This is a genomic window from Stenotrophomonas sp. ZAC14D1_NAIMI4_1, from assembly GCF_003086775.1.
Classification (GTDB): Bacteria; Pseudomonadota; Gammaproteobacteria; order Xanthomonadales; family Xanthomonadaceae; genus Stenotrophomonas.
The window spans coordinates 3,438,125-3,552,383 of sequence record NZ_CP026001.1 but is presented as its reverse complement, the minus strand read 5'-3'; the positions used below and the strand labels follow the sequence as shown (position 1 = coordinate 3,552,383).

Genomic DNA, 114,259 nt, shown 5'->3' with positions numbered 1-114,259 from the left:
GTCGCGCCGGGCATTTCCGAAGCACTGTTCGCTACCGCCATCGGCCTGTTCGTGGCCATCCCGGCGGTGTGGGCCTACAACCGCTTCACCACCCGCGTGGAGCGCATGTCGGTGCGGTTCGAGACCTTCGCCGAAGAGTTCAGCTCGATCCTGCAGCGCCAGAGCGCTGGCGACGAGTAAGCGACTGACCCGGGAGTCCAAGCCATGTCCGCTGCCATCGGTCGCCGCAAGCGCCGCAAGCTGAAATCGGAAATCAACGTCGTTCCCTACATCGACGTCATGCTGGTGCTGTTGATCATCTTCATGGTCACCGCGCCGCTGCTTACCCTGAGCTTCGATGTCGACCTGCCGCAGTCCAACGCCAAGGCGCTGGAAAGCAAACAGGACCCGGTGATCGTCTCTGTGCGCGAGGACGGCCAGCTGAGCCTGAAGCTGCCCGACGCCAAGGAGCCGGTCGCGGTCAGCGCCGAGGAACTGGAAGGCCGCCTGGCCGGCATCGCCGCACAGGACAAGGGCGTGCGCGTGATCGTCGCCGCCGACCGTGCCGTGGCCTATGAAAAGGTCATCGCGGCGATGGATGTCATCAAGCGCGCCAAAGTCGACAAGGTAGGCCTGGCCACCGATGCACGCTGACACCCTGCCACCGCCGCACAAGCAGGAACCGGGCTGGGGCCTGCCCCTGGGCCTGGCCGTGCTGGTGCACCTGCTGGTCGCGCTGGTCTTCATCGTGGCCTGGCTGTGGTCGCCGGAACGCAACACCGAAGCCGCCGCCGGCGATCCGTCGGTCGAGGCCAGCCTGGCGCTGTCCTCCGCCGAGGCCGCCGCCGCGCGCCAGGCCCTGCGCCAGTCGGAAAAGCTCGAAGACCTGCCGCAGCCGGTGCCCGAGCCGGTGCCGGTCGCCGTGCCCGAAGACACCATCCCGCCGCCGCAGCCGATCGAGGCGCCGCGCCCGCAGGACGCGCCCACGCCACAGCAGCAACAGGCGCAGGAGCGCGTGGCCCAGCCGGACACCAAGGACCAGGACGCCGCCAACGCCCTGGCCATCTCGCAGGAGAAGGCCAAGCAGGAGCAGGAAGCCAAGCGCCGCCAGGAACAGATCGACCTGACCGAACGCAAGCGCCAGGAAGAAGCCGAGCAGAAGGCACGCCTGGCCAAGCAGCAGGAAGAAGACGCCAGGAAGAAGATCGCCGACCAGCAGAAGGTGGCGGCCGACAAGGCCGAGGCCGAGCGGCAGAAGAAGATCGCCGACATCCGCGCCAAGCGCGAGCAGGCTGAAAAGGAAGCCAAGCTGGCCGAGCAGAAGCTGCGCCAGGTGGCCGCCGCCCGCAACGCCGCAGGCGCAGCCCCGGCCGGCAGCACCAGTGCCGCGCAGCCGGCCGCCGGTGGTGGCGGCACCAGTGACGATCTTTCGGCCAAGTACGCTGCCGCCATCCAGGCCAAGGTGCTGGCATCGTGGAGCCGTCCGGACAGCGTGCCGCTGGGCCAGAAGTGCCAGATCACCATCAACCAGCTGCCCGGTGGCACGGTGCGCAGCGCGACGGTCAGCGGTAGCTGCCCCTACGACGAGGCTGGCAAGCGCTCGATCGAAGCGGCCGTGCTGAACGCCCAGCCGTTGCCGTACCGGGGGTTCGAGTCGGTCTTCGCCCGCACCATCAACTTCACCTTTACCGCCCAGGATCGCTGAGGCCGGTATCCGGGTGGCCCCGGTGGGCTGCCCGGCTGACGTTCGCCATGAAGTTAACGGGGCGTGAGAGGCGGGGCGCGTACTGACCCGGAATTCACGTACCCTTGGTTCATGATTGCGAAGCGGTTCACCCCCGTTTTGTTATCCATCTGTCCGGTTTCCCCTTTATTGAGCGCTCCATGAAGAAGATGCCTCGCTGGCTTGCCGTGTTTGCGGCCCTCTTGCTGCCTTTCGCTGCCTTCGCGCAGCAGAAGGGGCTGGATATCGACATCATCGGCGGCAATGCCTCCGCACTGCCGATCACCGTCGTGCCCATGCCCTACCAGGGTTCGGCCGGCGCCCCGCAGACCGATGTGGCCGGCGTCGTCCGCGCCGACCTGGAGCGTTCGGGCCAGTTCCGCACGCTGCCCGAAGCACAGATCGTGGAAAAGCCGACCCGTGGCGGCGAGATCCAGTTCCCGACCTGGCGCGCGCTGAAGCAGAACTACATCGTGGTCGGCCGTGTCATGGACGCCGGTGCCGGCGCCTACCGCGTCGAGTACGAACTGTTCGACGTGCCCAAGGGCGAGCGCCTGCTGGGCCTGGCCATGACCGCGCGCGGCAACGCCATGCGTGATGTGGCCCACCAGATGGCCGACGCCATCTACGAGAAGATCACCGGCGTGCGCGGTGCCTTCTGGACCCGCATCGCCTACGTCACCGCCAGCGGCAAGGGCGATGCCATGCGCTATGCGCTGATGGTCGCCGATTCGGATGGCTACAACCCGCAGACCATCGTCCGCTCGGCCGAGCCGCTGCTGTCGCCGTCGTGGAGCCCGGATGGCGGCAAGCTGGCCTACGTCAGCTTCGAGCGTGGCAACTCGGCCATCTACATCCAGAACATCTCCACCGGCGCCCGTGAGCTGGTCACCAGCTTCCGCGGCATCAACAGCGCCCCGGCCTTCTCGCCGGACGGCCGCAAGCTGGCCCTGACCCTCTCGCGTTCGGGCAACCCGGAAATCTACGTGATGGACCTGGGCAGCAAGCAGCTGACCCAGCTGACCAACCACTTCGCCATCGATACCGAGCCGACCTGGGCCCCGGACGGCAGCGCGGTGTACTTCACCTCCGACCGCGGCGGCCGTCCGCAGGTCTACAAGGTGGGCGCCGGCGGCGGCAGTGCCGAGCGCGTGACCTTCCAGGGCAACTACAACGCCAAGCCCTCGGTGTCCTACGACGGCAAGAAGATCGCCGTGGCACAGGGCTCGGGCAACAGCTACAAGATCGCGGTGATGGACAGCTCGCTGGGCTCCGCGCGCTGGAACACGCTGTCGGTGGGCTCGCTGGACGAGTCGCCGAGTTTCGCCCCGAACGCGAGCATGGTGCTGTACGCCGCGCGCGAAGGTGGCCGTGGCGTGCTGTATGCCGTCTCGGCGGATGGGCGTGTCCGCCAGCGCCTGGTGCTGGCCGATGGTGATGTGCGCGAACCGGCATGGTCGCCATACCGTACCCAGCGCTAAAAGAGTGTTAATATTTTCGCTGTATTGACCCCTCATCGGCCTAGGAGCCACAAAGGTATTGCCATGAACAAGTCCACCCGCGTTCTGCTTGTTTCCCTGCTGTCTGTGGCCGTCCTGGCCGGTTGCTCGAAGAAGGTGAAGGAAGAGCCGGCAGCCCCGGTTGACACCGGCACCTCGACCACCGCCCCGACCGGTCCGTCCACCTCCGGCCTGTACGGCCCGGGCGACCTGGACACCGACGCCTGCCTGCGTCAGCGCGTTGTCTACTTCGATCTGGACAAGGAAGACGTGAAGCCGGAATTCCAGGCGATCATGGCTTGCCATGCCAAGTACCTGCGTGACCGTCCGTCCTCGCGCATCACCCTGCAGGGCCACACCGACGAGCGCGGTTCGCGCGCGTACAACCAGGCCCTGGGCGAGCGTCGTGGCAACGGCGTCAACTCGGCCCTGCAGGCCAACGGTGGCTCGGCTTCGCAGCTGACCGTCGTGTCCTACGGTGAAGAGCGTCCGGTCTGCACCGAGTCGAACGAGTCCTGCTGGTCGCAGAACCGTCGCGTCGAAATCGTCTACACCGCGCAGTAATCCATGCGCATTGGCATCAAACTGATGCTGGTCGTTGCGGCAGCCCTCGTGGCTGCCGCACCGGCGCACGCACAGCGGCAGAGCCTGGCCGACCGTGTCGGTTCCCTCGAGCAGCAGATGTACAACAACAGTGCCAACCAGGACCTGTTGAACCAGATCAACCAGCTGCGCCAGCAGGTCACCAGCCTGCAGTCGACCCTCGAGCAGATCCAGCACGAAAACGCCCAGCTCAAGCAGTCCTCCCAGGACCAGTACCTGGATCTGGACGGCCGCCTGAACCGGTTGGAAGGGGGCAATGCAGCGCCCGCCCTGCCGCCCGTTCCGGCAACCCCGTCGAAGGCCCCCGCGGCCCCGGCGCAGCCCACTGCAGCGGCCACTTCCGAGCGGCCGCCTTCCGTGCATGGCGACCCGGGCAGCCTGGCGGCCACCGGTGACGAACGCACCTCGTACAACGTCGCCTTCGATGCGCTGAAGGCCGGCAAGTACGATGATTCGGCGCAGCTGTTCCTGAGCTTCCTGGAGCTGTACCCGAACGGCGTCTACACCCCCAACGCGCTGTACTGGCTGGGTGAGAGCTACTACGCCACCCGCAATTTCCCGATGGCCGAGACCCAGTTCCGCGAACTGCTCTCGCGTTATCCCACCCACGACAAGGCCCCCGGCGGCCTGCTCAAGGTTGGCCTCTCGCTGTATGGCGAAGGCAAGGTCGACCAGGCCCAGCAGACCCTGGAAACCGTCGTGGCGCAGTACCCGGGCTCGGACGCCGCGCGCACCGCGCAGGACCGCCTGCAGTCCATCCGCCTGGGTCGGCAGATCCGCTGATCCGCTGACCGGGCGTACAATGGGTGCCCTGTAGAGCCGAGCCCATGCTCGGCTGCTTTCGTTTCCGGCGACGACAAATCGGTCGCCCGTCCCCTGAAGAATTGTTTGCCATGACCGCCGTTACCCCGTCCAACGCCGTCGCTACCCCCAGCGAGATCGTGCAGTCGCCGCTGCCCCGGCTGAAGATCACCGAGATCTTCACCTCGCTGCAGGGCGAAGCCGATACCGCCGGCTGGCCGACCGTGTTCGTGCGCCTGACCGGCTGCCCGCTGCGCTGCAACTACTGCGACACGGCCTACGCCTTCCACGGCGGCACCTGGTGGGATATCGACGACATCGTGGCCGAGGTGCTGGCCCAGGGCGTGCGCCATGTCTGCGTGACCGGCGGCGAGCCGCTGGCGCAGAAGCGCTGCCTGGTGCTGCTGCAGACGCTGTGCGATGCCGGCATGGACGTCTCGCTGGAAACCTCCGGCGCGCTGGACGTCAGCGCGGTCGACCCGCGCGTGTCCCGCGTGGTCGACATCAAGACCCCGGGGTCGGCCGAAGCCGCGCGCAACCGCCTGGAAAACCTGCCGCTGCTGACCGCCCGCGACCAGATCAAGTTTGTCATCTGCAGCCGCGAGGATTACGACTGGGCCAAGGGCATGCTTGCTGAGCACGACCTGGTGAAGCGCTGCACCGTGTTCTTCTCGCCCAGCAAGGGCGAGATCACCGCGCGCCAGCTGGCTGACTGGATCGTCGAAGACCGGCTGCCGGTGCGGTTCCAGATGCAGCTGCACAAGATTCTGTGGAACGACGAGCCGGGCCGATGAGCCTGGGCGTGGTGCCCTGATGTAGTTCCGGCGCGGGACAGCGTGCTGGCTTTCCCCTCCCAACCGGATGTTTTACCCATGAAGAAGGCAGTCGTGCTTCTCTCCGGCGGCATGGATTCAGCCGCCGTCATCGCCATGGCCCAGGAACAGGGCTTTGCCGTGCATGCCCTGAGCGTGCGCTATGGCCAGCGCCACACCTCCGAGCTGGACGCCGCCGTGCGCGTGGCCAAGGCCCAGGGCGTCATCGCCCACAAGACCGTGGACGTGGACCTGCGCAGCATCGGCGGCTCGGCCCTGACCGATGACATCGACGTGCCCGAAGCGGGCGGCGAGGGCATCCCGGTCACCTACGTGCCGGCGCGCAACACCATCATGCTGTCGCTGGCCCTGGGCTGGGCCGAAGTGCTGGGTGCCAACGACATCTTCTGCGGCGTCAACGCCGTGGACTATTCGGGCTACCCGGATTGCCGCCCCGAGTTCATCGCCGCCTTCCAGGCGCTGGCCAACCTGGCCACCAAGTCGGGCGTGGAAGGGGCGGGCATCACCGTGCACGCACCGCTGCAGTTCCTCAGCAAGGCGCAGATCGTCACTGAAGGCGTGCGCCTGGGCGTGGATTTCGGCCTGACCGTGTCCTGCTACAACGCCGACGCCAATGGCGCCGCCTGCGGCCATTGCGATGCCTGCCGCCTGCGCGCGCAGGGCTTCACGGACGCCGGCGTAGCCGACCCGACGCTGTACGCGTAACCGCCCCCCGGTGGGTGCGAACCGGCTCTCGGTGGGTGCGAACCGTTGGTTCGCACGCCCTCCGCCGGGCATGGCCCGGCGCTACCGGTGTGCTGTGGTAGGTGCGAACCGTTGGTTCGCACGCCCTCCGCCGGGCATGGCCCGGCGCTACCGGTGTGCTGTGGTAGGTGCGAACCGTTGGTTCGCACGCTTTTGCCTTCCCACCCAGCCATCAAAGTAGGTTAAAATGCCGACCCCGCCGAAAGGCAGGGCATGCACGGGCCGTTAGCTCAGTCGGTAGAGCAGAAGACTTTTAATCTTTTGGTCGATGGTTCGAATCCATCACGGCCCACCAATGCATTCAAAGAAAAGACGCCCTTGGGCGTCTTTTTTTTGCTCCGCAAACGCCCTTCTGGGTCGCCCGGCTGCTCATGCCACACGCTCAGTGCTGGGCTTGGCCAAGGATGACCCAGCAGCCAGCAACAAGGTGCCGAGCAGGCAGGCGCGATTGAGCACGGAGAGAGCCTCGTGAGGGTGTCGGTTGGTCGCGCTCTGAATCACATCCGTCGAGCGGCGCAAAGAAGCGTAGCCCGGATGCCATGAGGCGCTGATCTGCTATTGCGCAGATTGATCAATCCGCGCCGCGAAGTCGAAAGGCAGGCTATTCAGGCGAGAGTGGAAATCGCGGCTCGGTCGAACGGCATACTTGCGCCCCCCATGTCGTAGCAAGGAGCAGTAATTACATGACGTTTGTTGAATTGAAGCGCGTTGGCGCCATGCTTGTTGCCACGGTGGCTCTGGGTATTACGTCGGTCCAGGCAGCCGAAAAATCGGGCGCAACGCAGGGGAATGTGGCGACGCCGGCATCAGCAAGAGCAGACGGAGTCAATCCACCAGAACGCTGGTACTACCTGGGCAGCAGTGCGTCATCCAAGACCTATATCGACAGGCAGCAGAAGCTGCGGCGTGAGGGTGACACCGTCACGCTGTCGATCCGCCAGGTGCTTGATACCGTACCCGACGATCTCAAGGTTCACCCCCGGACCCGATACATGGATGTCCGATCGCGCTATGACTGCAAGAAGCACACCGTGGCGCATCTCTCGAGTCTGGAACTCAGCGCAGACAACGAGTATCTCGGGGGCGAACCCAGGCCGCTCGATCCTGTGCCGGTGCATGCGGGCACACTGAATGCCGCGGTGATGGACGTCGCCTGCTCGGCGGGTTGAGCCCGCGCCAGGCTTCAGCGTTGCGCGGCAATCGGCTGCGCAACACCGCTTGATGATGTTGTCCGTGCGTCAGCGCGGACCCATCCGGCCTGATTGACCACCGATGCAACGTGGCCTACTTCGGGTCGGCACCCTTGGTTTGCGCCGCACTGCGATCTGCCGCCGCCTGCGCGGCAGCCGCCGCCGCATTGGCAGACCGCGCCGCCGCAGCATGATCCGCATCGAACTGTGCCTGTCGCTGGGAACTGTGTCGGCGCTCAAGCTCAATCGCGTCGGCGTAACTGGCTGGGTACTTCGCGGCACACGCATGCTGCACCAGCAGCACGGCACGGTCACTCAGGCCGGGCTGGATGTTGGCCAGCACGCAATCGGCGTACGGCGAGGATGAGGCCGGGCCCGCGGCCAGTGCGGCGATGATCAGTGCATTCAACATGCGAACCTCCTTGTAATTGACGACTTGACTGTACATCGGTCCGGCCCACGCAGGGGCCGGCGTGCGATGGCGATGCGGCTACTGCGGCCGGATATCCCGGCACACCAGTTCGGCCAGGCCGCGGCAGGCCAGCAACATGCCGTCCACCACGCCCTCATCCAGGTGCCGATCAGGCGTTGCCAGCACGCGGCAACGTTCGGCGGCGTGCAGCATTTCCGCCACGGTGAGCATGCCGACGGCGGCGCGCTCGACACGCGCGAGATCCTGCGCGCGGCCGGGCAGCAGCTTCGGTTCCGGCCAGCACAGGCCATCGGCGGCGTCTCCATCGCGGATGCGTTTGAGGCATCCCAAGAAGCTGCTCAGGTCGGGGGCAGGATTGCCGTCATTGGCGGCCTCGTTGACGACGGTGTGGATGGAGCGGGACGCTTGGGGCGGACGCGGGTTCATCTCGTTTTCCTCGGCACTAGGGCGGAAACGCCACCGCGCGGATGCGGGTGGCGGACGGTACGTGGCTGCAAGCCCGGAAGACAAATCGCAATTTACCGGCGGGTCCAAAGACCCCCACGCACCGCCCGCCATAAAGGCCGACGGATCACCCGCCGGCACGGTCCGGAGACAGTGCCGACGGGTGAGCGCAAACAACATGCGATTTGTCTCCCCGGGCTTGCAGGCCCGGTGCCACCCGTTGTCGGTGGCGCAGCATGTTGGTTACGCCCGCGCCTGGATTTCAATCGGAGTTTTCTGAAACTCCGCCGAGTGCAGGTGCTTACAATTATTGTCGCAGGCGCGTTTGGCGCAGCAAACGACAGGACGCGACGCATCTACTGGAACGCGTGGCGGATCGCGCTGAGAAATGGCGTAAATCGCAGTGTGCGGGCCATTCGGTGTGAAGCTGCTCGTGTATGGCTGGCTTCAATATTTCTTTCGAAGGCGGTCGGGCGAGCGCGTCTGGCGGCTGATTTTCAGTGCAGATGCGACAGAGGTGCGGCGATTGTTGCTGCGCCAACGGCAGCCGAGCGTGGGCTCGGCTCTACCGGGGGATGTCGCGTGGCAGGTCATCCACGCATGGCGTGGATCTACTTGCGTCGGTCACGTCATCCACGCATGGCGTGGATCTACTTGCGTCGGTTGAGAACAATCGCTGCGATCACGCCGGCGATGCCGAGCGGGATCAGGATGACCGCCAGAAGGATGAGCCAATGCCAGATGCTGAATCCACCCATGTTCCAACTCCTTGTAGGAAACGATGCAGGGTAGCATCGCACAGCGCCATCGCTGCCAAGAGCGCGTTATGCTCGGCATCTTTCCCAGGACGGGTTGCTCCATGCGCTTGATCGTGCTGTCGCTGTTGTTGTCCGCCGTCGCTGCTACGCCGCTGTGGGCTGCCGAGCCGGCACCGGCTGCACAGGCAGCGCCGGCCACGCCGCTGGTGATCGGTGAAACCTTCACCCTCGAATCGAAGGCGCTGGGCGAAACCCGCCGCATCAACGTGTACCGTCCGCAGCCCTGGGGCCTGGACCCGAAGACACCGTTGCCGGTGCTGTACATGCCTGACGGTGGCATTGGCGAGGACTTCCTGCACGTGGCCGGCCTGGTGCAGGTGCTGAGCGGCAACGACAGCATGCGCCCGTTCCTGCTGGTGGGCATCGAGAACACCGAGCGCCGCCGCGATATGACCGGCCCCAGCAGCGACCCGGAGGACAGGAAGATCGCACCACGCATCGGCGGCTCGGCGGCCTACCGCGCCTTCCTGCGCGATGAACTGATGCCGCAGGTGCGCCAGCGTTACCCGACCACCGACGAGCGCGCCCTGATCGGCGAATCGCTGGCCGGCCTGTTCGTGGTGGAAACGCTGCTGCAGGAACCGACCCTGTTCAACAGCTACATCGCACTGGACCCGAGCCTGTGGTGGAACAAGGGCGCGCTGCTGGCCTCGGCACCGAAGCTGCTGCCGGCGGTGGCCAAGGCCACGCCGCGCGTGTTCCTGGCCAGCAGCGGGCAGCCGGAGCTGGCGCAGACTGCGCGGCAACTAAGCACGCTGCTGCACGGCGCCTCGCCCTCGTTGCAGGTCGACTATCAGCCGTTCCCGCAGGAAACCCACGGCACGATCTACCACCCGGCGGCGCTGCAGGCGCTGCGCACGCTGTTCCCGGCGCACCCGCCGGCGCAGCCTTGATCGCGCCGATGGCCACAGGAGAAACGCGGATGAAGCACGGACGTGGATGGAGTGCGCTGATGTGCCTGGCACTAGCCGGGTGCGCGATGTCGGTGCCACCACCGGCGGCGCAGGACACACCGAAGCAGGATCCGGCAACAGCCACCGCCACGCCTGGCGTGGTGCTGTCCGATACCGAAGCGCTGCGCGTGCACGACCCGGTCGGTCGCGATTACCCGATCTGGGTTGCGCTGCCGGCCGACTACGCCGCACACCCTGAAAAGCGCTACCCGGTGCTGTATGTGACCGATGCGCTGTACAGCTTTCCGCTGGTGCGCAGCGTGCGCAACCTGGTGGGGCAGCAGGGCGTGAACATCGAGAACTTCATCCTGGTCGGGCTGCCGCCGCAGGAAGGCCTGACCTCCAAGCAGAGCCGCTCGCGTGATTACACGCCCAGCAATCCCGTGCGGAGGGCTGACGGTTACTACAGTGATGACGTCACCTACGGCGGTGCCGAGCATTACCGCGACTTCCTGGCCGCAGAGGTGCTGCCGATGATCGACGCGCGCTACCGCACCGATCCGGCGCGACGTGCGTTTGCCGGCCATTCCTATGGCGCGTTGTTTGGCGCTTATGTGCTCACCACCCAGCCGGATCTGTTCAGTACCTACATCCTGTCCAGTCCTTCTCTGTGGTTCGACGAACTGCTGCTGCCGCGCATGCAGGACAACGCCGTGGTTCCGGCACAGCCTACCCGCGTGCTGCTGTCGGTGGGCAGCTACGAAACGGTCAAGCCGGGGGCGCGCTATTCCACCGGCAACGACATGCTGCAGCAGGCCGCGGACTTCACTGCCCAGCTGCAGCGTGGTGGCCGCAAGCTGCAGGTGGACAACGTGGTGATCGATGGTGAGGACCACCTGACGGTCTACCCGCGGGTAATCACCCGCGCGCTGCTGGAGGTGATGCCGGGTGAGGGGCCGTACACCGGTGGCTGACGATCGTAGCGGCATGCCGATGCCCCCCGAACTGGTTGCCAGGGTAGAAGCCCTGCTGGCCGAACATCCCAGCCTGCGCGGGCAACCGGCAACGGACGCCGAGATCGAAGCGGCCCAGCAGATACTCGGGACCGTGTTTGCGCCGCAGTACGTGGCCTTCATCAAACACTTCGGCGGTTCGTTCGGCGGCGTGGATATTCACGCGTTCGCGAACGGTTCGTTGATCGGGCGTGAGACCGTGATCGAGCTGACCCTGGGGTTCCGTGAGCGTTACGGCGACGACGTGTCGGATCACCTGCGCACTGCACTGGCTGTTTCCGATGACGGTGCCGGTAATCCTGTTCTGATATCTGCCAGAGGTGAAATCATGCTTTACCTGCACGATGAGGGGGAGGTGGAGATGCTCTTCCCCTCGCTGTACGACATGATGAACGCGTGGCTGCCATGAGCCTGCATCTGACGGCCGACATGGAACTGCTGAAAGAGCGCTTCATCCGTCGCGTGCGCGAGCATGGCGAGGTGTGGGGCCTGCGCAGCGAGGCGCGCGGTTGGGCGTACTGCCCCTCCAATGACGGCGACGAGGACGTGCTGGTCTTCTGGTCCGACCGCGCGTATGCCGCACGGCATGCGGTGGACGAGTGGGCGGATTACGTGCCTACCGTCATTGCGCTGGAGGCCTTCATGCAGCGCTGGCTGCCGGGCATGCAGCGCGACGGTGCCTTGGCCGGTGTCAACTTCAATGCTGATCTGGCGGGCCTGGAACTCCGCCCCGAGGTCCTGCTGGAAGCGCTGCGGTAGATCCACGCCACGCGTGGATCAATGGGCCTTACGCCGCCTGCGCGTCCGGGCTGGTCGACGGTCATCCACGCATGGCGTGGATCTACTTCATTGTCCGGTAGATCCACGCCACGCGTGGATCAATGGGCCTTACGCCCTCTGCGCGTCCGGGCCGGTCGACGGTCATCCACGCATGGCGTGGATCTACTTCAGTGTCAGTAGATCCACGCCACGCGTGGATCAATGGGCCTTACGCCGCCTGCGCGTCCGGGCTGGTCGACGGTCATCCACGCATGGCGTGGATCTACTTCATTGTCCGGTGGATCCACGCCGCGCGTGGATCAATGGGCCTTAAGCGGCCTGCGCGTCCGGGCTGGTCGACGGTCATCCACGCATGGCGTGGATCTACTTCAGTGTCAGTAGATCCACGCCACGCGTGGATCCGGGCTTCAGGCGGCCTGCGCGTCCGGGCCGGTCAACACGCCGGCATCGGCGTGGCGGAAGCACAGCCGGATGGCGTCGAGCAGCTCGCTCATGTTGTACGGCTTGGGCAGGAAGTGGATGCCATCGCGCAGCTGCGGCAGCACCGCGTGCTGGTCCATGCCCGAGGTGACCAGGATCGGCAGCTGCGGGTACAGGCCGCGCACGTGGTTGGCGGCCTCGATGCCGCTGACCAGGCCGAGGTTGACGTCGGTGAACAGCAGGTCGAAGCGCTCGCCGGCGGCCAGCAGGCCCAGCGCCGCTTCGGCCGAGCTCACGCCCACCACGTGGCACGCCTGGCTCTCCAGCGCCATGCGGCTCAGCTCGCGGGTTTCCTCGGCGTCCTCGATCAGCAGGACGCGGGGCTCTACGTGGCGCTTGGACAGCAACATGACGCGACAACTCCGGACAGCGTTTGGTGAAAAGGCGCGCAAGTATGCTCGACCGTGGGGTGATCCCGGCGTGCAGGGTTGGCTAATACGGCGTTACAGCACGCTTTGGGCGCAGTTGCAGGCTTAATACGACAATGGCGGACCGGGCGGCGGCCCTGTGCCATCGGTCATGTTGCCGGACAGTCATCGGTGCACAGGTAGAGTCGAGGGCTGACCAACAGGAGCGACGCCCATGCAGTGCCCCGTGTGTACCACCCAGACCCTGCAGATGGCCGAGCGCCACGGCATCGAGATCGATTACTGCCCGGGCTGCCGTGGCGTGTGGCTGGATCGCGGCGAGCTGGACAAGATCATCGAGCGTGCCGGCGCTGCAGTGCCGGCCCCGGCCCCGGTGCAGGCCGCGCCGCAGGTCGCGCCGCCGCCGGTGATGCATCGCGATACCCGCCATCTTGGCCAGCGCCAGGATGAGCACCGTGGGCAGTACGGCCACGGTTACAAGAAAAAGAAGAAGGAGAGCTTCCTGTCGGAGCTGTTCGACTTCTGACGCTGTTTGTAGAGTCGAGCATGGCTCGACTCTACAGATCTACGGCCGGCGCAGGATGAACTCGCGGTCCAGCGTGCTGCCGACGATGAAGTCGTACTCGCCGGCCTTCTCGCAGCCATAGCGCGCGTAGAAGCGCTGCGCGGCGAAGTTTTCCTCCCACACGCCCACCCACAGGGTGCGGTGCCGGGGCTGGTCCAGCCAGGCGATGAACGCATCCATCAGGCGCGCGCCATGCCCGCCGTTCTGGTGGGCGGCGAGGATGTACAGCCGCTTCAGTTCGATGTCGCCCTCGCGTGCATCGGCATGCGGCAGGGTGTTGGCACCGGCGGCCAGGTAGCCGACCACGCGCTCGCCATCCAGCAGCAGCCAGACCGCGCTGCGCGGGTCGGACAGTTCCTCGCGCTGCGGCGCGATGCCGTAGTGGTCCTGCAGGAACACGTCCAGCTCCTGCGGCGGGTACGAATCACCCCAGGTTTCGGTGTAGGTGGCAATGGCGATGGCCGAAAGCGCTTCGGCATCGGCCAGGGTGGCGCGGCGGATCTGCAGGGACATGGCGGTGTGTGGAATGGAACGCGGCGCAGTGTAGCTGGCCCCGGCAGTTGCCGGGGCCGTGCAGTGCGTCAGAACCACATGCGCACACCGGCCACCCAGCGCGTGTCGCGCGCGTGGTCACCGGCATGGTCGGCAGCATCGCCGAAACTGCGCTCATGGCTGATGCCGATGTAGGGCGCGAAGCGGCGGCTGAACTCGTAGCGCAGGCGCAGGCCGGTCTCGACCTTGTTCAGGCCGCGGCCGATGCCGTGTTCCGGTTCGTCCTTGGCTGCCAGCGTCGCTCCCACCAGCGGCTGCAGGATCAGCCGGTTGGTCAGCAGCACCTCGTAATCCACTTCGGCCTTGGCCAGCACCTGCCCGCCGGAGCCCAGGTAGAGCGTGGCCGAGCTTTCGAACTTGTATGGCGCCAGGCCTTGGATGCCGATGGCGGCCCAGGTGCGCGAATCGGCCGGGCGGAAATCCTGGCGCACGCCCACCAGCACGTCCCACCACGGCGACACGCTGCGGCCGTACAGCGCTTCCAGCGATGATGACTCGGTACGGCTGCCACTGCGTTCGCCCTCGCTGCGCAGCCACAGGCGGTTGATGTTGCCGCCCATCCAGCCGGTGGCCTCCCAGGCCTGGCCGTCACCGTTCCTGCCGTCCCAGTGTTCCAGGCGATCGATCAGCAGCAGGCTGTTGATGTCCGGGGCGTGTTCCATGGCGCCATGGTCGATGGGCGGGAACGCGGCGGCGCGGTCGGCATCGGTGGGCACCGGAATGGGTTCGCGCGGTTCGCTGGGCGCGGGCATGGGCATGTCGTGGCCCATCGCCGAATGATCCATCTGCGAATGATCCATCGCGCCATGGTCCATGCTCGAATGATCCATCTTCGAGTGGTCCATCTTCGAATGGTCGACCGGCGCCTTTGCGGGCGTGGCCATGTCATGGCCGGCATGCGCGTCATGCGACTGCGCGAACGCGGGCAGGGCAGCGGCCAGGCCCAGGGCCAGCAGGCTGCGGGAGAGGTGACGGCTCATTCTTCGATCCTCACTTCGCGCATCATGCCTGCTTCCATGTGGTACAGCAGGTGGCAGTGGTAGGCCCAGCGGCCGAGCGCATCGGCGCGCACGCGGTAGCTGCGGCGGGTGCCCGGCGGCATGTCCACGGTGTGCTTGCGCACCTGGAACTCACCCTGTGCGTTTTCCACGTCGCTCCACACGCCGTGCAGATGAATCGGGTGCTGCATCATCGTGTCGTTGACCAGCACGATGCGCATGCGCTCGCCGTAGTTCAACCGCAGCGGTTCGGCGCTGGCGAAGGGAATGCCGTCGAACGACCAGGCGAATTTCTCCATGTGCCCGGTCAGGTGCAGCTCGATCTCGCGGCTCGGCTCGCGGCCATCGGGGTCTTCGAACAGGCTGTGCATGGCGCCGTAGGTGAGCACCTGGCGGCCGTTGTCGCGCAGGCCGATGCCGGGGTCATCCAGCTTGGGTTCGCTGGCCGAGCTCTGCATGTCCACCAGCGGATTGTTGCGTTCGCTGGCCGGGTGCTTGGGTGCCTTGCTGGCGGGGGCATCGCCATGCGCGCCGTGGCCCATGCTGGCGCCGCAGCCGCCTTCCATGCCCTTCATGGCGGCCATGTCGTGGCCACCGTGGCCACTCATGTCATGGCCCATGTCGCTCATCGTCAGCAGCGGGCGCGGGTCGCGCTGCGGCACCGGTGCCTGCAGACCATGGCGCACGGCCAGGGTGCCGGCGGCGAAGCCGGTGCGGCCCATGTCCTGGCAGAAAATGGTGAAGGCGTCCTGCCCGGTCGGTTCCACCAGCACGTCATAGGTCTCGGCCGGTGCGATGCGGAATTCATCGATGCTGACCGGGTGGATGTACTGGCCGTCGGCGGCGACCACGGTCATCTTCAGGCCGGGGATGCGCACGTCGAAGTAGGTCATCGAGGCGCCGTTGATGAAGCGCAGCAGCACCTTCTCGCCGCTGCGGAACAAGCCGGTCCAGTTGCCGGCCGGGGCCGTGCCGTTCATCAGGTAGGTATAGGTGTGCGCGTTGACGTCGGAGATGTCGGTGGGCGTCATCCGCATGCGGCCCCACATGCCACGGTCTGCCACGGCGGCCGACCAGCCATCGCGGCGCACGTCGCGCACGAAGTCGGGCAGGGTGCGCTTGTAGTAGTTGTCGTGCTCGGCCAGCTTCTTCATGCGCCGGAACAGCGCGCCCGGGTCCATGTCGGTCCAGTCCGAGAGCAGGATCACGTGCTCGCGGTCGTGGTGGTACGGCGCCGGTTCGGCCGGGTCGATGATGAGCGCGCCATACAGGCCGGCCTGCTCCTGGAACATCGAATGGCTGTGGTACCAGTAGGTGCCCGACTGCCTCAGCTGGAAGTGGTAGTGGTAGGTCTCGCCGGGGCCGATGCCGTTGAAGCTGAGGCCGGGCACGCCGTCCATGTTGGCCGGCAGCAGGATGCCGTGCCAGTGGATGGAGGTGGGGTGGCGGTCGAGCGTGTTGCGCACGAACAGGTCTACGGTCTGGCCTTCGCGCCAGCGCAGGATGGGCGCGGGCAGCGAGCCGTTGACGGTGATGGCCGGGCGGGTACGGCCGGTGAAGTTGGCCAGCGACTCGCCGATGGCCAGCTCGATGCGGGTATCGGTCAGCACGGCGGGCGCGCCGGCCAGGCGCGGGGTGGCGCTGGCCGCGGCAAGCGCGCGCTGCGGCACGCCGATGGCGGTGGCGCCGGCCACTACGCCGCCAGCGGCCAGGCCCTGTACGAACAGGCGGCGCGACGGCATGGGCAGGCCGCCCGGGCCGGGGGGAATGCGGGTATTCATGGGGTGACTCCAGACACGGGAAGGCGCCGGCAGGAAGCCGGCAGCGGTACGCGTGGAATCAGCCGATGGGAGGGCGTGAGATGGGCGGCAGCGGCGGTGCCGGGCGGCCAGCGCCGGGCATCGGCTGCGGGGCCAGCGACAAGGCCGGGCCGGCCAGGAACGGCTGCGGCTGCACGGCCAGCAACGGGTGCTGGGCGCAGCTGCGCACGCAGTCCTTGATCTGGCAGTGGGCATCGTGGGCCGGAGCTTCGGCCTGGGGCGCGGGCTCGGCCTTCATGCCGGCGTGGTGATGGCAATCGCCCTCGGCCGCGTCTGCGGCGGCCATGGCGTGCGCCATCTGGCCCCTCTGCTCGTGCCCGCTGGCCATGGCCGCGTTCAGCCCGTTGAGCAACAGGCTGAGCATGAGCACGACGCGGAGCAGGGTCGGGGCGAGGGACATGGGCGTCAATCTAGCGGCAAGCGGCGCGCGATGCACTTCTTGCTGAATGGCGTGTTCAAGGTTGGAGCAGGACGAGGGACGGTTTCGTAGAGTCGAGCTTGCTCGACTGGGTGAGCGGAGCAGTCGAGCAAGCTCGACTCTACGGTCCAGCGGCAGCCGAGCATGGGCTCGGCTCTACAAAGGCATGCACCACGATAGGCGACGCAGCGCAGCGCGGCACGGTAGAACGGTCACCCTTCCTCGCGCACGATCTCCACCAGGCGCGGGCCGTAGCGGCTCAGCTTGGTGCCGCCGATGCCGCCGACCCGGGCCAGTTCGTCCAGGCTGGTCGGCCGCTGTTCGGCGATGTTGCGCAGGGTGCTGTCGTGGAAGATCACGAAGGCCGGCACGTTCTGTTCGCGCGCCAGCTCGCCCCGCAGGCTGCGCAGGGCGTTGAACAGGACCAGGTCCTGCGGCAGCACCGACAGGCCGGTGCGCTGCGCGCTGCGCTCGCGGCCGCCGCTGGTGCTGGCGGCATCGCGACGCATGCTGACCTGGCGGCGGCCGGTCAGCACGTCACGGCTGGCGTCGGTCAGGCGCAGGCCGCCATGGCCCTCGCTGTCCACTTCCAGCATGCTGGCCGCCACCAGCTGGCGGAACACGCTGCGCCACGTGCGCGCATCCAGGTCGCGGCCGATGGCATAGGTGCTCAGCTTGTCGTGGCCCTGCTGCTTGACCTTCTCGTTCTCGCTGCCGCGCAGGATGTCGATCAGGTGGCCGACGCCGAAGCGCTGGCCGCTGCGGTAGACGCAGCTCAGTGCTTTCTGCGCGGGGACGGTGGCATCCCAGGCGGCCGGCGGGGTCAGGCAGTTGTCGCAGTTGCCGCAGGGCTGCGGGTAGGTTTCGCCGAAGCCGGCCAGCAGCACCTGGCGTCGGCACTGCATGGATTCGCAGTAGCCCAGCAGGTGGTCCAGCTTGGACCGCTCCAGCTGCTTGCGCTCCTCGCTGGCCTCGGATTGCTCGATCATCTGCTTGAGCAGCACCACGTCGCCCAGGCCGTAGCACAGCCAGGCCTCGGCGGCCTCGCCATCGCGGCCGGCGCGGCCGGTTTCCTGGTAATAGCCTTCCATCGACTTGGGCAGGTCGGTATGCGCCACGAAGCGCACGTCCGGCTTGTCGATGCCCATGCCGAAGGCGATGGTGGCGCACATGACGATGCCGTCCTCGCGCAGGAAGCGGCGCTGGTTGTTGGCCCGCACTTCCGGCGGCAGGCCGGCGTGGTAGGGCAGGGCATTGAAGCCCTGGCCGCAGAGGAATTCAGCAGTCTCCTCGACCTTGCGCCGCGACATGCAGTAGACGATGCCGGCCTCGCTGCGGTGGCCGCGCAGGAAATCGGTCAGCTGCTTGCGGGCGTTGTCCTTCTGCACCACGGTGTAGCGGATGTTGGGGCGGTCGAAGGAGCTGACGAAGTGCCGTGCCTCGGCCAGGTCCAGGCGCTCGGCGATCTCGCGCTGGGTGGGCGGGTCGGCGGTGGCGGTGAGGGCGATGCGCGGAATGTCCGGCCAGCGCTCGTGCAGGACGGTCAGCTGGCGGTACTCGGGGCGGAAATCGTGGCCCCACTGCGACACGCAGTGCGCCTCGTCGATGGCGAACAGGGCGATGTGGCTGCGCGAGAGCAGGGACAGGAAGCGGCCGGTCAGCAGGCGCTCGGGGGCGACATAGAGCATGTCCAGTTCGCCGGCCAGCAGCTCGCGCTCGACGCGGGCGGCGGTTTCGCCATCCAGGGTCGAGTTCAGGTATTCGGCGCGCACGCCGAGCTGGCGCAGGGCTTCGACCTGGTCCTGCATGAGCGCGATGAGCGGGGAGATGACGATGCCGACGCCATCGCGCAGCAGGGCCGGGACCTGGTAGCACAGCGACTTGCCGCCGCCGGTGGGCATGAGGACCAGGGCGTCATGACCGGCAGCCACGTGCTCCACGATGTCCTGCTGGGGACCACGGAAATCGTCGTAACCAAAGACGCGTTGGAGCAGTTCGTGCGCGGGACGGGAAGCCATCCGGCTAGTTTACCTCCCGGAGGCGGCGGCAGGGCTGCGCCCTGCACCTGCAGAAGCCACGGCAAGGTCAAAGGCAACAGCTGGCTCTGGGGTGTCTGCTGGTTGGGCGGGGCGGTGTGGGCTTGCAGGACACGCCGTAAACCCCCCTCCGGGGTCCGGCCCAGCCGCTGGCGGCTGTGCGTTCGGGCGCTTGCGAAGCAGTGCTTCGCAAGCAAAGCGCCCTCACCCATGGGGGCTCGTAGGCGCCATCCATGGCGCCTGCGGTCCTGCAAGCCCACACCGCCCCACCCCCGACAGTTTCACGCGGCTGTTGGTGGGTGCCGACCGTTGGTCGGCACATCTGTCAGATATCGATATCCAACCCCGTGCCGACCAACGGTCGGCACCCACCTTCAGCAGCAGGTTCCGGCAGATCGCGGAAAACTGTCGAAGGCGGGGTGGGGCCGGTGGCAGGGGTGTGAGCCGCATGGATGCGGCGACCAAGCCCCCATGGATGGGTTTACGGCGTCCCCTGCCACCGGACCCACCCCGCCAACCCTCAGGAAACCCAGCTTTTGACGTTGATGTTGACGTTGATTCGGCAGGTGCAGGGCTGCAAGCCCTGCCGAAACCCCCCTCAACCCTTACTGGAGCAGGGAACGCAGCATCCAGGCGTATTTCTCGTGGGTCTGCAGGCGCTGGGTCATCAGATCCTCGGTCGGGGCGTCGTCGGCGTCGTCCGCCACATCCAGCACTTCACGCGCCGTACGGCAGACCGCTTCGTTGGCGACCACCAACTGGCGTACCATTTCCCGCCAGTCCGCACTGTCGGTCAGGCCCGGCTCCTCGGCGATCGAGGTCAGCGCAGCAAATTCCCGGTAGGAGCCCGGGGCATTGAAACCCAGCGCACGGATACGCTCGGCCACATCGTCCAGCGCCGCCCACTGCTCGGTGTACTGCGTTTCGAACATCGTGTGCAGCGAGTTGAACATCGAACCGGTCACGTTCCAGTGGAAGTTGTGGGTCTTCAGGTAGAGCGTGAACGCGTCAGCCTGGAACCGCGACAGACCGTCGGCGATCTTCTTGCGGTCGCCCTGGGTGATCCCGATATCGATGTTGGGTGCCGACGGTGCCGCCGCTGCAAGCTTCTGCTTGCCGGTCTTGGGCTTGGTCGTGCTCTTGGTCTTCGCCATGGGGTTCCTCCTTGTGGAATCGTTGGCCTTCACAGTAAATCAGTCTCGATGACTGGTCGCTTTCAAAGTTTTGAACGAACCGATTGATGAACGCTATCGATAAAAATCCGCCGCCCCGCCTGCGCCAACAGCGCGCCGCCATTGACGGCGCCATGAGCCGCGACCGGGGCCGTTTGCTGGGAATGCTCTCGCGTTGCCAGGCCAAGCCGCAGGATGCGGCGCTGGCCGCTACCTTCGAGCAGGCCTTGCAGGCGTCGGTGCAGCGCCGGCAGGTACGGGCGCAACAGCAGCCGGCCATTACTCTGGACCCGCAGCTGCCGATTGCGCGTGAAGCCGAGGCGATCATCGGCCTGATCCGCGACCACCAGGTGGTGGTGATTGCCGGCGAAACCGGCTCGGGCAAGACCACCCAGCTGCCCAAGCTGTGCCTGGCCGCGGGCCGGGGCCAGGCCGGCATGATCGGCTGCACCCAGCCGCGACGGATTGCCGCACGTGCAGTGGCCAGCCGCGTGGCGCAGGAACTGCAGAGCGAGCTGGGCCAGCTGGTCGGCTACCAGGTGCGCTTCAACGACAAGGTCAGCGAAGACAGCCGCATCAAGTTCATGACCGACGGCATCCTGCTGGCGGAAATCGCCAGTGACCGCTGGCTTTCGAACTACGACACGATCATCGTCGACGAGGCGCACGAACGCAGCCTCAACATCGACTTCCTGCTGGGCTACCTGAAGCAGCTGTTGCGCAAGCGCCCGGACCTGAAGCTGATCGTCACCTCGGCCACCATCGACACCGAACGCTTCGCCCAGCATTTCGACAATGCACCGGTGATCAGCGTGGAAGGCCGCACCTTCCCGGTGGAAGTGCGCTACCGCGCGCTGGAAGGCGAGGGCGAAGACCAGGGCGAGCGCACCGTCAACGATGCCATCGTGTCGGCCATCGACGAGATCACCCGCCTGGATTCGCGCGGCGACGTGCTGATCTTCCTGCCCGGCGAACGCGAGATCCGCGACGCGCACCAGTCGCTGGAGCGGCGCAAGTACCGCAACACCGAGGTGCTGCCGCTGTACGCGCGGTTGTCCAACCAGGACCAGGACCGGGTGTTCAACCCCGGCCCGAACCGGCGCATCGTGCTGGCCACGAATGTGGCGGAAACCTCGCTGACGGTGCCGCGCATCCGCTACGTGGTCGACCCGGGCTTTGCCCGCGTCAAGCGCTACAGCCCGCGCAACAAGCTGGACCGCCTGCACATCGAGCCGATTTCGCAGGCCAGTGCCAACCAGCGCAAGGGCCGCTGCGGGCGTATCGCCGAGGGCATCTGCTACCGCCTGTACGCCGAGGCTGATTTCCAGGCGCGTCCGGAGTTCACCGATCCGGAAATCCGCCGCTCCAGCCTGGCCGGGGTGATCCTGCGCATGCTGCAGCTGGGCCTGGGCCGCATCGAGGATTTCCCGTTCCTGGAGGCGCCGGACGAACGTGCGGTGGCCGACGGTTGGCAGCAGCTGACCGAGCTGGGCGCGATCGATGCCGAGCGGCGCATGACCACCATCGGCAAGCAGATGGCACGCCTGCCGGTGGACGTGAAGCTGGCGCGCATGCTGGTGGCCGCGCAGGCCGCCGGCTGCCTGCGGCCGATGCTGGTGATCGCCTCGTTCCTGGGCATCCAGGACCCGCGCGAGCGCCCGCCCGAGGCCCGCGGTGCGGCCGACAGCGCGCATGCGCAGTTCGCCGATGGCCGCTCTGAATTCGTCGGTGTGCTGCGGCTGTGGGATGCCTACCGGCAGGCCCACGAAGACCTGACCCAGTCCAAGCTGCGCGATTGGTGCGGGCGCCACTTCCTCGGTTTCCTGCGCATGCGCGAATGGCGCGAGCTGCACCGCCAGCTGCGCCTGCTCTGCGAAGAACTGGGCTGGAAGGAAGAAACCAGCGATGCCTCGATGGCACCGTTGCTGGCCGGCAGCAGTGCGCCGGCGCCGGCGCGTGACGATGCGGCGGCGGTGAAGGCCACCCGTGGCCAGTTGCACCGCGCCGCGCGCCTGGCCCGCGAAGGCAAGGCCGAAGCCGCGCCGGCCCCGGTGGCCGTGCGCGCACAGAAGGAACAGGCCCCCGCCGGGGGCGGTTTCAGCGAACGCGTACGTGCGGCCGCCTACCAGACCCTGCACCGCGCACTGGTGGCAGGCCTGCCGACGCAGATCGGCCATCGCACCGAGAAAGGCGATTTCCAGGCCCCTCGGCAGCGCCGCTTCCTGCCGTTCCCGGGCTCGACGCTGTCCAAGCGCCCACCGCCGTGGCTGCTGGTGGCCAACCTACTGGATACGCAGAAGGTCTGGGGCATGACCCTGGCCGCAATCGAGCCGGACTGGGTGATCGCCGAGCTGCCGCACCTGCTGCTGCGCAAGCACTTCGACCCGCACTGGTCGCGCGCGCAGGGCCAGGTGCTGGCGTCCGAGCAGATCAGCCTGTTCGGCCTGGTGCTGGCACCGAAGAAGCCGGTGCACTACGGCCGCATCGAGCCCGGCGAAGCGCATGACATCTTCGTGCGGCAGGCGCTGGTGACCGGCGAGATCAACACCCGCGCCAGCTTCGTGGCCGACAACCAGAAGGTGCTGGAACTGGCCCGCGAGGAAGAGGCCAAGCTGCGCCGTGCCGGCATCGTCGCCGACGAGGACTGGCAGGCGCGCTGGTACCTGGACCGGGTGCCGCCGCAGATCCATTCGGCTGCTGGCCTGGATACCTGGTGGAAAGCACTGCCGCCGGAACAGCGCAGGACGCTGCACTGGTCGCTGGTCGATCTGCTGCCTGGCGAAGGCAGCGAGCAGGAGCGCTACCCGAAGTACCTGCCGCTGGGACAGGCGCGCCTGCCGCTGCATTACCGCTTCGAGCCGGGCGCCGACGACGACGGCGTGACCCTGGACGTGCCGCTGCACCTGCTCAATGCACTGGACCCGGTGCAGCTGGGCTGGCTGGCGCCGGGCTTCGTGGCCGACAAGGCCTCGGCGCTGATCCGCAGCCTGCCCAAGGCGATGCGCCGCAACTACGTGCCGGCACCGGATTTCGGCCGCGCCTTCTTCGAGGCGTTCCCGCAGCCCAGCGCCGATGCCATCAGCGGTGAACTGGCGCGCTTCCTGTCACGCGCGACCGGCGCGACGGTGACCGCGCTTGATTTCGAGCCCGGTTCGATCGAGCCGCACCTGCACATGAACCTGCGCCTGCGCGATGAGCACGGCAAGGTGCTGGCGACCTCGCGTGACCTCGATGCGCTGCGTGCGAAGTTCGGTGGCCGTGCTGGTGATGCCTTCGCTGCGCGGGCTGGCCGCGAGATGGCGGCCGATGGGCTGCGCACGTTCCCGGCCACGCCGATTCCGCTGCAGGTACCGGGTGAAGCCGGCGTGCCGGCCTATCCCGCGCTGCTGGACGAGGGTGACAGCGTGGCGCTGCGCATCTTCGCCGACCGCCAGCAGGCACAGGAGGCCCATCCGCTGGGCGTGCGCTGTCTGCTGGAGATCGCCCTGGCCGAGAAAGTGAAGCAGGCGCGCAAGCAGCTGCCGGTCGCGCCCAAGACCGGCCTGCTGTATGCGGCCATCGAATCGCAGGAACGCCTGCGTGGGGATCTGGTCGATGCGGCGATGAACGCCGTGCTGGCCGAAGGGCTGGAGGACATCCGCGATGCGGCGGCGTTCGAGCAGCGTCGCGACCACGCGGCCAAGGCGCTGTTCGGCGAGGCGATGTCGCGGCTGAAGCTGGCCGAGACCATCCTGGCGCTGGTGGCCGAACTGAAGCCGCTGCTGGAAGCGCCGCTGATGGGCTGGGCGCGTGGCAACCTGGACGACATGGAAGCGCAGCTGGTGGGCCTGATCCATCCCGGCTTCCTGCGCGATACGCCGGCCGACGCGTTGGCGCAGTACCCGCGCTACCTGAAGGCGATGATCCTGCGCACCGAACGCGCCAAGCGCGATCCGCCACGCGACCAGGCGCGCATGCTGGAACTGCATCCGTTCCTGGACGCGCTGCGTGCCGGTGATGAGCAGGGCCTGCGTGAGCGCCCGCAATGGCAGGCGCTGCGCTGGGACCTGGAAGAGCTGCGGGTATCGCTGTTCGCGCAGGAACTGGGTGCGCGCACCGGCATCTCGGCCAAGAAACTGGCACAGCGGGTGACCGCGCTGCGCCAGCTGTAAAGCGGTGGCGCCGGGCCATGCCCGGCGCCCGGCATGCAGCCGAGCATGGGCTCGGCTCTACAACAGCCACGGCGTTACTTGGTGCGGCGCACCTTGGCCTGGGTGTTCACGCCTTCCACCTTCATGTACCACACGCCCATCATGCCGGGCTTGATGCTGACCTTGGGCGACGTGCTGCGCACGCCTCCCAGGCTGGTGGCGTCGCTCTGTTCCCACACCTGGCCGTTGTCCAGGGTGAAGATGCGGCCCTTGCCGAAGCCGCGGAACTCGCCCTGCAGCACGCCGGTCACCGGTTCACTGCTGCCGAAATCGAAGAACCCGCGGTTCTTGACGATCACTTCCTGGCGGCCCTCTTCGCGCGCTTCTTCGCGCACAGCGGCCACGGCCTGGGTGGTGGCTGCTTCGACCTTGCCCTGCAGCCAGCGGTTGAGCGTGGCCAGTTCGGCGGCACTGAGCTTGTCCAGGCCGGCCGCCTTGAACTCGGCCTGGGTCATCTGTGCCTGCAGGTCGCCATCGACAACCCGTTGGGCCAGGGCCGGCATCGCGGCAGTACACAGAACAAGGGCGACGCAGAGCGGGCGCAGCAGGCGCAGGGACATGGCGTTTCTCCTGGAGGTGGCCCGAGTGTAGAGCAGGCCACGCCAGGCGGCACCTGCCCTACGGCCCGCGCGGTGTCCGCCAGGCTTTCACCGGTCGCGCCTGCTCGTCCATGCGCACGGTCACCACCCGGTGCCGGCGCAGGGTATGCATCACCTGGGCGGGGGCCTGCAGCCGTTCCCGCACTGCCGCGTCGGCCACGTCCGAGCGGCGCAGGCGGCGGTCGGCGTCGGCGAAACGGGCACGGTTGTATTCGGCCCAGCCGATCAGCAGCAGCCCGCACAGCAGCGCGATGATCGGCAGCGCGGCGAGGATGAAGGGGTCGACCGCGTTGCGCTGCAGGTACAGCCGGTCCCAGCCCGCCTGCAGGCCCAGGACCCAGGCGACCAGCGTGACCAGCGGCACCCACAGCCAGGCGTAGCCCGACCACGCCAGCAGGGTGGCGGCGCGCTGCAGGGCGCGTTGCTGGCGTGCCAGCCGTTCCGGCCGCACGATCACCGGAGGCGGCGTCATGACACCCCCCGGTCCGGACTGATCCAGCGCGCACGCTGCTGTTTCCGCCATGACAGCAGGGTGCGCGGCAGCGCCACCACGGCGGCGGCCATGCCGATGGTCCAGAAGGCCAGCGGATACCAGATGACCCAGTAGAACTGGCGCGCCAGGCCACGTTCGTAGCGGCGTTCGATCAGCAGGCTGGTGCCGAACTGCAGCAGGCACACCAGGGCCAGCACGACGCCATGCCAGCGCGGCAGCAGCGTATCCACGTAGAGCGCGCGGGGCAGGGGCACCACCTTGCCCAGCAGCCACAGCACCACAATGACCAGCATGGTGTAGGCCCACGCCAGGCTCAGCGCGTATTCCAGCAGTACGCCCCACATCCGCCGCCGCCGCCACGACAGCACCCTGCGCCCGTGCTGCAGCAGGACTTCCACGCCGCCACGTGCCCAGCGCAGCCGCTGCCGCCACAGGCCGCGCAGGGTTTCAGGCATCAGCACCCAGCACAGCGCGTTGGGTTCGTAGCGGATGTCCCAGCCATCCAGTTGCAGGCGCCAGGAGATGTCGATGTCTTCGGTGACCATGCGGTCGTTCCAGAAGCCCACCCGGTGCAGCGCGGTGCGGCGGAACGCGCAGATGGCACCGGACAGGGTGAACAGCCGGCCGTAGACGCGCTGGGCGCGCTTGATCAGGCCGATGATGGCCGAGAACTCGCCCACCTGCATGCGGGCCAGCAGGGTGGTGCGGTTGCGTACGCGCGGGTTGCCGGTGACCGCGCCAACCCGCGGCCCATCGATCAGGTGGCCCACCATCCAGCGCGTGGCATGCGGGTCCAGCAGCACATCGGCATCCACGCAGACCAGGTATTCCGAACGCGCGGCCAGTGCACCGATGCGCAGCGCGTTGGCCTTGCCCTGGTTCTGTTCCAGGTGCACCACGCGCAGGTTCGGGTACTGCGGCAGCAGGCTCTCCAGCACGGTGGCGCTGTCATCGCTGCTGCCATCGTTGATGGCGATGATTTCCAGCCGCGGGTAGACCTGTGCGGCGATCGCGTGGATCGTGTCTGCGATGTGCCGCGCCTCGTTGAAGCAGGGCACCAGCACGCTGACCGGCGGCTGGCTGCGCAGTGGCGGGGGCGCGTCAGGGCGTGGCGCACCGCGTTCGCGGCGCAGGTAATAGTAGATGCCGCCGACCATCCAGAAAAAGGCCATCACGACCGGGTAGAAGAAGGCGAAGTTGAACAGCAGCGTGACGAGTGAAACGTTTTCCATCCACGACATCGGCACTCCCCGCAGGCACGCTGCGGCACACCACCGCAACGGGCTCGACCATGCCCAGCGGTTTGTAAACCCGGCGTGGTTGTCTGAACCGTCCAGTCAGGAAGCAGGGCGCCGCGCCCGCCGCCACGGGCGTGCGCCGGCATGAACACATGAGCGTCGATGAAGGCGCTGGCGATTGTTCCTGAACGGGCGGAGCGTTACCGTAGAGCCCTCTGTCTTTGATGTCCGATGCTGTGAACCGCGCGTCTGCCCCCGGCCTGGAAGCCTTGTTGAACCGTCCCTCGGCAGCGGTGCTGCCCGCGCCGCTGCGCGAAGCCCTGCTGCAGTGGTGGGACGCTGCCGATACCTCGCATGAGATGCGTGGCAGCAGCCTGTCGATATTGGCCGATACGCTGGACGCGCTGGCCCTGCTGTCGGCCGACGAAGGCGCGGTGCTGGCCGCCCTGCTGTTCGACCTGCCGGGCCTGCGCGCGCACCTGGACGCGCTGCCGCTGGGCAACCACAAGGCCGCGGTGGCCGGCCTGCTGGACGGCCAGGACGCGGCCGATCCGGTCTGGGCACTGCATGCCGGCCGCGAAGCCGGACGCAACAGCGAAGGCCTGCGCCGGTTGCTGCTGGCCATCATCCACGACCTGCGGGTGGTGCCGATCCTGCTGGCCCGCCAGCTGGCACGCATGCGTGCGGCCGACAAGCTGGATGAGGAGCAGCGCCGCGCGCTGGCCCAGCTGACCCGTGACATCCATGCCCCGCTGGCCAACCGCCTGGGTATCTGGCAGTTGAAGTGGGAGCTGGAGGACCTGGCGTTCCGCCACCTGGAGCCGGACACCTACCGCCGCATCGCGCGCGAAGTGGACGAAACGCGCATCGCCCGCGAACGCTACGTCGAGCACGTCAAGAAGACGCTGTCGCGCGAACTGGCCGCGCAGGGCATCCACGCTGAAGTGAGCGGGCGGCCCAAGCACATCTACAGCATCTGGCGGAAGATGCAGAAGAAGCGGCTGGCCTTCGACCAGCTGTACGACATCCGTGCGGTGCGGGTGATGGTGGACGACGTGGCCGCCTGCTACGCCGCGCTGGGCGTGGTGCACGCACTGTGGGCGCCGGTGCCCAGCGAGTTCGATGACTACATCGCCCGCCCCAAGGCCAACGACTACCGTTCGCTGCATACCGCCGTGGTCGGCCCGGAAGGGCGCACCATTGAAGTGCAGATCCGCACCCATGACATGCACGCGCAGGCCGAGCTGGGCGTGGCCGCGCACTGGAAGTACAAGGAAGGCAGCAAGGGCGCGGAAAAAGCCTTTGATCGCAAGATCACCTGGATGCGGCAGCTGCTGGAGCAGGCGCAGGAAGGGCAGGGCAACGAACTGGCCGGCGCGCTGGATGCCGAGCTGACCGAAGACCGGGTCTACGCGCTGAGCCCCAAGGATGAGGTGCTGGACCTGCCGCAGGGCGCCACGCCGCTCGATTTCGCCTACCAGGTGCACACCATGGTGGGCCACCGCTGCCGGGGCGCCAAGGTCAATGGCCGCATCGTGCCGCTCACCTACCGCCTGCGCAGCGGCGACCGCGTGGAGATCCTGACCGGCAAGGAGGCCGATCCCCGCCGTGACTGGCTGATGCCGGCACTGGGCTTCCTGGCCAGCAACCGCTCGCGCGAAAAGGTGCGCAGCTGGTTCCACAAGCTTGACCGCGCACGCAACGTGCAGGCCGGCCGCGAGCTGCTGGAGCGCGAGCTGAAGCGGCTGGGCCTGCAGCATTCGGACCTGGCAGCGGCAGCGAAGAAGTTCCACGCCGACAGCATCGACGACCTGTACATCCAGGTGGCGCTGGGCGATACCGGCCCCAACCAGGTCAGCCGCGCGCTGCTGGAAGCCGAGCGAGCGGCCAGCCAGCCGGCGCCTGCGCCGACCCTGCCGCGGCCGACCGCGCGCCGCGAAAACCTGGGCAATTCCAAGTTCACCGTACAGGGCGTGGGCAACCTGCTGGTGCAGCTGGCGCGCTGCTGCCAGCCGGTGGCGGGCGAGCCCATCGTCGGCTACCTGACCCGTAGCCGGGGTGTCACCGTGCATCGTGCAGACTGCGCGGCGCTGGCACGGCTTGCCGCCGCCAGCCCGCAGCGCATCCTGCCGGTGGAATGGGGCCAGGCCGGCGGCGGCTACGAAGTGGACGTGGTGGTCAGCGCGGTCGACCGCCGCTGGCTGCTGAAGGACATCACCAACCTGATCGCACAGGAAGACGCGTACGTGCTCGACATTCACAGCGACAACGTGCGCAACAGCGGCCGCGCGCACCTGCGCCTGCGCCTGAAGGTGACCGATTACGGCCAGCTGTCGAACCTGCTGGGCAAGCTGGATGCACTGCCGGGCGTGAGCGAGGCGCGTCGTCTGGGCTGAGCTTCACGCTGCCCCGACTACCCTGCACGCATGGAACGCGAGCCCCTGCATCGCCGCCACGGCGCCGACCACCCCGCGCTGGACCGCGTTCGCCGCGAGGGGCGCTGGTGGTGGCTGCAGGCGCGCCATGCGCGCCGGGTCTGGCGCTGGGCACTGCTGGCGGCGGTGGTGGTGTTCGTGGCGCTGGTGCTGCTGCGCAGGCCGCTGGCGGACTGGTTCTGGGACGAACCGCAGATCGAACAGCTGCTGGCCGAGGGCGACCGCGCGCTCGCTGCGGGGCGCTTGAGCGCCGACGACGGCAGCGGCGCACGCGAACGCTACCAGGCCGCGCTGGCCCTCGATGGCGACCGCATGCAGGCGCGACAGGGCCTGGCACGTACCGGTGCGGCGGCATTGCGGCAGGCCGGCGAGCGGCTGCAGGCCGATGACCTGGACGGCAGTGCAAAGGCGCTCGCCCTGGCCCGCGAACTGCAGGTGCCGCAGGGCCAGACCGATGCCGTGGCGCAGCAGCTGCAGGCGCGGCGCAGTGCAGGTGCCGGTATCGGCGCATTGCTGGCGCAGGCGCGCAATGCCTTCGCGGCCGGCCGCCTGGATGACGGTGACAGCAGCGCACTGCCGTTGTTCCAGCGCATCCTGGCCCTGCAGCCGGACAACCTGCCGGCGCTGGAAGGGCGCGAGGATGCGCTGAGTGACCTGCTGCAGCGTGCACGGGCGCTGGCTGCACGCGGCGAGCTGGCGCAGGCCGCGGCGCTGCTGCAGCGGGCGCGACAGTTTGATGCCGGGCACAGCGATCTGCCGGCCAGCCAGGAAGCGCTGGCACGAGCGCTGGACCAGCGCCTGCGGCAGGGCCAGCGCGCGCTGAAACAGCAGAAGCTGGAGGCCGCGGCCGACGCCTTCGAGGCGGTGTTGGCGGTGGCGGCCGATGATCCCAATGCGCTGCGCGGCCGCGAGCAGAGTGCGCAGGCACTGCTGGCGCGCAGCCAGCGCCACGCTGCCGACTTCCAGTTCGAAGCGGCCGAGGCCGACCGTGCGCGAGCCGCTGCGCTGGGCGCATCGCAGGCGGCCGTGCAGCAGGCCGCGCAGCGCATCCAGCGCGCGCAGCAGGCCCGGCAGGCGCAGCAGCAACCCACCTTGAGCGCGGCCCAGCGCGAGCGGCAGCTGCGCGACCGCCTGCGCCAGATCGACCGCGCCGAACGCGAAGGGCGCTGGATCAGCCCGCCGGGGCACAGCGCGTTCGACGCACTGCGCGAGGCGCAGTCACTGGCCCCGCGCGATGCCCGCGTCAGGGCGGCCGCGGCGCGCCTGTTGCCGGCCAGCCGGCAGTGTTTCGATGACAACCTGCGGCAGAACCGGGTACAGGCCGCGGGCGCCTGCCTGCAGGCGTGGCAGACGCTGGCGCCGACCGCGCCGGGCCTGCCGTCGGCACGGGTGCGGCTGGCGCAGCGCTGGCTGGCCATCGGCAGCGAGCGCCTGGGCCGCGGCGATGTGGCCTTCGCCGAGGCCGCCGTTGCCCAGGTGCGCCAGCTTCAGCCGGACCTGCCGGAACTGGCCGCGTTCGAGCAGCGCCTGCGGCAGGTAGGGGCGGAATCCTGGCGGCGTTGACCCTGCGCCGTGGAGGGGAGTCGGGTATAGTCCAGCGGCTCCAACTTCCCCCGTCTGGCCATGTCCCGCGTAGCGTCTGAAGCAACTGTCGGCTGGAGCATGGCGCCGGCGATGCGGTGGGCCCGATGATCCAGCAATCACCCGCGAGCCTGTCCGCCACCGACGCGTCCCGCGTCTGTGCAGTGATCGTCACCTACGGACCGGACCCGGTGCTGTTGCAGCGCGTGGTCGACAGCGTGCTGCAGCAGGTCGGCCATCTGGTCGTGTTCGACAATGGCAGTGGCGATGTCGATGTCACCGCGATCCTGGGCGACAGGGCCGGCGTCACCCTGGTGGCTTCGCCCCGCAACGTGGGGCTCGGCTGCGCGCTGAACCGCGCGTACGAAACGGCCGACGCACTGGGCTTCGAGCACGTGCTGTTGATGGACCAGGACAGTGTGCTGGCGCCGGGCATGGTCGATGTGTTGTGGACGGCGCTGATCGAGCTGGCGCAGGCCGGGCCGGTGGCTGCGGTCGGGCCGCAGTTCCGCGATTCACGCAGTGGCGTGCTGGCACCGTTCGTGCGTTTCGGCTTTCCGCTCAACCACAAGCTGCGCGGTGGGCCGGGGCAGCGCGTGTCGTGCGACTTCCTCATCACCTCCGGCTCGCTGGTGCCGATGAAGGCGCTGCAGGCCATCGGTCCGATGGACGAGGGGCTGTTCATCGACAACCTCGACATGGACTGGTGTTTCCGCGCCAAGCGCGCCGGCTATGCGCTGTACGGCATCTGCGATGCGCAGATGAGCCACAGCATCGGCGAGGAGCTGCTGCCTTCGCGCGCGAAGGCGGACGGGGTGATCGTGCACAAGCCGTTCCGGCTGTACTTCATCATGCGCAACCGGGTGCTGCTGTACGCCCGCGCCTACACCCCGCGCGTATGGATCGCCCAGGACATTCCGCGGCTGCTGCTGAAGCTGGTGGGCAATGGCCTGTTCCTGGCCCCGCGCTGGGTTCGACTGCGGTTCATGTTGAAGGGCCTGTGGGACGGCGTGCGGGGCGTGACGGGCGGGCTGCCACCGGGCAGTCGCTGAACAGGCCCAATTGCAGACCTTTCCTGCGGGAAGGGCTGGGGTAGACTCGCCTGACCCTACATTCCCGCATTCCCGTGCCCCGACGCTACGATTCCGACGACATCGACGATTCCGACGACGACCTGCAGGACTCCGGACCGCTGTGGCGCCGCCGGCTGATCACCTGGACCATGGCGGCAGTCGCGCTGGGACTGGGTTTCCTGATCCCCTACACGCTGTACCTGAATCAACAGGTCACCCAGCGTTTCGGCGAGCTGCGCTGGCAGATTCCGACCCGTGTCTACGCGCGCCCGCTGGTGCTGGTGCCCGGCAAGGCCATGGACGCGGCCACGCTGAAGACCGAACTGGCCGCCTCGGCCTACCGTGATGATGGACAGGGCAAGGACCCGGCCACCTACGCGGTGCAGGGCGGGCGCTTCACCATCTCCAGCCGCGGCTACAACGATGTCGATGGCCACGTCGCCGCCAAGCGGGTGGAACTGTCGCTGTCCGGCGGCAGCATCGCCTCGCTGCGTGATGCCGATTCGCGCAAGGCGCTGAAAGCGGCCCGCCTCGATCCGGCCCGCATTGCCACGCTGTACGGGCAGAAGCAGGAAGAGCGCCGCCTGATCCGCATGAACGAAGCGCCGGACCTGCTGGTGACCGGCCTGCAGGCGGTGGAGGACAAGGACTTCAACCGCCATCACGGCATCGACCTGTCCGGCATCGCGCGCGCGGTGTGGGTGACCATCCGTTCCGGTGGCCAGAGCCGCCAGGGCGCATCCACGCTGACCCAGCAGCTTGCCCGCAGCGGCCTGCTCGGCATCGGCAAGGAGCAGACCCTTACCCGCAAGTTCAATGAAGTGCTGTATGCGCTGATCATGGAAGCGCGCTACGACAAGCGCACCATTTTCGAGGCATACCTGAACCAGGTGTACCTGGGCCAGCGCGGCAGCCAGGCGATCCACGGCATGTCTTCCGGCGCCGAGTTCTGGTTCGGCCGCGACCTGTCCTCGCTGGATACCGAGCACATCGCGCTGCTGATCGGCCTGGTCAAGGGCCCGTCCTACTACGACCCGCGACGCAACCCGGAACGGGCGACCGACCGCCGCAACTTCGTGCTGGGCAAGCTGCACGAAGCAACGCTGATCGACGACGCCGAGTACCAGCGTGCGCTGAAGGCGCCGCTGGGCGTACCCAAGAGCCCAGGCCTGGTGGCGGCCAACCGCTTCCCCGCCTACGTCGACCTGGTGCGGCGCCAGCTCGGCCATGACTACCCCGAATCGGCCCTGCAGGGCGCCGGCCTGAGCGTGATGTCCGGCATGTCGCCGTCCGCGCAGGCCTACGCCGAAGGTGCGGTGACCCGCACCATCAAATCGCTGGAAAGCAAGCGTCGCCCCGAGCTGCAGGCCGGCCTGGTGATGACCGACGTGCACAATGGCGACGTGGTGGCGGTGATCGGCAGCCGCGAGGTATCCGAAGTCGGCTTCAACCGCGCGATCGAGGCACAGCGCCCGGTGGGCTCGCTGCTGAAGCCGTTTGTGTACCTGCTGGCCCTGGCCCAGCCCAACCGCTATTCGCTGGCCAGCTGGGTGGACGATTCGCCGGTGACGGTGCAGCTCGGCCGTGGCCGCAACTGGAGCCCGGGCAACGCGGACAACCGCAGCCACGGCACGGTGCGCCTGATCGATGCGCTGGCCCATTCCTACAACCAGGCCACGGTGCGCGTGGGCATGGACGTGGGCCCGGAGCGGGTGACCCAGCTGATCCACGTGCTGGCCGGCATCAAGGCCGATCCCAATCCGGCGGTGATCCTCGGCTCGACCGACCAGAGCCCGTATGCGATGGCCCAGCTGTACCAGTTCCTGGCCTCCGGCGGCGAGATCCAGCCGCTGCATGCCGTGCGTGGCGTGCTTGATCCGCAGGGCAAGCTGCTCAAGCGCTATGACAAGACCCCGGCACCGGCCCAGGAAGGCGATTCGATTGCCGCCAACCTGATCAGCATCGGCCTGCAGCAGGTGGTGGCCAGCGGCACTGCGCAGCGCCTGAACGCCGATGGCCTGGGCCGCCTGCAGCCGGCCGGCAAGACCGGTACCACCAACGATGGCCGCGACAGCTGGTATGCCGGTTACACCGGTGACCATCTGGCGGTGATCTGGATGGGCAACGACCAGAACGAGCAGGCTGGCCTGTACGGCGCCACCGGCTCGATGCGGGTCTGGTCGGGCATCTTCCAGCGCCTGCCGAGTGCGCCGCTGAAGGTCAGCAACAAGGGCCTGGACTGGCAGTCGGTGGCTGGCACCGGTACCAACAGCACCGATGAAGGTTGCCCCGACGCCCGTCGTTTCCCGTTCGTGGTCGGCTACGCGCCGGCCTACGCGCCCTGCGCCCCGGCCGCATTGCCGGAGGAGCAGGGAGGCGAGAGCGAAGGCGGCGGCTGGCGCAGCTGGTTCGGCCTGGACCGCAAGCAGGAACCGCCGGCCGAGCCGGCGGCAGCGCCTGCCACCGCCACTCCTCCTCCCAGCCGGTGATGCCGATGACCCTTCGTTCCCTGTATCCGCTGCTGGCCGTGACCGGCCTGAGCCTGGCGCTGGCCGCCTGCGTGAGCAGCCCGCCGCCGGCCGCCAAGCCGGTGACCACGACCACGCCGGCGCAGCGCCTGGCCGCCGTGGAAGCGGCAGCGGGCCCGGACGACAAGGAACTGTCGGTGCAGCCGCTGCGTGATTCGCAGGTGGAAGACCTGCGACAGACCGCGCTGGCCCAGCGCCAGGGCAACGACCTGGCAGCGGCCGCGGGCAGCCTGGACCAGGCCTTGCAGATCGTGGCCGGCGACCCGGCGGTGCTGCAGGAACGCGCGGAGATCGCGCTGCTGCAGGGCCAGTGGGTCGAGGCGGAGGCTTTCGCGCGCAAGGCGGTGGACCTGGGGTCGAAGACGGGCCCGCTGTGCCGCCGGCACTGGGCGACGATCGAGCAGTCGCGCCTGGCGCGCGGCGAGAAGGAGAATGCGGTGTCGGCGCATTCGCAGATTGAAGGGTGCACGGTGCCGGGGATCAAGCGGTACTGAGTTTCCAGCCAACGGCGCGGCCCCTCGTGGCTGGTCGGTCGGTAGAGTCGACTGTTAGTCGACTGGCCTTGCGAGGTGGGCCGGGCGGGTGGGCTGCGCAGGGGGCGCTGCAAGTACGTCCATGTAAGCTCGGTCGCCGCATCCATGCGGCTCACGCCCCTGCGCAGCCCACCCGCCCGGCCTCTGACAGTTTCCGTGTGCGTCCAGCCACGGAAAAGAAAAAAAACAATTCAAAAGCGGGTCGCGCGCTGCGCGCACTCGTTCTCTTCTTCCCGTTCCATCACCGCTTCCAGATGCCAGTCGAGCAAGCTCGACGCTACGAAGCAGGTCCATCCGTCGCCGGGAAACTGTCGAGGGTGGGGCGGGAGGGGCAGGCAGGACCGTTGGCGCCATGGATGGCGCCATCGAGCCCCCATGGACGGGTTTACGGCGTGTCCTGCCTGTCCCTCCCGCCTCGCCCAGTACGCAGCAATCCAGAGCCATGAACACTGCTGTTGCTGTTGCCTCTGCCTACGCCCTGGCTTGAAACGGGTGCCGGGCAGCGCCCGGCCGGGTATCCTTCCTGTCTGATGTCCGACCTCGTCCATGCCAGCCGCGAAGCGCTCAGCGAAGGCGGCGCGCTCGCCTCGCACCTGGATGCCTTCGTCCCGCGTCCCGCGCAGCTGCGCCTGACCGAGGCCATCGCCGATGCGCTGCAGCAGCGCGATCTGCTGCTGGCCGAGGCCGGCACCGGTACCGGCAAGACCTTCGCCTACCTGGTGCCGGTGCTGCTGTCCGGCCTGCGCACCATCATCTCCACCGGCACCCGTGCGCTGCAGGACCAGCTCTACCATCGCGACCTGCCGCGCGTGCGCCAGGCGCTGGGCGTCGGCCTGCGCAGCGCGCTGCTGAAGGGCCGCGCCAACTACCTGTGCCGCTACCGGTTGCAGCAGGCACGGGGCGAACCGCGCTTTTCCAGCCCCGAACAGGCCGCGCAGTTCCAGCGCATCCTCGCCTGGTCCGGTCGCTCCCAGTTCGGTGACATCGCCGAGCTGGATGGACTGGCCGACGATTCGCCGCTGCTGCCCATGGTGACCTCCACCGTCGACAACTGCCTGGGCACCGACTGCCCGTTCTGGGACGACTGCTTTGTCGTGCACGCGCGGCAACGCGCGCAGGCGGCCGACGTGGTGGTGGTCAACCACCACCTGCTGCTGGCCGACCTGGCCCTGAAACAGGATGGCTTCGGCGAACTGCTGCCGGGTGCGCAGGCGTTTGTCATCGACGAGGCACACCAGTTGCCCGAACTGGCCGCGCAGTTCTTCGGCGAAGGCTTCGGCATGCGCCCATGGCAGGAACTGGGCCGCGATTGCCTGGCCGAGGCGCGTGGCGTGGGCGGGGCGCAGTCGGCGCTGCAGGAACCCGTCGACCAGCTGCAGCAGGCGCTGCTGGCGCTGCGCCTGGCGATGGAAGGGCTGCCATCGCGTGGCACGCAGTGGCGCGCGCTGGCGATGCCGCAGGTACGCGAGGGCTTCGACATGGCGATGAGCTGCCTGGTGGCGCTGGAACAGGCGCTGCAGCCGCTGCGCGAAGCCGCCGCCGGCCTTGATGCCTGCCACGCCCGTGCACGCGAAGCCGTTTCGCGGCTGGCGCGCTGGCTGGGCGACGACGAACCCACCCTGGATTTCGACACCGACCCGGCTGAGCTGGCGAGTGCCGCCGACGTGCTCTGGTACGAACTCACGCCGCGCGGTTTCCGCTGCCAGCGCACGCCGATGGATGTGTCCGGGCCGCTGCGCGAGCACCGCGAGCGCAGCCGCGCCGCCTGGATCTTCACCTCGGCCACGCTGACCGTGGGCGGGGGCTTCGAGCACATCACCACCCGCCTGGGCCTGGATGATCCGCACACGCTGGTCCAGCCGAGTCCGTTCAACTGGCCCGAGCAGGCGCTGTGCTACCTGCCGGAAGGCCTGCCCGATCCGGCGGCGCGCGGCTTCGGCACGGCGCTCATCCAGGCCCTGCGGCCGGTGCTGCAGGCCTCGCAGGGCAGGGCATTCCTGCTGTTTGCCTCGCACCGTGCGCTGCGCGAGGCGGCCGAGGCACTGCGCGATGGGCCGTGGCCGTTGTTCGTGCAGGGCGAGGCGCCGCGCGCCACGTTGCTGCAGCGCTTCCGCGATTCCGGCAACGGCGTGCTGCTCGGTTCGGCCAGCTTCCGCGAAGGCGTGGACGTGGTGGGCGAGGCGCTGAGCGTGGTGGTGATCGACAAACTGCCGTTCGCCGCGCCGGATGACCCGGTCTATGAAGCACGGCTGGAGGCGATCCGCAGCCAGGGCGGCAATCCGTTCCGCGACGAGCAGTTGCCGCAGGCGGTGATCGCCCTCAAGCAGGGCGTGGGCCGGCTGATCCGCAGCGAGACCGATCGCGGCGTGCTGGTGCTGTGCGACCCGCGCCTGCTCAACCGTGGCTATGGCCGGGTGTTCCTCGATTCCCTGCCGCCGTTCCGCCGCACCCGCGCGCTGGCCGATGTGCAGGCCTTCTTTGCGCCACAATGGTCGCCCGTGGCCGAGGACGCCGCCGCCCCGACCGCCCCGGCCCCCGCGCCGGGTCCGGAGCCGGCCCCCGGTGCCACGTTCCCCCTGTTCTGACCCGATGCGTCCTGATCCGATCCGATGAAACTGCTCGCCTTTGAAACCGCCACCGAAGCCTGTTCCGTTGCCCTGCATGTCGATGGGCAGGTGCTGGAGCGCTTCGAGATCGCCCCGCGCCGCCATGCCGAACTGAGCCTGCCGTGGGCCGAGGCGCTGCTGGCTGAAGCCGGCATCAGCCGCCGCCAGCTGGATGGCATCGCGCTCAGTCGGGGCCCCGGCGCGTTCACCGGCGTGCGCCTGGCAATCGCGATCGCGCAGGGCATCGCGCTGGCGCTGGACCGGCCGCTGCTGCCGGTATCGACGCTGCAGGTGCTGGCGCTGCGTGCGCCGGCGGAAGAAGACCAGATCCTGTCGGCGATCGATGCGCGGATGGGCGAGTTGTACGTCGCGCGCTTCGAGCGCGTGGACGGCCTGCCGGTGGCGCGCGATGCCGAGCGTGTCTGCGCACCGGCGGCGGTGGCGCTGCCGGACGGACTGCAGGCCTACGGTGTCGGCACCGGTTTCGGCGCGGCCGAGGGCGCGCTGGTGGCACAGCTGGGCGCAGGCCTGCGTGGCTTCGATGCAGCAGCATTGCCTCGCGCATCGGACGTGCTGGCGCTGGCAGTGCCCGCGTTCGCCCGTGGCGAAGGCATGGCGGCGGAGAAGGTCGAGCCGGCCTATCTGCGTGACAACGTCGCGCTGACCCTGGTCGAGCAGCAGGCCGCCCGCGAGGCGAAGGCGAAAGCCAACGGCTGAGCCCCTCGTGGCGGGTGGTTGGTCGCGGAATGCAACACCCGCGCCTGGCCGGGCGGGTGGGCTGCGCAGGGGACGCTGCAAGTACCCCTCCGGGGCCCGGCCCAGCCGCTGGCGGCTGGGCGTTCGGGCGCTTGCGAAGCAGTGCTTCGCGAGCAAAGCGGCCTCACCCATGTAAGCTCGTAGGCGCCATCCATGGCGCCTGCGCCCCTGCGCAACCCACCCGCCCGACCTCTGACAGTTTCCGTGCGCGTCCGCCACGGAAAATCAAAAAAAGAAAAGTCAAAATCAAAAGCATCCACGCGTTGCGTGGATGTGTGTCGACCAAGGTCGACACCTACCAAAAGCGGGAGGCGCCGCGATCTGTCAGGGGTGGGGCGGTGTGGGCTTGCAGGACCGCAGGCGCCATGGATGGCGCCTACGAGCCCCCATGGACGGGTTTACGGCGTGTCCTGCAAGCCCACACCGCCCCGCCAAGCCAACAGTCCAACCGCCGCTCTCGCTCTCGCAGTAGCTTTGGCCGTTGCCTCTGCGGGTCCCGGGCCGCAGGCCCGGGCAACAGAAAACCTACCGGTCGTCGCGCAGTTCGCCACCCGGCAGGAACACCCACGTCCGGGTCACCTGCAGGATATCCACGCCATCATCCGTCTTCGGCAGCGCCGGGAACGGCTGCGCCAGCCTGATCACCCGCAAGGCCGCCTCATCCAGCAACGGTGTACCACTGGATTTCAGGATGCGGCTGCTTTCCACGCTGCCATCGCGGCGCACCCCCACGCTGATCACCACCTGGCCGCCCAGCCGGCGCTGGCGCGCTTCGTCCGGGTAGTTCAGGTTGCCCACCTGCTCGGCGCGGTCCACCCACGCGCGCAGGTAGTTGGCATAGGCGTATTCGCGCGTGCTGGCCGAGACGAACTTGCGGTTCGGGCGCTTGGCGTACTGCGCCGAGCGCAGGTGCACCTCGGCGGCGAGCCGGGCCATTTCCGCATCACGCTGCTCGCGCGCGGTCTGCGCCGCGTCCGGGGTCGGCTCCAGCGGGGTGGGGCGGGCCTGCGCCTGCGCCACGGTGTCCTCGCCATTGCGGCTGCTGACCACCCGCGCCTGCGGTGGCGGCACCGGCGCGGCCGACTGCTGTTGCTGCGGCACCGGGCTCAGCCCGGCCTGGGCCTGCGGCACGATGCCGGTCTGGTTGTCACGCGGGCGCTGCGCACGGTCATGCTCGCCGCCGCCTTCCTGGCTGGCCGCCGCCAGGAAATCCGCCTGCTTGGGCGTCAGCGCCGTGCGTGTCTGGCTGAAGATCACTTCCAGCGTCGGCACCAGCGGCGCCTCGCCCTTCACGGCAAAGCCCACGCCCAGGATCAGCAGGGCGTGGACGATGACCGACAGGGCAAGGGTGGCCCCCAGCCGCTGCGCTTCGCGCGGCGGCGGGGCCAGCACAGCGGGTGCGGCGTCCATCAGCGCAGGCCGGCCTCGATCGCGTCAAACAGGGTGCCGGCGATGTTCAGGCCGTACTGCGCGTCCAGTTCGCGCACGCAGGTCGGGCTGGTCACGTTCACTTCGGTCAGGTAATCGCCGATCACGTCCAGGCCGACGAAGCGCATGCCGCGGCGCTTCATCTCCGGCCCGACCTGGGCGGCGATCCAGCGGTCACGCTCGCTGAGCGGGCGGCCTTCGCCGCGGCCACCGGCGGCCAGGTTGCCGCGGAACTCGTCACCCTGCGGGATGCGCGCCAGGCAGTAGTCCACCGGTTCACCGTCGACCAGCAGGATGCGCTTGTCGCCGGCGGTGATGTCGGGGATGAACTTCTGGGCCAGCGCCAGCTTGCGGCCGCCGTCGGTCAGGGTTTCCAGGATCACATTCAGGTTCGGATCGCCCTGGCCGCTGCGGAAGATGGAGCGACCGCCCATGCCGTCCAGCGGCTTCAGCACGGCCTGGCCGTGTTCCAGGGCGAAGGCCTTCAGCGCCTTGGCGTCGCGGCTGACCAGGGTCGGCGGGCAGCACTGCGGGAACAGCAGGGCGGCCAGCTTCTCGTTGTAGTCGCGCAGGCCCTGCGGGTTGTTGACCACGCAGGCGCCGGCAGCGGCGGCCACGTCCAGCACCTGGGTGTCATAGACGTATTCGGCATCAACCGGCGGGTCCTTGCGCATCAGCACGATCTGGCCGGGGCCGAACACGGTGCGGCTGAATGCGCCAAGCTCGTACCAGCCGGCGGGGTCGTCGCGCACCTGCAGCGGGGCGGTCTGGGCCACGGCCACGCCGCCTTCCAGCGCCAGGCCGCCCGGCCGCACGTAATGCAGGGCGTGGCCGCGGCGCTGGGCTTCCAGCAGCATGGCGAACGTGGTGTCCTTGGCGATCTTGATGTGGGCGATGGGGTCCATCACCACGATGACGTTCAACGGCATGGGTGCACCTTTCAGGCGAGGCGTTGATGGTAGCGGCAACGCCCCCCGCGTGCCTGCCCGGGGCAGTGCAACGCTGCGTCCGTCCTGCCGCCTGCGCAGTCATTGCCAAACGGGTCACGTTCAGCCAGCCGCCGACCCAAGCGCCGTGGGCGTGGCTTGAAGCGGGCGCCGGAAGTGCGATATAGATACGCCTTCGTAGCGGCCCCCAGCACAGAAGGGTCGCGCGCTTGGGGAAAGGCAATGACTGAAAACACGACTGCGGGCGGGGAGCTCGCAGGACTCCGGGTGATGGTCATCGATGACTCGAAGACCATCCGCAGGACTGCGGAAACACTGCTGAAGCGCGAAGGCTGCGAAGTAGTGACCGCGACCGATGGCTTCGAGGCCCTGGCCAAGATCGCCGACCAGCAGCCACAGATCATCTTCGTGGACATCATGATGCCCCGTCTCGACGGGTATCAGACCTGCGCGCTGATCAAGGGCAACCAGCTGTTCAAGGCGACGCCGGTGATCATGCTGTCCTCCAAGGACGGCCTGTTCGACAAGGCCCGCGGGCGCATCGTCGGCTCGGAACAGTACCTGACCAAGCCTTTCACGCGTGAAGAACTGCTGGGTGCCATCCGCACATACGTCAACGCCTGACCAGGGGGGAAAGGCACAATGGCTCGTATCGTCCTGATCGAGGATTCACCGACCGACCGCGCGGTGTTCACCCAGTGGCTGCGCCGTGCCGGCCACGAGGTGCTGGAAGCGGACAACGCCGAGGATGGCCTGCAGCTGGTGCGTGACCAGGTTCCGCAGCTGGTGCTGATGGACGTGGTCCTGCCCGGCATGAGCGGGTTCCAGGCCACCCGTGCGATGGCCCGCGACGCGGCGATCAAGCACATTCCGGTAATCATCGTCAGCACCAAGGCGATGGAGACCGACAAGGCATGGGGCCTGCGCCAGGGCGCGGCCGATTACATCGTCAAGCCGCCGCGCGAGGAAGACCTGATCGCGCGCATCAACGAACTGGTGGCCTGATGCGTTCGCCCTTCGACATTCTTGAAGCCTATGAACGGCGCAGCCTGTCCCATGCGGTGCAGCTGCCCGGGCGGCAGTTCGCCGAGGACCTCTGGCGTGGCGTCGGTTTCCGCGTGGGACAGCGCCGGCTGGTATCCGATTTCCGCGAAGTGGTGGAAATCGTGCCGATGCCGCCGGTGACCCCGGTGCCCTGCGCGCAGCCCTGGCTGCTGGGCGTGGGCAACCTGCGCGGCAACCTGTTCCCGGTGGTCGACCTGAAGTATTTCCTGGAAGGCACGCGCACCGTGCAGCAGGAAGGCCAGCGCGTGCTGATCATGCGCCAGGCCGGCGGCGACGTCGCCCTGACCATCGACGAGCTGTTCGGCCAGCGCAGTTTCGAACTGGGCCAGCAGGTCCAGGCCGGCACCCTGGCCGAAGGCCGCTACGGTCACTTCGTCGATCGCGCCTTCCATGCCGATGGCTACGACTGGGGCGTGTTCTCGCTCTCGTTGCTGTCGCGCACCCCTGAATTCCGGCAAGCCGCGGCCTGAGGCCGGGCAACGCCCCCTGCATTGAAGATCGAGGTTGAACGATGAGTACTGCTTCGGACGCCCCCAAGACCGGCAAGCTGCGGCTGGGCGGCAGCAACCTCTGGCTGGCCCTGCTGGCCCTGTCGATGATCCTGTTCGGTGTGAACACCGGCGTATCCACCTGGCAGGGCAGCCGCCTGGCCGACGCCGGTTCCAAGGCGGCCGACCTGCAGGTGCTCTCGCAGCAGCTGGCCAACCAGGGCCGTGACGCCGTGGGCGGCAACGCGCAGTCGTTCACCGCCTTCAAGGCCACCCGCAACGCCATCGAGCAGAACGTGTCCACGCTGCAGGGCCGCTACGGCAACGAGCCGGGCGTGTCCAAGGCGATCACCCGCCTGTCCGATACCTGGACGCCGCTGGGCAAGCAGGCCGGCCAGCTGGTGGCCAGCGAGCCGGCGGTGCTGGCGCTGGCCGGCAACGCCAACAACTTCACCGGCGCCGTGCCGGGCCTGCAGGCCCAGCTGAACGAGCTGGTGCGCGCGATGTCCGCCTCCGGTGCCCCGGCATCGCAGGTGTACAGCGCCCTGCAGCAGGTCGTGGTGGCCGGTTCGATGGCCCGCCGCGTGACCGAAATGCGCGCCGGCGGCACCGCCGCGGCCGCTTCGGGCGACGCGCTGGCCCGCGACATCACCGTGTTCTCGCAGGTGCTCGATGGCCTGCGCAACGGCAACGAAGACCTCGGCATCACCGCTGTGCGCGGTGCCGGCGCCGTGGCCGCGCTGGAACAGTCGCAGCAGAAGTGGGAAGCGATGAAGCAGGACGCCGACGCGATCCTGGCGAGCTCGCGCCAGCTGTTTGCCGCGCAGTCGGCAGCCAACGCGCTGGGCCAGGGCTCCGCGCGCATGCTGGACGACAGCCGCAAGCTGTTCGAAGCGTTCTCCTCGTTCGGCTCGGTGTCCGATACCCGCCTGTTCCCGAACTTCTGGATCGGCGTGGTGTCCGGTGCGCTGTCGCTGATCGCGATCATCGGCTTCGTCTCCACCAGCGTGCGCAGCCGTTCGCGCGAGCAGGAACTGCGTTACCAGACCCAGGTGGAATTCAACAGCCGCAACCAGCAGGCGATCATGCGGCTGCTGGACGAAATCTCCTCGCTGGGTGAGGGCGACCTGACGGTGAAGGCCTCGGTGACCGAGGACATGACCGGCGCGATCGCAGACGCGATCAACTACGCCGTGGACGAACTGCGCCACCTGGTGACCACCATCAACGACACCTCGGCCAAGGTCGCCGTGTCCACCCAGGAAACCCAGGCCACCGCGATGCAGCTGGCGGAGGCCGCCGGCCACCAGGCCAACCAGATCACCTCGGCCTCGGACCGCATCGGCGAAATCGCAGCGAGCATCGAACAGGTGTCGCGCAACTCGGCCGAGTCGGCCGATGTGGCACAGCGCTCGGTGGTCATCGCCGCCGAGGGTGCCGGCGTGGTGCGCGAAACCATCCAGGGCATGGACCAGATCCGCGACCAGATCCAGGAAACCTCCAAGCGCATCAAGCGCCTGGGCGAGTCCTCGCAGGAGATCGGCTCGATCGTGGAACTGATCAACGACATTTCCGAGCAGACCAACATCCTGGCGTTGAACGCCGCCGTGCAGGCCGCATCGGCCGGTGAAGCCGGTCGCGGTTTCGCGGTCGTGGCCGACGAAGTGCAGCGCCTGGCAGAACGTACCTCGGGTGCGACCCGACGCATCGAAAACCTGGTCCAGGCCATTCAGGCCGATACCAACGAAGCGGTCACCTCGATGGAACAGACCACCGCCGAAGTGGTGTCCGGCGCGCGCCTGGCCGAGGACGCCGGTACTGCACTGACCGAGATCGAGCGCGTGTCCAACGCCCTCAATACCCTCATCAAGAACATCTCCATCGCCGCCCAGCAGCAGTCCGCGGCGGCCTCGGACATCACCCGCACGATGGGCGTGATCCGCCAGATCACCGGCCAGACCTCGCAGGGTGCCGGTCAGACCGCCGAGTCGATCGGCCACCTGGCGCAGTTGGCGGCCGACCTGCGTCGTTCGGTCGCCGACTTCAAGCTGCCGGCGTGACGCGGGCAGGGCGGCGAGCAAGGAATCATTCGATGAAGCATTTCCATTTCCCACGCCAGAATGCGCGCGGCCTCCGCGCGGCGGCGACCGGAGCGCGTCCATGAGCAGCCTGCGCGATGCGATGAGCCATGCAGCGCTGGGCTGGGTCAAGCCGGAGCTGGACGAGACCCTGCGCCAGGTGCGCCACGAGGTCGAGTACTTCGCCGAGGACCCGGCTGACGGCAGCCGCATGCGCATCTGCGCCGGCTACCTGCACCAGGTGCAGGGCACCCTGCGCATGGTCGAGCTGTATGCCCCGGCGATGGTGGCCGAGGAACTGGAACAGCTGGCCGTGGCCGTCGGCGAAGGCCGCGTGGCCGACCGCGACGATGCCTGCGCCACGCTGATGCGCGGCAGCGTGCTGCTGCCCGATTACCTGGAACGCCTGCAGAACGGCCACCGCGATATTCCCATCGTGCTGATGCCGCTGCTGAACGAGATCCGCGCCGCGCGTGGCGAGGAAGGCGTCAATGACAGCGTGCTGTTCGCCTTTGCACCGGACAGCGTCAGCGCCACCGAAGCCGAGCTGGACCACGCCCGTGGCAGCCTGAGCGGGCGCAACCGCGAGCTGCTCGACACCGTTGGCAGCGCGGTCAAGGAAGAACTGCTGCAGGTCAAGGATGCCCTGGACCTGCACCTGCGCACCGGCGGTGCGCCGCAGCAGCTGCAGGAACAGGTGACCAAGCTGGGCGCCGTCGGCGATACGCTGGGCATGATGGGCCTGGGCGCTGCCCGCAGCGTGGTCGCGCAGCAGCGCGATGCGTTGCTGGCCGTGGTCGAAGGCCGCCAGCAGATCGACGAGGACATGCTGCTGGATATTGCCGGCGCACTGCTCTATGTCGACGCGTCGCTGGACGACCAGGTCGCCCATCTGGGCGCCGGTGGCAGTGGCGAGGATGACCCGAGCGCGGTGGAGAACCGGCGCACGGTGGAAGTGCTGGCGCACGAGGCGATCGCCAATTTCGCCGCCGCCCGCGAGCATTTCGTCGCCTTCATCGAAACCAGCTGGAACCATGCCGAACTGCAGGACGTGCCGCGCCTGCTGGGCGATGTGTCCGGTGCGCTGCGCATGCTCGATCTGGGCACCGCCGCCGACTACCTGCGTGGCGTGCAGCAGTACATCGAGGCCGAACTGATCGGTCGCCAGCGCGTGCCCAGTGGCCGCCAGCTGGACACGCTGGCCGATGCCATGGCCAGCCTGGAGTACTACCTGGAAGCGCTGCGTGACCGCCGCCCGGGTCGCGAAGACATTCTCGACATCACCCGCAGCAGCCTGGAAACCCTGCGCTACTGGCCGCTGCCCGAGCGCGCCAGCGCCAGCACCGAGGCCGACGCGGTGCAGCCCATCGTGCGCGAAGGGGTGGCAGTGGCCGCCGCGCCGCTGCAGCTGGATCCGGTGGAGATCGACGTGCAGCCTGCCGCACCGGCGCCGGGCGAGGTCCCGCCGTCGCTGCCGGACTTCACCTTCGATCCGCTGCCTGCTGCGCCGGTGGCCGACAACAGCCTGATGTTCGGTGCGCTGGGCGGGCAGGACACTGCCGCCACCCCGGAACAGGCTGAACCGGCGTCGTTGTTGTTCGCCGCTTCCACTGCGCCGGCACCGAGCGTGCCGCAGTGGGAACTGGGCAGCCACGAGCCTGCGCCTGCCGCCGATGAGCGCGCGCCGACCTTCAACAGCTTCGATCCGGTCAGCTTCGACCCGGTGGGCGCCGAGCACGTGCAGGCGGCCCCGCAGTGGTCGCTGTCCGAGGTGGCCGATGCACAGGCCGATGAGGGCGACGCGCTGGTGCTGGAAGACAGCGTCGAGGACTTCGGCGTTGCCGCGCTGGACGAAGCCGCCACGGGCGCTTCGCTGGAGCTTTCCGCTGCCCCGGCGTTCGACCCGGTGGCCGCCGAGCATGACGCCCCGGCGATGCTGGACGATGTGGTGTTCCACTTCGACAACAGCGCCCTGGACAACGCTGATGACGTGCTGTCGCTGCAGGCGATGGAAACGCTGTCGCTGGACGAGGAACTGGACGCGCCGCAGCCGGTGGTCGAGTTCGTCGACGCCGTCGAGGCTGCGCCGGTCGAAGCACCGGCGCCTGCCGCGACGATCGAGCCGGTCGAGCACATCGACATGGCCGACGTCGATGCCGAGGCTGCGCCGGTCGAAATGATCGAAGCCCTGTCCGCCGCCGAGACCGGCGCGGACGAGGGCCTGGCGACCGTTGCGGCACCTGCCGCGACCGTGTCCCTGGTCGACGTCGATACCATTGCGCCGATCGATTTCAGCGAGGCCGACGCGCAGTTCTTCGCTGAACTGAGCGCCGCGGCCGCCGAATTCGACCCGCAGGCCGCACCGGCCGCACCGGTTGCCGACGTCGCCGCCGAGGCCGTCGAAGCGGCCGGTTTCGAGGCCGGTTTCGACGATGACGCCGAGAACATCGACCAGGACATCCGCGAGGTGTTCCTGGAAGAGTTCGACGACGAGATGGGCAATCTCGGTGCGCTGCTGCCGGCCTGGCGCATGCAGCCGGACAACATGGACCGGCTGCGCCCGATCCGTCGCGTTTTCCACACCCTCAAGGGCAGTGGCCGCCTGGTCGGCGCCCGCACCCTGGGCGAATTCGCCTGGAAGATCGAGGGCATGCTCAACCGCGTGCTCGAGGGCAAGCGTGCAGCCACCCCGGCCGTGCTGGCGATGGTCGACCACGCCAACGCCGCGCTGCCGCAGCTGAACGCCGCGCTGCGCGATGGCCAGCGCGTCACCGTCGATCTGCAGGCAATGCAGGCCATTGCCGATCGCGTTGCCGCAGGTGAGGAAACCTTCTACGTGCCGCTGCCGGCTGCCGCTGCACCGCAGCCGGCCGTGCCGGCCGAGGTCGATGCGCTTGCCGCCGAGTCCGTGGCCGAGCCGGTCGGTACGCCGGCCAACATCGACAGCGTGCTGCGCGAGATCCTGGAAGCCGAGGTGGACGTCCACCTGGCAACGCTGCAGCAGTGGCTGCAGTCGGCACAGCAGGCCGAGCAGCCGGTGAACGATGCGCTGCTGCGCGCCGTGCACACCATGAACGGCGCCTTCGCGATGACCGAAGTGCCGGAGATCACCGCCGTCACCGGTGCTGCCGAGTCCTACATCAAGCGTGCGCTGGCCGCCGAGGTCGTGCCGGGTGCCGAGGCGCTGGGTGCGTTGCAGGCGACCGCGCAGGCGATCAGCGCGACCATGGAAGCGCTGCAGGTTGAACAGCCGCGCATCGCACCGCAGGCCGAGCTGGCGCAGCGCCTGCAGGCGCTGGCCGCTGAGCTGCCGGAAGCACGCTGGCCGATGGTCGGCCTGGACCTGGACGACGACGAGCTGGACGGGATCGAAGCCGACGTCGCCGCTGTCGAAACGCCCATCGAAGCCGAAGCCGAAGTCATCGCCGACGAAACGCCGGTCGAACCCGAAGCCGAAGCGGTCGAAGCACCGATCGAGGCGCCCGCTGAAATCACCGGACTGGCGCTGGCGGATGAACCGGACGCAGCGGCCGTGGCCGAGGCTGTTGTCGACACCGACACCGACACCGACACCGACACCGCACCGGACATCGGCCTGGCTGCCGCCGAACTGACCGGTGGCGAAGACCTGTCGCGCTACTACGACGCCGGCTGGCCGTCGATGCCGGAGGCGGCCGCAACGCTGCCGACGGCGACCGGCGAGGCAGGCACCGTAGAGACCCCCGAAACCATCGAAACCGCGCAGGACGCGGTGGATGTCGCGCCGGTGGCGATCGACGTCGATGCCGCCGGTCTCACTGCCGTCGACGATCTGTCGCCCTACCTGGACGCCAGCGCGCTGCCTGTGGACGACCGGGATCCGGAAGACGCCGAGGTTGCGGCGGAGAATGACGCAATTGCCTCGGAAGCTCCGATGCAGGCGCCGGTCATCGAATATGCCGATGAAGACATCGAGGCCCTGGCGCTCGACAGCGACGCATCCAGCCTTCAGGATGAAATGGCTGTGCCGGGCTTCGCAGAACCGGTCTCGCTGGAAGCCGCGCTCGACGCCGGCCTGCACGTGATCGAGGAAGAACAGGCGCAGGACGAGGATGGCCAGTGGCCGGTGCTCGGCCTGCAGGCCAGCGAACTCGCGCCGGGCGAGGCGGAAGCCTTTGCCGAGGATGCGGACGTCGGCGGGGAGGCGGCGGTCGGTGAAGGAGAGAGCGCCGACCTGCCGTCCCCGGCGACGGTGAATGACGACGTGTCGAACGATGCCGTGGCCGATGCCGCCGCGCCGGTGCGCCTGTTCGAGATGGAAGAGGCACCGGGTCACAGCCAGGATGCCGTCGTGCACGCGCCTGAAGTGGCCGCTGTGGAAGCTGAGGCCGTCGAAGCCGTGGAAGCCGTCGAAGCCGACGCCGAACAGCTCGACTTCAGCATCTATGACCGCGAGCTGGTCGACATCTTCGTCGAGGAAGGCAAGGACCTGCTCGACCACTGCGATGGGCTGATCAGCGAGCTGCGCGATGCACCGCAGGACCGCGAAGTGGTGGCCGGGCTGCAGCGCGACCTGCACACGCTCAAGGGCGGTGCACGCATGGCCGGCATCAATGCCATCGGCGACCTCGGCCACAGCATCGAATCGCTGCTGGAAGCCGTGGCCGCCGGCCGCACCGAGATCGAGCGCCGCGACGTGCAGCTGCTGGAGCGGGGCTTCGACCGCCTGCACCAGCTGCTCACCCGCACCGGCGACCACCGCATCGTCGAGCCGGCGCAGGATCTGGTGGAGGCCTTCGAGGCCCGTACCCGCAGCGACGCCGCCGTTGCCGCCAGCACCAGCGCAGGCATCGCCGAGGAGACCGTCGAGGCACCGGTTGCCACCGCGCCGCTGGCCCTGGCCGACGCACCGCTGTCGGCACCGCTGCCGGTGGAAGGCACGCCGGACGAAGATCCGCTGGCCCGCCCGCAGCAGGAACAGGTGCGCGTGCGCGCCGACCTGCTCGACCGCCTGGTCAACCATGCCGGTGAAGTGGCGATCTACCGCTCGCGCCTGGAGCAGCAGCTGGGTGCCTTCCGTGGCGCCATGGGCGAACTGGAGCGCACCAATGCGCGACTGCGCGACCAGCTGCGCCGCCTCGATCTGGAAACCGAAGCGCAGATCGTCGCCCGCTACCAGCGCGAGCAGGACCAGGCCGACCAGAAGTTCGATCCGCTCGAACTGGACCGCTTCTCCACCCTGCAGCAGCTCAGCCGCGCGCTGAACGAGTCCGCAGCCGACTTGGGTGGCCTGCAGGGCGTGCTGGACGATCTGTCGCGCCAGTACGACTCCCTGCTGCAGCAGCAGTCGCGCGTCAGCTCGGAACTGCAGGACGGCCTGATGCGTGCGCGCATGGTGCCGTTCGACGGCCTGGTGCCGCGCCTGCGCCGTGTCGTCCGCCAGGCGGGCATGGACACCAGCAAGCAGGTCCACCTGACCCTGGAAGGTACCCACGGCGAACTGGACCGCAACGTCCTGGACCGCATGGTCGCGCCGCTGGAGCACATGCTGCGCAACTCGGTGGCCCATGGCCTGGAAGCACCGGAACAGCGTCGCGCCGCCGGCAAGCCGGAAGAAGGCGAGATCGCCATCCGCCTGCACCGCGAAGGCTCGGAAATCGTGCTGGAAGTGGCCGATGACGGTGCCGGCCTGGACCGCGAGGCGATCCGCCGCCGTGCCATCGACCGTGGCCTGCTGGCCGCCGACGCGGCGCCGAACGAGCAGGAACTGGACAACCTGATCTTTGCCTCCGGTTTCACCACCGCCGACCAGGTCAGCCAGCTGGCTGGCCGTGGCGTGGGCATGGACGTGGTGCGCAACGAAGTGCGCCAGCTCGGCGGCTCGGTCGACATCCAGTCGGTGCGTGGCCAGGGCGTGCGCTTCACCCTGCGCCTGCCGCAGACCCTGGCCGTCACCCAGGCCGTGTTCGTGCAGATCGGCGAAACCACCTTTGCCGTGCCGGTGGCGTCGGTCAGTGGTATCGGCCGCCTGTCGCGCGAGCGGTTCGAAGCCGCCGACAGCAGCTACCGCTACAGCGGCGAAGACTATCCGCTGTACGACCTGGGCAGCCTGGTCGGGCAGGCCCCGGCGCGCGCCGACGGCCAGGACCAGGTGCCGCTGCTGCTGGTCCGCGCCGGCGACCTGCGTGCCGCCGTGGCGATCGACCAGGTGCTCGGCAACCGCGAAATCGTGGTGAAGCCGGTCGGCCTGCAGATCGCGTCGGTGCCCGGCATCTACGGTGCCACCATCACCGGCGATGGCCGCGTGGTGGTCATCCTCGACGTGGCACCGCTGGTGCGCCGTTACCTTGCCAACCCGATCGCGCCGGTGCAGGAAAACGCACCGCGCCAGGACCGCCAGGTACCGCTGGTGATGGTGGTCGACGATTCGCTGACCATGCGCAAGGTCACCGGCCGCATCCTGGAGCGCCACAACTTCGAGGTCAGCGTCGCCCGCGACGGTGTCGAAGCACTGGAGCAGCTGGAAGAACGCGTGCCCGACCTGATGCTGCTGGACATCGAAATGCCGCGCATGGACGGGTACGAGCTGGCCACCGCGATGCGCGCCGACCCGCGCTACAAGGACGTGCCGATCGTGATGATCACCTCGCGCAGCGGCGACAAGCATCGCCAGCGCGCCTTCGAGATCGGCGTGCAGCGCTACCTGGGCAAGCCGTACCAGGAGCTGGACCTGATGCGCAACGTGTATGACCTGCTGGGGATCGCCCGTGTCCGTGAGTGACGTCAATCCGGTTCCGGCCGTTGCCCTGCTGGCCCGCCCGGGCGCAGCACGCGAGCGCCTGCGCGAAGCGCTGGCCCATGCCGATGTGCAGATCGTGCTGGAAGATGATCCGGTCACGCTGGAGCCGCAGGCGCTGGCCGATGCCCATCCGCAGTTCGTGGTGATCGCCCTGGAAGCGGCCATCGAAGACGCGCTGGAGCGCCTGGAGCCGGCATTGTCGGCACCGGGCCTGACCCTGGTGTTCGACGAGGCCGAACTGGCCGCGCGCCGCGATGGCTGGGAAGCGCAGCGCTGGGGCCGCCACCTGTCGGCCAAGCTGCACGGCCACCAGCAGGTGCTGCCGCCGGGCGCCGAAGACGAACCCAGCCTGCAGCTGGAACCGGGCCGGCCTTCGCCGCCGCCGGTGCCGCCGAAGGACGAGGTACTGCACGCGCACATGGAGCAGGCCCAGGACTGGGCCGGCGATGTGCCCGCCGACAGCCTGTACGCACCGCCGACGCCGTCGCCCACGTTTGCCGAGCCGGTGTCGCTGGAACAGCACCTGGCGGCCCTGCAGGCGCTGCCGCCGGAGCCGGCCGCTGATGCAGCCGAGGCACCCGCTGCCGACGCCCCCGTGCCGCCGCCGGTGTCCTTCGATCACACTGCCTGGTCGCTCGTGGACGAGGCTGCCGATGCGCCCGCCGCCGCGCCCGCGCGCAACGAGCCGCCCGCAGTGCCGTCCTTCGAGACCGGCCACCTGAGCCTGGTCGACCTGGATGCCGGCCTGCCGGCCGGCGCGCGCGCCGGCTCGCTGCTGGTGCTGGCCGGCATTGGCGGTCCCGATGCGCTGCGCCGCCTGCTGGGCGCGCTGCCGACCGGGCTGGCCGTGCCGGTGCTGGTGCACATGCGCCTGGACGGTGGCCGCTACGGCAACCTGGTCAAGCAGATGGCGAGGGTTTCGCCGCTGCCGGTGCAGCTGGCCGAAGCCGGCCAGCGCGCAACGCCGGGCGAAGTCCACATCCTGTCCGACGACATTGGTGTGCGTGCCGCCGCCGATGGCCTGCATTTCCAGACCGATCCGCTGGGTGTATCGATTGCCGGCCTGCCGGCCGAACACAGTGCCCTGATCCTGCTCAGTGGTGCCGACCTGGCCCATGTCGGCCCGGCGCTGGACCTGGCCGCCGCCGGTGCCTGGGTGGCCGGGCAGGTGGGTGAAGGCTGCTATGACCCCGCCGCGGCGACCGCCGTGGTGGCTGCCGGCATGGTCGCCGGCGAACCGCAGGAACTGGCGCAGGCCATCGCCGCGCGCTGGGGCGTGGACGAGGACAACGGAGAGACGCCATGAGCTACGCAAGCAACGATGAAATCCGTGGCGTCCTGATCCAGTCCGGTGGCGAACGCGTGCTGCTGCCCAATGCCACGGTGGCCGAAATGATGTCGCGCGTGCCGGTCGAACCGGTGGCCGACGCACCGCGCTGGCTGGTCGGGCAGATCGCCTGGCACGGCTGGCAGGTGCCGCTGCTGTCCTTCGCCCGCCTGTCCGGCCTGGGCGATGAAGTGGTGGGCGGCCACAACAAGGTGGTGGTGCTGAAGGCTCTTAGCGGCAACGCACAGCGCCCGTACTACGCGCTGCTGACGCAGAACTTCCCGCAGCTGATTGCCGTGCCGCGTGACGGCCTGCTGGCCGACGCTTCGGAAGAAACCCTGCCGGACATCGTGCACATGCGCGTGCTGCTGGGTGAACGCAGCGCGCTGCTGCCGAACCTGGACGCGCTGGAATCCGCGCTGGATTCGCTGGCCGCCTGACCACCAGACGGTAGTGCCGGCCGCTGGCCGGCAACCTCATCATTGCGTGGATGCCGGCCAGCGGCCGGCACTACCGCGCTGCCCGCGCTTCGGTAGATGCCGACCTTGGTCGGCACCCCGTAGGCGTTGGCCTTACCCCAGATCCCCCAGCCGTGCCTGCAGCGCTGCAATCGCAGCCAGGCCGGCGGTTTCGGTGCGCAGGATGCGCGGGCCCAGCTGCAGCCCCTGGAAACCGGCCGCCGCCAGCTGGTCGCGATCACGCGGCGACCAGCCACCTTCCGGACCGATCGCAATGACGATGCCACCGGACGGCGCGGCCTGCAGCGTCGACAGCCGGTGCGCGCCCTGCGGGTCCAGCGTCAACCGCAGCGTATCGGCCGGCAGCGCCGCCGCTGCCTGGGCCAGCGACAGCGGTGGGCCCACCTGCGGAATGCGCGCACGCCCGGACTGGCCGCACGCCGAGGTCACCACGTTGTTCCAGTGCGCCACGCGCTTTTCCGCACGCGCCGCATCCAGCTTCACCTCGGTGCGCTCGGCATTCACCGGCACGATGGCGCCCACGCCCAGCTCGGTGGCCTTCTGCAGGATCAGGTCCATCTTCTCGCCACGGGCGATGCCCTGCAGCAGGGTGATCACCAGCGGCGATTCGTTGTCCACGGCCTGCACCGCGTCGATGCGTACCTGCACCTCGCGCTTGCCGGCCACGGTCAGGGTGGCGCTGTAATCGTGGCCATCACCATTGAACAGCACGCAGGCATCGCCTTCGCGCAGGCGCATCACCCGCACCAGGTGGTTGGCCGTCTCTTCCGGCAGGGTCACGGTCTGGCCGCTGTGCAGCGCCAGGTCGATGGGGCAGCGGGTCACGCGCATGCAATCGCCTCGTCGATGGCTGCCAGCGTGGTATGTGCCAGCAGCTCCAGTTGTTCGTCATCCACGCAGTAAGGTGGCATCCAGTACAGCACGTCGCCCAGCGGGCGCAGTACCACGCCGCGCTTCAGCGCGGCCTTGTAGGCGTGCAGGCCAAGCCGCAGCGCCGGGTTGAACGGCGTGCGCCGGTTGCCGTCGCGCGACAGTTCGAAGGCCACCACCATGCCGGCCTGGCGCACATCGGCCACGTGCGGGTGGTCGGCGAAGGGCGCGGCCAGCGTGGCCATCACCGCGGCGGTGCCACGGTTGCGGGCGATCACATCGTCGTCGCGGAAGATGTCCAGCGTGGCCAGTGCCGCCGCACAGGCCAGCGGGTTGCCGGTGTAGCTGTGCGAATGCAGGAAGGCGCGTTCGCGCGACTCATCCAGGAAGGCGTCGTACAGCGCCTGCGTGGCCAGCACCGCGGCCAGGGGCAGGAAGCCCCCGGTCAGGCCCTTGGACAGGCACATCAGGTCGGGCATCACCCCGGCCTGTTCACAGGCGAACAGCGTGCCGGTGCGGCCGAAGCCGGTGGCGATCTCGTCGGCGATCATGAATGCGCCGTGCGCGTCACACAGCTCGCGCACGCGCTGCAGGTAGACCGGGTCGTGCATGCGCATGCCGCCGGCGCATTGCAGGCGCGGCTCCAGGATCACCGCGCAGACCTCGCCGGGGTGCTGGTCGAACAGCGTGGCCAGGCCATCGGCGGCCTGTCGCGCACGGTCGGCCGCGCTCTGGCCCGGCTCGGCCAGGTAGGCATCGGGGGAGGGCGCGAACAGGCCCTCGGCCAGCAGCGGCGCGTACACGCGGCGGTACAGCGGGATGTCGCCCAGCGCCAGCGCGCCCAGGGTCTCGCCGTGGTAGCCGTTCTCCAGCGCGATGAAGCGTGTACGCCGGGTCTCGCCGCGGTTCTGGAAGTACTGGAACGCCATCTTCAGCGCCACTTCCACCCCGGCCGAGCCGTTGTCGGCGTAGAAGACCTTGGCCAGCGGCGCGCGGCCGGGCTGGCGCGGCGCCAGCGCCAGCAGGCGTTCGGCCAGGATGATCGCCGGTTCATGGCTGAACCCGGCCAGCATCACCTGTTCCAGCTGCCCAGCCTGGGCGGCGATGGCCGCGCCGATGCGCGGTTCGGCATGGCCGAACAGATTCGTCCACCAGCTGCTGACCGCATCCAGGTAGCGGTTGCCGTCGTGGTCGATCAGCCAGGCGCCCTGGCCACGCGCGATCGGCACCAGCGGCAGCGTGTCCGGATGCTCGCGCATCTGCGTGCACGGGTGCCACAGCACCTGCAGGTCGCGTTGCTGCCACTGCCGGGCCAGCGGGGAGGGGGTTGGGTCTGCTAGCATTTCGGGCTCATGAACATGTTGCTGCCTGCACATTCTATCGGCCCCGGCGCACGCGCCGGCCGCCGCGGAGATTCCGCATGAACGACGACCGCAGCGGCCGTCGCCTGCCGATCATCCACCGGATCACCGACGAGGAGAACGGCCCCTTCCAGCGCCAGCACCTGGACCTGGAGTTCTCCAACGGTGAACACCGCCGTTTCGAGCGCCTGGTCAGCCGTGGCCATGGCGCGGTGGTGGTGGTGCCGATGCTGGATGAGGAGACCGTCCTGCTGGTGCGTGAATACGCTGCCGGCGTGCACCGCTACGAGCTGGGCCTGGTCAAGGGCCGCATCGATGCCGGCGAAACGCCCGAGCAGGCCGCCGACCGCGAACTCAAGGAAGAGGCCGGCTATGGCGCCCGCCGCGTCGACGTGCTGCGCGCGATGACCCTGGCACCGACCTACATGAGCCACCAGTCGTGGCTGGTGGTGGCGCGCGACCTCTACCCGGAAAAGCTGGCCGGCGACGAGCCGGAAGAGCTGGAGGTGGTGCCGTGGAAGCTGGCCGACCTGGACCAGCTGATGCTGCGCGAGGACTTCTCCGAAGGGCGCTCGCTGGCCGCGCTGTTCATCGCGCGCCAGTGGCTGCAGGGGCGCCGATGATCAAGCTGACCACCGAGCTGCGCGAAACCACGATCGCCATTGCCCAGGAAGCGGGGCAGGCGATCATGCAGGTCTACAGCGACGGCTTCGATGTCACCCTGAAAGCCGACGACAGTCCGGTCACCGCCGCCGATCTCGCCGCCGACCGGGTCATCCAGCAGGGCCTGCGCCAGCTGACCCCGGACCTGCCGATCCTGTCCGAGGAATCGGCAATGGTGCCGTGGGAACAGCGCCAGCACTGGGGCGCCTACTGGCTGGTCGACCCGCTGGATGGCACCCGCGAATTCGTCAAGCGCAACGGCGAATTCAGCGTCAACATCGCGCTGATCTACCAGGGCGCGCCGGCCTTCGGCGTGGTCCAGGCGCCGGTCACCGGCATCGTCTGGCACGCCATGCGCGGCGAGCTGGCTTACCGCCGCCAGGGCCTGCACGACAGCGTGCTGCGCACCCGCACGCCGGCCACCGCGCCGCTGCGGGTGGCCGCCAGCCGCTCGCACCGCTCGCCGGAAACCATCGCCCTGCTCGAGCGCATGGGCGACATCGAAACGGTGGCGCAGGGTTCATCGCTGAAGTTCTGCCGCATCGCCGAGGGCGGCCTGGACGTGTACCCGCGGCTGGGCCCGACCTCCGAATGGGACACCGCCGCCGGCCAGTGCGTGCTGCACGCTGCCGGGGGTGCGGTGCTCTCGGCCAGCAGCGGCAAGCCGTTCCGCTACAACCGCCGCAGCACCCTGTTGAACGGCGATTTCATCGCCCTTGGCGACACCAGCCTGCCGTGGCGGGACTGGCTGTCCGACTGACCCTGGAGCCCGCATGAGCGACACCCCCACCGCCGGCAGTGCCGCCAGCAACGAACTGGAGCGCCTGCTGGCGATCATGGCGCGCCTGCGCGATCCGCAGGGCGGTTGCCCCTGGGACCTGGAGCAGGACTTCGCCACCATCGCCCCGTACACCATCGAGGAAGCCTACGAGGTCGCCGATGCGATCGATCGTGGCGACCTGGACGACCTCTGCGACGAACTGGGCGACCTGCTGCTGCAGGTGGTGTTCCATGCGCGCATGGCCGAGGAGCAGGGCGCGTTCGCCTTCGCCGACGTGGCGCGCGTGATCAGCGACAAGATGCAGCGCCGCCATCCGCACGTGTTCGCCGATGCCAGCGTGGACGATGCCGATGGCGTGATGCGCAACTGGGACGCGATCAAGCGCGCCGAGCGTGCCGCCAAGGGCGACCAGGACACCTCGGCGCTGGCCGGCATCTCGCGTGGACTGCCCGAATGGCAGCGTGCGGTGAAGCTGCAGTCGCGCGCGGCCAAGGTCGGCTTCGACTGGCCCGGTCCGCGGCCGGTGCTGGACAAGGCTGCCGAGGAACTGCAGGAACTGCGCGAGGAATTCGAGCGCGGCGACGTCGCCGGCAACAAGGCGCGGCTGCAGGAAGAACTGGGCGACCTGCTGTTCGTCTGCGCCAACCTGGCCCGCCATGCCGACCTCGACCTGGGCGCGGCCCTGCGCGGTGCCAACCACAAGTTCGAGCGGCGCTTCCGGGCAATGGAAGCGCAGGCAGAAGTGCAGGGCGGTGCATTGGCGGGGATGGACCTGGATGCACAGGAAGCGCTGTGGCAGCACGCCAAGGCGGCGGAGAAGGCGTGAAGACCCTCGCCCTGTTCCTGCTGACCGCGCTGGCGGAGATCGTCGGCTGCTACCTGCCGTGGCTGTGGCTGCGCAAGGGTGGCAGCGTGTGGCTGCTGCTGCCGGCGGCGGCCAGCCTGGCCCTGTTTGCCTGGCTGCTGACCCTGCACCCCACCGCCAGCGGCCGCGTGTATGCCGCCTACGGCGGCGTCTACATCGGCACCGCGCTGTTCTGGCTGTGGCTGGTCGATGGCATCCGCCCCAGCCGCTGGGACCTGCTGGGCGCCGCACTGTGCCTGGCGGGCATGGCGGTGATCATGTTCGGGCCGCGCCAGCCGGTGTGATGGCGGCGCCTGCTTCTCTGTAGAGCCGAGCCCATGCTCGGCTGGCTCTGCTACAAAAACGGGTCACCACTTGATCCGGCCGCGCAGGATGTCGGCGAACATCACCCAGTCGCCGACGAACGAGTACAGCGGGTGGCGGAAGGTAGCCGGGCGGTTCTTCTCGAAGAAGAAATGGCCGACCCAGGCGAACCCATAGCCGCATGCCAGTGCCGCGAGCAGCAGCATCGGCTGGCCGCGCAGCAGCGCTGCGGCCACCAGCAGCAGTACGCCACAACTGCCGATGAAGTGCAGGCGTCGCGAGACCGGATGGCGGTGTTCGTCCAGGTAGAACGGGTAGAACTCGCGGAAGCTGGCGAAGCGGGACATGCACGTGCTCCGGGGCGATGACCGACTACATCATGCGCCTTGTTGAGTTCGCCCGTTGTAGAGCCGAGCCATGCTCGGCTGCTTTTGATTTTCCGTAGAGTCGAGCTTGCTCGACTGCTTTCGATCTTCTGTAGAGCCGAGCCATGCTCGGCTGCCTTTGGCAGAGGCAGTCGAGCAAGCTCGACTCTACCAACCCACGTCAGCGCGGGGCCTTGCACCCCAGCATCTCCAGGTCGATCGCTTCGGCCATGCGGCGGTAGCCTTCATCGTTCGGGTGCAGGTGGTCGCGGGTGATGTTGGCCGGCAGCGATTCCGGCTGCTTCGGATCGCGCAGGGCGGCATCGAAATCGACCACGCCATCGAAGCCGCTGTCCTTGCCGCGCGCCCACTGGTTGATCGAGGCGCGGGTCGTGGCGGAAACCGGTTCATAACGCTCCGAGCCACCGAACGGCGTCAGCGTGCCCAGGTAGGCGCGGATGCCATGCGCATGCAGGCGCGCAGCCACCTGCTGGTAGCCCATCAGCATGTCCGGGGCGTTGCGCCCGGGCAGCGGTTGCGCCCCGCCGCCGTGGCGGATGTCATTGATGCCTTCGAACAGGATGACCTGGTCGGCGTCGGCCACTGCGATCACGTCGCGGTCCAGGCGTGACAGCGCGCTGTGGCTGCGGCCATGGTCCAGCAGCTTGTTGCCGCTGATGCCCTGGTTGAGCACCACGAAGCGGTCCGGGCAGGCCTGCTGCAGGCGCTGCGCCAGGCGCTCGGGCCACTGGTTGAAGGAGCCGCGCGTGGCCGTCGCGCCCTCGGTGATCGAATCGCCCAGGGCGACGATCACCGATGGCCGCTGCTCACGCTGCACCAGTACCGCCGAAAACACATTCTGCTGGTAGCTGACGCGCACCGTGTCAGCCACCGCGTCCTGCCTGCCATCGACCACGCGCACCACGGTGCGTCGCACCGCGGGCCGGGTCGGCTGCGGGAAATACGCGGTCACGCTGATCTCCTGGAGCGCCGCCACCGGCAACGCCAGCGGATCGCTCAGCAGCGCCGCACCTACCGGCACGTCGATGGCGCGGCGGCCATCGACGGTGACCGGCAGGGCCGCCGCCCTGCCATCCTTCAGCCGCACGTGGATGTCCTCCACGCGCAGCGGTGCATCACCCAACTCGTTGCTGATGCGCAGGCGCAACGCCTCGCCACGGCTGCCGACGCGGATGTCCTGGCGCACGGTCTGCGCGGCGAACTGTACGGGTGCCTCCGGCTTCCCGTCCTTGCGGTCCGGTGCCGGTGAGGCGGTCCAGGCGGTCACCCAGACCGGAGCGGCCTGGGCGACGGGGGCGGCCACGGCAGCGCCGATGGCCAGCGAAAGCAGGGTGATCCAGCGCTGCATGGGCAGGTGTCCGCTCAGGTCAGGAGAAGTAGGTGCCGCCGTTGACGTCCAGGTTCGCACCGGTGATGAATGCCGCTGCGTCGGAGGCCAGGAACACCGCGGCATCGGCCGCTTCGTCCGGCACGCCCTGGCGGCGCAGCGGGGTGTTGCCGGCCACCGCGGTGCGCACTTCCGGCTTGGTGAATTCATCATGGAAGCGGGTGGCGATCATGCCGCAGCACAGCGCATTCACGCGGATGCCCTTCGGCCCCAGTTCCTTGGCCATGGCGCGGGTGAAGGTCATCACGGCGGCCTTGGCGGTGGCGTAGATCGACGCGCCCGGGCCACCGCCATCGCGGCCGGCCTGCGATGCGAAATTGACGATGGCTGCGCCTTCGCCCATGTGCGGCACGACCGCATGGGTGGTCAGGTAGGTGGACGTCAGGTTGAGGTCCATCACCGTGTGGAAGAACGCGGGGTCGATCTCGGCCAGCGGACGGCGCTGCACCATGCCGCCGGCCACGTTCACCAGCAGGTCGATGCGCTCGCCGAAGGCGGCTTGGGTGGCAGCGACGAGGCCAGCTACGGCGGCAGCATCGGTCACGTCGGCGCGGTGCACGATGGCCTGGCCACCGGCGGCCTGGATCTGCGCCAGTGTCTCGTTGGCGCTGGCTTCATCGTTGGCGTAGTTGATGCAGACGCGTGCGCCGGCCGCGGCCAGCTTGATCGAGACGGCACGGCCGATATCACGGCCACCACCGGTGACGATGGCCACCTTGTCCTGGAACGACATGCGGGAAACTCCTTGGTTTGCGGGGGAATGAAGGGGGAAAACAGTCTCAGCCGCCACGGCGGTCGAGCTTGTGGATGGGGCCGGTCCACCACCACAGCGCGGCCAGCGACAGCGGCACCAGTGCGGCGACGAGGATGAAGATCGGGGCGTAGGAATGGCGGGTCAGCACCGGCACCAGCCAGGTGGTGATCAGCGTGCCGGCCACCGCAGCCAGGCCGCCCAGGCCGGCCAGCGTGCCGACCGAACGGCCGTCGAACAGGTCGCCCGGCAGCGTCTGGATGTTGCCGATGGCCACCTGGAAGCCGAACAGCACGGCGGCAATCGCCAGCACGGCAAACAACGGCTGGTTGGCCAGCACCGCGCCCAGCAGGGCAGGGGCCATGATCACGCAGCCCAGGGTGATGGACAGCTTGCGCGCGCGGTCCACGCTCTGCCCGGCACGGATCAGGCGCCCGGACAGCCAGCCGCCGCTGAGGCTGCCCAGCATCGCGCCCACGAACGGCACCCAGGCGAACAGGCCGATCTGCTTGATGTCGAAGCCAAAGGTCTCGGCCAGGTAGATCGGCAGCCAGGACACGAACAGCCACCAGATCGGGTCCAGCAGGAAGCGGCAGGCGAGCATGCCCCAGCTCTGCCGGTGGGCCAGCAGCGAACGCACGCTCACCTTCGGTGCGGTGGCGTCGCGCTGCCCGGCCTGGTCTTCCATGATCAAGCGGCGCTCGGCATCGCTCACCCAAGGGTGCTTGTCCGGGCCGGCGCGGTAGACGAACAGCCACGGCAGCAGCCACAGGAAGCCGATGGCACCGACCAGCACGAAGGTGCCGCGCCAGCCCAGCCACAGGTAAAGGCCGGCGATGGCCGGTGCGGAGACGATCGCGCCGATCGACGCACCGGCGTTGAACACGCCCTGCGCCAGTGCGCGTTCGCGCGCCGGGAACCACTCGGCGTTCGCCTTCACCGCGCCCGGCCACGCCCCGGCTTCGCTGATGCCGAGCATTGCCCGCACCAGGCTGAAGGACAGCATCGAATGGGTGATCGAATGCAGGGCGATGGAGATCGACCACACGCTGATCGACAGGGCAAAGCCCAGGCGCGTGCCGATCATGTCGAACAGGCGGCCGAACAGGAACTGGCCGGCGGCGTAGAACAGCATGAACACCGTCACCAGCAGCGCGTAGTCATCCTTGGTCGCGCCCACTTCCTTGGCGATTTCCGGCCACATCACCGCCAGTGCATTGCGGTCGATGTAGTTGATGACCGTGGCCACGGCGATCAGGCCGACGATCAGCCAGCGCACCGCCGAACGCACCGGCACCTTGCGCAGGCTGGACACCGCCGAAGGGCCGTTCATCGCACGTCACCCTTGCTGCGGTCCATGCGCGCGTGGCTGCCGCTCCAGCGGTAGGCATGGCCATCGACGGTCACGCTGTGCTCGCCCTTGGCGTTGCTGTCATCGGCCACGCCCAGGGCGATGCGGGCGCCACTGGCCAGGCGCAGCTCGATCACCTCGGCATCGCTGCCGCGGGTGCGCACGATGTCCTTGATGCGGCTGTCGGCGCCGTGCACGTACTCGGCGGTGCCGTTGTACTCGCCATGCGGCTCCAGCACGCTGAAGAAGGTCACGTCCTTCTGGCCCTCCACGCGCTGCAGCAGGGCCGGCTCGCGGCGCAGGTTGAATTCGGGATCGTTAGCACCGCTTTCCACCAGCAGCGCCTGCGCGGGTGCGCTGCTGCCGAAGCGGTAGGTGTAGAAGCGGCCGTCCAGCAGCCAGGCCAGCGTGCGCGGCTCGCTGCCGGGCTTGCTGCGTGCGTCCAGCCACAGGTGCTGGTAGCCGTTGTCCTTGCCCAGCACCGGGCGCTGGCTGGTGAAGTGTTCGGCCTCGAAACCGGTGGTCACGATGTGGCCGTTGAAATGCAGCGGCAGGTCGTAGCGCGCGGCCTTGTCGCCGTGTACCTGCAGCAGGTCCAGCACCACCGGCAGGCCCAGTTCGGGATGGCGCAGCAGCGCCTGGGTGCGGGTGAACACCACGCCGGGGTAGGCATCGCGCATGGTCGCCGAGGCGATCTGGGTATCGGCATCGGCCTGGAAGAAGCGCACCTGCGGTGCATGTTCCTCGCCGCGCTTCCAGTCACCCTTGAAGTGGCTCTGCTCGTCCACCACCAGCGTGTTGTGGGCCACGGTCTGCTTGGCCCAGCTGCGGTTCTCGGCCAGGTAGATGCCGCCGCGCTTGGCTTCCACGTTGAGGAAGCGCGCCGCGCCGTAGTCGGTCACCACCGCCTTGCCGTTGTCGTAAAACAGCCAGTTGAGCTTGTCGAAGTGGCCGTGGCCCATGCCCTGCATGGTGTCCTTCTGCACCAGCGCCTGGCCGTCCTCGCCGTTCATGCGCAGGATCGCCAGGCCACCGCGGTCTCCGTCGGGGCCATCGCGCAGCAGCATCGGCCGGTAGTCGAAGGGCTTGGCCTTGTTGGCCGCCAGCGCCTGCGCCACCTGCAGGCCTTCGGGCGAGAGCAGCAGGCGTTTCTGCTGCTGGGCCACCGACAGCAGGCGGTCATCGCCAGTACGCGCATAGGCGATGCCGATGCCCGCCACCAGTTCCTCGGTGTCGATGCCCTTGTCCAGGATCGCATCGTTGATGGGGAAGAACAGGCCGTCGTAGCTGGTCTGCACCAGTACATCCACGGCCTTCAGCAGCACGCCGTCGCGGCGCGCGAAGATCTTCCGCTGCGGCTCATTGCGTTCGATGGCGTTGGCGAACAGCAGGAACGGCGCCAGTGCGTAGCGCTGGTAGTACGGGCCTTCCTCGTAGTAACCATCGGGCGAGAACAGCAGGTCGATCTGCCGCAGGAAGCCGAACTGGTCGTCCTTCTGGCTGCCGCGCAGCGACTTCTCCACCAGCTCCTGGTCACGCAGCACATAGCCGGTCATGCCGGTGGCGGCCACCGCCCAGGTGGCGTGGTTGTGGATCTGGTCGTAGTTCTTCGGCTCGCTGACCAGGAACTCGGCCATCGGCCGGAACAGTTTCGATTCGATCGTCTGCCGGTCCTGCGCGGACAGCGCGTCGCGCACCGCGTCATAGCCCTGGATGGCATTGACCAGCCACACCGAATCGTTGAGCACCTGCCAGAACACGCGGCCGGGAATCTGCCCGCGGCCTTCCGGGTGCGGGCCCAGCGTCGGGTACAGCTGGGCGTACTGCAGCAGCATGTCGCGCGAGTACGCCACATAGGCCTTGTCACCGGTCAGCCGGTACAGCGTGCCGGCGGCCAGCAGTGCCTGGTAGTTGCGCTTGTGCTGTTCATGGGTACGGCCGCCGCCCTTGTCCTTGGGCACCGGCACGTCGATGCCGGCCTTCATCATCTTCTTCAGCGATGCTTCGGTGCGTGCCTGCTCCTTGGCGAACCACGGGTAGCGGCTGCCTTCGCTGGCCATCTGCTGCCACTGCGCGGCGGTCACCAGCACGGGCGCGGTGTCGGCCTGGCGCGCGGCAGCGGCCGGGGCCGCCAGCAACGGCGCGGCCGGCAGCAGGGCAAAGGGGACGGCCAGGGCCAGGGAAACGAACAGCGGCTGCAACCTCATCGATCAACTCCGGTGCTGGTGCGGGACAGGGCAACCTCGCCCACCTTGGGATACCAGTCCACCCCCGTGGCCTCGCGTGCGGTCATCGCCAGCGCCGGGTCGGCGCCGGTGGCGGGCAGGGCAGGGGTGGGCGTCCACAGGCCGCTGGCGGCCTGCTGCAGGGTCACGCTGCGGCTTTCGACGCCGCTGGGAAATACCGTGCTGGCCTGCGGCGACTGCACGTTGCCGCTGAAGGCGATGCCGGCCAGCGAACTGGCGGCGTTGGGCGGGTTCTTGCTCGTGCGGTTGACGATCAGGTTGGCGCTGAAGCGGCTGTTGCTGGCGGCCACGTCGATGCCCTTGGCCGTGTCATGGCCGACGCCGAAGCTGATCTTCGCCACGTCCACGAAGGTGTTGCGGCTGATGGTCGCGTTGACCACCGGCGCATAGCCGGACAGCGGCGGGCTGGCCTGTGCATCCATCACCGCCAGCGCCGAGCGGTTGCTGGAACCGGCCAGGCGCTCGAAGTAGTTGTTGCTGACGGTCTGGTCGGCATTGATGATGCGCACGCCGCCGGTGCCGGCCTTGTCATCGCCGAGGAAGACGTTGTCGAGCACCCGGTTGCCGTTGCCGTGGCGCAGGGTCAGCGCCCCGGCCGAGCGGTAGAAGACATTGCCGCGGTAGGTGTTGCCGCCGGACTTGTTGGAGACAATCTCGGTCTCGCCGTCGCAGCCCTCGAACCAGTTGTTTTCCACGGTGCTGTTGGAATCGCTCAGCGAGGTATCGCTGGTGCCGACGCGGATCGTCTCGCCGCCGTTGACGCCCAGCAGCGGGCGCGGACCGAACCAGTTGTGGTCGATGCGGTGCTGGTTGTCCAGGCCCTGGGCGGCATCGCGCACCACCACCACGGTGGGGCCGGCGTTGGTCTTGCCGCGCAGCTGGCTGTGGTCCAGCCGGTTGTGGCTGCCATACAGCGACACCCAGTAGTCCTGGTCGCTGCCATCGGGGTTGGTGTAGTCGTCGATGACCAGGCCGGTCACCCGGCTGTGGCTGGCCACGGCCTTGCTCGATTCGCGGAACGCGACCACGGCATCGCCGGGCGTGTAGCCATCGCGGAACACCAGGTTGGAGACCTGCAGGTAGCTGCCCGCCAGGCGCAGGTCCGAGCGCCCGCTGAGGATCACCTTGCCTGGCGTCTGCGCACGCAGGGTGATCGGCGCGGCGGCCGTGCCCTGGCCTTTCAACAGCAGGCGGGTGTCAGTCCAGGTGCCGTCGGCCAGCACGATTTCGTCGCCGGGCTGCAGCGCGGCCGCGGCGGTACTGAACTCGGTCGCATCGTGGACCAGCCAGCTGGCGGCCTGTGCTGTGGAAGTGGTCAGGCAAAGTGCCAGACCAGTTACGAACAAAGATCCGGATAGCCGGTTGGACGGGCGGTACGAAGTCGATTCGGTGCGCATGAAGTCCTTCCAGGGACGGCCGGGCCGTCGTTACGGGTGAGTGTGCATACCACTTGCGGGGTCTGTTGTAAGCCAGCTTTCGCGCAAAGTCATGCTGCATCAGCACATTTAATGACGACCAAGTGGTATGAAACAAAGGTATTAAGAAAAATCCAGTCCAGTTGGTTGACATTTGCATGTCAGCGTGTCGAAGCTGCGTCCCACGCCTGCCGTCCAGGCGATCCTTTGGGAGGAGGAAACCATGCGGCAATCTGCCGGAGCTGTACGCACCATCACGCTGTCCCCCACGCCCCTGATCGTGGCCCTGCTTGCCGCGCTGGCCGCCGCCCCGCTGGCACAGGCGCAGTCGCAGTCGGCCAGCGGCACCACCGGGCAGGACGCCACCACGCTGGACCAGGTGCAGGTCACCGGCATCCGCGAGTCGATGCAGAGTTCGATCAACAAGAAGCGCGACGACACGGTCATCGCCGACGTGCTCTCGGCCGACGACATCGGCGACCTGCCGGCGCCGTCGCTGGCCGATGCGATCGAAACGCTGACCGGCGCCGCCTCGACCCGCGACAAGACCGGCGCTTCGGAAATTTCCATCCGCGGCCTCGGTGCCTTCCTCAGCAGCACCAATTTCAACGGCCGCGAGATCACCAACGGCAGCGGCGACCGCTCGGTCAACTTCAACATGTTCCCGGCCGAACTGATCAACACGGTGGCCATCTACAAGACCCAGCGCGCCGACATCATCGAAGGCGGCGTGGCCGGCACCATCGGCCTGGAAACGGTCAAGCCGCTGGAATACGGCAAGCGCTCGATGCAGTTCGACCTGCGCGGCAGCTGGGCCGAGTACGACAAGAAGTACCGTGATGACGATGGCATCGGCTATCGCGGCACCGCCAGCTACATCGACCAGTTCGAGTTCGGCGACGGCCAGAAGCTGGGCATCTCGCTGGGCTTCCAGCGCCTGGACGGCACCGACCCGGAAGAGAGCATCACCAGCGGTTCCACCTGGTACGCCTGCGACGGCAACCAGAACGTGGCCAATGCCAACTGTTCCGAAGTGGGCGCGCAGGCCATCGCCAATGGCGCACCGTACTACCTGGTGCCCAGCAGCCGCATCTACCGCCTGAAACAGGAACGCAACGACCGCCAGAGCGAGTTTGCCGCGGTGCAGTGGCGGCCCAACGACGTGGTCGAAGTGAACGTCGACTTCGAGCACACCCAGCGCAACTGGTACGAAAACCGCAGCGACCTCAGCCTGTCCAACGCGCGCCGTGGCATCACCCAGCGCGAGGTGGACGAGGACGGCATCGTCCGCCACCTGCATGGCAGCACTTCGATTGATTCCACCTCCAACCGCTACTGGCGTGGCGAGGAATACACCGGCGGCGGCCTGAACCTGATCGTGCGCCCGAGCCCGGCCTGGGAACTGTCCACCGATCTGTCCTACTCGCATACCAACCGCCTGGACAGCGAGCGGATGACCCGCCTGCGAGCCAACCAGCGCGACATCAACAATGCCATCGTGCCGGGCATCAGCAGCGGCACCACCGGCTATGTCGACTACGACTGGGACTGGCATGGCGAGGTGCCCAGCGTGGCCCTGGCGCCCAACTTCGACGTGCAGAACTGGGATGCGTATTCCGGTGCGGCCCGCGTCACCTCCAGCGCCACCGAGAACGACCACAAGATCAAGGCCGGCCGCTTCGATGCCAGCTTCATGCCCGAGTCGGGCTTCTTCACCCGCATCAAGGGCGGCGTGCGCGCCAGCCAGGCCGACTACCGCCTGCGCGACAACACCCTGGTGACCGACTACGACCAGCGCGTCGCCGCCGACAAGGCGAAGATCATCGCCGCCAATCAGGCCTGCCGCGCTCCGTTCCCGCAGGACGATTTCATGGATGCGGCCAGCGGCAACACGATCTCCTCGTGGGCCTACTTCGATCCCAACTGCCTGTACCAGTCCTTCCGTGGCAGCCTCGACAGCGGCCTCGATCCGGACTTCCAGGATCCCAACAACGTCGACATCACCGAGAAGACGCGCGCGCTGTACCTGCTGGGTGAATTCAGCAGCACCCTGTTCGGCCTGCCGGTCACCGGCAACGTCGGCCTGCGCTGGGTCAAGACCGATGTGCGTTCGGAAGGCGTGCGCACCGACCTGCAGATCGAGGACAACGGCGATGGCACGATCCGCCTGCAGCCGACCGGCAACTACACCACCCAGGTGTTCAAGGCCGGCAATGACAAGCTGCTGCCCAGCCTGAACGCGGCCTTCGAACTGCGCCCGGACGTGCTGCTGCGCGTGGGTGCCTACCGTGCCATGTCGCGCCCGGACATCTCCGCGCTCGGTGCCGGCCGCACCATCAATGTCAGCAGCGATGCCACCTACGGCGACCTGGCCGATGCACTGGACGACATCAGCGCCAGCGGCAACCCGGCCGCGCAGCCGCTGATGTCCTGGAACGGCGACCTGTCGCTGGAGTGGTACCCGAACCCGGACACCCTGCTGGCCGGCGCGGTGTACTGGAAGCAGTTCAACGGCGGCACCGCCACGGCGCTGGTGCCGGAAACCTACACCATCAACGGGCAGACGGTGACCGTGCCGGTGCGCCAGCAGGTGACCACCGACGAGGACAGCACCCTGACCGGCCTGGAGCTGAGCGCGACCCACCGCCTGTCGTACCTGCCCAAGCCGTTCGACGGGCTGGGCTTCAAGATCAGCTACAACTACGCCGATGCCGACTACACCACCCAGGACTCACGGTTGGGCGAACAGCTGGCCGCCGATGGCACCGTCATCCCGGCCATCGTCCCGCCGGCCGGCCTGAGCGGTTTCTCGCGGCACGTGCTGTCCGGCTCGATCTACTGGGACGTGGGCCGCTTCAACATCCAGGCCATCGGCAAGTTCCGCTCGCACTACCACCAGGACTTCACCGGCAACACCGCGCAGCAGAACCGCTACTACGACGACAACACCAGCGTCGACCTGCGCATGCGCTACAAGGTCAACAAGCAGCTGTCGCTGTCGCTGGAGCTGATGAACCTGACCAACGAACCGCGCGTGGCGTACCAGCCGCTTTACGGCAATTTCCGTGAAGTGGTGACCTACGGGCGGCGTGCGTATTTCGGTGTACGATACAAGTTCTGAACAGGGCGGCGCGGCCAGTGGTCGCGCCGTCGCTCCATCCGGACCCGCACCGCGCACGGTGGCCCGGGACGGGCCCGGAGGGAACCGCCAAGGGTCAGCCGCATGTCCGCCAACCGCCTCTACCAGACCATCGCCGCCAAGCTCCGCAAGCTGATCGAGGACGGCGAATTTCCGCCGGGCTCGCGCCTGCCGGGCGAGCGTGAGCTGGCCGAACGTTTCGGCGTCAGCCGGGTGACCGTGCGCGAAGCCGAGATCGCCCTGGAGGCCCAGGGCTGGATCGCCATCCGCATTGGTTCGGGCGTGTACGTGAAGCCGCGCCCGGCGCAGGCATCCGGTGGCCTGCCCGATGTCAGCGCCTTCGACCTGACCGCCGCCCGCGCGGTGTTCGAGGCCGAGGCCGCGGCGCTGGCGGCCAGCAACATCGACGACGCCGGCATCGCCGAACTGCAGGTGCTGGCGCAGGCGCTGTGCCGGCGCGACCTGACCGACGAAGAAGCCGGCGACTTCGACCGCCGCTTCCACCTGACCATCGCCCGCCTGTCCGGCAATCCGGTGGTGGAGTACTTCATCCAGCAGATCTGGCGCATGCGCAGCGACCTGCCGCGCGTGGCCGAGGTCTACGCGCGGGTCTGCCATGACGATGGCGCCAGCCGTGCCGACGAGCACATGGCGATCTTCGAGGCACTGCGCAGCCGTGACCCGGTGGCCGCGCGCAACGCGATGCGCTACCACTTCCAGCGCCTGTTCGAGGCGATGCTGGAAGCGACCGAGAGCCAGGCCCTGGAAGAGATCCGGCGGCGCACCCAGCAGGACCGCGAGCGCTTCCTGGCCACCACGCGTATCTGACCCACCCCCACGCGCTGCGCTGCCGCACTGCAACAGCGTGCGCGCGCTATGCTGGCGGCTGGACGTCTGAGATAAGGAAAGCGTGATGTTCCCGACTGTGTTTTTCACCATGGTGCTGGCCGTGGTGGCCGTCATCATCCTGTTCAAGGCCGTGCGCATGGTGCCGCAGGGCTACGAATGGACCGTTGAGCGGTTCGGCCGCTACACCCACACGATGTCGCCCGGCCTGCACTTTCTCATTCCCATCGTGTACGGGGTGGGGCGCAAGGTGAACATGATGGAGCAGGTGCTGGACGTGCCGGGCCAGGAAGTGATCACCAAGGACAACGCCGCCGTGCGCGTCGATGGCGTGGTGTTCTTCCAGGTGCTGGACGCGGCCAAGGCCGCCTACGAGGTGGCGGTGCTGGAAGTGGCGATGATTGCCCTGGTGCAGACCAACATCCGTACCGTCATCGGTTCGATGGACCTGGATGAATCGCTCAGCCAGCGCGAGGTGATCAACGCCAAGCTGCTGAGCGTGGTCGACCATGCCACCAACCCGTGGGGGGTGAAGGTCAACCGCATCGAGATCCGCGACATCCAGCCGCCGCGCGACCTGCTGGATGCGATGGCGCGGCAGATGAAGGCCGAGCGCGAGAAGCGTGCGCAGATCCTGGAAGCGGAAGGTTCGCGGCAGTCGGAGATCCTGCGCGCCGAGGGCGAGAAGCAGGCCACCGTGCTGGAAGCCGAAGGCCGCCGCGAAGCCGCGTTCCGCGATGCCGAGGCGCGCGAACGCCTGGCCGAGGCCGAGGCGAAGGCCACCCAGGTGGTTTCGGCGGCGATTGCCGAGGGTGACGTGCAGGCGATCAACTATTTCGTCGCGCAGAAGTACGTCGAGGCCTTCAAGGAACTGGCGAGCTCGCCGAACCAGAAGCTGGTGCTGATGCCGATGGAAGCCAGTGGCGTGATCGGCTCCATTGCCGGCGTCGCCGAACTGGCCAAGCAGGCCCTGGCGAACCAGGAAAACAAGCCGGCCCGCAAGGGCCCGCCGCCGTTCGGAGGCTGACATGCGCTGGGACGTGGTTGCGTGGGGCGCGCTGGCCCTGCTGCTGTTCGCCGCCGAGGCGCTGGCCCCGGGCGCGTTCATGCTGTGGATCGGCATCGGTGCCGCGGCGGTGTTCGTGCTGGTGGCGGTATTCGCCGACATTCCGCTGCTGTGGCAGGTGGTCGCGTTCGTGGTGCTGAGCGTGCTGTCGATCCAGTGCTACCGGCGCTGGGGCAAGCCGCATGCGCGGGCCAGCGACAAGCCGCTGCTGAACCGCCGCGCCGAGCAGCTGGTCGGCCGGGTAGTGGCGTTGCCGCAGGCCATCATCGACGGGCAGGGCCGGGTCAGCATCGATGATGCGTCGTGGCAGGTGAGTGGACCGGACCTGCCGGCGGGTACGCGGGTGAGGGTGGTGGCGGTGCAGGGCAGCGTGCTGCTGGTCGAGTCTGCGGCGGGGTAGAGTCGACTGTTAGTCGACTGGCCTTGTGTGTTGGGTCGGGCGGGTTGGGTTCGCGGGACACGCCGTAAACCCCCCTCCGGGGTCCGGCCCAGCCGCTGGCGGCTGTGCGTTCGGGCGCTTGCGAAGCAGTGCTTCGCAAGCAAAGCGCCCTCACCCTTGGGGGCTCGATGGCGCCATCCATGGCGCCAACGGTCCCGCGAACCCAACCCGCCCGACCCCCGACAGTTTCCGTGCGCGTCCAGCCCACGGAAAAGAAATAAAGAGCAGAAGCAAAAGCGCTCGCCCGGGGTCGGATCCCTTTCCGCAAAGAAGGGCTCCGACCCCTCTCTATATATGTATCGACATCCACATCTGCTCTTGCTCTTGCTCTTGCTCTGCTCTGGCACTTGCCGTCCGTCACCACGGAACTTGGCAGGGGTGGGGCGGTGTGGCCGCGCGGGGGTGTCCGCGGCATGGATGCCGCGGCCAAGCCCCCAGGGACGGGTTTACGGCGTCCCCCGCGCGGTCACACCGCCCCGCCCAAACCCAGACAACCGAGAGCCGACGAACCCAAGCTCTGCGCTTTACGCCCTGGCTGTAGAAAAGCGGCGCCGGCCGCAGGCCGGCCAAACACAACTCCCGCTGCGCTGCGGCACGCCTGCCGCCGACCGATCTGGGATAATGGCCGTTCTTGTTTACCCTGCTGCCGGACCGGTCATGACCCAGAAGACGCTGCTCAACGATACCCACCGCGCCCTCGGCGCCAAGATGGTCGATTTCGGGGGTTGGGACATGCCCATCCACTACGGCTCGCAGCTGGACGAACACCATCTGGTGCGCCGCGAAGCCGGTGTCTTCGACGTCAGCCACATGACCGTGGTCGACCTGCGCGGCGAGCAGGTCAAGCCGTTCCTGCGCCGCCTGCTCGCCAACTCCATCGACAAGCTGAAGGTGCCGGGCAAGGCGCTGTACTCGTGCATGCTGAATCCGGCCGGCGGCGTCATCGACGACCTGATCGTCTACTACCTGGCCGATGACTTCTTCCGCATGGTCGTCAACGCCTCCACCCGCGAGAAGGACCTGGCCTGGCTGCGCGAACAGGCAGCGCCGTTCGGCGTCAGCGTCGAGCAGCGCCCGGACCTGGCCATCCTCGCCGTGCAGGGCCCGCAGGCGCGCGACAGCGTCGTCGGCCTGGTCGGCGGCGCCGACCGCGATGCGCTGGCCAAGCTCGGCCGCTTCGCCGCCCTGCAGGTCACGGCGGACGACGGCGTCGAACTGTTCGTCGCCCGCACCGGCTACACCGGCGAAGACGGCTTCGAGATCCTGCTGCCGCAGGACGCCGTGGTCGCCTTCTGGAACCGCCTGCTGGCGGCGGGCGTGAAGCCGGCCGGCCTCGGCGCGCGCGACACCCTGCGCCTGGAAGCCGGCATGAACCTGTATGGCCAGGACATGGACGAAGCGATCAGCCCGTACGAAGCGGCGCTGGCCTGGACCGTGTCGCTGGACGAAGGCCGCGACTTCATCGGCCGCGACGTGCTGGAGGCGCAGAAGGCGGCCGGCAATGCGCGCCAGATGATCGGCCTGGTGATGGACGAGAAGGGCGTGCTGCGCCACGGCCAGGCGGTGACCACCGCTGGCGGCCAGGGCGAAATCCTGTCCGGCACGTTCTCGCCGACGCTGGCCAAGGGCATCGCCTTCGCCCGCGTTCCGGCTGGCGAGCTCGGCCAGGTCACCGTCGACATCCGTGGCCGGCAGGTGCCGGTGCGCGTGGTCAAGTTCCCGTTCGTCCGCGAAGGCCAGGCCCAGCCCGGCGTGCTGGCCGACGCCTGATCCGAACGTGCCGGTCGTCACTGACAGCAGTGGCGGCCGGTTGGTTACACTAGCCCCGATTTTTCCACCCCCTGCAAAACCTGGAGCAGTTCCCATGAGCGAGATCCCCGGCGACCTCAAGTTCCTCAAGTCCCACGAGTGGGCCCGCGTTGAAGGCAACGGCCGCGTCACCGTCGGCATTTCCGACCATGCCCAGGGCCTGCTGGGTGACCTGGTCTACGTCGAGCTGCCCGAAGTCGGTGCCGACGCCAAGGCGGGCGAGCAGATCGCCGTCGTCGAGTCGGTCAAGGCCGCCTCGGACGTCTACAGCCCGGTCAGCGGCACGATCGTCGAGGTCAACTCGGCGCTGTCGGACAAGCCGGAAACCATCAACGAAGATGCCTACGGCGAAGGCTGGATGTACGTGGTCGAGCTGACCAACGCCGAAGAGCTCAACGAGCTGCTGGATCCGGACGCCTACGCCGAAGCCCTGGAAAACGAAGACCACTGAGTCCTCGTTTCCGGGTTCCAGAACGGCCACCTTCGGGTGGCCGTTTTCGTTCCGGCCACCGTAACCGACTCATGCCATCGGGTTCGCAGCACACCTGCGGCGTGGCATCAGGCGGCATTGAGCGGCGCGATCAGGCGCGCGCAGTTTTGCGCAAATCCGCGTTTCAGCCCCGCGCTGGCGCGTTCGGATGTGAAAACTTTTACCCCCCGTTGCAGACCCGTTGTGGTGCGGCGGGCGAGTGCGCGGGCGCGTGTCGAACGACGACGCGCGATGCGCGGCATGCAATGCTGCCTATCAACGCAGAGTGCTTATTTCAAGCGTTTTTTATTCAGCACGCGCGATCAGGTGTTGCGCTGTGCGGCATTGCCGGTGCGCGATGCAGGGCTGGCAGGACGCCGCGCGGCGGCGCCGTAGGCGGCACTTGGATGGACGCGGATGTGAAATTTTTTCGCGGGGGTTGTTGACAGTAAAAAAAACCGTGATTAGGTTTCGCCTCAGCAGACCTTGCCTGCCAAACCGAGTGCGCAGAATCAATCGTCCGATGCGAAGCAGCCCCTTCAAGACCACCGCGATCCTGCAGACGGTGGACATGGCCCCGCTTCCCCCGGAGAAATGCAAGGCATCTCCCGTTCCGATGCCCGCTCCGCCGATCGAGGCGGGCATTGCCGCATCCGTAACGGCGCGCCTGACGCGCCGGCGGTCCCCGCACGCAGCAACCGCGGGTTTGATCCACCTGGGCGTTTCAACTCCCTATCACTGACGAGGAGCCATCCCATGGCAACCAAGAAAGCTGCGAAGAAAAAGCCCGCCGCCAAGAAAGCGGTGAAGAAGGTCGCTAAGAAGGCCGCTGCCAAGAAGGCAGTGAAGAAGGTCGCGAAGAAGGCGACCGCCAAGAAGGCCGTGAAGAAGGTCGCCAAGAAGGTCGCCAAGAAGACCACTGCGAAGAAGGCAGTGAAGAAGGCGGCGAAGAAGGTCGCCAAGAAGCCGGCAAAGAAGACCGCGAAGAAGGCCGTCAAGAAGGTAGCCAAGAAGGTCGCCAAGAAGACCACTGCGAAGAAGGCAGTGAAGAAGGCGGCGAAGAAGGTTGCCAAGAAGCCGGCAAAGAAGACCGCGAAGAAGGCCGTAAAGAAGGTCGCCAAGAAGGCAGTGAAGAAGACTGCCAAGAAGGCGACTGCGAAGAAGGCCACCAAGAAGGCTGCCCCGAAGAAGGCTGCCAAGAAGGTTGCCAAGCGCAAGCCGGCCGCCCGCAAGAAGAAGGCCGCTCCGGTCGCTCTGCCGGCAACCCCGGCGCCGCTGATCTAAGTACTTCCCGATAGCCGTACCCTGAAACCCCCTTCCCTGGCTGCCCAGCGGGGAGGGGGTTTTTTTATGGGCGACCGCAGGCAGACTCTACCTGTGCGGCGCCGGAGGAAAGCGCTCCACCAGGAAGTCGACGAAGCTGCGCAGGCGGGTGGATGGGTAGCGGTCGTGGGAATAGACCACGTGCATCGGCCGGCCGGTCCGGCCATGTTCCGGGAACAACTGCACCAGGCGTCCGGCGGCGACGTCGGCAGACATCAGCTGGTTCGACTGCAGCACGATGCCCAGCCCATGCAGCGCCGCCGCACGCAGCGCTTCGCCATTGTTGATCTGCAGGCGCGCAGCGGCGATATGCTCCAGCCCGCCAGCATCGCCCTCCAGCCACTGCGCCAGCGCGCTGGGACTGAATGACAGGCACTGGTGCGCCGCCAGGTCGGCGAGCGTACGCGGCGTACCGTGGCGGGCAAGGTAGGCCGGCGAGGCGCACATCATCAGCCGGTAGGGCGTCAGCGGGCGGGCGACCAGCGTGCTGCTGTCGGCCAGGGTGCCGATGCGCAGCGCGGCCTCGACGCCGTCCTCGGCCAGGTCGACCACGCGGTCGCTCAACGTCGCCTCCACCCGCACGTGCGGATGGCGCTGCATGTACTCGGCCAGGGCAGGCACCAGCGCGTGCGTGCCGAAGATCACCGGCGCGCTGATGCGCAGCGTACCGGCCGGTGCCAACTGCTGGTGCGCGGCCTGCGCATCGGTCTCCTCGACCAGCCGCAGGATGTCCTTGCAGCGCGCGTAGTAGTCCTCGCCGAAGGGCGTCATGTGCTGGCGGCGCGTGGTGCGGCTGAGCAGCTGCATGCCCAGCCGCGTTTCCAGTGCGCGCAGGTGCTTGCCGGCCATGGTCGCTGAGATGTCCATGGCCGCCGCCGCTGCACTGAGACTGCCCCTGTCCACGATCAGCACGTAGACCTGCATGCTTTCCAGCAGGTTCATCTGACACCCCGGGTGTTGAATGCTGAAACCTGCGCGGAGTTTATCAATCAGGGGTGATCACAGAGCATGCGTTGCACGGGCCGGATGTGCCGGCGATGCAGATGGGAGAACACCATGGATCTGAAGCTTGAAGGACGGACCGCGCTGGTGACCGGCGCAGGCAGCGGCATCGGCGCTGCGGTTGCGCGGCAGCTGGCGGCGCTCGGCGTACGCATCGCGATCACCGCGCGGCGGCAGGAGCCGCTGCAGACGCTGGCGGCGGAGATCGCCGCTGGTGGTGCAGCCGCGCCGCTGATCCTGCCGGGTGACCTCACCGACGCCGCGCAGCTGGCACGCATCGCCGCCGGGGCGCAGGCCGCGCTGCAGCGCGTGGACATCCTGGTCAATGCCGCCGGTGGCTCGCGGCCGACGTCTGTCGACGCCGCTGATGACGTATGGGACGAAGCGATGGCGCTGAACTTCTCCGCGTCGCGGCGGCTGACCCAGGCGCTGTTGCCCGGCATGCAGGCGCAGGGCTGGGGGCGGGTGATCAACTTCAGTGGCTCGATGGAGCCGCGTGCGGTGAATGCCGCCACGGCGGCGAAGGCCGCGCTGCACCTGTGGAGCAAGGGCCTGTCATCGCAGGTGGCGGCGCAGGGCATCACGGTCAACACCCTCGCGCCCGGGCGCATCAACAGCGCGCAGATCCTCAGCCGCTTGCATCCCACCGAGGAAAGCCGGCGAGCGTTCATCGACCGCAACATTCCCATCGGCCGCTTTGGCGAGCCGGAGGAGGTGGCGCCACTGGTGGCGTTTCTCGCGTCGCCGCTGGCCGGCTACATCACCGGCGCGGTCATCCCGGTGGATGGCGGCATGCACTACTTCGCGCACTGACCCTGCGTCTGCTTCACCGCCGTGGGTAGAGTCGACTGTCAGTCGACTGCTTTTCGATCCGGCACCGCGGGAGTCGACTGACAGTCGACTCTACCCATCACCGGCAAGGCAACCGCGCTCAGCGCGGCGAGGCCACGGCACGGTTGCCCGAGGCGCCCTTGCCCTTGCGCTTGTCCTGCTGCGCCGGGGTCGCGCCCTCGGCCATCAGGCTGTCGCTGCCGAAATCGGTGTCCACGTCCAGCCAGCGCTGCGCCGGCAGGCCCAGCGCCGAATCGAGCACGGTCGGCAGCAGGCCGCTGGGCAGGCCGCTCTCGCCGTTCCACAGGATGGCGATGCCGAGGTCACGCTCCGGCACCAGTGCGACCAGACCGCGATAGCCCTGCACCGCACCGGCATGGAAGACCACGTCGTGGCCGGCGTAATCGAAGGTGCGCCAGCCCAGCGCGTAGCCGGCCGAGTGCAGGCGCTCACGGCGCCAGCCCGAGCGCATCTCGCCCGGGGTGTTGATCAGGCTCGAATGCAGGGTGGCCAGCAGCGGTGCCGGCAGCACGTCGGGGCGATGCCCGGTGTGTGCCAGCAGCCACTGCGCCATGTCGCTGGCACTGGCGTTGACGCCGGCGGCCGGGGCGACGCGGTAGTAGGTCGGCTTCGGCGTCAGCGATACCCAGCCATTGCGGCTGCGCACGTGCGGGCGCGCCCAGCGCGAGCTGGCCTGGATGCCGGCCAGGCCGAGGCTGGCATCGTTCATGCCGAGCGGCTTGAAGATGCGGCGCTCGACCGATTGTTCGTAGAAGCTGCCCGAGGCGGCATAGACCACGTCGCCGATCAGGCTGAAGGCCACGTTCTGGTAGGCGTAGCAGTCGCCCGGCAGGCACTTCAGGCTGGTGTTGGCCAGCTTCTGGGTCAGCGAGTAGTACTCGGCATTGCCTTCGATGTCGCGGTCGTAGGCGTTGTAGGGCAGGCCGACGCGGTGGCTGAGCACATCGGCAACGGTCAGGCGGTCGGTGGCTTCGGGCGAGTTGAGGCGGAAGCCCGGCACGTAGTCGGTGACCTTGCTGTCCCAGCGAAGCGTGCCGTCGTTGACCAGCAGGCCGGCCATGGTGCCGGCGAACGCCTTGGACAGCGACGCCAGGCGGAAGACGGTATGCGCGTCGACCGGCAGCGGATTGTTGACGTCGGTGACGCCGTAACCGCGCGCGCTGAGCACGCGGCCGCCCTGCACGATGGCCACGGCCATGCCTGGCACGCGCTCGCCATAGGTGAGCTGCTGCGCCATCGATTCGATGTGGGCGACGTTGAAGCCTGCGGCAGGCAGCTGTACCTGCGGCACCAGGCCGGTGCGGTACGCCGCCGGCTGGGTGTGGGCGATGCCCGGGCCCGCGGCGGTTTCGATGTTGGTCGGCATCGGCGGCAGGGCCGGCGGTGTCTGCGCGGTGGTGGACAAGGCCACGGGCATCAACATGCCCAGCAAACCGGTGGTCGCCACCCGGACCGGGCGACGCAGGTTGTTCATTTTCATCGGTTGGACCCGTGCGCGACTGCTGTTTGTGATTCTAGCGCCGCTTTTCGCCTATGCACAAACAAAGCGAAGATGAATGCGCATCTATTTGAAAAAGTTGGATTTTTGACGCTCGGTGACGGCCTCCGGACACACCTGCAGCGCACCCGTGCTGCGACCCCGCGGCCGCGTCCGCGCACGGCGCGCTGGCGATGTTGCAGTGCATTGTCTAACGTACGCGCTTCACCGCCCCCGGAGCCCGACATGCCGCCATCCAACCGCCGCGTCCCGGCCAGGGCAACCGCGTGAGCGCGGCCGCGGGCAAGGGGCCGTTGCGCGGGCTTGTGGCAGCGCTGCGTGAATCGCCAGCGCTGTGGTGGTCGTTCCTGTACTTCTTCTGCCTGCTCAGTGGCTACTACGTGCTGCGCCCGGTGCGCGAGGCGATGGCAGCGTCGTCCGATCTGGAGACGGTGTTCCCGCCGCTGCTGATCGGCTGGTTCGCCAGCCATGGCATCGCCCTGAAGGATTTCGTCCTGCAGTTCCTGTTCACCTGCGTGTTCCTGATCATGCTGGTGCTGCAGCCGGTCTACGGCTGGCTGGTCAGCCGCTTCCCGCGGCGGGTGTTCCTGCCGGCGGTCTATGGCTTCTTCATCGCCACGCTGCTGGTGTTCTACGTGCTGTTCGACAGCGGCGTGCCGGGGCGGGGCATGGCCTTCTTCCTCTGGGTCATGGTCTTCAACCTGTTCGCGGTGGCCGTGTTCTGGAGCTTCATGGCCGACGTGTTCTCCAACGTGCAGGCACGCGCCTGGTACGGCTACATCGGCGCGGCCGGCACCGTCGGTGCCTTCCTCGGCCCGATCCTCACCAGCGCGCTGGTGCAGCGCGTGGGCATCGCCAACCTGATGCTGGTATCGGCCGGCTTCCTGGTCGTGTGCCTGTTCTGCATCTGGCGGCTGCGGCACTGGGCGGTGCTGCGCGAGCGCGAGCAGCAGCTGGTGTCGGGCGAAAAGCCGATGGGCGGCAGCGTGCTCGATGGCCTCAAGCTGATCGTGCGCGAGCCGCTGCTGCGCTGGCTGGCGGTCCTGGTGGTGTTCGGCGTGGGCGTGGGTACCCTGCTGTACAACCAGCAGGCCAGCATCGTGCGCGCGGCCTTCAGCGACCCGGCGGCCAGCACCGCGTTCTTCTCGCGCATCGACCTGGCGGTCAATGCGCTGACCCTGCTGCTGCAGCTCAGCCTGACCCGCTGGCTGCTGTCGCGCCATGGCATCGCACCGGCGCTGCTGATTCCCGCCTTTGCCATCCTGATCGGCTTCTCGGTGCTGGCCGCCTCGCCGTTGCCGATGATGGTGGCGGTGGTGCAGGTGCTGACCCGGGCCAGCGAGTTCTCGCTGTTCAAGCCCGCCCGCGAGACCATCTACACCCGTGTGGACCGCCAGTGGCGCTACAAGGCCGGCGCGGCCATCGACACCGTGGTCTACCGCGGTGCCGACCTGAGCTTCACCTGGGTGCACAAGGCGCTGTCGCTGTTCGGCTCGCATGTGGTGTTCGCTGGCGGCATGCTGGTGGCGGCGTGCATGACCCTGGCCGCGTTCGGTGTGCTGCGCGAAGAGAAGAAGCTGCCGCGCGACCGCTGAGCCCATCATCCCGTCAACCCATCCAAGGAATCCTCCATGTACTGGATCGCACTCGCCCTGACCCTGCTGGTCGCACTGCTGCACGTCTACTTCCTGGTGCTGGAGATGTTCCTGTGGACCCGCCCGCTGGGCCTGAAGACGTTCCGCAACACCCCGGAGAAGGCGGAGATCACCCGCGTGCTGGCGGCCAACCAGGGCCTGTACAACGGCTTCCTCGCCGCAGGCCTGTTCTGGGGCCTGTTCGACCACCTGCCGATGCTGGTGAATTTCTCGCTGGGCTGCGTGATCGTGGCCGGCTGCTACGGCGCGTGGAGCGTCAACAAGCGCATCTTCTTCATCCAGGCCGTGCCGGCGCTGCTGGCGGCGGTGGCCTGGTGGTTCGTGCCGGCCTGATTGCCTGATGGCGCTGCGCGCATCCACCCATGGGGTGGCTCTACTGCGGTAGGTAGTGCCACGCCATGCGTGGCTCCGCAACATGCAGACAAAAAAACGGCGGGCCGAAGCCCGCCGTTTCCGTATGCGCATGACGCAGGCGATCAGGCTGCCTGCGAATGCGGGTCCTTGTGCTGGCGGTCGTAGTAGCTGGCCGCACGCAGTTCGTGGGTGTCGAAGTCGTCCACGGTGATGGTGTCCAGGGTCAGCGTGCGCAGTTCTTCCAGCAGGCTGCGCTCGTCCTGGGTGATCACGCCTTCAGCCACGGCTTCGTCCAGCTGCGCCTTGAAGTCCAGCGCCTCGATGCCCTTGCTCTTCAGCGCCTTCAGGAACTTGCGCTCCACCGGCTCGGCCATGATCGCCTTGCTCAGGTAGCTGTTGATGCGGCCGCCCGGGTTGTTCTCGCACGGGGTCAGGAACACGCCGCTGGCCAGGCGGTCGCGCGCCTCGTTCGGGGCCATCAGCAGGGCCGCAACGCGGCGGCTCAGGCGGTCGCCCGGGGCTTCGGCACGGCGGCCCAGCGGGAAGATCAGCGCCCACATCAGCCAGCCGATCGGACGGATGGGGAAGTTGCGCAGGGCCGCCGACAGCGACTCTTCGATCTTGTGCACGCTGTCATGGAAGGCCCAGGCCAGCAGCGGCTGGTCGGCCTGCGGTGCGCCTTCGTCCTGGTAGCGCTTGAGCATGGCGCTGGTCATGTAGACATGGCTCAGCACGTCGCCCAGGCGGCCGGACAGCGATTCCTTGAACTTCAGCTTGCCGCCGAGGGTCATCATCGAGATGTCGGCCATCAGCGCCAGGTTGGCCGAGTAACGGTCCAGCTTGCGGAAGTAGCGGCGGGTGTAGGCGTCGCCCGGGGCGGCGCCGAAGCGTGCGCCGGTCAGGCCGAACCAGAACGAACGCACGGCATTGGAGATGCCATAGCGGATGTGTCCGAACAGGCTGCGGTCGAAATCCTGCAGGCCGGCACGGGTGTCCGGATCCTGCGCGGCCTTCATTTCCTTCAGCACCCACGGGTGGCAGAGGATCGCACCCTGGCCGAAGATCAGCAGGCTGCGGGTCATGATGTTGGCGCCTTCCACGGTGATCGCGATCGGCGCGGCCTGCCAGCTGCGGCCGGCGAAGTTGCGCGGCCCGAGGATGATGCCCTTGCCGCCGATGACGTCCATCATGTCCGAGATCACTTCACGGCTCATGCTGGTGCAGTGGTACTTGGCGATCGCCGACGGCACCGACGGCACGTCGCCACGGTCGACCGCGGCGGCGGTGGCCTGCGACAGCGCGCTGATCTTGTAGGCCTTGCCGCCGATGCGGGCCAGCGCTTCTTCCACGCCCTCGAAGCGGCCGACCGACAGGCCGAACTGCTTGCGGATGCGCGCGTAGGCGCCGGTGACGGCTGCGCCGGCCTTGGCACCGCCACTGGCGGTGGAGGGCAGGGTGATCGAGCGGCCCACGGCCAGGCACTCGTTGAGCATGTTCCAGCCCTTGCCGGCCATGGCGGCACCGCCGATCAGCTGGGTCAGCGGGATGAACACATCCTTGCCCTTGATCGGACCGTTCTGGAAGGTCGAGTTCAGCGGGAAGTGGCGACGGCCGATCTCCACGCCGGCGGTATCGCGCGGCAGCAGGCCCAGGGTGATGCCGATGTCGCGGGTTTCGCCGATCAGGCCATCGGGATCGTACATACGGAAGGCCAGGCCGATCAGCGAAGCGACCGGGGCCAGGGTGATATAGCGCTTGTCGAAGGTCAGCTTGACGCCGAGCACCTGCTCGCCGTTCCACTCGCCCTTGCAGACGATGCCGTAGTCGGGAATCGAGGTGGCGTCGGAGCCGGCGAACGGACCGGTCAGGCCGAAGCACGGAACCTCGCGGCCATCGGCCAGGCGCGGCAGGTACTGGTCCTTCTGTTCCTGGGTGCCGTAATGCACCAGCAGTTCACCCGGGCCCAGCGAGTTCGGCACGCCGACGGTGGAGCTGACCACCGAAGACACCGACGCCAGCTTCTGGATGACCTTGTGGTGGGCCAGCGCGGAGAAGCCCAGGCCGCCGTATTCCTTCGGGATGATCATGCCGAAGAACTTGTTCTTCTTGATGAAGGCCCACAGTTCCGGCGGCAGGTCGGCATGGACGTGGGTGATTTCCCAGTCGTTGACCATGGTGCACAGCTCTTCGACCGGGCCATCGAGGAAGGCCTGCTCTTCGGCGGTCAGCTGCGGCTTGGGGTAGTTCAGCAGGATGTTCCAGTCCGGATCACCGGTGAACAGCTCGCCTTCGAAACCGACCGAGCCGGTTTCCAGCGCGATGCGCTCGGTCTGCGACAGCGGCGGCAGCACCTTGCGGAACACCTTCATCATCGGGCCGGTCAGCAGCGGCTTGCGGATGAACGGCAGCAGCAGCGGCACGGCGATGACGGCCAGCACGGCCGCAGCGACGATCGTGGCGGTCTGGTTGACGTAGGGCACGAACCAGCAGGCCGCCAGCAGCGCCAGGCTGATCAGCGTCCAGGTCAGCAGGCGCATGCGGTGGTAGGCGACGAACGCGCCTGCCAGCAGCAGGGCGAGGAAGGGAAGAACGATGCTCATGAGCGTGCTCCGGTGACGTGCTCGTTTGTGGCGGACGAAGCTGCGGCATCCACCGCAGGCAACACGTCCAGATAGTCCAACACAGTAGCGGTAAAGGCGTCGTTGTCATCACCGGCGACCATGTGCGTGGCCTGCGGCAACTGTACGTGGCGCGCGTGCGGCGCCAATGCCAGGAATTCGGCGACGGTCTGCGGCGTGACCAGATCGCTGCGGCCACCACTGACCAGCAGCAGCGGGCACTTCACCTGCCGCGCGGCCTCGGCCAGCGCGTCCTGGTGCTGCTCGCTGTCGCGGGCCAGTTCGGCCACCAGGCGCGGATCCCAGTGCCAGCGCCAGCGGCCGTGGCCATCCTCGCGCAGCAGCGCACGCAGCGACTGCTCGGATTTGCGCGGGCGGTGCGGCATGTATGCCGAGATGACATCGGCGGCCTGGGCCAGCGAGGCGAAGCCATCGGGATGGGCAGTCATGAAGGCGAGGATGCGCTCGACGCCGGCGGTGTCCCAGCGCGGGGTGATGTCCACCAGCACCATCGCCGAGAACAGGCCGGGCCAGCGCGATTCGGCGAGCAGGCCGAACAGGCCCCCCATCGAGGCGGCCACCAGCACCGGCGGGCGCGGCTGCTCGCCGGCCAGCACGATCAGGTCATCAGCGAACTGTTCACCGTGGTAGGGCAGGTCGGCGGCGTTCCAGTCCGAATCGCCGTGGCCGCGCGCATCGTAGGCCAGCGTCTGCAGGCCGGCGGCGGACAGTGCCCGGGCGGTCGCATTCCACGCGTGGCGGGTCTGGCCGAAGCCATGCGCGAACAGCACGCGGCCGCGGCGACCGTGGTCGCTGGCGGTGGCCGCCAGGCGGGCGCCATGGGCCGCCTCCAGGCGCAGGTCATGGAACGCAGCGGGAGTAGGGGACGTAACCATACTCGCTAGTATGGATGGCTGGTGATGGAAGTCAATACCATGCAGTATGGTGCGCTGCGGAAGGTGCCATCCCCCGTGCCGCGACGGTTTCGGCCGCAACGGCGTACTGCAACGAACCCCGCCGTATGGTTAAATCACCCCATGAATCAACCTGACGCTTCTGCCGGCGAACCGCGTGCCGGCCGCAACAGCCGCCTCAGTGCCGAAGACTGGGCACAGGCGGCCCTCGACCTGATCGCTGAACAAGGTGTGGGCGCCGTCGCGGTGGAGCCGCTGGCGCGCCGCCTGGGCGTGACCAAGGGCAGCTTCTACTGGCACTTCCCCTCGCGCGATGCGCTGCTGCAGGCCGCGCTGGAACGCTGGGAACTGTTCGAACAGGAGCAGGTGTTCGGCAGCCTGGAAGATGTCCCCGATCCGCGCGCGCGCCTGCGCCAGCTGTTCCAGATGGTGGCCCACGAAGTGCAGCCGCACATCATCTACAGCGAGCTGCTGAAGGCGCTGGACCACCCGATGGTGCGGCCGGTGATCGACCGTGTCTCGCAGCGCCGCCTGGATTACCTGGTGGCCTCGTTCCGCCAGGCCGGGCTCAGTTCGACCGATGCACGCCACCGCGCGCGCCTGGCCTACGCGGCCTACGTCGGCTTCCTGCAGCTTTCGCTGCAGCTGCAGCAGCCCAAGCAGGCACGCGAGGATTTCGAGGCCTACGTCGAGCACCTGATCGAAACGCTGATCCCGAACGGCTGAGTCGGCCGCGCCGGGTACCTGCACGAGGCCGCAGTTCCGCTGCGGCCTTTTTCGTGCCTGTCGTTTCTGCCACGTGTCCTGCGTGGCCGGGGCGCCCCAACAGAAACGGGGCCCCGAAGGGCCCCGTCCTGGTGTTTTACTACGCTTGCCCGGCCTTGATCAGAAGCGCTGGGTGTACTGCATGAACAGGTAACGGTCGTAGTCCAGCATCGGGTCGATCGACGACGAGCTGTTGTTGGTCAGCGAGATGGTGATCGGCGGCTGCTTGTTCCAGATGTTGCGGGCACCGACGGTGACCGAACCATTCCAGGGGGCAGCCCAGGTCAGCGAAACGTCCTGGAAGCTGATCGAACCCTTCTTGTTGGCGCCCACGCCACCGCCCCAACCGTTGTTCGGGGTGCGGTAATCCGGGTCGTTGCACGAGTCATCGTCGTAGCAGAAGTCGCGGTAGCCGCCGTAGTAGCGCAGGTTCCAGCTGGCCGACAGGTCGCCCTTGGCCCAGTTGACGCCGAAGGTGGCGCGCACGCGCGGCGAGTTCCAGTAGCCGGCGTACTCATCCCACGGTGCGCCGTTGTCGGACTGCTGGCGCAGCGAGACCAGGTAGTTGCTGTCCAGGCGGAGCGAGAACTGGCCGGCTGCGAACTCCGGCAGGCGGTAGTTGGCGACGAAGTTGTAGCCTTCGGTTTCCAGGGCGCCCAGGTTCGCGTTGCCGCGGCTCAGGGTCACGATCTGGCCGGTGGTGGCATCACGGCTGTAGTTACAGAACGAGGTCACGCCGTTGTAGCACTGGTTCAGCACGTAGGTCGCGCTGACCGCAGTGATCACGTTGGAGATGCTGATCTTGTACCAGTCCAGCGAGAAGTCCAGGCCCTGCACCCAGCGCGGGCTGAAGACCAGGCCCACGGTACGGGTTTTGCTGTATTCCGGCTCGAGGTCGGCGTTGCCGACGCCCGCCTGGAACGGCGCATTGCCCTGGGTTTCACGCGCGGCAACCGGCACGCCAGCGTTGTCGGTCTGGCGGAAGGTCGGTGCCAGGCCTTCGCCGGCGCAGCGGGCAGCCGCAACCGGGTTGGACAGCTGGCCGAAGCGGGCATCGCACGGATCGGTCAGGTCATCGAAGGTCTGCGAGCCGCCACCGAAGGTGTCGTCCAGGGTCGGGGCACGGAAGCCCTTGCCGTAGGTGGCACGGACCAGCAGGTCTTCAACCGGCTTCCAGGTCAGGCTGAACTTGCTGTTGGTGGTGTCGCCGAAACGGTCGTAGTCCGAGTAGCGGGACGCGACGTCGAACGACAGTTCCTTGGCGAACGGAACGTCCTTCAGCAGCGGGATCATCAGCTCCAGGTACACCTCGTCGGTCTTGTACTTGCCGGACGTGGCGCCTGCAGCCAGATCGGTGGTGTAACCGGCGGCCGACAGCTGGTCCGGGTTGTCGTAACCGGACACTTCACGGTGCTCGACGCCTGCCGCGAAGGCGAACTCGCCTGCGTCGCCCGGCATGTCGAACAGACCACCGGTGATGTTGGCGAAGTACTGCTTGCTGACGCTCTGCTGGGTCGCCTGGCCGAGCGTGTTGATGTACTTCAGCGCGTCGGCGGTGGAGGCCGACGGGCCGCCCAGCACGTCGAACGGGGTGCACTGGCCGGCCGACAGGCTGGTGCCCAGCGCGATCGGGTTGGCAGCGGTACCGCACTGGACCACGCCCTGTGCATTGAGGAACGACGGGCCCAGGGCCTTTTCCAGTGCCAGCAGGTTGAGGTTGCCGGTGCTGATCTGGGTGACATCGAACTTGTTGTAGTTGATGCCCGCATCCCAGTTCCAGCCATGGGAGCCCACATCGAACGCGCCTTCCAGGGCGGCATCGAAGTGGTAGCTCTTCACGTCGTTGCGCGAGATGCGCGGGATTTCGATCGTGCGGCGGAACCAGCTGGTGATGTCCTGGCCGACCGGGTTGTAGTAGCTCTGGCCGCTGATGTAGACCGGGTAGGTCGGCTGCGCGTTGGCGCTCATCGGGTAGCCGGCGACCTGGCGCTCGGAGTTGCGCTCGGAGTACATGACCGTGGACTTGAAGGTCACGTAGTCATTGATCTCGAAGCTGCCGGCGGTGAAGATCGACTTCGTTTCGGTCTCCTGCGCCAGCATCATCTGCTGGGTGGAGTTGAAGCGGTCGTCGGTGGTGACGCCGGTGTGGTAGTTGGCCAGGTTGCGCGAATCCGCGCCGACGCCCACGCCATCCCAGGTGCCGCTGTGGTTCAGGACCCACTGGTTCGGGGTCCAGGTGCCGTTGGCGGCATCGACGATGTTGCCGTCGTCATCCAGGTAGTTGCCGGCACCGACGGTGCCTGCGGCGCGCGGGTCATTGAAGCGGCCCCACGGGCCGGTCGCGCTGAGTGCATCCAGCTCGCGACCCGGGCCGTAGGTGGTGCGGGTCAGCGCACGGTCCTTGGAGAAGACCGGCTTTTCCTTCGTGTAGCTGGCGCCGAACAGGATCGAAGCGCGATCGCTGGAGGCACCCATGGTGAAGGAGTAGGCTTCCTTCTCACCGTCGCCACGGCCGTTCTGGCCGATCAGGGCCGAGACTTCCGCGCCTTCGAAATTGGTGCGCAGGATGATGTTGACCACGCCGGCGATGGCGTCGGAGCCGTAGATCGCCGAGGCGCCATCCTTCAGCACTTCGATGCGCTCGATGAGCGAGGCCGGGATGGTCGACATGTCGGTGAAGCCAGCCAGGCTGGACGTCCAACGCTTGCCGTTGACCAGCACCAGGGTGCGCTGCTCGCCCAGGTTGTACAGGTTGACGTACTGGCCGCCCTGTTCCGGGTTGGAGGTCAGCACGGCGGCCTTGCTGAAGGTCTGGGTGCCGGAGACGGTGAGGTTCTGCAGGATGTCGCCGACGCTGACCAGGCCGGACTTCTTGATGTCCTCGGAGGACACCGTGAAGATCGGCTGGGCGGTTTCGACGTCAACCGAGCGGATGCGCGAACCGGTGACCTGGATGCGATCCAGGTTGGTCGCACCCGAGGTGGCCTCCTGGGCCTGGGCGGTCGCGACGGATGAACCGGCGACCAGCGCGATGACAACCGCATCGCGCAGCTTGTTGGACTTGAAATTCATTGGCTCTCTCTCTCCAAGGAAATCTTGGCTGGGTTATTGCCTGCGTGCGGGGCGAAAAAGGCCGCTCCAAAAAACGCGAGGCTGAATCGATAGTAACGGCGGCTTCCGAAAAATTAAAGCTGCGTTAACAGCGCGCCGGAGCCCTCAATTCAGGGCTACGGAATCTTTTCGATTCAATGACTTGTGGTACATGACTGAGACACAGCCGGGCGCTGAGTATCGTTTTGTCAGGAAAAAAGTTTCTGTTGATATATGTCGTGATGTTTCGCCATGTATCAGGCGGAGCCGGCATCAGCCGCGTCGTTACGCGCGGAAACAAGAAGGGCGCCCCGCAGGCGCCCTCTGTTCCATCCGTCGATGTATCACGCGCTTGGACCGCTTACAGGTCCTGCTCGTAGCGGACGTACGGCACGGTGCCGTCGTCGTTGCTTTCGTTGCGCGGGGAGAACGGATTCTTGCCGCGGCTGATCACGTTCTCGGCGCCGACGGTCAGTTGCCCCGACCACGGGGTACGCCAGGTCAGGCCGATGCCCAGACCCTCCCACTTGCCCGGCTTGCCGGGAACGTCAACCACGCGGCCGATGATGCTGCCGGTGAAGTTGCCGTAGCCGGCACCCAGGCTCAGGCTCTTGCTGTCCCAACGGTCGACCAGTGCCGGCGATGCATCGGAAATCGGCACCAGGCGCGCCTTGGCGTAGGTACCGGCGATGGAGACGAAGCCTTCGCGGCCGATGTTGCGCTGGGCGAACACGGTCAGGTCGTTCTGCTCGGCGCGCAGGGACGGGGTCTTGTTCGGCGAGGCCAGCCAGGCCGGCAGTGTCTCGCGGCTGGTACCGGCGGTGATGCCCAGGCGGTTGACGCCCCGGTTCAACGCGGCGGTGCCGGTCAGGCGACGGGAGTTCGGGCCGATGCCGTCATCGTCATCGCCGAGGCTGGCCAGCATGCACTGGCTGGCCAGGCCGCTGATGCTGGTGCCGCTGCTGCTGTTGCACAGCAGGCCCAGCGAATCGCCCGAGGACAGGCCGAAGGCGGCGTCCAGCGAGTTGCGGCCGAAGTGCCAGCGGGCACCGGTGGCCTGTTCACCGGTCGGTTCCAGATACAGCAGGGCCTCGACCTTGCCGCTGCCCTTGTTCCAGACCGGCAGCACGGTGCGGGTGTCCTTGCTCTGCGCATGCGCGCCCGTGATCGCGCCAAGGGCGATCAGCAGGGCCAGCGGTAGACGCAGGAAGGTACGCATCGGACCAGTTCAGACAGGGATGATCAGCGGAAGTTCCCGCTGGGGCGGGAACTCGATCCTAGGGTGTTTATGAAATCTTAACAAGCCTTGATCCTCCCCAGAACACAAGACCTGCTCATTCATTGAAGTCGTTCAGGTGCCGGTACAGTCCCCTCGGCACCGTGGAACAGTATGCCGAACTCCGTCAAAGGAAAGTGATACTCCCGTCCGCAGAATTCGCAGCGCACGTCCACCGAACCGGTGTCTTCGGCGGCCGCGCGGGCCTCTTCCTCACCCAGCGAGACCAGCATCGAGGCCACCCGCTCGTGCGAGCAGGAGCAGCCGAAGGCCAGCGGCCTGCTGCCCATCAGTTCCGGCTTCTCCTCGTGGAACAGGCGGTGCAGCATCTGCTCGGCCGGGGTCGCCAGCAGTTCGGCCTTGCCCAGGGTGTCGAACAGGGCGCTGGCGCGGGCCCAGCCGTCGTCGTCGCCTTCGTCGCCGGGCAGTTTCTGCAGCAGCAGGCCCACGGCGCCGTTGCGGTCGGCGGCCAGCAGCAGGCGGGTCGGCAGCTGCTCGGACTGGCGGAAGTAGTCCTCGAAGGCCTCATCCAGCGCCGGCGCGGTCAGTGCCACCAGGCTCTGGTAGCGCTGCGGTTCGCGCGGGTCCAGGCCCGGGTTCTCGATGGTGATCGCCAGCAGGGCATCGCTGCCCAGGCTGGACAGGTCGCGCGGCGCATCGGCGCCGTCGGCCAGCTGGGCGATGCCGCGCAGGGTGCCGGCGGCGGTGCACTCGGCAAACAGGGTGCGCAGGCCGGTGTTGCTGCGCAGCTGGATGGACAGTCGGCCGTCCACCTTGGTGTGGCCGGTGAACAGGGCCGAGGCCACGCAGGCCTCGCCGAGCAGCTCGGCGGCGTTGTCCGGGTAGACGGCGTGGGACAGGATTTCCTGCCAGGTGGCCTGCAGTTGCACGTGCACGCCACGGACGCCGGCGTCGGGCAGCAGGAAGCGGATCAGGGAATCGGGTTGGGCGGTCATCGGCTCACTTCGCGCGTAAACAGGGGCGGTTGCCGGATAATGCGCCGACAACCAGGCATGAGAAGGATGCATCAGTAATGGGGGCAGGGGGAGAGCAGGACAAGGTGGAGGCCGCAGGGGCCGCAGCGACCACGCCGGCGCGCCGACGCTGGCGGTGGAAGCGGTTGCTGTGGCTGCCGGTGCTGTTCGTGGGCTTCAGTTGCCTGCAGGTGCTGGTGCTGCGCTTCATCGACCCGCCATTGTCCACGGTGATGCTGTGGCGCTACGGCGAGGCGTTGGGCGAGGGTGACTGGTCCTACCGGCTGCATTACCAGTGGCGCGACCTGGACCAGATGGCCCCGAGCCTGCCGATCTCGCTGGTGGCGGCCGAGGACCAGCGCTTCCCCGACCACAATGGTTTCGACCTGCAGGCCATCGAGAAGGCGCGTGACCACAACGCCAAGGGCGGGCGCCTGCGCGGGGCCAGCACGATCAGCCAGCAGGTGGCCAAGAACCTGTTCCTGTGGCAGGGCCGCAGCTGGATCCGCAAGGGCCTGGAGGTCTGGTACACGGTATTGATCGAGGCGTTCTGGCCGAAGGAACGCATCCTGGAGATGTACGCCAACATCGCCGAGTTCGGTGATGGCGTGTACGGCGCACAGGCAGCGGCACAGAAATTCTGGGGCAAGGACGCGGCGCGGCTGGCACCGGGTGAAAGCGCCCGACTGGCGGCGGTGCTGCCGGCGCCGCGGCGGTACAACGCGGCCAAGCCGGGGCCGTACGTGCAGCGGCGGGCGGCGTGGATACAGCGGCAGGCCCGGCAGCTGGGCGGGGCGGGGTATCTGGAGGAGTGACGGTTGATCGTTTCGCGGCGCCTTCCGGTTCATGGGTGAGGCGGAGGGCTACCGCAGGCAGGACACGCGGTAAATACGTCCATGTAGCTCGTAGGCGCCGTCCATGGCGCCTACGGTCCTGCCTGCGGTAGCCCTCCGCCTCCGGACAGTTTCCTGCGCGCGCGGAACGAGAGCGGGAATTCAAAATCAAAAGAAGAAGCAGGATCAAAAGCTGTGGCAACCAAGGTTGTCAGCTACCAAAAGCGAGGGGCTGCGCGTGTATGCACCGCGCTCGCGGGAACGTGTCCAGAGGCGGAGGGCATGGCCGTGCAGGACCGTTGGCGCCATGGATGGCGCCATCGAGCCCCCATGGATGGGTTTACGGCGTGTCCTGCACGGCCATGCCCTCCGCCTCCCCACGCATCCGGAAGGCGCTGCAGTTGCTCTAGATTTGGCCGTCAGCTTTTAGCGGGCCGGCGGGCTGCAAGCCCGCCAGCGACGTACAATCCAGGCATGAGCCGCCAACGCCTGACCTTCGTCATCGCCGCCCATAACGAGGAACTGGCGCTGCCCCAGCTGCACCCGCGCCTGTGCGCGGTGCTCGACGCGCTGGACGATGTCGACGGCCACATCCTGTACGTCGATGACGGCAGCACCGACGCCACCTGGGCAGTGATCGAACACCTGGCCCATCCCGATCCGCGCGTCTCGGCATTGCGGCTGTCGCGCAACTTCGGCAAGGAGGCCGCGCTGACCGCCGGCCTGGACCAGGTGCGCGAAGGGGCGGCGATGATCCTCGATGCCGATGGCCAGGATCCGCCGGAACTGGTGCCGACCTTCGTCGCGTACTGGAAGCAAGGCTACGACAACGTCTACGGCACGCGCCGGGTGCGCGACGGCGAAAGCTGGAGCAAGCGGACCACGGCGGCCCTGTTCTACCGCGTGATCGGCCGCCTCTCGCGCACGCCGATTCCCGCCGATACCGGCGACTTCCGCCTGCTTTCGGCGCGCGCGCTGAGCGCGCTGCGCGAGATGCGCGAGCGCCATCGCTTCATGAAAGGCCTCTTCAGCTGGGTGGGCTTCCGCCGCGTGGCCGTGCCCTACCACCGCCATGCGCGGCTGGCCGGCAACAGCAAGTTCAGCCTCTGGAACCTGTGGAACTTCGCCCTGGAAGGCATCACCGGGTTTTCCACCGTCCCGCTGCGGGCAGCAACCTACCTGGGCCTGGCGACCGCCGCAGCGGCGTTCGTGTTTGGCGTGTGGGTGATCGTCAAGGCCGCCCTGTACGGCGACCGTGTGGCGGGCTGGCCGACGATGATGGCGGTGATCCTGTTCCTGGGCGGCGTGCAGCTGATCGCCCTGGGGCTGATCGGGGAGTACCTGGGCCGCCTGTACGAGGAGTCCAAGCAGCGGCCGCTGTACCTGGTTGACGCGTGGCTAGCACCTTCCGTGGCAGACTCGGGCCTGCAACCCACCCTGGGAGGGCAGGCAGATGACGTCGGTACGGCAACTGTTGGACGGCAAGTCCCCTGAAGTGCATGCGGTCGCGCCCGGCGCGGCGGTGATCGATGCGATCCGGCTGATGGCGCAGAAGGGCATTGGTGCGGTGCTGGTGATGGACGGGCCGCGACTGGTCGGGATCCTGTCCGAGCGCGATTACGCGCGCAAGATCGTGCTGCACGATCGTTCCTCGCGTGATACGGCGGTGTCCGAAATCATGACGGCGAAGGTGGTGACGGTGTCGCCGGGCGAGCAGGTGGAGCACTGCCTGCAGCTGGTGACCGACTACCGCATCCGTCACCTGCCGGTGGTGGAGGGCGGATCGGTGCTGGGGGTGATTTCGATCGGCGACCTGGTGAAGGCGGTGATCGACGCGCAGCGGCGGGAGTTGGACCAGCTGCAGCAGTACATCGTGGCGGGGTGAGTTTTTCGCTGGCGGGCTTGCAGCCCGCCGGCCCGCTTGGAGCAACGGCCAGATCTAGAGCAACTGCAGCGCCTTCCTGATGCGTGGGGAGGCGGAGGGCATGGCCGCGCAGGACACGCGGTAAATACGTCCATGTAGCTCGTAGGCGCCATCCTTGGCGCCTACGGTCCTGCACGGCCATGCCCTCCGCCTCCAGACACGTTCCCGCGAGCGCGGTGCATTTCAGTGCCGATCATCCGCTCCTGGTAGGTGCCAACCTTGGTTGGCACAGCTTTTGATTCTGCTTTTTCTTTTGACTTTGAATTCCTGCTCTCGTTCCGCGCGCGCAGGAAACTGTCAGGAGTGGGACGGGTGGGCCAGGCAGGACCGTTGGCGCCATGGATGGCGCCATCGAGCCCCCATGGAAGGGTTTACGGCGTGTCCTGACTGGCCCACCCGTCCCGCTCACACCAGGATCAACAGAGGCGCCGCCGAACAACCGCTTTTACTTCGCGTACTGCCCACCGCAGTTGGCATCCTTGCCCGGCCCCGTTTCGATCGTGGCCAGCAGCGCTGCCGGCGGGGCGATCGTCCCCAGTGCCAGCGCAACCGCACCACGCAGGCCCAGGGCCTTGAAGTCCGGGCGGAACGAGGGATCCTTGAACGTGCCGCCGATGCGCAGCGGTGAACGCAGCACCAGGATGCTCTTGTCCTTCGGCCGCGGCTTCAGCAGCAGGTCCATCTGCTCGTCGCGCAGGCTCACGGTGCCTTCGCCGATGATGATGGTGTCGGTGGTGTCCACCGCCAGTGCGCGGCTGGTCATCAGGCCGTCGCGTACGCCGAAATCGGCGAAGGCGCAGCGCAGGGGAATCTGCCGGTCACCGGTGAACAGGAATTTCAGTGACTCAGTGATGTCCAGGCCAGCCAGTTCCATCACCAGGTTGCCGACGTGGCCGCGGCCCATCGCCACGCCGACATCGCCGCTGCTACTGCCGAGCATGGCGGCGATGGAGTTGCCGCGGCCGGCCAGGTCGATCTGGCCGCTGATGCCACCCTTGGCCTGTTCGGCCAGCTTCGCATCCGGGAACAACTGGCCCAGCTGCACGCCGCGCACGCTGGCCTTCAGGGCCGTGGCAATCTGTGGCTGGCGCGCGTCCATGCGGATGGTGCTGCGGATGTCACCGCCGGCCACGCCGAAGTTGAGCGGATCCAGGCGCAGCACGCCGTCGTCCAGCAGCAGGTGCGCGTCCATATCGTCCAGCGGCAGTGAGGGCGCATTGATGCGGTGGGCCTTCCAGCGCACGTCGGCATCCATCGCGCGCAGCTTGCCCAGGTTGTACGGGGTGTCCGGCAGCACGCGCGGGCTGGCGGCAACCTGGGCAGCCTGCGCCTTCTGTTCGGCGTTGGCGGTCTCGCCGCCGCCGGTCTTCGGCGGGGCACCGACGAAGCCGGCGAGGTCGTCGAAATCGAGCCGGCGCGATTCCAGGGTGGCGGTCAGGCGCGGACGCTCACGGCCCACTTCGAACTGCAGGGTGCCGCCCAGGTCGCTGTCGCCGACCTTGCCGGTGAACCCTTCGTAGCGCCACACGTTGTGGTCGCGCTTGAGCCGGCCATCGAGGGCATACGGCGGCGAAGGCGGTATGGCGATGCCGAGCAGCGGGTAGAGGTCGGCCAGGTCCTGGCCACTGAGCGCGAACTGCAGGTCGAACACCTGCAGCGCGAACGGGTTGGTCAGCGTGCCGGTGGCCACGGCGTGGGTGCCGCCGGCGCGACCGTCCAGATGGATGCGGAACGGATGCTCGCTGTCGGTCAGCTGCAGCGGCGATTCAGTGCCGCCACTGAGGGTGAACGGGTTGCCCTGCCAGCGGCCCTGGCCTTTCACCAGCAGGGGCGGGGCGGCGTCGGCCTGTTTCGGTTCGCCACTGCGCACGCCGATGCGGATGTCGGTGCGGCCCAGCGCGTCGAGGAACTGCAGGCGCCCGTCGTCGATGCGCAGGCCCTTCAGTTGCAGCGAGCTCTTGCCATCGCTGGCGGGCAGGAAATCCCAGTTGCCGGGCTCGCCCTTGCGCGGGGCGGTTTCCAGCAGGACGTCGGGCCGGGTCAGGCGCACTTCGGGCAACTGGATGCTGCCGCGCAGCAGCGGCCAGACCCGGATGTCGATTTCCACGCGATCCGCGTTGGCCATGTTGACCTGCTTGGACCATGTGGCATTGGCAAAGGTGATCGCATCGGCGCGGATGGTGCTGGTACGGCCGAGGTCGACGTCCAGGTGGCCGATGTGCAGGGCGCGCCCGGTACGGGCCTGGACCGCGCGTTCCACCGGGCCCTTGAACCAGTTCCAGTCCCACAGTGCGATGAGGACCAGCAGTGCGGCCAGCAGGAACACCAGCACGGCCAGCCAGCGCTGGCCACGCGGGCCGGGGCGGCGGAGGCGCCAGCGCGACGTGCGCGGCGCAGCAGGGGCAGGGGCAGGGGCAGCATTCACGCTGCCATGGTTGCCCCATCCGGGTGGACGGGGCGCGAAGCGCTCATGTGCATGGCGTGCACATGGGCGCCGAACGGCCGTGCTACAGCACCTGCATGGTCACCGCGACGAAGTGGCAGACGCTGCCGCCGATCACGAACAGGTGCCAGATCGCGTGCGAATAGGGGATCGATTCGCGGTGATAGAAGTAGGTGCCCAGCGTGTAGGACAGGCCGCCGGCGAACAGCCAGGCCAGCGTGCCGCCGTCGATGGAGGCCCACATCGGCTTGATCGCCACGATCACCAGCCAGCCCATCGCAATGTAGATGCCGGTGGAGAGGGCCTTGAAACGGCCGGTATAGAACAGCTTGAACACCACGCCGCCCAGGGCCAGGGCCCAGATGGCGGTAAACAGGCCCCAGCCCCATGGCCCGCGCAGGCCGATCAGGGTGAATGGCGTGTAGGTACCGGCAATCAGCACGTAGATCGCGCAGTGGTCGAAGACCTTCAGGCGGCCCTTTGCCGTAGGGTGCTGGATGGCGTGGTACAGCGTGGAAGCGGTGTACAGCAGCAGCAGGGCGATGCCGAACACGATGGCGCTGGCAAGCTGCCAGCCGTCGCCGTAGATGGCGGCCAGGGTGATCAGTACGGCGCTGGCGGCCAGCGCGAACACGGCGCCAAGCCCGTGGGTCAGGGCGCTGGCGATTTCTTCACGGATGGAAGCAACAGTCGTGGAGGACATGGCAAGGACGGATTTCGCAGGGAGGGGGACCCGCAGCCCCCCTATCATCGCCGCGATGGCGGGCGCTTGCACCCCCGCCACCGTATGGTCGATGAATCGGCGCCCCTTGCGTCAGCCCGCCGGGACGGTATGCGCCGCTTCGCGGGTGGCCGAGAAGCGCACGTCGGGCGCGCGTTCCTGGGCCAGCTGCAGGTTCACCCGGGTCGGGGCCAGGTAGACCAGGTGGCCGGCCGCATCCAGGGCCAGGTTCAGCGCGTTCTTCTCGCGGAACTCTTCCAGCTTCTTCTCGTTGCTGCAGTGGACCCAACGCGCGGTGGTCACGCTGACCTGCTCGAAGGTGGCTTCCACGCCGTACTCGTCCTTCAGGCGGTAGGCGGCCACGTCGAACTGCAGCACACCCACCGCGCCCAGGATCAGGTCGTTGCTGGTGAGCGGGCGGAAGAACTGGGTCGCGCCTTCTTCCGACAGCTGGGCCAGGCCCTTCTGCAGCTGCTTGAGCTTGAGCGGATCGCGCAGGCGCGCGCGGCGGAACAGTTCCGGGGCGAAGTTGGGGATGCCGGTGAAGGTGACCGCTTCGCCCTCGGTGAACGTATCGCCGATGGAGATGGTGCCGTGGTTGTGGATGCCGATGACATCGCCCGGCCAGGCTTCGGCGGCGATCTCGCGGTCGCTGGCCATGAAGGTCAGCGCGTTGGCCAGCTTCATGTCCTTGCCGGTACGCACGTGGAAGGTCTTCATGCCGGCGCTGAAGCGGCCCGAGCAGATGCGCATGAACGCCACGCGGTCGCGGTGCTGCGGATCCATGTTGGCCTGGATCTTGAACACGAAGCCGCTCAGCTTGTTTTCCTCCGGCGCGATGATCCGGCCGGTGGTGGTGCGCGCCTGCGGCGGCGGGGCGTGCTCGACGAAGAAGTCCAGCAGCGGCTGCACGCCGAAGTTGTTCACGCCCGAGCCGAAGAACACCGGGGTCTGCTTGCCGGCACGGTAGGCATCCAGGTCGAACGGGTGGCTGGCGCCCTGCACCAGTTCCAGTTCATCGCGCAGTTCGGCCAGCATCTGTGCACCGATCTTCTCGGCCAGGCCGGGCGCATCGATGGACGGGAAGATGGTCGAATCCTGGCGGGTGAAGTTGCGGCCCGGTTCGTACAGGTGCACCTCGCCGGTCAGCAGGTGCACCACGCCCTTCAGGCGCTGGCCCATGCCGATCGGCCAGGTGACCGGAGCGCACTGGATGCCCAGCACGGTCTCCACTTCATCCAGCAGCTCGATCGGGTCCTTGCCCTCGCGGTCGAGCTTGTTGATGAAGGTCATGATCGGGGTGTCGCGCAGGCGGCAGACTTCCATCAGCTTGATGGTGCGCTCTTCCACGCCCTTGGCCACGTCGATCACCATCAGCGCCGAGTCCACCGCGGTCAGCACGCGGTAGGTGTCCTCGCCGAAGTCGGCGTGGCCGGGGGTGTCGAGCAGGTTGACGATCTTGCCTTCGTACGGGAACTGCATCACCGAGGAGGTGACGGAGATGCCGCGCTCTTTTTCCAGCGCCATCCAGTCGGACGTCGCGTGGCGGGCGGCCTTGCGGCCCTTCACCGAACCGGCCATCTGGATCGCGCCTCCGAACAGCAGCAGCTTTTCGGTCAGCGTGGTCTTGCCGGCGTCAGGGTGGGAAATGATGGCGAAGGTGCGGCGACGCGACGCTTCGTTGGCGACTTCGGACATGGCAGTGGCGCCCGCCCGGGGCGCTTTTCAAAGAGATAAGCGCCCGATTATACCGGCCGGGGCCGGTCAGCGCCCGGTGCCGCCGTCGGCCTCGCCCTGGCGGGCGAACTGCAGCTGGCCCTGCGCGGTGAAAATACGCACCGGCACCGAGCGCAGGCCCATGCCGCGGTTGACCTGGACTACGAAGTGCAGGTGCGGCGCGGTGCTGTAGCCACTGTTGCCGGACAACCCGATCGGCTGCCCGGCCTGCACCGCCTGGCCGGGCCGCACGCGCATGCCGCCCGCCTGCAGGTGGCCGTACAGCGCCATGCTGCCGTCGCTGTGCAGGATGCGGATGAAATTGGCACGGCCGGCATCGCGCTCGCGGTCCTGGCCGTTGGCCTTGAAGCCATCCTGCACCTGCATCACCGTGCCCTCGCGCGCAGCCATCACCAGGGTGGCCTCGGGCAGGGCGAAATCCACCGCGTCGCGGTTCTCTTCGTCCTGGTGGCTGAAGCGTCCGTTCGGGGCCTGGTCCACGCGCAGCCGTGGCGCCTGGAAGGGCAGCCGGTAGGCCACGTCCTCGGCCCGTGCGGCGGGGTTGCCCGGCACCGACTGCAGGCGCACCTCCAGGCTGCGGCCATCGGCCGGGGCCGGCAGGTGGCCGACCACCAGGCTGCCACCGCCCTGTACCAGCGAACGCAGCGGCAGGCCGTCGATGGCGCCGCCGGGTGCCGGCCGCAGCTCGATCTGCACCGGGCCTGCCAACGGGTTGTCGATGCGCGCCTGCCATTGCCCGCCCATCGCCTGCAGCTGCAGCCGGGTGGTCGGCGCGGCCTGGGGGGCATCGTCGCCGGCCGCGGACGCACCTGCCTTCGGCACCAGTCCCCAGCCCTGGCGCCAGTCGCTGGCGTGGCCGGTTGCGCTGGCCAGCAGGCACAGCAGCAGGCAGGACAGGAGCAGGCGGGGCATCGACGGATCCAGCGGAAAGGGCGCTGGGGACTGTAGCGGATCCTGAACGCGGGGGCCGGGCGCAGTTCCCGGAATGGCGGTTCATTTATTCCATCGCTTTATCCGCATGAAGGGATTGACAGGCCCGGAAAGGGCTGGCATCGTGGCTCCACCATCGAGACCGGCAGAGGGACAGGCCCTTTGAAGCCGGGGCAGCCCGCAGGCGCGAAAGCGTCCGCGTAGGTGCCAAATCCTGCGGGGACCGTGGCGTCCACCGAAAGATGGTTCGAACCATGCACCGCACGTGCATCTCGAACGCGAGCCCCGCGAAGGCTCGATGGCCGATTCCCCACACGGATCCCGCCATGAGCTTCGCCCCCAGCACCGCCGCCCGCCCCGAATCCTTTGTCCCCGTCAGCGTGCCGGTCGATGACCGCGTGCACGCCGAGCGCGGCGAGTTCGCTGCCGTGCTGTCGATGCGCCACGCCGGGGCGAGCCCGGTGCGCCTGCGCTACGAGTGGGTGGGGCCGGCCAACGCGCCGGTGGTGGTGCTGGCCGGTGGCATTTCCGCCCACCGCCATGTCGCCTCCAATGCACAGTTCAGCGAGAAGGGCTGGGCCGAAGGCCTGGTCGGCAGCGGCCGTGCGCTGGATCCGCAGCAGCTGCGCGTGCTGGCCTTCGATTTCATCGGTGCCGACGGTGCGCTGGACGTGCCGATCGATACCGCCGACCAGGCCGACGCGCTGGCACTGCTGCTGGATCATCTCGGCATCGGCGTGCTGAAGGCCTTCGTCGGCTACTCCTATGGCGCGCTGGTCGGCCAGCAGTTCGCGATCCGCCACCGCCGCCGCGTGCGCCAGCTGGTCCTGGCCAGCGGTGCGCACCGCCCGCATCCGTATGCCGCCGCCTGGCGCGCCCTGCAGCGCCGCGCTGTTGCGCTGGGCCAGCTGCAGTGTGGCGAGGACCATGGCCTGGCGCTGGCCCGCCAGTTCGCCATGCTCAGCTACCGCACCCCGGAAGAATTCGGCGAGCGCTTCGATGCGGCGCCGGAAGTGGTCAACGGCCGCGTGCGCGTGGCCGCCGAAGACTACCTCGATGCCGCCGGCGCGCAGTACGTCGCGCGCACGCCGGTGACCGCCTACCTGCGCCTGTCCGAATCGATCGACCTGCACCGCGTGGACCCCGCCGCCATCCTGCTGCCCACCGTGGTGGTGGCGGTGGAGGGTGACCGGCTGGTGCCGCTGGCCGACCTGGTCGGCCTGGTCGAAGGGCTGGGCCCGCGCGGCAGCCTGCGCGTGCTGCGCTCGCCCTATGGCCACGACGCCTTCCTCAAAGAAACCGATCGCATCGACGCGATCCTCGCTACCGCCTTCCGCACTTCTGGAGAGTCCGCATGAGCCTGTACGCCAACGAGCCGTCCTGTAGCCGCACCACTGCCGCTGTCCGCGCCGGCATCGACCGCGACACCGCCCACGGTGCGGTCACCCCGCCGATCGTGCTGTCGTCGAACTTCAGTTTCGATGGCTTCGGCAACAAGCGGCAGTACGACTACACGCGCAGCGGCAACCCGACCCGCGACCTGCTGGGCGAAGCACTGGCCGAACTGGAAGGCGGCGCTGGCGGCGTCATCACCGCCACCGGCATGGGCGCGATCAACCTGGTGCTGAACGCACTGCTGCAGCCGGGCGATACCCTGGTGGTGCCGCACGATGCGTACGGTGGCAGCTGGCGCCTGTTCAATGCGTTGGCCAAGAAGGGCCACTTCACCCTGGTCACCGCCGACCTGACCGACCCGCGCGCGCTGGCCCAGGCGCTGGCCAGCCAGCCGAAGCTGGTGCTGGTGGAAACGCCGTCCAACCCGCTGCTGCGCATCACCGACCTGCGCTTCGTCATCGATGCCGCGCACAAGGCCGGTGCGCTTGTCGTGGTGGACAACACCTTCCTGTCGCCGGCCCTGCAGCAGCCGCTGTCGTTCGGTGCCGACGTGGTGCTGCATTCGACCACCAAGTACATCAACGGCCACAGTGACGTGGTCGGCGGCGCGGTGATCGCGCGCGACCCGGCGGTGCACGAGCAGCTGGTGTGGTGGGGCAACGCGCTGGGCCTGACCGGTTCGCCGTTCGATGCCTTCCTGACCCTGCGCGGCCTGCGCACGCTGGATGCACGCCTGCGCGCGCACCAGGAGAACACCGCGTCGATCGTGGCCCTGCTGGATGCGCATCCGGCGGTGGCACGCGTCTACTACCCCGGCCTGGCCAACCATCCCGGCCACGCCATCGCCGCGCGCCAGCAGAGCGGTTTCGGCGCCATGCTGTCCTTCGAACTGGCGGCCTGCGAAGGTGAGGATCCGCATGCAGCGGTGCGCGCCTTTGTCGACGGCCTGCGCTACTTCACCCTGGCCGAATCGCTGGGCGGCGTTGAAAGCCTGGTCGCGCACCCGGCCACCATGACCCATGCGGCGATGACCGCCGAGGCACGTGCCGCCGCCGGCATCAGCGAAGGCCTGCTGCGCCTGTCGGTGGGCATCGAAGCCGAGCGTGACTTGCTGGCCGATCTCGACGCCGCGCTGCAGCGCGCCGAAGCGGTGATCGGCGCTGCAGTACGTCGCAAACAGGTGGTGGATGCATGAGCGCGCTGGCCGCAGACATTCCCGCGCTCGGCGGTGGCCGCCTGGCCCTGCTCGGCACCGGCACGGTAGGCACGGCCTTCGTGCAGCGTTACCAGGCATTGCAGGCACGTGGCCTGGACCTGCCCAGCGTGCAGTGGCTGGCCAACTCGCGCACGGCGCTGGCGATCGACCGTGACCTCGCGCTGCCGCTGGAACTGGCGCGGCGCGCCCCGCGCGATGGGCAGAGCTCGCCGCCGTGGGCCAGCACCGAGGGCCTGGAACGCGGCGACGTGGTGGTGGATGCCACCGCCAGCGAGGACGTGGCCGCACGCCACGTGCAGTGGCTGGCCCGCGGCGTGCACGTGGTGACGGCCAACAAGCTGGGCCGCGGCGCGCAGCTGGCACGCGCACAGGCCATCGCCGAAAGCTGTGCCGACAGCGGTGCGCGCTACGGTGACAGCGCAACGGTGGGTGCCGGCCTGCCGTTGTTGAGCAGCCTGCGCGCGCTGGTGGCCGGCGGTGACCACATCCATGCCATCGAAGGCGTGCTGTCCGGGTCGCTGGCCTGGCTGTTCCATCGCTACGACGGCCGTTCGCCGTTCTCGTTGGCAGTGCGCGAAGCGCTGGATGCCGGTTACACCGAGCCCGATCCGCGCGTGGACCTGTCTGGCGAGGATGTGCGGCGCAAGCTGTTGATCCTGGCCCGCAGCAGCGGGCTGGCGCTGGATGCGGCGCAGGTGCAGGTGGATTCACTGGTGCCGGCGGCGCTGGCGGCATTGCCGCTGGGTGAGGCGCTGGCCGCGCTGGAGCAGTTGGATGCGCCGCTGCAGGCGCGTTGGCAGCAGGCGCACGCTCAGGGCCGCGTGCTGCGCTTCGTCGGCCGTGTCGATGCCGAGGGGGCGCAGGTCGGACTGCGCGAACTGCCGGCCGATCATCCACTGGCGCAGGGTGCGGGCACCGACAACCGCGTGGCCATCCACAGCGACCGCTATCGCCAGCAGCCGCTGCTGATCCAGGGCCCGGGTGCGGGTGCGGAAGTGACCGCCGCAGCACTGTTGGATGATGTGCTGCGGATTGCCGGTTGACCGCCTGCCGCTGCGCTCGCCGGGCATGGCCCGGCGCTACCCTCCATGTCCGCCGGACCTGGCCCGGCGGATCGGTATTTCAACGGGTCTTCAACACCCTCAACAGCGCGGCGTTGAACTGCCTGGGATCCTGCACCTGCGGCGAATGCCCCAGCGCGGCGAATTCGACCAGGGTCGCGTTGGGAATGGCAGCGGCCGCCGCCTTGCCCAGCGCAGGGTAGTCACCCAGCGTAGCCTTCAGTTCCGGTGAGGCGCGGTCGCGGCCGATCGCGGTGCGATCCTTCTGGCCGATGAACAACGCGGTCGGCACCTGCAGGTGCTTCAGCTCGTAGACCACGGGCTGGTTGAACACCATGTCCGAGGTCAGTGCCTGGCTCCAGGCCACCGCCTGCTTGCCGGCCCCTTCGTACATGCCCGACTGCATGCGCGCCCACTGTTCGTAGGCGGGCTTCCATTGGCCGTCGTAGTACACGTCCAGCTGGTAGCGGCGGATGCTGTCATAGCTGGTTTTCAGTTCGCCGGCATACCACTCATCGACGCTGCGCCACGGCACACCCAGTGCCTTCCAGTCTTCCAGGCCGATCGGATTGACCAGCGACAGGCTGCGCAGGTCCTGCGGGTACATCAGCGCGTAGCGGATGGCGAGCATGCCGCCCATCGAATGGCCGACCACGTGCACTGGCTGGTCGCCCAGCTGCAGCTGCTGCAGCAGCGCATGGGTGTTGGCGGCCAGCTGGCCGAACGAATACTGGTAGCGCTCGGGCTTGCTGGCCTTGCAGAAACCGATCTGGTCCGGAGCGATCACCCGGTAACCGGCGGCCACCAACGGCGCGATGGTCTGCTGCCACGTGGCAGCGCAGAAGTTCTTGCCGTGCAGCAGCACCACTACGCCGACCGCCTTCCGTTTCGGGGTGACGTCCAGGTAGGTCATTTCCAGCGGCTGGCCCTGCGATTGCAGGGCGAAGGTCTTCACCGGGTAGCCGTAATCGAAGCCTTCCAGGCGCGGGCCGTAGGTTGGCGCAGCCAGCGCGGAAAGGGGCAGGCAGGCAAGCAGGGCAGCGGCGATCACGCGCATGGGACAGTCCGGGGCAGGGGAGCCCCGAGCCTAACCGGAACACCGTGACGGTGTCGCCCCGTGAGGTAGAGTCGACCGTTGGTCGACTACCCTCGAACAACGCGCGGAATTCCCGCGCTGCGCGCGATAGTCGACTGACAGTCGACTCTACCGAGGGTCCGAACCCAGCCCGCGGCGCTACCCCTCAGCACTCGATGACGTTCACCGCCAGGCCACCACGGCTGGTTTCCTTGTACTTGTCCTGCATGTCGCGGCCGGTATCGCGCATGGTCTTGATGACCTTGTCCAGCGACACCTTGTGCTTGCCGTCGCCACGCATGGCCATGCGCGAGGCATTGATCGCCTTCACCGCACCCATTGCATTGCGCTCGATGCACGGGATCTGCACCAGCCCGCCGATCGGGTCGCAGGTCAGCCCCAGGTTGTGTTCCATGCCGATTTCCGCGGCGTTCTCGATCTGGCTGGGGTTGCCGCCCAACGCTGCGACCAGGCCGCCGGCGGCCATCGAACAGGCCACGCCCACTTCGCCCTGGCAGCCGACTTCGGCGCCGGAAATCGAGGCGTTTTCCTTGTACAGGATGCCGATCGCCGCCGAGGTCAGCAGGAAGTCGAACACGCGCTGTTCGTTCGCGCCCGGGCAGAAGCGGTCGAAGTAGTGCAGCACCGCCGGCAGTACGCCGGCCGCGCCGTTGGTCGGCGCGGTGACCACGCGGCCACCGGCAGCGTTCTCCTCGTTCACCGCCAGTGCGTACAGGTTGACCCAGTCCAGCGTGGTCAGCGGGTCGCGCATCGCCGCTTCGGGCTTGGACGACAGCTCGCGGTACAGCGCCGGTGCACGACGGCCGACCTTCAGGCCGCCCGGCAACACGCCTTCCTCGCGGATGCCGCGCGCCACGCACGACTGCATCGCGCTCCAGATCTCGCGCAGCTGGGCGCGGATCTCGTCCTCGCTGCGCCAGCACTTTTCGTTCTCGAACATCAGCTGGGCGATGCTCAGGCCACTGCGCGCGGTCTGCGCCAGCAGTTCATCGCCGCTCTTGAACGGGTAGGGCAGCGGGGTTTCATCGGGCACGATGCGGTCATCGGCCGCATCGTCCTGGTTGACCACGAAGCCGCCACCGACCGAGTAGTAATCGCGGGTGGCGATCACTTCGTCTTCGGCGTTGTAGGCGGTGAAGCGCATGCCGTTGGTGTGGTACGGCAGCTTCTGGCGCTTGTTCATGCCGAGGTCGCGCTTCTCGTCGAAGGCGATCTCGTGCTGGCCCATCAGCTGGATGCGCTTGCTGCTGCGGATGCGTTCCAGGGTGGCCGGGATGATGTCCGGGTCGATCAGGTTCGGGCGCTGGCCCTCAAGGCCGAGCAGGATGGCCTTGTCGGTACCGTGGCCGCGGCCGGTCAGGGCCAGCGAACCGTAGACGTCGGCGCGGATGCGCGCCACTTCATGCAGCCGGCCCGGATCGAGCAGCCAGCGGTGGATGAAGCGCTCGGCGGCCTTCATCGGCCCGACGGTGTGCGAGGAGCTCGGGCCAATGCCGATCTTGAAAACGTCGAACGTGCTGACAGCCATGGTTGCCGTACTGCGGGTACCGGAAGAGATCGCTATTCTAGCGGTTCATGCCGCCCGCCATGGCTGCGGCGCAGCATTTCCGCCAAGGGGGCCGGACCGGTGTTGACCCTGTTCCAGCGTGATGATTGCCACCTCTGCGACATGGCCCTGGCCGAGCTGGCCAAGGCAAGGGCGCCGGAGTTCGATTCGGTGTTCCTGGACGACCAGCCCGGGCTGGAGGCGCGCTATGGCGCGCGGGTGCCGGTGCTGCGCGACGAGGCCGGCGACCGCGAGCTGGACTGGCCATTCGATGCGGCCGGCGTGCAGGCCTGGCTGGCTGCGGGGTGTGACGCTGCGCGGTAGTGCCGGCCGCTGGCCGGCAACCCCGCGATGCCCGGTGATGCCGGCCAGCGGCCGGCACTACCCGATGAGCTTTATTTCGCGTCGAACTTGACGATCGTGCTGATCGAGGTTTCGTCCGGGATGGTCTTGGTGTCGGCCCAGTCGCCGCCGCCCACGCCGAAGTCCAGGCGCTTGACCGTTGCCTTGCCGGTCAGCACCGGCTGCGTGCCCGGCTTCCAGGTGAAGGTGAGGGTGACCGGCTTGCTGACGCCGCGCAGTTCCAGCGTGCCGTCGGCGGCGTACTGGTCGTTGCCCACGGCGCGGAAACCCTTGGCGGTGTAGTGCGCGGTCGCGAACTTGCCGACATTGAAGAAATCGGCGCCCTGCAGGGTCGAGTCACGGTCGCTGTTGCCGCTCTTGGCGCCGGCCAGCGGGATCACCACGTCCAGCGAACCAGCAGCCGGGTTGGCCGGGTCGAAGCTGAGCTTGGTGGCAAAGCCCGGGAAGCTGCCGGTGAACACTTCGCCGTCGTACTTGGTGGCGAACACCAGGATCGAGCCGGCGCCGGGGGCCTGGGCGTAATCGGCGGCCAGCACCGGGGCGGTGGCCAGCATGCCGGCCAGGGCGGCGGCCACGGCGGCCGGGGTGGTCAGTTTCAGGGTCATGGGTCAGTCCTTCTGGGGGGAGGCGAGCCAGCCGCGCGGCAACATCCGCGACAGGGTGGCATCACGCTGGAACAGGTGGTGGTAGAAGGCAGCACCGGCATGGGCCAGCACCACCGCGATCAACAGCCAGAAACCGTACTCGTGGATGGCATGGGACACCGCGACGGTCTGCGGGTCGGGGCCGCTCAGCTTGGGCACGTCGACCAGGCCGAACCAGCGGAACGGGCGCAGGCCGCTGGCCGAGTCATACAGCCAGCCGGACAGCGGAATGGCGAACATCAGCACGTACAGCAGCACGTGGGTAGCGCTGGCGATGCGTTCCTGCCAGCTGGGCACGCCCGGCACCGGCTTCGGCGCACCGGCATACAGGCGCCAGCCGAGGCGGAACAGCACCAGTGCCAGCACGGTGATGCCGATGGACTTGTGCGCGGTATAGACCCAGAAATACTTCGGCGTCTTGGGCAGTTCACCCATGGTCAGGCCGACGATGCCCAGGGCAAGGATCAGCAGGGCGATCAGCCAGTGCAGGGTCTGGCTGACACTGCCCCAGGCGGCGGGCGTGTTCTTGGCGGTCATCGGGGATCCTTGGGGGCCGTCGTGCTGTCGGAGTGGGAATCAGGGGCGGGAGTTCCCGGCGCATCGCTGCGGTCGAACGCGGCTTCGGCCTCGATCCTCACCTGTACGGCATCGCCGATGACGCCCGGCCACGCGGTGATGCCGAAGGCACGCCGGCTCAATGTGGTGGTGGCGGAAAAGCCGACGGTGCGGCGGAACGGCGGCAGCGGATAGCGCTTGACCGCGTTGAGGGTGACATCGAGCACCACCGGCTGGCTGACCCCGCGCAGGGTCAGGGTGCCGGCGACCTGCGCATGCTTCTCGTCGACCGGCTCGACGTGGGTGGAAACGAAGCGCGCGGTGGGGAAGCGTTCGCCATCGAGCAGGCTGCGGGCGAGGGTGGCCTGGTTCCACTTGGCATCACCCAGGTCCAATCGCGACACGGGGATCTCGACGTCGAGGGTCGCCTCCCGCCAGTTGTCGGGATCGAACCGCAGCTGTCCCGCACTGCCGGAAATCGTGCCCATCGCCTGCGAATAGCCGGCATGGTCGATGGCGAACAACACACGGGTATGCACCGGGTCGATGCGCCAGGCATCGTTGCCGGCCCACGCCGGGGCGGCGGCAAGCAGCAGGGGCAGCAGGGCCAGGCAGGAACGCATCGGCAGGGCTCGGCGGAAAGGTGCCTCGATCATACGCACAGGCCCTGCACTGCGCTGTGTGCACGGCTGCAACAGTTCGTGGTGGCAATGCCGCTGGAAACAGCCTGTTGCAGCGATGACCCCGGCCCTGTGTGACAATCGGCGCAGGACAGGGGGTTCAGGATGAAGAGCGGCTGGCGCCGGTACTGGCGGTGCATCGCGGGGGCAGGTCTGTTGCTGATGGCGTTGGCCACCTCGGCGGCGACCTTCGACATGGCTGGTGAAACACCGCGCCTGCGCCGATTCGGTGCGGCCGAAGGCTTGCCGTCGCGCATGGTCCTTGCCTTGGCCGAAGACCGCAGCGGGCACATCTGGGCCGCCACCGACGGTGGCCTGGCACGCTATGACGGCGGCACCCTGCGGGTCTGGCAGCACGATCCGGAACAGCCCGGCTCGCTGCCCGGCAACGAAATCGAGACGCTGCTGGTCGATCCGCTCGACCGCGTCTGGGTCGGCATCAACGGCAAGGGCGTGGCCCGGCTGGATGCGGACCGCGAGCGCTTCACCTCCTTCGACGCACTCAACAACGAATGCCAGGGCCAGGTCTGGACGCTGGCCTATGCCGAAGAGGCACTGTGGGTCGGCAGCAGCACCCACGGCGTCTGCCGTTTCGGCGAGGACGGCAGCCTGCGTTTCTTCCGGCAGGCACCGGGTGGGCTGCCCAGCGACACCATCTACAGCAGCCTGGTCGACGCGCAGGGCCGCCTGTGGCTGGGCACCGAAGCGGGCCTGGCGCGCTGGAACGGCACGGCATTCGAGGCGGTCGCCGCGCGTGAACTGGGCGCGGTGAGCGTGCTGCGGTTGAGCCGTGATGCCGAAGGCGCGATCTGGATCGGCACGCAGAACGATGGCCTGTACCGGATCGATGCGCAGGACCGGGTGAGCCGGCCGCGCTGGGCCGACAGCGCCCAGCTGCGTTCGGCGATGGTGCTGGCCGATCGCCAGGGGGGCTACTGGGCCGGCACCTCCGACGGCCTGCTGCGCGGTGATGCGAGCCAGCTGCGGCGGCTGGAGGGCGACCGCGGCAGTGGTTTCCTGACCAGCCACAGCGGCGTGCTGGATCTGCTGCAGGATCATGAAGGGGGCATGTGGGTCGCGCTGTTGACCCAGGGCCTGGCCTACCTGCCGCCGGACTGGCGGCGTTTTTCCACGTGGTACCAGCTGGATGGCCGCCCGCTGGACAGCCAGTACCTGTTGAGCGCGGCCAGCGATGGCCGCAACTACTTCGTCGGCTCGGCCCACGGCGTCTACCAGATCAACGCGCAGGGCACGCTGAGCCTGCTGGCCAGCGACCGCGAGCTGGGCAGCGGCGCGGTATGGTCGGTGCTGCCGCGCCCGGATGGCCAGCTGTGGCTGGGCCGGGCCGGACGCCTCAGCGTCTACAACCCGGCCCGGCGCACGCTGCGCGACTGGCCCATCGCCGGTGGCGCCGACCTGCGCCAGCGCATCGACCTGATGCGCCAGGCCCCGGACGGCACGGTCTGGATATCGGTGATGAACATGGGCCTGCAACAGCGTGCGGCCGATGGCCGGGTGCTGCGGACCTTCGAGCTGGCGGCGCTGCGCGGCGAAGGCGATGCGCCGGTGGAGCAGATCCGCTTCGATTCGCGCGGGCAGGCCTGGCTGGTCGGCGCGATGGGAATCTGGCGCGAGCAGGCCGAGCGCTTCGTGGCCGTGCCCGGCGTGTCGCAGGGGCAGATCTACGACCTGGTCTGGATCGACCCGCAGCAGCTGTGGCTGGCCAGGCAGGGCGCATTCGAACGCTACCAGTGGGATGGCCTGGGCCTGCGCCTGATCCAGCGCGTCGACGCGACCTACGGCATGCCGCCGGTCAGCATGGGCGGGCTGGCGCTGGCCCGTGATGGACGCGTGTGGGCCACCACGCCGCGTGGCCTGGTGCGCTGGGATCCGCAGACGCGGCGCGTGCAGCAGTTCAACGAACGCGATGGCCTTCCGGATGCCGAGTTCACCGGTCGGCCGCCGGCCATCGGCGCCGACGGCCGCGTGCTGGCGGTGACCCAGACCGGCCTGGTCGGTTTCGATCCCGACGCGGCCGATGTCGTGCTGCCGCCGTCGCAGCTGGTGATCGCGCAGGTACGCGTGCGCCGCGACGATGCGCGTGGCTGGCAGCCGTTGCCGGCGGACGGCACGCTGCTGCTGGGCCCGGATGATCGCGACCTGCAGATCGACGCGCGCCTGCTGTCCTATGCCAATCCGCAGGGCAACCGCTACCGGTTCCGCGTCGACGGCTACGACCAGAACTGGGTGGAGCAGGGCGGCGATGGCCAGCGCACGCTGTCGCGGTTGCCGCCGGGGCTGTATTCCATCGAAGTGCAGGCTGCCACCGCCAGCGGGCCGTGGACGGCCTCGCAGCGGCTGCAGGTGAAAGTGCTGCCACCGTGGTGGCGCAGTGGCATGGCCATCTTCGGTTACCTGATGCTGGGTTCGCTGTTGCTGCTGGTGACGGTGTGGTCGATCCGCCGGCGCCTGCGGCGGCGCCAGCAGTGGCAGCTGACCGTGCACAAGCAGCAGCTGGCCGAGCAGGCCTCGCAGGCCAAGAGCCGCTTCCTGGCCACGCTGGGCCACGAGGTGCGCACACCGATGACCGGCGTGCTGGGCATGAGCGAGCTGTTGCTGGCCACCGAACTGGACCCGGTGCAGCGCAGCTACGCCGGCTCGATCCAGCAGGCCGGCAGCCATCTGCTGCGGCTGGTGAACGACGCGCTGGACCTGGCCCGCATCGAGGCCGGGCGGCTGGAGCTGGATATCCGTCCGTTCGATCTGAACGGCCTGCTCGACCAGGTGCAGGCGCTGATGCAGCCGATGGCGCAGCAGCGCCAGCTGGCGTTCCGGCGCGAGGACGCGCTGCCCGGGCCGATCTGCGTCAGCGGGGATGAAATGCGGATACGGCAGATCCTGCTGAACCTGCTGGGCAATGCGATCAAGTTCACCGAGCGTGGCTACGTGGGGCTGGGCGCCCACCTGCAGGAGGGGGGCGGCGCGGTCACTTTCGAGGTCAGCGACAGCGGCCCGGGCATCAATGCCGAGCAGCAGCGCCGGCTGTTCCACCGCTTCGAGCAGGCCGACGGGCCGCGCACGGCCTCGCGCTATGGTGGCAGCGGGCTGGGGCTGGCGATCTGCCAGGAACTGGCGGTGGCGATGGGCGGGCACATCGACGTGGACAGCCAGCTGGGCAAGGGCGCGCGTTTCCGCGTGCATGTGCCGCTGCCGTGGACGCGCCAGGCGGCGTCGCCGCAGAGCGAGGTGGCCGCGGTGCCGGTGCTGCCCGCCCTGCGCATCCTGCTGGTGGAGGACGATGTCACCGTGGCCGAGGTCATCGCTGGCCTGCTGCGCGCGCGCGGGCACCAGGTGGTGCATGTGCTGCATGGGCTGGGTGCGCTTTCGGAGATCGCCACCGACGGCTTCGATGTCGGCCTGCTCGACCTGGACCTGCCCGCGCTGGATGGCACCGCCATCGCCCGCCAGCTGCGCGCGATGGGCTACGAGCTGCCCCTGGTGGCGGTGACCGCGCGTTCCGATGCCTATGCGGAAACCCAGGTACTTGCCGCCGGCTTCGATGGTTTCCTGCGCAAGCCGGTGACCGGTGACCTGCTGGTGTCGGCAATCCTCCAGGCCCGGTCGAAACGCCAGATAGACGTCTGATCGGGACAATCGCTGGCGTGAATGCCCTGACTTTCGGTTTACCATGCCGACGCCGCACAACGCGGGGTCCATCAACAGGCAGCGTGAGGAGGCAATCGGTGGCGTATCTGCGGGCAGCGACGCTGCTGCTGATCCTCCTGTGCGTGCTGGCGCCCGTGGCCGCGCAGCCGGTGCCGCCGACCCCGCGGCAGGTGACCGTGTTCGACGGGCTGCCGTCCAACACCGTCAACCGCATGGCCGAAGACCGCTACGGCTACCTGTGGATCGCCACCAATGACGGCCTCGCCCGCTACGACGGGCGCAACTACCGTGTCTGGCGTTCCGAGGACGGGCTGCGCGACAACCGCATCTGGACCGTGCTGGTCGATGCGCAGAACGAGCTGTGGATCGGTACCGAGAATGCGGGCGTGGTGCGGATGTCGGCCGATCGCCGGCAGCTGCGCTTCTACGACCGCAGCAGCCAGCCGTTGATGGCCAGCAACACGGTGTGGAGCCTGGCCTCGACGCCGGACGGCGCCATCTGGTTCGGCACCTACGGCGGTGGCCTGTACCGGCTGGACCGCGGTGACCGCCTGCAGCGCTTCCTGCCCGAAGTGGACAACCCGCGCAGCGTGCCGGCCGCCTCGATCCCCTTCCTGGCGACCCTGCCCGACGGCACCTTGTGGGTGGGCACGAAGCACGGCGTCGCGCGCTGGACCGGTACCGATTTCGAGCGCATCGAGGCCGGTACGCTGCCCAGCCAGCTGGTCAATGGCCTGACCGCCGAACCCGACGGCAGCCTGTGGATCAGCACCGTGGCCGGCGCCACCGTGCGCCGGCCCGACGGCCACTTCGAGGCGCCGCCGTGGCAGTTGCCGGCCGATGACCAGGTGCTGGGCATGATGCTGCGCGATGAGCAGGGCGGGCACTGGCTGGACACCCGCAGTGGCCTGGGCCGCGCGGTGAATGGCCAGTACCAGACCGTGCCGCTGTACAGCGCGGTGGCGCGCGGCCAGGTGCGGCCGAACTGGGCGGGGGCCTATGAAGACCGCGAAGGCGGCATCTGGCTGGCCAGCACCAATGCCGGCCTGTGGCACCTGCTGCCGCGCTGGTGGCAGTTCTCGGTGTTCTCGCGGCTGGAGGACGATCCATCGTCGCTGCGCAATGCCTACGTGCTGGGCACCAGCCCCTCGGCCAATGGCGGGGTGTGGACGGTCGGCAGCCACGGTGCGCTGGATCGTTTCGATCCGCGCAGTGGCGACATCGAACAGCATCGGACCTTCCTCAATGGCATGCATTGGCTGACCTCGGTGCGCGAGGATCGTCGCGGCCAGGTCTGGGTCGGTTCCACCGACGCACTGCTGCGCTACGACCCGCGCAGTGGCGCGCTGCGGCGCTGGGACGGGGAAAGCGGCGCCGATGCCACGATGGAGGGCAACATCGATGCGATGATGACCTGCGACGGCGACAGCCTGTGGCTGATGCTGCCCTCGGGCCTGCAGCAGCGTGACCTGGACGGCCACCTGCGCCGGCAGCTGGAAAACGGGCGTGACGGCCTGCAGGCCGGCCAGCTCAACATGGATGTCGAATGTGGGCCGCAGGACCGGATCTGGCTGGCCAGCAGCCGCGGCCTGCTGCAGTGGCAGCCCGATGCGCAGCGCTTCCAGCCGGTACCCGGGGCGCCGGCCACGCCGGTGTATGCGATCGACGTGGGCGCCGATGGCCAGGTGTGGCTGTCCGAGGACGGGCGCCTGTCGCGCTACCTCTGGCGCAACGGGCGGCTGGAGCGGCAGGCGGTGATCGGCAGCGAGCAGGGCTACCCGGCCATTGCCGCGACCGGCCTGGTGGTCGATGCGCAGGGCGTGGCCTGGGCCACCGGTGCGCGCGGCCTGGTGCGGGTGGGGGACGATGGCCAGAGCGTGCGCCTGTACGGTGTCCACGACGGCCTGCCCAGCCAGGAATTCCGCGACCACACGCTGATCGCCACCGCGAGCGGGCGGCTGGTGGCCGGCACGCCGGCCGGCGTGGTTGCGTTCGATCCCACGCTGGTACGCCCATCTACCCGGCGCGCGCCGCTGGTGATCGAGCGGGTGGAGGTGCGCCGCAACGAACAGGTGCTGGACCTGACCCACGACACGCCGTTGCAGATCGCCGATGGCGACCGCGACCTGCGCATCGTCGCGCGCCTGCTGTCCTTTGCCGATTCGGCGTCCAACAGTTACCGCTACCGGCTGACCGGCTACGACCCGGACTGGGTGGAAGTCGGGCCGGGCGGCGAACGCCTGTTCTCGCGCCTGCCGCCGGGCGCGTACCGGCTGGAAGTGCAGGCCCGTTCGGCCGACCACGTCTGGTCGCGGGTGGAAGCCCTGGAGTTCCACGTGCAGCCGCCGTGGTGGCGCAGTCTGTCCGGGCTGCTGGTGCTGGCATCCATCGCGCTGCTGCTGACCAGCTGGTTTGCCTGGCTGTACCGGCGCCGCCTGCAGCGCAAGCACGCCTACCAGTTGGCCCTGCACAAGCAGGAACTGGCCGAGCAGGCTTCGGCTGCCAAGACCCGGTTCCTGGCCAACCTGGGCCACGAAATCCGCACGCCGATGACCGGCGTACTGGGCATGAGCGAACTGCTGCTGGCCTCGTCGCTCGACCCGCAGCAGCGCGGGTACACGCAGTCGATCCGCCATGCCGGCGAGCACCTGCTGCACCTGGTGAATGATGCACTGGACCTGGCCCGGATCGAATCGGGGCGGCTGGAACTGCAGTCGCGACCGTTCGCGTTGAACGGCCTGCTGCAGGACCTGGCCGCGTTGATGGGCCCGCTGGCCGCACAGAAGGGCCTGCGCTTCGTGCTGGACAACCAGCTGCCGGCGGGCCTGCAGGCCACCGGCGATGCGATCCGGGTACGGCAGATCCTGTTGAACCTGCTGTCCAATGCGGTGAAGTTCACCAGTCGCGGCACCATCACCCTGCACGCGCGCTGCGAGGACGGCTCGCGTGGTCTGCACTTCGAGGTGCACGACACTGGCCCGGGCATCAGCCAGGAACAGCAGCAGCGGCTGTTCCGCCGTTTCGAGCAGGCCGACGGCGCCCGCACTGCAGCGCAGTACGGTGGCAGTGGCCTGGGCCTGGCCATCTGCCGCGAGCTGGCGCAGGCCATGCAGGGCCGTATCCGGGTGGAGAGCCAGCTGGGCAGTGGTACCCGCTTTGAAGTGAGCCTGCCGCTGCCGCTGCAGCAGGATGGCGTGGGCGAGGCGGGTGAGGCGGTGCTGGGTGAGGGCGCAGTGGCGAACATGCCGGCGCTGCGCATCCTGCTGGTGGAAGACGATGCCACCGTGGCCGATGTGGTGGTGGGCCTGCTGTCCGCGCGCGGGCACCAGGTGGTGCATGCGGGCCACGCGCTGGCGGCGCTGCGCGAGATCAGCGCGGGCGACTTCGATGTTGGCCTGCTGGATCTGGACCTGCCGGGCCTGAGTGGTTTCGAGCTGGCCCAGCACCTGCGCAACCAGGGCTACATGCTGCCGCTGCTGGCGGTGACGGCGCGGACCGATGCTGACCTGCAGGAGCAGGTGGAGGCGGCGGGCATAGGCGGGTTCCTGCGCAAGCCGGTGACCGGTGAGCTGCTGGTCGAAGCGATCGCGCGGGTACTTGGGCGGTAGGTTTTTTTGCAGGGCTTGCAGCCCTGCACCTGCAGAATCAACTTCAACTTCAAAAGCCTGCATTCCGTGGGTTGGCGGGGTGGGTCCGGTTGAGGGGGACGCCGTAAACCCATCCATGGGGGCTTGGTCGCGCCATCCATGGCGCTCACACCCCCTCAACCGGACCCACCCCGCCTTCGACAGAGTTCCGCGATCTGTTGGAACGGCGTTCTGCTTTGGTGGGTGCCGACCGTTGGTCGGCACGGGGGCGGATCCAATTTTGAATATCGATATCTGACGGATTTCATCCACGCATGGCGTGGATCTACTGGAACGGCGTTCTGCTTTGGTGGGTGCCGACCGTTGGTCGGCACGGGGGCGGATCCAATATTGAATGTCGATATCTGACGGATTTCATCCACGCATGGCGTGGATCTACTGGAACGGCGTTCTGCTTTGGTGGGTGCCGACCGTTGGTCGGCACGGGGGCGGATCCAATTTTGAATATCGATATCTGACGGATTTCATCCACGCATGGCGTGGATCTACTGGAACGGCGTTCTGCTTTGGTGGGTGCCGACCGTTGGTCGGCACGGGGGCGGATCCAATT

92 protein-coding genes, 1 tRNA gene and 1 riboswitch (1 of these 94 only partly in view) are annotated in these 114,259 nt (G+C 68.1%); of the genes, 55 read left to right on the top strand and 38 right to left on the bottom strand.

Annotated features, from left to right (window positions below; genetic code table 11):
* From tolQ to C1927_RS16265, 10 genes are all read left to right on the top strand, one after another.
* Positions 1–180, top strand: the final stretch of a protein-coding gene (gene tolQ / locus C1927_RS16310) for a protein TolQ (RefSeq protein WP_079222896.1). The gene continues 600 nt to the left of window position 1, outside the view; only the last 180 of its 780 coding nucleotides appear in the window; its start codon lies off the left edge, out of view; its stop codon occupies positions 178–180.
* A 24-nt stretch (positions 181–204) separates the two neighbouring features.
* Entirely contained in the window at positions 205–633 is a 429-nt protein-coding gene (tolR, locus tag C1927_RS16305) for a protein TolR (protein WP_079222895.1), read from the top strand.
* Positions 623–1,684, top strand: a complete 1,062-nt coding sequence (tolA, locus tag C1927_RS16300) for a cell envelope integrity protein TolA (RefSeq protein ID WP_108747232.1) — start codon at positions 623–625, stop codon at positions 1,682–1,684. Before tolR ends, tolA begins: the two co-directional genes overlap by 11 nt.
* A 179-nt stretch (positions 1,685–1,863) precedes the next feature.
* Entirely contained in the window at positions 1,864–3,183 is a 1,320-nt protein-coding gene (gene tolB, locus C1927_RS16295) for a Tol-Pal system beta propeller repeat protein TolB (RefSeq protein ID WP_079222893.1), read from the top strand.
* Positions 3,184–3,246: 63 nt separating this feature from the next.
* Positions 3,247–3,765: a peptidoglycan-associated lipoprotein Pal gene (gene pal / locus C1927_RS16290; RefSeq protein WP_079222892.1), complete on the top strand. Its 519-nt coding sequence runs from the start codon at positions 3,247–3,249 to the stop codon at positions 3,763–3,765.
* Positions 3,766–3,768: 3 nt separating this feature from the next.
* Positions 3,769–4,587, top strand: a complete 819-nt coding sequence (gene ybgF, locus C1927_RS16285) for a tol-pal system protein YbgF (RefSeq protein WP_079222891.1) — start codon at positions 3,769–3,771, stop codon at positions 4,585–4,587.
* Positions 4,588–4,697: 110 nt separating this feature from the next.
* On the top strand, positions 4,698–5,399 hold the full coding sequence (queE, locus tag C1927_RS16280; RefSeq protein ID WP_108747231.1) for a 7-carboxy-7-deazaguanine synthase QueE: 702 nt from the start codon (positions 4,698–4,700) through the stop codon (positions 5,397–5,399).
* Positions 5,400–5,477: 78 nt separating this feature from the next.
* Positions 5,478–6,143 carry a 7-cyano-7-deazaguanine synthase QueC gene (queC, locus tag C1927_RS16275; RefSeq protein WP_079222889.1) on the top strand — a complete coding sequence of 222 codons (666 nt, stop codon included), beginning with the start codon at positions 5,478–5,480 and terminating at the stop codon, positions 6,141–6,143.
* A gap of 258 nt (positions 6,144–6,401) precedes the next feature.
* A tRNA-Lys gene (locus C1927_RS16270) sits at positions 6,402–6,477 on the top strand.
* A gap of 388 nt (positions 6,478–6,865) precedes the next feature.
* Entirely contained in the window at positions 6,866–7,351 is a 486-nt protein-coding gene (locus tag C1927_RS16265; protein ID WP_108747230.1) for a surface-adhesin E family protein, read from the top strand.
* 115 nt (positions 7,352–7,466) lie between these two features.
* On the opposite strand, the gene C1927_RS16260 is transcribed toward C1927_RS16265, so the two are convergent.
* Entirely contained in the window at positions 7,467–7,784 is a 318-nt protein-coding gene (locus tag C1927_RS16260; RefSeq protein ID WP_108747229.1) for a hypothetical protein, read from the bottom strand.
* Positions 7,785–7,862: 78 nt separating this feature from the next.
* The gene (locus tag C1927_RS16255; RefSeq protein ID WP_108747228.1) at positions 7,863–8,231 is read right to left on the bottom strand and encodes a hypothetical protein; all 369 of its coding nucleotides are present in this window, start codon (positions 8,229–8,231) and stop codon (positions 7,863–7,865) included.
* 877 nt (positions 8,232–9,108) lie between these two features.
* On the opposite strand from C1927_RS16255, the gene C1927_RS16250 reads away from it, so the two are divergent.
* Genes C1927_RS16250 through C1927_RS16235 form a run of 4 tightly spaced genes read left to right on the top strand, consistent with a single transcriptional unit; the run spans position 9,109 to position 11,732 of the window.
* Positions 9,109–9,960 carry an alpha/beta hydrolase-fold protein gene (locus C1927_RS16250; protein WP_108747227.1) on the top strand — a complete coding sequence of 284 codons (852 nt, stop codon included), beginning with the start codon at positions 9,109–9,111 and terminating at the stop codon, positions 9,958–9,960.
* Positions 9,961–9,989: 29 nt separating this feature from the next.
* On the top strand, positions 9,990–10,934 hold the full coding sequence (locus C1927_RS16245; protein WP_108747226.1) for an alpha/beta hydrolase-fold protein: 945 nt from the start codon (positions 9,990–9,992) through the stop codon (positions 10,932–10,934).
* Positions 10,935–10,947: 13 nt separating this feature from the next.
* A complete protein-coding gene (locus C1927_RS16240; protein WP_216821156.1) occupies positions 10,948–11,382 on the top strand; it encodes an SMI1/KNR4 family protein in 435 nt (144 codons plus the stop codon).
* A complete protein-coding gene (locus C1927_RS16235; RefSeq protein WP_079222883.1) occupies positions 11,379–11,732 on the top strand; it encodes a DUF2750 domain-containing protein in 354 nt (117 codons plus the stop codon). The genes C1927_RS16240 and C1927_RS16235 overlap by 4 nt, the downstream gene beginning before the upstream one ends.
* 428 nt (positions 11,733–12,160) lie before the next feature.
* On the opposite strand, the gene C1927_RS16230 is transcribed toward C1927_RS16235, so the two are convergent.
* Positions 12,161–12,583 (bottom strand): response regulator, encoded by a 423-nt coding sequence (locus C1927_RS16230; protein ID WP_108747225.1) that lies wholly within the window; start codon positions 12,581–12,583, stop codon positions 12,161–12,163.
* A 232-nt stretch (positions 12,584–12,815) separates the two neighbouring features.
* Here C1927_RS16230 and C1927_RS16225 point away from each other — a divergent pair, with 232 nt between their 5' ends.
* Complete coding sequence (locus C1927_RS16225) at positions 12,816–13,127, top strand: zf-TFIIB domain-containing protein (RefSeq protein WP_108747224.1); 312 nt, start codon at positions 12,816–12,818, stop codon at positions 13,125–13,127.
* Between the two features lie 39 nt (positions 13,128–13,166).
* On the opposite strand, the gene C1927_RS16220 is transcribed toward C1927_RS16225, so the two are convergent.
* The 6 genes from C1927_RS16220 to C1927_RS16195 form a co-directional block, all read right to left on the bottom strand.
* On the bottom strand, positions 13,167–13,679 hold the full coding sequence (locus C1927_RS16220) for a GNAT family N-acetyltransferase (RefSeq protein WP_108747223.1): 513 nt from the start codon (positions 13,677–13,679) through the stop codon (positions 13,167–13,169).
* A gap of 68 nt (positions 13,680–13,747) precedes the next feature.
* A complete protein-coding gene (locus tag C1927_RS16215; RefSeq protein ID WP_108747222.1) occupies positions 13,748–14,698 on the bottom strand; it encodes a copper resistance protein B in 951 nt (316 codons plus the stop codon).
* Complete coding sequence (locus tag C1927_RS16210; RefSeq protein ID WP_079222878.1) at positions 14,695–16,497, bottom strand: copper resistance system multicopper oxidase; 1,803 nt, start codon at positions 16,495–16,497, stop codon at positions 14,695–14,697. Before C1927_RS16210 ends, C1927_RS16215 begins: the two co-directional genes overlap by 4 nt.
* A 58-nt stretch (positions 16,498–16,555) precedes the next feature.
* Positions 16,556–16,936, bottom strand: coding sequence for a CopL family metal-binding regulatory protein (locus C1927_RS16205; RefSeq protein ID WP_079222877.1), 381 nt, complete (start codon positions 16,934–16,936; stop codon positions 16,556–16,558).
* A gap of 230 nt (positions 16,937–17,166) precedes the next feature.
* A complete protein-coding gene (recQ, locus tag C1927_RS16200) occupies positions 17,167–18,972 on the bottom strand; it encodes a DNA helicase RecQ (protein WP_108747221.1) in 1,806 nt (601 codons plus the stop codon).
* 623 nt (positions 18,973–19,595) lie between these two features.
* Positions 19,596–20,144, bottom strand: coding sequence for a Dps family protein (locus tag C1927_RS16195; RefSeq protein WP_079222875.1), 549 nt, complete (start codon positions 20,142–20,144; stop codon positions 19,596–19,598).
* 86 nt (positions 20,145–20,230) lie between these two features.
* On the opposite strand from C1927_RS16195, the gene hrpA reads away from it, so the two are divergent.
* Entirely contained in the window at positions 20,231–24,313 is a 4,083-nt protein-coding gene (hrpA, locus tag C1927_RS16190) for an ATP-dependent RNA helicase HrpA (protein ID WP_108747220.1), read from the top strand.
* Between the two features lie 74 nt (positions 24,314–24,387).
* On the opposite strand, the gene C1927_RS16185 is transcribed toward hrpA, so the two are convergent.
* From C1927_RS16185 to pgaC, 3 genes are read right to left on the bottom strand one after another with little or no spacing between them, the layout of a single operon-like run.
* Entirely contained in the window at positions 24,388–24,912 is a 525-nt protein-coding gene (locus C1927_RS16185) for a hypothetical protein (protein ID WP_079222873.1), read from the bottom strand.
* 58 nt (positions 24,913–24,970) lie between these two features.
* Entirely contained in the window at positions 24,971–25,423 is a 453-nt protein-coding gene (gene pgaD, locus C1927_RS16180; RefSeq protein WP_108747219.1) for a poly-beta-1,6-N-acetyl-D-glucosamine biosynthesis protein PgaD, read from the bottom strand.
* Positions 25,420–26,676: a poly-beta-1,6-N-acetyl-D-glucosamine synthase gene (gene pgaC / locus C1927_RS16175; RefSeq protein WP_108747869.1), complete on the bottom strand. Its 1,257-nt coding sequence runs from the start codon at positions 26,674–26,676 to the stop codon at positions 25,420–25,422. Before pgaC ends, pgaD begins: the two co-directional genes overlap by 4 nt.
* A gap of 242 nt (positions 26,677–26,918) precedes the next feature.
* Here pgaC and C1927_RS16170 point away from each other — a divergent pair, with 242 nt between their 5' ends.
* The 7 genes from C1927_RS16170 to tsaB all read left to right on the top strand — a co-directional run bounded on the left by C1927_RS16170 (position 26,919) and on the right by tsaB (position 38,155).
* Complete coding sequence (locus tag C1927_RS16170) at positions 26,919–29,078, top strand: bifunctional (p)ppGpp synthetase/guanosine-3',5'-bis(diphosphate) 3'-pyrophosphohydrolase (protein ID WP_174208735.1); 2,160 nt, start codon at positions 26,919–26,921, stop codon at positions 29,076–29,078.
* 30 nt (positions 29,079–29,108) lie between these two features.
* Entirely contained in the window at positions 29,109–30,680 is a 1,572-nt protein-coding gene (locus C1927_RS16165; RefSeq protein ID WP_108747218.1) for a hypothetical protein, read from the top strand.
* A gap of 125 nt (positions 30,681–30,805) precedes the next feature.
* Positions 30,806–31,750 carry a glycosyltransferase family 2 protein gene (locus tag C1927_RS16160; RefSeq protein WP_108747217.1) on the top strand — a complete coding sequence of 315 codons (945 nt, stop codon included), beginning with the start codon at positions 30,806–30,808 and terminating at the stop codon, positions 31,748–31,750.
* A gap of 74 nt (positions 31,751–31,824) precedes the next feature.
* Entirely contained in the window at positions 31,825–34,260 is a 2,436-nt protein-coding gene (mrcB, locus tag C1927_RS16155; RefSeq protein WP_079222869.1) for a penicillin-binding protein 1B, read from the top strand.
* Positions 34,260–34,793, top strand: coding sequence for a hypothetical protein (locus C1927_RS16150; protein ID WP_108747216.1), 534 nt, complete (start codon positions 34,260–34,262; stop codon positions 34,791–34,793). The genes mrcB and C1927_RS16150 overlap by 1 nt, the downstream gene beginning before the upstream one ends.
* A gap of 569 nt (positions 34,794–35,362) precedes the next feature.
* Positions 35,363–37,417, top strand: coding sequence for an ATP-dependent DNA helicase (locus tag C1927_RS16145; protein ID WP_079222867.1), 2,055 nt, complete (start codon positions 35,363–35,365; stop codon positions 37,415–37,417).
* A gap of 24 nt (positions 37,418–37,441) precedes the next feature.
* Positions 37,442–38,155 carry a tRNA (adenosine(37)-N6)-threonylcarbamoyltransferase complex dimerization subunit type 1 TsaB gene (gene tsaB / locus C1927_RS16140; RefSeq protein WP_079222866.1) on the top strand — a complete coding sequence of 238 codons (714 nt, stop codon included), beginning with the start codon at positions 37,442–37,444 and terminating at the stop codon, positions 38,153–38,155.
* 564 nt (positions 38,156–38,719) lie between these two features.
* Here tsaB and C1927_RS16135 read toward each other — a convergent pair.
* Together C1927_RS16135 and gshB are read right to left on the bottom strand one after the other, a co-directional pair.
* A complete protein-coding gene (locus C1927_RS16135) occupies positions 38,720–39,604 on the bottom strand; it encodes an energy transducer TonB (protein WP_079222865.1) in 885 nt (294 codons plus the stop codon).
* Complete coding sequence (gene gshB / locus C1927_RS16130; protein ID WP_079222864.1) at positions 39,604–40,551, bottom strand: glutathione synthase; 948 nt, start codon at positions 40,549–40,551, stop codon at positions 39,604–39,606. Before gshB ends, C1927_RS16135 begins: the two co-directional genes overlap by 1 nt.
* A 240-nt stretch (positions 40,552–40,791) precedes the next feature.
* On the opposite strand from gshB, the gene pilG reads away from it, so the two are divergent.
* The 7 genes from pilG (at position 40,792) to C1927_RS16095 (ending at position 52,745) form a co-directional block, all read left to right on the top strand.
* Positions 40,792–41,193, top strand: coding sequence for a twitching motility response regulator PilG (gene pilG / locus C1927_RS16125; protein ID WP_005418455.1), 402 nt, complete (start codon positions 40,792–40,794; stop codon positions 41,191–41,193).
* Positions 41,194–41,211: 18 nt separating this feature from the next.
* Positions 41,212–41,574 (top strand): response regulator, encoded by a 363-nt coding sequence (locus C1927_RS16120; protein ID WP_079222863.1) that lies wholly within the window; start codon positions 41,212–41,214, stop codon positions 41,572–41,574.
* Complete coding sequence (locus tag C1927_RS16115) at positions 41,574–42,104, top strand: chemotaxis protein CheW (protein WP_079222862.1); 531 nt, start codon at positions 41,574–41,576, stop codon at positions 42,102–42,104. Before C1927_RS16120 ends, C1927_RS16115 begins: the two co-directional genes overlap by 1 nt.
* Positions 42,105–42,145: 41 nt before the next feature.
* Positions 42,146–44,182, top strand: a complete 2,037-nt coding sequence (locus tag C1927_RS16110; RefSeq protein ID WP_079222861.1) for a methyl-accepting chemotaxis protein — start codon at positions 42,146–42,148, stop codon at positions 44,180–44,182.
* A gap of 100 nt (positions 44,183–44,282) precedes the next feature.
* Entirely contained in the window at positions 44,283–50,960 is a 6,678-nt protein-coding gene (locus C1927_RS16105; protein WP_108747215.1) for an Hpt domain-containing protein, read from the top strand.
* On the top strand, positions 50,947–52,284 hold the full coding sequence (locus C1927_RS16100; protein WP_079225344.1) for a chemotaxis protein CheB: 1,338 nt from the start codon (positions 50,947–50,949) through the stop codon (positions 52,282–52,284). Before C1927_RS16105 ends, C1927_RS16100 begins: the two co-directional genes overlap by 14 nt.
* Entirely contained in the window at positions 52,281–52,745 is a 465-nt protein-coding gene (locus C1927_RS16095; protein ID WP_079222859.1) for a chemotaxis protein CheW, read from the top strand. Before C1927_RS16100 ends, C1927_RS16095 begins: the two co-directional genes overlap by 4 nt.
* A gap of 132 nt (positions 52,746–52,877) precedes the next feature.
* Here C1927_RS16095 and C1927_RS16090 read toward each other — a convergent pair whose 3' ends face one another.
* Entirely contained in the window at positions 52,878–53,615 is a 738-nt protein-coding gene (locus C1927_RS16090) for a 16S rRNA (uracil(1498)-N(3))-methyltransferase (RefSeq protein ID WP_079222858.1), read from the bottom strand.
* Positions 53,606–54,997, bottom strand: coding sequence for an adenosylmethionine--8-amino-7-oxononanoate transaminase (gene bioA, locus C1927_RS16085; protein ID WP_216821155.1), 1,392 nt, complete (start codon positions 54,995–54,997; stop codon positions 53,606–53,608). Before bioA ends, C1927_RS16090 begins: the two co-directional genes overlap by 10 nt.
* A gap of 77 nt (positions 54,998–55,074) precedes the next feature.
* Here bioA and nudE point away from each other — a divergent pair, with 77 nt between their 5' ends.
* Genes nudE through C1927_RS16065 form a run of 4 tightly spaced genes read left to right on the top strand, consistent with a single transcriptional unit; the run spans position 55,075 to position 57,608 of the window.
* Entirely contained in the window at positions 55,075–55,638 is a 564-nt protein-coding gene (gene nudE / locus C1927_RS16080) for an ADP compounds hydrolase NudE (RefSeq protein ID WP_079222856.1), read from the top strand.
* Entirely contained in the window at positions 55,635–56,438 is an 804-nt protein-coding gene (gene cysQ / locus C1927_RS16075) for a 3'(2'),5'-bisphosphate nucleotidase CysQ (RefSeq protein ID WP_108747213.1), read from the top strand. The genes nudE and cysQ overlap by 4 nt, the downstream gene beginning before the upstream one ends.
* A gap of 13 nt (positions 56,439–56,451) precedes the next feature.
* The gene (gene mazG / locus C1927_RS16070) at positions 56,452–57,285 is read left to right on the top strand and encodes a nucleoside triphosphate pyrophosphohydrolase (RefSeq protein ID WP_108747212.1); all 834 of its coding nucleotides are present in this window, start codon (positions 56,452–56,454) and stop codon (positions 57,283–57,285) included.
* Entirely contained in the window at positions 57,282–57,608 is a 327-nt protein-coding gene (locus C1927_RS16065; RefSeq protein ID WP_079222853.1) for a YnfA family protein, read from the top strand. Before mazG ends, C1927_RS16065 begins: the two co-directional genes overlap by 4 nt.
* Positions 57,609–57,671: 63 nt before the next feature.
* Here the strand turns inward: C1927_RS16065 and C1927_RS16060 are convergent, their stop codons facing one another.
* From C1927_RS16060 to C1927_RS16035, 6 genes are all read right to left on the bottom strand, one after another.
* Positions 57,672–57,974, bottom strand: a complete 303-nt coding sequence (locus tag C1927_RS16060) for a DUF962 domain-containing protein (protein WP_108747211.1) — start codon at positions 57,972–57,974, stop codon at positions 57,672–57,674.
* 199 nt (positions 57,975–58,173) lie between these two features.
* On the bottom strand, positions 58,174–59,361 hold the full coding sequence (locus C1927_RS16055) for a GDSL-type esterase/lipase family protein (RefSeq protein ID WP_108747210.1): 1,188 nt from the start codon (positions 59,359–59,361) through the stop codon (positions 58,174–58,176).
* Between the two features lie 19 nt (positions 59,362–59,380).
* Positions 59,381–60,133 carry a glucose 1-dehydrogenase gene (locus tag C1927_RS16050; protein WP_079222850.1) on the bottom strand — a complete coding sequence of 251 codons (753 nt, stop codon included), beginning with the start codon at positions 60,131–60,133 and terminating at the stop codon, positions 59,381–59,383.
* Positions 60,134–60,179: 46 nt separating this feature from the next.
* A complete protein-coding gene (locus C1927_RS16045) occupies positions 60,180–61,484 on the bottom strand; it encodes an MFS transporter (protein WP_108747209.1) in 1,305 nt (434 codons plus the stop codon).
* Positions 61,481–63,709, bottom strand: coding sequence for an oligoalginate lyase (locus tag C1927_RS16040; protein WP_079222848.1), 2,229 nt, complete (start codon positions 63,707–63,709; stop codon positions 61,481–61,483). Before C1927_RS16040 ends, C1927_RS16045 begins: the two co-directional genes overlap by 4 nt.
* Entirely contained in the window at positions 63,706–65,145 is a 1,440-nt protein-coding gene (locus C1927_RS16035; RefSeq protein WP_079222847.1) for a polysaccharide lyase 6 family protein, read from the bottom strand. Before C1927_RS16035 ends, C1927_RS16040 begins: the two co-directional genes overlap by 4 nt.
* Before the next feature lie 241 nt (positions 65,146–65,386).
* On the opposite strand from C1927_RS16035, the gene C1927_RS16030 reads away from it, so the two are divergent.
* The 7 genes from C1927_RS16030 to C1927_RS16000 all read left to right on the top strand — a co-directional run bounded on the left by C1927_RS16030 (position 65,387) and on the right by C1927_RS16000 (position 74,215).
* Positions 65,387–68,284: a TonB-dependent receptor gene (locus C1927_RS16030; protein ID WP_108747208.1), complete on the top strand. Its 2,898-nt coding sequence runs from the start codon at positions 65,387–65,389 to the stop codon at positions 68,282–68,284.
* Between the two features lie 102 nt (positions 68,285–68,386).
* Positions 68,387–69,130 (top strand): FadR/GntR family transcriptional regulator, encoded by a 744-nt coding sequence (locus tag C1927_RS16025; RefSeq protein WP_079222845.1) that lies wholly within the window; start codon positions 68,387–68,389, stop codon positions 69,128–69,130.
* Positions 69,131–69,215: 85 nt separating this feature from the next.
* Positions 69,216–70,175, top strand: a complete 960-nt coding sequence (locus C1927_RS16020; RefSeq protein WP_079222844.1) for an SPFH domain-containing protein — start codon at positions 69,216–69,218, stop codon at positions 70,173–70,175.
* A gap of 1 nt (position 70,176) precedes the next feature.
* Positions 70,177–70,614 (top strand): NfeD family protein, encoded by a 438-nt coding sequence (locus C1927_RS16015; RefSeq protein ID WP_108747207.1) that lies wholly within the window; start codon positions 70,177–70,179, stop codon positions 70,612–70,614.
* A gap of 696 nt (positions 70,615–71,310) precedes the next feature.
* On the top strand, positions 71,311–72,423 hold the full coding sequence (gcvT, locus tag C1927_RS16010; RefSeq protein WP_079222842.1) for a glycine cleavage system aminomethyltransferase GcvT: 1,113 nt from the start codon (positions 71,311–71,313) through the stop codon (positions 72,421–72,423).
* 94 nt (positions 72,424–72,517) lie between these two features.
* Positions 72,518–72,913 (top strand): glycine cleavage system protein GcvH, encoded by a 396-nt coding sequence (gcvH, locus tag C1927_RS16005; RefSeq protein WP_079222841.1) that lies wholly within the window; start codon positions 72,518–72,520, stop codon positions 72,911–72,913.
* A gap of 774 nt (positions 72,914–73,687) precedes the next feature.
* On the top strand, positions 73,688–74,215 hold the full coding sequence (locus C1927_RS16000; protein WP_079222840.1) for a histone: 528 nt from the start codon (positions 73,688–73,690) through the stop codon (positions 74,213–74,215).
* An 87-nt stretch (positions 74,216–74,302) separates the two neighbouring features.
* On the opposite strand, the gene C1927_RS15995 is transcribed toward C1927_RS16000, so the two are convergent.
* A complete protein-coding gene (locus tag C1927_RS15995; protein ID WP_079222839.1) occupies positions 74,303–75,196 on the bottom strand; it encodes a LysR family transcriptional regulator in 894 nt (297 codons plus the stop codon).
* A 114-nt stretch (positions 75,197–75,310) separates the two neighbouring features.
* Here C1927_RS15995 and C1927_RS15990 point away from each other — a divergent pair, with 114 nt between their 5' ends.
* Positions 75,311–76,069 carry an SDR family oxidoreductase gene (locus C1927_RS15990; RefSeq protein WP_079222838.1) on the top strand — a complete coding sequence of 253 codons (759 nt, stop codon included), beginning with the start codon at positions 75,311–75,313 and terminating at the stop codon, positions 76,067–76,069.
* Between the two features lie 118 nt (positions 76,070–76,187).
* Here C1927_RS15990 and C1927_RS15985 read toward each other — a convergent pair whose 3' ends face one another.
* On the bottom strand, positions 76,188–77,588 hold the full coding sequence (locus C1927_RS15985) for a serine hydrolase domain-containing protein (RefSeq protein ID WP_079222837.1): 1,401 nt from the start codon (positions 77,586–77,588) through the stop codon (positions 76,188–76,190).
* A gap of 284 nt (positions 77,589–77,872) precedes the next feature.
* Here C1927_RS15985 and C1927_RS15980 point away from each other — a divergent pair, with 284 nt between their 5' ends.
* Both C1927_RS15980 and C1927_RS15975 read left to right on the top strand, forming a co-directional pair.
* A complete protein-coding gene (locus C1927_RS15980; RefSeq protein ID WP_079222836.1) occupies positions 77,873–79,201 on the top strand; it encodes an MFS transporter in 1,329 nt (442 codons plus the stop codon).
* A gap of 36 nt (positions 79,202–79,237) precedes the next feature.
* Positions 79,238–79,594 (top strand): DUF1304 domain-containing protein, encoded by a 357-nt coding sequence (locus C1927_RS15975; protein WP_079222835.1) that lies wholly within the window; start codon positions 79,238–79,240, stop codon positions 79,592–79,594.
* A gap of 143 nt (positions 79,595–79,737) precedes the next feature.
* Here C1927_RS15975 and C1927_RS15970 read toward each other — a convergent pair whose 3' ends face one another.
* Entirely contained in the window at positions 79,738–82,215 is a 2,478-nt protein-coding gene (locus C1927_RS15970; RefSeq protein ID WP_108747206.1) for an acyl-CoA dehydrogenase, read from the bottom strand.
* Positions 82,212–83,129 (bottom strand): alpha/beta hydrolase, encoded by a 918-nt coding sequence (locus C1927_RS15965; RefSeq protein WP_108747205.1) that lies wholly within the window; start codon positions 83,127–83,129, stop codon positions 82,212–82,214. Before C1927_RS15965 ends, C1927_RS15970 begins: the two co-directional genes overlap by 4 nt.
* Positions 83,130–83,270: 141 nt before the next feature.
* On the opposite strand from C1927_RS15965, the gene C1927_RS15960 reads away from it, so the two are divergent.
* Positions 83,271–83,873, top strand: coding sequence for a TetR/AcrR family transcriptional regulator (locus C1927_RS15960; RefSeq protein ID WP_079222832.1), 603 nt, complete (start codon positions 83,271–83,273; stop codon positions 83,871–83,873).
* Positions 83,874–84,032: 159 nt separating this feature from the next.
* Here C1927_RS15960 and C1927_RS15955 read toward each other — a convergent pair whose 3' ends face one another.
* The 3 genes from C1927_RS15955 to C1927_RS15945 all read right to left on the bottom strand — a co-directional run bounded on the left by C1927_RS15955 (position 84,033) and on the right by C1927_RS15945 (position 89,234).
* A complete protein-coding gene (locus C1927_RS15955) occupies positions 84,033–86,984 on the bottom strand; it encodes a TonB-dependent receptor (protein WP_079222831.1) in 2,952 nt (983 codons plus the stop codon).
* Positions 86,985–87,363: 379 nt separating this feature from the next.
* The gene (locus C1927_RS15950; RefSeq protein ID WP_108747204.1) at positions 87,364–88,221 is read right to left on the bottom strand and encodes a hypothetical protein; all 858 of its coding nucleotides are present in this window, start codon (positions 88,219–88,221) and stop codon (positions 87,364–87,366) included.
* 119 nt (positions 88,222–88,340) lie between these two features.
* Positions 88,341–89,234, bottom strand: a complete 894-nt coding sequence (locus tag C1927_RS15945) for an Hsp33 family molecular chaperone HslO (RefSeq protein WP_079222829.1) — start codon at positions 89,232–89,234, stop codon at positions 88,341–88,343.
* A gap of 77 nt (positions 89,235–89,311) precedes the next feature.
* Between C1927_RS15945 and mtgA the strand changes: the two genes are divergently transcribed.
* The 3 genes from mtgA to C1927_RS15930 all read left to right on the top strand — a co-directional run bounded on the left by mtgA (position 89,312) and on the right by C1927_RS15930 (position 91,970).
* Positions 89,312–90,067 carry a monofunctional biosynthetic peptidoglycan transglycosylase gene (gene mtgA, locus C1927_RS15940; RefSeq protein WP_108747203.1) on the top strand — a complete coding sequence of 252 codons (756 nt, stop codon included), beginning with the start codon at positions 89,312–89,314 and terminating at the stop codon, positions 90,065–90,067.
* Between the two features lie 492 nt (positions 90,068–90,559).
* The gene (locus tag C1927_RS15935) at positions 90,560–91,579 is read left to right on the top strand and encodes a glycosyltransferase family 2 protein (RefSeq protein WP_079222827.1); all 1,020 of its coding nucleotides are present in this window, start codon (positions 90,560–90,562) and stop codon (positions 91,577–91,579) included.
* Positions 91,539–91,970 (top strand): CBS domain-containing protein, encoded by a 432-nt coding sequence (locus tag C1927_RS15930; protein WP_079222826.1) that lies wholly within the window; start codon positions 91,539–91,541, stop codon positions 91,968–91,970. Before C1927_RS15935 ends, C1927_RS15930 begins: the two co-directional genes overlap by 41 nt.
* A gap of 484 nt (positions 91,971–92,454) precedes the next feature.
* On the opposite strand, the gene C1927_RS15925 is transcribed toward C1927_RS15930, so the two are convergent.
* The 4 genes from C1927_RS15925 to C1927_RS15910 form a co-directional block, all read right to left on the bottom strand.
* Positions 92,455–94,434, bottom strand: a complete 1,980-nt coding sequence (locus tag C1927_RS15925; protein ID WP_108747202.1) for an AsmA family protein — start codon at positions 94,432–94,434, stop codon at positions 92,455–92,457.
* An 82-nt stretch (positions 94,435–94,516) separates the two neighbouring features.
* Positions 94,517–95,155 (bottom strand): hemolysin III family protein, encoded by a 639-nt coding sequence (locus C1927_RS15920; protein ID WP_079222824.1) that lies wholly within the window; start codon positions 95,153–95,155, stop codon positions 94,517–94,519.
* A gap of 111 nt (positions 95,156–95,266) precedes the next feature.
* On the bottom strand, positions 95,267–96,871 hold the full coding sequence (locus C1927_RS15915; RefSeq protein WP_079222823.1) for a peptide chain release factor 3: 1,605 nt from the start codon (positions 96,869–96,871) through the stop codon (positions 95,267–95,269).
* A gap of 66 nt (positions 96,872–96,937) precedes the next feature.
* Positions 96,938–97,822 carry a M23 family metallopeptidase gene (locus C1927_RS15910; RefSeq protein ID WP_108747201.1) on the bottom strand — a complete coding sequence of 295 codons (885 nt, stop codon included), beginning with the start codon at positions 97,820–97,822 and terminating at the stop codon, positions 96,938–96,940.
* A gap of 148 nt (positions 97,823–97,970) precedes the next feature.
* Positions 97,971–98,089, top strand: a riboswitch (SAM riboswitch).
* 77 nt (positions 98,090–98,166) lie between these two features.
* Here C1927_RS15910 and C1927_RS15905 point away from each other — a divergent pair.
* From C1927_RS15905 to C1927_RS15895, 3 genes are read left to right on the top strand one after another with little or no spacing between them, the layout of a single operon-like run.
* Entirely contained in the window at positions 98,167–99,198 is a 1,032-nt protein-coding gene (locus C1927_RS15905; protein ID WP_079222821.1) for a homoserine O-succinyltransferase, read from the top strand.
* Positions 99,195–100,430, top strand: coding sequence for an O-succinylhomoserine (thiol)-lyase (locus tag C1927_RS15900; protein WP_108747200.1), 1,236 nt, complete (start codon positions 99,195–99,197; stop codon positions 100,428–100,430). The genes C1927_RS15905 and C1927_RS15900 overlap by 4 nt, the downstream gene beginning before the upstream one ends.
* Positions 100,427–101,494, top strand: coding sequence for a homoserine dehydrogenase (locus tag C1927_RS15895; RefSeq protein WP_108747199.1), 1,068 nt, complete (start codon positions 100,427–100,429; stop codon positions 101,492–101,494). The genes C1927_RS15900 and C1927_RS15895 overlap by 4 nt, the downstream gene beginning before the upstream one ends.
* A gap of 79 nt (positions 101,495–101,573) precedes the next feature.
* Here the strand turns inward: C1927_RS15895 and C1927_RS15890 are convergent, their stop codons facing one another.
* Positions 101,574–102,569: an alpha/beta hydrolase gene (locus tag C1927_RS15890; RefSeq protein WP_108747198.1), complete on the bottom strand. Its 996-nt coding sequence runs from the start codon at positions 102,567–102,569 to the stop codon at positions 101,574–101,576.
* A 184-nt stretch (positions 102,570–102,753) separates the two neighbouring features.
* A complete protein-coding gene (locus C1927_RS15885) occupies positions 102,754–104,136 on the bottom strand; it encodes an L-serine ammonia-lyase (protein WP_010482751.1) in 1,383 nt (460 codons plus the stop codon).
* A 99-nt stretch (positions 104,137–104,235) separates the two neighbouring features.
* Here C1927_RS15885 and C1927_RS15880 point away from each other — a divergent pair, with 99 nt between their 5' ends.
* A complete protein-coding gene (locus tag C1927_RS15880; RefSeq protein WP_079222817.1) occupies positions 104,236–104,478 on the top strand; it encodes a glutaredoxin family protein in 243 nt (80 codons plus the stop codon).
* 71 nt (positions 104,479–104,549) lie between these two features.
* On the opposite strand, the gene C1927_RS15875 is transcribed toward C1927_RS15880, so the two are convergent.
* From C1927_RS15875 to C1927_RS15865, 3 genes are read right to left on the bottom strand one after another with little or no spacing between them, the layout of a single operon-like run.
* Positions 104,550–105,122, bottom strand: coding sequence for a YceI family protein (locus tag C1927_RS15875; protein ID WP_079222816.1), 573 nt, complete (start codon positions 105,120–105,122; stop codon positions 104,550–104,552).
* A 3-nt stretch (positions 105,123–105,125) separates the two neighbouring features.
* A complete protein-coding gene (locus C1927_RS15870) occupies positions 105,126–105,698 on the bottom strand; it encodes a cytochrome b (protein ID WP_079222815.1) in 573 nt (190 codons plus the stop codon).
* Positions 105,695–106,339 (bottom strand): YceI family protein, encoded by a 645-nt coding sequence (locus C1927_RS15865; RefSeq protein ID WP_079225342.1) that lies wholly within the window; start codon positions 106,337–106,339, stop codon positions 105,695–105,697. The genes C1927_RS15870 and C1927_RS15865 overlap by 4 nt, the downstream gene beginning before the upstream one ends.
* A gap of 162 nt (positions 106,340–106,501) precedes the next feature.
* Between C1927_RS15865 and C1927_RS15860 the strand changes: the two genes are divergently transcribed.
* The 3 genes from C1927_RS15860 to C1927_RS21605 form a co-directional block, all read left to right on the top strand.
* Positions 106,502–110,041 carry an ATP-binding protein gene (locus C1927_RS15860; protein WP_108747197.1) on the top strand — a complete coding sequence of 1,180 codons (3,540 nt, stop codon included), beginning with the start codon at positions 106,502–106,504 and terminating at the stop codon, positions 110,039–110,041.
* Between the two features lie 98 nt (positions 110,042–110,139).
* Positions 110,140–113,670, top strand: a complete 3,531-nt coding sequence (locus C1927_RS15855; protein WP_108747196.1) for a hybrid sensor histidine kinase/response regulator — start codon at positions 110,140–110,142, stop codon at positions 113,668–113,670.
* Between the two features lie 403 nt (positions 113,671–114,073).
* On the top strand, positions 114,074–114,259 hold a 186-nt coding region (locus tag C1927_RS21605; protein WP_216821154.1), incomplete at its 3' end, for a hypothetical protein.

What these genes read in the sequence shown, in the direction of transcription:
- gshB (WP_079222864.1), bottom strand. Translation starts at nt 40,551, where the DNA reads ATGCCGTTGAACGTCATCGTGGTGATGGACCCCATCGCCCACATCAAG.
- C1927_RS16165 (WP_108747218.1), top strand. Translation starts at nt 29,109, where the DNA reads ATGGAACGCGAGCCCCTGCATCGCCGCCACGGCGCCGACCACCCCGCG.
- queC (WP_079222889.1), top strand. Translation starts at nt 5,478, where the DNA reads ATGAAGAAGGCAGTCGTGCTTCTCTCCGGCGGCATGGATTCAGCCGCC.
- C1927_RS15945 (WP_079222829.1), bottom strand. Translation starts at nt 89,234, where the DNA reads ATGACCGCCCAACCCGATTCCCTGATCCGCTTCCTGCTGCCCGACGCC.
- C1927_RS16000 (WP_079222840.1), top strand. Translation starts at nt 73,688, where the DNA reads ATGGCAACCAAGAAAGCTGCGAAGAAAAAGCCCGCCGCCAAGAAAGCG.
- C1927_RS15970 (WP_108747206.1), bottom strand. Translation starts at nt 82,215, where the DNA reads ATGAGCATCGTTCTTCCCTTCCTCGCCCTGCTGCTGGCAGGCGCGTTC.
- C1927_RS16265 (WP_108747230.1), top strand. Translation starts at nt 6,866, where the DNA reads ATGACGTTTGTTGAATTGAAGCGCGTTGGCGCCATGCTTGTTGCCACG.
- C1927_RS15935 (WP_079222827.1), top strand. Translation starts at nt 90,560, where the DNA reads ATGAGCCGCCAACGCCTGACCTTCGTCATCGCCGCCCATAACGAGGAA.
- pal (WP_079222892.1), top strand. Translation starts at nt 3,247, where the DNA reads ATGAACAAGTCCACCCGCGTTCTGCTTGTTTCCCTGCTGTCTGTGGCC.
- C1927_RS15900 (WP_108747200.1), top strand. Translation starts at nt 99,195, where the DNA reads ATGAGCCTGTACGCCAACGAGCCGTCCTGTAGCCGCACCACTGCCGCT.
- C1927_RS15995 (WP_079222839.1), bottom strand. Translation starts at nt 75,196, where the DNA reads ATGAACCTGCTGGAAAGCATGCAGGTCTACGTGCTGATCGTGGACAGG.
- bioA (WP_216821155.1), bottom strand. Translation starts at nt 54,997, where the DNA reads ATGCTAGCAGACCCAACCCCCTCCCCGCTGGCCCGGCAGTGGCAGCAA.
- C1927_RS16105 (WP_108747215.1), top strand. Translation starts at nt 44,283, where the DNA reads ATGAGCAGCCTGCGCGATGCGATGAGCCATGCAGCGCTGGGCTGGGTC.
- C1927_RS15930 (WP_079222826.1), top strand. Translation starts at nt 91,539, where the DNA reads ATGACGTCGGTACGGCAACTGTTGGACGGCAAGTCCCCTGAAGTGCAT.
- C1927_RS16145 (WP_079222867.1), top strand. Translation starts at nt 35,363, where the DNA reads ATGTCCGACCTCGTCCATGCCAGCCGCGAAGCGCTCAGCGAAGGCGGC.
- C1927_RS15890 (WP_108747198.1), bottom strand. Translation starts at nt 102,569, where the DNA reads ATGCGCGTGATCGCCGCTGCCCTGCTTGCCTGCCTGCCCCTTTCCGCG.
- cysQ (WP_108747213.1), top strand. Translation starts at nt 55,635, where the DNA reads ATGATCAAGCTGACCACCGAGCTGCGCGAAACCACGATCGCCATTGCC.
- nudE (WP_079222856.1), top strand. Translation starts at nt 55,075, where the DNA reads ATGAACGACGACCGCAGCGGCCGTCGCCTGCCGATCATCCACCGGATC.
- hrpA (WP_108747220.1), top strand. Translation starts at nt 20,231, where the DNA reads ATGAACGCTATCGATAAAAATCCGCCGCCCCGCCTGCGCCAACAGCGC.
- C1927_RS16195 (WP_079222875.1), bottom strand. Translation starts at nt 20,144, where the DNA reads ATGGCGAAGACCAAGAGCACGACCAAGCCCAAGACCGGCAAGCAGAAG.
- C1927_RS15895 (WP_108747199.1), top strand. Translation starts at nt 100,427, where the DNA reads ATGAGCGCGCTGGCCGCAGACATTCCCGCGCTCGGCGGTGGCCGCCTG.
- C1927_RS16230 (WP_108747225.1), bottom strand. Translation starts at nt 12,583, where the DNA reads ATGTTGCTGTCCAAGCGCCACGTAGAGCCCCGCGTCCTGCTGATCGAG.
- C1927_RS16025 (WP_079222845.1), top strand. Translation starts at nt 68,387, where the DNA reads ATGTCCGCCAACCGCCTCTACCAGACCATCGCCGCCAAGCTCCGCAAG.
- C1927_RS16030 (WP_108747208.1), top strand. Translation starts at nt 65,387, where the DNA reads ATGCGGCAATCTGCCGGAGCTGTACGCACCATCACGCTGTCCCCCACG.
- recQ (WP_108747221.1), bottom strand. Translation starts at nt 18,972, where the DNA reads ATGGCTTCCCGTCCCGCGCACGAACTGCTCCAACGCGTCTTTGGTTAC.
- C1927_RS16015 (WP_108747207.1), top strand. Translation starts at nt 70,177, where the DNA reads ATGCGCTGGGACGTGGTTGCGTGGGGCGCGCTGGCCCTGCTGCTGTTC.
- gcvH (WP_079222841.1), top strand. Translation starts at nt 72,518, where the DNA reads ATGAGCGAGATCCCCGGCGACCTCAAGTTCCTCAAGTCCCACGAGTGG.
- C1927_RS15955 (WP_079222831.1), bottom strand. Translation starts at nt 86,984, where the DNA reads ATGAATTTCAAGTCCAACAAGCTGCGCGATGCGGTTGTCATCGCGCTG.
- C1927_RS16240 (WP_216821156.1), top strand. Translation starts at nt 10,948, where the DNA reads ATGCCGATGCCCCCCGAACTGGTTGCCAGGGTAGAAGCCCTGCTGGCC.
- C1927_RS16120 (WP_079222863.1), top strand. Translation starts at nt 41,212, where the DNA reads ATGGCTCGTATCGTCCTGATCGAGGATTCACCGACCGACCGCGCGGTG.
- C1927_RS15860 (WP_108747197.1), top strand. Translation starts at nt 106,502, where the DNA reads ATGAAGAGCGGCTGGCGCCGGTACTGGCGGTGCATCGCGGGGGCAGGT.
- C1927_RS15960 (WP_079222832.1), top strand. Translation starts at nt 83,271, where the DNA reads ATGAATCAACCTGACGCTTCTGCCGGCGAACCGCGTGCCGGCCGCAAC.
- tolA (WP_108747232.1), top strand. Translation starts at nt 623, where the DNA reads ATGCACGCTGACACCCTGCCACCGCCGCACAAGCAGGAACCGGGCTGG.
- C1927_RS15910 (WP_108747201.1), bottom strand. Translation starts at nt 97,822, where the DNA reads ATGCCCCGCCTGCTCCTGTCCTGCCTGCTGCTGTGCCTGCTGGCCAGC.
- C1927_RS15965 (WP_108747205.1), bottom strand. Translation starts at nt 83,129, where the DNA reads ATGGTTACGTCCCCTACTCCCGCTGCGTTCCATGACCTGCGCCTGGAG.
- C1927_RS15865 (WP_079225342.1), bottom strand. Translation starts at nt 106,339, where the DNA reads ATGCGTTCCTGCCTGGCCCTGCTGCCCCTGCTGCTTGCCGCCGCCCCG.
- tsaB (WP_079222866.1), top strand. Translation starts at nt 37,442, where the DNA reads ATGAAACTGCTCGCCTTTGAAACCGCCACCGAAGCCTGTTCCGTTGCC.
- C1927_RS16095 (WP_079222859.1), top strand. Translation starts at nt 52,281, where the DNA reads ATGAGCTACGCAAGCAACGATGAAATCCGTGGCGTCCTGATCCAGTCC.
- C1927_RS16115 (WP_079222862.1), top strand. Translation starts at nt 41,574, where the DNA reads ATGCGTTCGCCCTTCGACATTCTTGAAGCCTATGAACGGCGCAGCCTG.
- C1927_RS16050 (WP_079222850.1), bottom strand. Translation starts at nt 60,133, where the DNA reads ATGTCGTTCCAGGACAAGGTGGCCATCGTCACCGGTGGTGGCCGTGAT.
- C1927_RS15975 (WP_079222835.1), top strand. Translation starts at nt 79,238, where the DNA reads ATGTACTGGATCGCACTCGCCCTGACCCTGCTGGTCGCACTGCTGCAC.
- C1927_RS15950 (WP_108747204.1), bottom strand. Translation starts at nt 88,221, where the DNA reads ATGCGTACCTTCCTGCGTCTACCGCTGGCCCTGCTGATCGCCCTTGGC.
- C1927_RS15920 (WP_079222824.1), bottom strand. Translation starts at nt 95,155, where the DNA reads ATGTCCTCCACGACTGTTGCTTCCATCCGTGAAGAAATCGCCAGCGCC.
- C1927_RS16220 (WP_108747223.1), bottom strand. Translation starts at nt 13,679, where the DNA reads ATGTCCCTGCAGATCCGCCGCGCCACCCTGGCCGATGCCGAAGCGCTT.
- queE (WP_108747231.1), top strand. Translation starts at nt 4,698, where the DNA reads ATGACCGCCGTTACCCCGTCCAACGCCGTCGCTACCCCCAGCGAGATC.
- C1927_RS16245 (WP_108747226.1), top strand. Translation starts at nt 9,990, where the DNA reads ATGAAGCACGGACGTGGATGGAGTGCGCTGATGTGCCTGGCACTAGCC.
- C1927_RS16040 (WP_079222848.1), bottom strand. Translation starts at nt 63,709, where the DNA reads ATGAGGTTGCAGCCGCTGTTCGTTTCCCTGGCCCTGGCCGTCCCCTTT.
- C1927_RS16055 (WP_108747210.1), bottom strand. Translation starts at nt 59,361, where the DNA reads ATGCAGCGCTGGATCACCCTGCTTTCGCTGGCCATCGGCGCTGCCGTG.
- C1927_RS16090 (WP_079222858.1), bottom strand. Translation starts at nt 53,615, where the DNA reads ATGCGCGTGACCCGCTGCCCCATCGACCTGGCGCTGCACAGCGGCCAG.
- mtgA (WP_108747203.1), top strand. Translation starts at nt 89,312, where the DNA reads ATGGGGGCAGGGGGAGAGCAGGACAAGGTGGAGGCCGCAGGGGCCGCA.
- C1927_RS16205 (WP_079222877.1), bottom strand. Translation starts at nt 16,936, where the DNA reads ATGTCCCTCGCCCCGACCCTGCTCCGCGTCGTGCTCATGCTCAGCCTG.
- C1927_RS15985 (WP_079222837.1), bottom strand. Translation starts at nt 77,588, where the DNA reads ATGAAAATGAACAACCTGCGTCGCCCGGTCCGGGTGGCGACCACCGGT.
- C1927_RS16035 (WP_079222847.1), bottom strand. Translation starts at nt 65,145, where the DNA reads ATGCGCACCGAATCGACTTCGTACCGCCCGTCCAACCGGCTATCCGGA.
- tolR (WP_079222895.1), top strand. Translation starts at nt 205, where the DNA reads ATGTCCGCTGCCATCGGTCGCCGCAAGCGCCGCAAGCTGAAATCGGAA.
- C1927_RS16250 (WP_108747227.1), top strand. Translation starts at nt 9,109, where the DNA reads ATGCGCTTGATCGTGCTGTCGCTGTTGTTGTCCGCCGTCGCTGCTACG.
- C1927_RS16185 (WP_079222873.1), bottom strand. Translation starts at nt 24,912, where the DNA reads ATGTCCCTGCGCCTGCTGCGCCCGCTCTGCGTCGCCCTTGTTCTGTGT.
- ybgF (WP_079222891.1), top strand. Translation starts at nt 3,769, where the DNA reads ATGCGCATTGGCATCAAACTGATGCTGGTCGTTGCGGCAGCCCTCGTG.
- pgaD (WP_108747219.1), bottom strand. Translation starts at nt 25,423, where the DNA reads ATGACGCCGCCTCCGGTGATCGTGCGGCCGGAACGGCTGGCACGCCAG.
- C1927_RS16020 (WP_079222844.1), top strand. Translation starts at nt 69,216, where the DNA reads ATGTTCCCGACTGTGTTTTTCACCATGGTGCTGGCCGTGGTGGCCGTC.
- C1927_RS15870 (WP_079222815.1), bottom strand. Translation starts at nt 105,698, where the DNA reads ATGACCGCCAAGAACACGCCCGCCGCCTGGGGCAGTGTCAGCCAGACC.
- pilG (WP_005418455.1), top strand. Translation starts at nt 40,792, where the DNA reads ATGACTGAAAACACGACTGCGGGCGGGGAGCTCGCAGGACTCCGGGTG.
- C1927_RS15905 (WP_079222821.1), top strand. Translation starts at nt 98,167, where the DNA reads ATGAGCTTCGCCCCCAGCACCGCCGCCCGCCCCGAATCCTTTGTCCCC.
- tolB (WP_079222893.1), top strand. Translation starts at nt 1,864, where the DNA reads ATGAAGAAGATGCCTCGCTGGCTTGCCGTGTTTGCGGCCCTCTTGCTG.
- mazG (WP_108747212.1), top strand. Translation starts at nt 56,452, where the DNA reads ATGAGCGACACCCCCACCGCCGGCAGTGCCGCCAGCAACGAACTGGAG.
- C1927_RS15875 (WP_079222816.1), bottom strand. Translation starts at nt 105,122, where the DNA reads ATGACCCTGAAACTGACCACCCCGGCCGCCGTGGCCGCCGCCCTGGCC.
- C1927_RS16260 (WP_108747229.1), bottom strand. Translation starts at nt 7,784, where the DNA reads ATGTTGAATGCACTGATCATCGCCGCACTGGCCGCGGGCCCGGCCTCA.
- C1927_RS16225 (WP_108747224.1), top strand. Translation starts at nt 12,816, where the DNA reads ATGCAGTGCCCCGTGTGTACCACCCAGACCCTGCAGATGGCCGAGCGC.
- C1927_RS16215 (WP_108747222.1), bottom strand. Translation starts at nt 14,698, where the DNA reads ATGAGCCGTCACCTCTCCCGCAGCCTGCTGGCCCTGGGCCTGGCCGCT.
- C1927_RS16210 (WP_079222878.1), bottom strand. Translation starts at nt 16,497, where the DNA reads ATGAATACCCGCATTCCCCCCGGCCCGGGCGGCCTGCCCATGCCGTCG.
- pgaC (WP_108747869.1), bottom strand. Translation starts at nt 26,676, where the DNA reads ATGGAAAACGTTTCACTCGTCACGCTGCTGTTCAACTTCGCCTTCTTC.
- C1927_RS16060 (WP_108747211.1), bottom strand. Translation starts at nt 57,974, where the DNA reads ATGTCCCGCTTCGCCAGCTTCCGCGAGTTCTACCCGTTCTACCTGGAC.
- C1927_RS16045 (WP_108747209.1), bottom strand. Translation starts at nt 61,484, where the DNA reads ATGAACGGCCCTTCGGCGGTGTCCAGCCTGCGCAAGGTGCCGGTGCGT.
- C1927_RS16255 (WP_108747228.1), bottom strand. Translation starts at nt 8,231, where the DNA reads ATGAACCCGCGTCCGCCCCAAGCGTCCCGCTCCATCCACACCGTCGTC.
- C1927_RS15885 (WP_010482751.1), bottom strand. Translation starts at nt 104,136, where the DNA reads ATGGCTGTCAGCACGTTCGACGTTTTCAAGATCGGCATTGGCCCGAGC.
- C1927_RS16150 (WP_108747216.1), top strand. Translation starts at nt 34,260, where the DNA reads ATGCCGATGACCCTTCGTTCCCTGTATCCGCTGCTGGCCGTGACCGGC.
- C1927_RS15915 (WP_079222823.1), bottom strand. Translation starts at nt 96,871, where the DNA reads ATGTCCGAAGTCGCCAACGAAGCGTCGCGTCGCCGCACCTTCGCCATC.
- C1927_RS16160 (WP_108747217.1), top strand. Translation starts at nt 30,806, where the DNA reads ATGATCCAGCAATCACCCGCGAGCCTGTCCGCCACCGACGCGTCCCGC.
- C1927_RS16110 (WP_079222861.1), top strand. Translation starts at nt 42,146, where the DNA reads ATGAGTACTGCTTCGGACGCCCCCAAGACCGGCAAGCTGCGGCTGGGC.
- C1927_RS16135 (WP_079222865.1), bottom strand. Translation starts at nt 39,604, where the DNA reads ATGGACGCCGCACCCGCTGTGCTGGCCCCGCCGCCGCGCGAAGCGCAG.
- C1927_RS16235 (WP_079222883.1), top strand. Translation starts at nt 11,379, where the DNA reads ATGAGCCTGCATCTGACGGCCGACATGGAACTGCTGAAAGAGCGCTTC.
- C1927_RS15990 (WP_079222838.1), top strand. Translation starts at nt 75,311, where the DNA reads ATGGATCTGAAGCTTGAAGGACGGACCGCGCTGGTGACCGGCGCAGGC.
- gcvT (WP_079222842.1), top strand. Translation starts at nt 71,311, where the DNA reads ATGACCCAGAAGACGCTGCTCAACGATACCCACCGCGCCCTCGGCGCC.